The sequence below is a fragment of the Rhizobium leguminosarum genome, assembly GCF_004123835.1.
In the GTDB taxonomy this organism is placed as follows: domain Bacteria; phylum Pseudomonadota; class Alphaproteobacteria; order Rhizobiales; family Rhizobiaceae; genus Rhizobium; species Rhizobium leguminosarum_M.
The window spans coordinates 55,334-143,924 of sequence record NZ_MZMU01000026.1 but is presented as its reverse complement, the minus strand read 5'-3'; the positions used below and the strand labels follow the sequence as shown (position 1 = coordinate 143,924).

At 61.4% G+C, this 88,591-nt stretch carries 92 protein-coding genes, 1 tRNA gene and 1 riboswitch (1 of these 94 only partly in view); of the genes, 46 read left to right on the top strand and 47 right to left on the bottom strand.

Annotation, left to right across the window (positions count from 1 at the left end):
• Positions 1-231: 231 nt before the first annotated feature.
• The 5 genes from B5P46_RS33550 to B5P46_RS33530 all read right to left on the bottom strand — a co-directional run bounded on the left by B5P46_RS33550 (position 232) and on the right by B5P46_RS33530 (position 5,085).
• Positions 232-651: an NUDIX domain-containing protein gene (locus B5P46_RS33550; RefSeq protein ID WP_129422475.1), complete on the bottom strand. Its 420-nt coding sequence runs from the start codon at positions 649-651 to the stop codon at positions 232-234.
• Positions 652-659: 8 nt separating this feature from the next.
• The gene (locus B5P46_RS33545) at positions 660-2,225 is read right to left on the bottom strand and encodes a DEAD/DEAH box helicase (protein WP_017960621.1); all 1,566 of its coding nucleotides are present in this window, start codon (positions 2,223-2,225) and stop codon (positions 660-662) included.
• A gap of 138 nt (positions 2,226-2,363) precedes the next feature.
• The gene (locus B5P46_RS33540) at positions 2,364-3,683 is read right to left on the bottom strand and encodes a peptidoglycan DD-metalloendopeptidase family protein (protein ID WP_129422474.1); all 1,320 of its coding nucleotides are present in this window, start codon (positions 3,681-3,683) and stop codon (positions 2,364-2,366) included.
• A 104-nt stretch (positions 3,684-3,787) separates the two neighbouring features.
• Entirely contained in the window at positions 3,788-4,615 is an 828-nt protein-coding gene (locus B5P46_RS33535) for a ferritin-like domain-containing protein (RefSeq protein ID WP_129422473.1), read from the bottom strand.
• Positions 4,612-5,085, bottom strand: coding sequence for a peroxiredoxin (locus B5P46_RS33530; protein ID WP_012757610.1), 474 nt, complete (start codon positions 5,083-5,085; stop codon positions 4,612-4,614). Before B5P46_RS33530 ends, B5P46_RS33535 begins: the two co-directional genes overlap by 4 nt.
• Positions 5,086-5,210: 125 nt before the next feature.
• On the opposite strand from B5P46_RS33530, the gene B5P46_RS33525 reads away from it, so the two are divergent.
• On the top strand, positions 5,211-8,609 hold the full coding sequence (locus B5P46_RS33525; RefSeq protein WP_129422472.1) for a DUF3971 domain-containing protein: 3,399 nt from the start codon (positions 5,211-5,213) through the stop codon (positions 8,607-8,609).
• Between the two features lie 50 nt (positions 8,610-8,659).
• Here B5P46_RS33525 and B5P46_RS33520 read toward each other — a convergent pair whose 3' ends face one another.
• Positions 8,660-10,321, bottom strand: coding sequence for an alpha-amylase family protein (locus tag B5P46_RS33520; protein ID WP_129422471.1), 1,662 nt, complete (start codon positions 10,319-10,321; stop codon positions 8,660-8,662).
• 224 nt (positions 10,322-10,545) lie between these two features.
• Between B5P46_RS33520 and B5P46_RS33515 the strand changes: the two genes are divergently transcribed.
• Positions 10,546-10,866 carry a hypothetical protein gene (locus B5P46_RS33515; protein WP_129422470.1) on the top strand — a complete coding sequence of 107 codons (321 nt, stop codon included), beginning with the start codon at positions 10,546-10,548 and terminating at the stop codon, positions 10,864-10,866.
• Between the two features lie 61 nt (positions 10,867-10,927).
• On the opposite strand, the gene tyrS is transcribed toward B5P46_RS33515, so the two are convergent.
• Positions 10,928-12,184: a tyrosine--tRNA ligase gene (tyrS, locus tag B5P46_RS33510; protein WP_129422469.1), complete on the bottom strand. Its 1,257-nt coding sequence runs from the start codon at positions 12,182-12,184 to the stop codon at positions 10,928-10,930.
• Positions 12,185-12,317: 133 nt separating this feature from the next.
• On the opposite strand from tyrS, the gene B5P46_RS33505 reads away from it, so the two are divergent.
• A complete protein-coding gene (locus tag B5P46_RS33505) occupies positions 12,318-13,436 on the top strand; it encodes an anhydro-N-acetylmuramic acid kinase (RefSeq protein ID WP_129422468.1) in 1,119 nt (372 codons plus the stop codon).
• Entirely contained in the window at positions 13,433-13,960 is a 528-nt protein-coding gene (locus B5P46_RS33500; protein WP_129422467.1) for a GNAT family N-acetyltransferase, read from the top strand. Before B5P46_RS33505 ends, B5P46_RS33500 begins: the two co-directional genes overlap by 4 nt.
• Here B5P46_RS33500 and B5P46_RS33495 read toward each other — a convergent pair.
• On the bottom strand, positions 13,957-15,129 hold the full coding sequence (locus tag B5P46_RS33495) for an acyltransferase family protein (protein ID WP_129422466.1): 1,173 nt from the start codon (positions 15,127-15,129) through the stop codon (positions 13,957-13,959). The two genes, B5P46_RS33500 and B5P46_RS33495, sit on opposite strands and share 4 nt — an antisense overlap.
• A gap of 143 nt (positions 15,130-15,272) precedes the next feature.
• Positions 15,273-15,950 carry an alpha/beta hydrolase gene (locus B5P46_RS33490; RefSeq protein ID WP_003540001.1) on the bottom strand — a complete coding sequence of 226 codons (678 nt, stop codon included), beginning with the start codon at positions 15,948-15,950 and terminating at the stop codon, positions 15,273-15,275.
• A gap of 217 nt (positions 15,951-16,167) precedes the next feature.
• On the opposite strand from B5P46_RS33490, the gene B5P46_RS33485 reads away from it, so the two are divergent.
• From B5P46_RS33485 to sufA, 8 genes are all read left to right on the top strand, one after another.
• Positions 16,168-17,385 (top strand): cysteine desulfurase family protein, encoded by a 1,218-nt coding sequence (locus B5P46_RS33485; protein ID WP_129422465.1) that lies wholly within the window; start codon positions 16,168-16,170, stop codon positions 17,383-17,385.
• 93 nt (positions 17,386-17,478) lie between these two features.
• Positions 17,479-18,948, top strand: coding sequence for a Fe-S cluster assembly protein SufB (gene sufB, locus B5P46_RS33480; RefSeq protein WP_018242169.1), 1,470 nt, complete (start codon positions 17,479-17,481; stop codon positions 18,946-18,948).
• Position 18,949: 1 nt separating this feature from the next.
• Positions 18,950-19,195 carry a hypothetical protein gene (locus tag B5P46_RS33475; protein WP_129422464.1) on the top strand — a complete coding sequence of 82 codons (246 nt, stop codon included), beginning with the start codon at positions 18,950-18,952 and terminating at the stop codon, positions 19,193-19,195.
• Positions 19,196-19,275: 80 nt separating this feature from the next.
• Positions 19,276-20,031: a Fe-S cluster assembly ATPase SufC gene (gene sufC, locus B5P46_RS33470; protein WP_025394710.1), complete on the top strand. Its 756-nt coding sequence runs from the start codon at positions 19,276-19,278 to the stop codon at positions 20,029-20,031.
• Positions 20,032-20,056: 25 nt separating this feature from the next.
• Positions 20,057-21,331 (top strand): Fe-S cluster assembly protein SufD, encoded by a 1,275-nt coding sequence (sufD, locus tag B5P46_RS33465; RefSeq protein ID WP_129422463.1) that lies wholly within the window; start codon positions 20,057-20,059, stop codon positions 21,329-21,331.
• A gap of 12 nt (positions 21,332-21,343) precedes the next feature.
• Entirely contained in the window at positions 21,344-22,585 is a 1,242-nt protein-coding gene (locus B5P46_RS33460; RefSeq protein WP_129422462.1) for a cysteine desulfurase, read from the top strand.
• A 12-nt stretch (positions 22,586-22,597) separates the two neighbouring features.
• Positions 22,598-22,978 carry an SUF system Fe-S cluster assembly protein gene (locus B5P46_RS33455; RefSeq protein ID WP_003559708.1) on the top strand — a complete coding sequence of 127 codons (381 nt, stop codon included), beginning with the start codon at positions 22,598-22,600 and terminating at the stop codon, positions 22,976-22,978.
• A 93-nt stretch (positions 22,979-23,071) separates the two neighbouring features.
• Positions 23,072-23,464: a Fe-S cluster assembly scaffold SufA gene (gene sufA / locus B5P46_RS33450; RefSeq protein WP_129422461.1), complete on the top strand. Its 393-nt coding sequence runs from the start codon at positions 23,072-23,074 to the stop codon at positions 23,462-23,464.
• Positions 23,465-23,473: 9 nt separating this feature from the next.
• On the opposite strand, the gene B5P46_RS33445 is transcribed toward sufA, so the two are convergent.
• From B5P46_RS33445 to B5P46_RS33430, 4 genes are all read right to left on the bottom strand, one after another.
• On the bottom strand, positions 23,474-24,100 hold the full coding sequence (locus tag B5P46_RS33445; protein WP_129422460.1) for an alpha/beta hydrolase: 627 nt from the start codon (positions 24,098-24,100) through the stop codon (positions 23,474-23,476).
• 126 nt (positions 24,101-24,226) lie between these two features.
• Positions 24,227-24,532 (bottom strand): flagellar basal body rod protein FlgC, encoded by a 306-nt coding sequence (locus tag B5P46_RS33440; protein ID WP_129422459.1) that lies wholly within the window; start codon positions 24,530-24,532, stop codon positions 24,227-24,229.
• A gap of 163 nt (positions 24,533-24,695) precedes the next feature.
• Positions 24,696-25,742 carry a glycoside hydrolase family 25 protein gene (locus B5P46_RS33435; protein WP_129422458.1) on the bottom strand — a complete coding sequence of 349 codons (1,047 nt, stop codon included), beginning with the start codon at positions 25,740-25,742 and terminating at the stop codon, positions 24,696-24,698.
• 275 nt (positions 25,743-26,017) lie between these two features.
• Positions 26,018-26,602, bottom strand: coding sequence for a TetR/AcrR family transcriptional regulator (locus tag B5P46_RS33430; protein WP_129422457.1), 585 nt, complete (start codon positions 26,600-26,602; stop codon positions 26,018-26,020).
• Positions 26,603-26,736: 134 nt separating this feature from the next.
• Here B5P46_RS33430 and B5P46_RS33425 point away from each other — a divergent pair, with 134 nt between their 5' ends.
• Positions 26,737-27,705: an SDR family NAD(P)-dependent oxidoreductase gene (locus tag B5P46_RS33425; RefSeq protein WP_164986598.1), complete on the top strand. Its 969-nt coding sequence runs from the start codon at positions 26,737-26,739 to the stop codon at positions 27,703-27,705.
• 178 nt (positions 27,706-27,883) lie between these two features.
• Here B5P46_RS33425 and B5P46_RS33420 read toward each other — a convergent pair whose 3' ends face one another.
• The 4 genes from B5P46_RS33420 to gcvT form a co-directional block, all read right to left on the bottom strand.
• Positions 27,884-28,129: a DUF982 domain-containing protein gene (locus tag B5P46_RS33420; protein WP_164986600.1), complete on the bottom strand. Its 246-nt coding sequence runs from the start codon at positions 28,127-28,129 to the stop codon at positions 27,884-27,886.
• A 130-nt stretch (positions 28,130-28,259) separates the two neighbouring features.
• Positions 28,260-31,124, bottom strand: a complete 2,865-nt coding sequence (gene gcvP, locus B5P46_RS33415; protein ID WP_129422454.1) for an aminomethyl-transferring glycine dehydrogenase — start codon at positions 31,122-31,124, stop codon at positions 28,260-28,262.
• The gene (gene gcvH, locus B5P46_RS33410) at positions 31,124-31,486 is read right to left on the bottom strand and encodes a glycine cleavage system protein GcvH (RefSeq protein WP_003539971.1); all 363 of its coding nucleotides are present in this window, start codon (positions 31,484-31,486) and stop codon (positions 31,124-31,126) included. The genes gcvP and gcvH overlap by 1 nt, the downstream gene beginning before the upstream one ends.
• Positions 31,487-31,509: 23 nt before the next feature.
• Positions 31,510-32,646 (bottom strand): glycine cleavage system aminomethyltransferase GcvT, encoded by a 1,137-nt coding sequence (gcvT, locus tag B5P46_RS33405; RefSeq protein WP_129422453.1) that lies wholly within the window; start codon positions 32,644-32,646, stop codon positions 31,510-31,512.
• A 156-nt stretch (positions 32,647-32,802) separates the two neighbouring features.
• A riboswitch (glycine riboswitch) is annotated at positions 32,803-32,895 on the bottom strand.
• Positions 32,896-33,050: 155 nt separating this feature from the next.
• On the opposite strand from gcvT, the gene B5P46_RS33400 reads away from it, so the two are divergent.
• The gene (locus B5P46_RS33400; protein ID WP_129422452.1) at positions 33,051-33,431 is read left to right on the top strand and encodes a hypothetical protein; all 381 of its coding nucleotides are present in this window, start codon (positions 33,051-33,053) and stop codon (positions 33,429-33,431) included.
• Between the two features lie 73 nt (positions 33,432-33,504).
• Positions 33,505-34,506, top strand: coding sequence for a DUF1775 domain-containing protein (locus tag B5P46_RS33395; protein WP_129422451.1), 1,002 nt, complete (start codon positions 33,505-33,507; stop codon positions 34,504-34,506).
• Between the two features lie 125 nt (positions 34,507-34,631).
• On the opposite strand, the gene B5P46_RS33390 is transcribed toward B5P46_RS33395, so the two are convergent.
• Positions 34,632-34,898: a hypothetical protein gene (locus tag B5P46_RS33390; protein ID WP_129422450.1), complete on the bottom strand. Its 267-nt coding sequence runs from the start codon at positions 34,896-34,898 to the stop codon at positions 34,632-34,634.
• Positions 34,899-35,019: 121 nt separating this feature from the next.
• On the opposite strand from B5P46_RS33390, the gene crcB reads away from it, so the two are divergent.
• From crcB to B5P46_RS33355, 7 genes are all read left to right on the top strand, one after another.
• Positions 35,020-35,397 carry a fluoride efflux transporter CrcB gene (gene crcB / locus B5P46_RS33385; RefSeq protein ID WP_129422449.1) on the top strand — a complete coding sequence of 126 codons (378 nt, stop codon included), beginning with the start codon at positions 35,020-35,022 and terminating at the stop codon, positions 35,395-35,397.
• Between the two features lie 94 nt (positions 35,398-35,491).
• Positions 35,492-36,484 (top strand): RluA family pseudouridine synthase, encoded by a 993-nt coding sequence (locus tag B5P46_RS33380; protein ID WP_129422448.1) that lies wholly within the window; start codon positions 35,492-35,494, stop codon positions 36,482-36,484.
• A complete protein-coding gene (locus tag B5P46_RS33375) occupies positions 36,481-37,134 on the top strand; it encodes an HAD-IA family hydrolase (RefSeq protein ID WP_129422447.1) in 654 nt (217 codons plus the stop codon). Before B5P46_RS33380 ends, B5P46_RS33375 begins: the two co-directional genes overlap by 4 nt.
• A gap of 9 nt (positions 37,135-37,143) precedes the next feature.
• Entirely contained in the window at positions 37,144-37,929 is a 786-nt protein-coding gene (locus tag B5P46_RS33370) for an ATP12 family chaperone protein (RefSeq protein WP_129422446.1), read from the top strand.
• 67 nt (positions 37,930-37,996) lie between these two features.
• Positions 37,997-38,455, top strand: a complete 459-nt coding sequence (locus B5P46_RS33365; protein ID WP_129422445.1) for a hypothetical protein — start codon at positions 37,997-37,999, stop codon at positions 38,453-38,455.
• A gap of 49 nt (positions 38,456-38,504) precedes the next feature.
• A complete protein-coding gene (locus tag B5P46_RS33360; protein WP_129422444.1) occupies positions 38,505-40,037 on the top strand; it encodes an acyl-CoA carboxylase subunit beta in 1,533 nt (510 codons plus the stop codon).
• Positions 40,038-40,176: 139 nt separating this feature from the next.
• Positions 40,177-40,569: a DoxX family protein gene (locus B5P46_RS33355; RefSeq protein ID WP_129422443.1), complete on the top strand. Its 393-nt coding sequence runs from the start codon at positions 40,177-40,179 to the stop codon at positions 40,567-40,569.
• A gap of 42 nt (positions 40,570-40,611) precedes the next feature.
• Here the strand turns inward: B5P46_RS33355 and sugE are convergent, their stop codons facing one another.
• The 7 genes from sugE to B5P46_RS33320 form a co-directional block, all read right to left on the bottom strand.
• Positions 40,612-40,926 carry a quaternary ammonium compound efflux SMR transporter SugE gene (sugE, locus tag B5P46_RS33350; protein WP_003559670.1) on the bottom strand — a complete coding sequence of 105 codons (315 nt, stop codon included), beginning with the start codon at positions 40,924-40,926 and terminating at the stop codon, positions 40,612-40,614.
• A gap of 213 nt (positions 40,927-41,139) precedes the next feature.
• A complete protein-coding gene (locus tag B5P46_RS33345) occupies positions 41,140-41,607 on the bottom strand; it encodes a YaiI/YqxD family protein (RefSeq protein WP_128402576.1) in 468 nt (155 codons plus the stop codon).
• A 10-nt stretch (positions 41,608-41,617) separates the two neighbouring features.
• Positions 41,618-42,202: a GNAT family N-acetyltransferase gene (locus tag B5P46_RS33340; protein WP_129422442.1), complete on the bottom strand. Its 585-nt coding sequence runs from the start codon at positions 42,200-42,202 to the stop codon at positions 41,618-41,620.
• Positions 42,203-42,307: 105 nt separating this feature from the next.
• Complete coding sequence (locus tag B5P46_RS33335) at positions 42,308-44,329, bottom strand: acetyl-CoA carboxylase biotin carboxylase subunit (protein ID WP_129422441.1); 2,022 nt, start codon at positions 44,327-44,329, stop codon at positions 42,308-42,310.
• 75 nt (positions 44,330-44,404) lie between these two features.
• Positions 44,405-45,109, bottom strand: a complete 705-nt coding sequence (locus B5P46_RS33330) for a hypothetical protein (RefSeq protein ID WP_129422440.1) — start codon at positions 45,107-45,109, stop codon at positions 44,405-44,407.
• A 97-nt stretch (positions 45,110-45,206) separates the two neighbouring features.
• Positions 45,207-46,157: a DMT family transporter gene (locus B5P46_RS33325; RefSeq protein WP_206735444.1), complete on the bottom strand. Its 951-nt coding sequence runs from the start codon at positions 46,155-46,157 to the stop codon at positions 45,207-45,209.
• A 97-nt stretch (positions 46,158-46,254) separates the two neighbouring features.
• Positions 46,255-46,339 (bottom strand) — tRNA-Leu (locus tag B5P46_RS33320).
• 181 nt (positions 46,340-46,520) lie between these two features.
• Here B5P46_RS33320 and lipB point away from each other — a divergent pair.
• Entirely contained in the window at positions 46,521-47,240 is a 720-nt protein-coding gene (gene lipB / locus B5P46_RS33315; RefSeq protein WP_129422438.1) for a lipoyl(octanoyl) transferase LipB, read from the top strand.
• An 81-nt stretch (positions 47,241-47,321) separates the two neighbouring features.
• On the opposite strand, the gene B5P46_RS33310 is transcribed toward lipB, so the two are convergent.
• The 3 genes from B5P46_RS33310 to B5P46_RS33300 form a co-directional block, all read right to left on the bottom strand.
• The gene (locus B5P46_RS33310) at positions 47,322-47,687 is read right to left on the bottom strand and encodes a hypothetical protein (RefSeq protein ID WP_020050075.1); all 366 of its coding nucleotides are present in this window, start codon (positions 47,685-47,687) and stop codon (positions 47,322-47,324) included.
• A 319-nt stretch (positions 47,688-48,006) separates the two neighbouring features.
• Complete coding sequence (locus B5P46_RS33305; RefSeq protein WP_129422437.1) at positions 48,007-48,525, bottom strand: BON domain-containing protein; 519 nt, start codon at positions 48,523-48,525, stop codon at positions 48,007-48,009.
• An 83-nt stretch (positions 48,526-48,608) separates the two neighbouring features.
• Entirely contained in the window at positions 48,609-49,103 is a 495-nt protein-coding gene (locus B5P46_RS33300) for a peptide deformylase (protein ID WP_129422436.1), read from the bottom strand.
• A 243-nt stretch (positions 49,104-49,346) separates the two neighbouring features.
• On the opposite strand from B5P46_RS33300, the gene mgtE reads away from it, so the two are divergent.
• Positions 49,347-50,762, top strand: a complete 1,416-nt coding sequence (mgtE, locus tag B5P46_RS33295) for a magnesium transporter (RefSeq protein ID WP_129422435.1) — start codon at positions 49,347-49,349, stop codon at positions 50,760-50,762.
• A 63-nt stretch (positions 50,763-50,825) separates the two neighbouring features.
• Positions 50,826-51,218 (top strand): MerR family transcriptional regulator, encoded by a 393-nt coding sequence (locus tag B5P46_RS33290; RefSeq protein ID WP_129422434.1) that lies wholly within the window; start codon positions 50,826-50,828, stop codon positions 51,216-51,218.
• On the opposite strand, the gene B5P46_RS33285 is transcribed toward B5P46_RS33290, so the two are convergent.
• The 3 genes from B5P46_RS33285 to rpiB form a co-directional block, all read right to left on the bottom strand.
• Positions 51,219-52,229 carry a heparan-alpha-glucosaminide N-acetyltransferase gene (locus tag B5P46_RS33285; RefSeq protein WP_129422433.1) on the bottom strand — a complete coding sequence of 337 codons (1,011 nt, stop codon included), beginning with the start codon at positions 52,227-52,229 and terminating at the stop codon, positions 51,219-51,221. It abuts the gene before it with no gap.
• Positions 52,229-52,993, bottom strand: coding sequence for a DUF599 domain-containing protein (locus B5P46_RS33280; RefSeq protein ID WP_129422432.1), 765 nt, complete (start codon positions 52,991-52,993; stop codon positions 52,229-52,231). The genes B5P46_RS33285 and B5P46_RS33280 overlap by 1 nt, the downstream gene beginning before the upstream one ends.
• Before the next feature lie 244 nt (positions 52,994-53,237).
• Positions 53,238-53,687 (bottom strand): ribose 5-phosphate isomerase B, encoded by a 450-nt coding sequence (rpiB, locus tag B5P46_RS33275; protein ID WP_129422431.1) that lies wholly within the window; start codon positions 53,685-53,687, stop codon positions 53,238-53,240.
• 261 nt (positions 53,688-53,948) lie between these two features.
• Between rpiB and B5P46_RS33270 the strand changes: the two genes are divergently transcribed.
• The gene (locus B5P46_RS33270; RefSeq protein ID WP_129422430.1) at positions 53,949-55,148 is read left to right on the top strand and encodes an acyltransferase family protein; all 1,200 of its coding nucleotides are present in this window, start codon (positions 53,949-53,951) and stop codon (positions 55,146-55,148) included.
• A gap of 1 nt (position 55,149) precedes the next feature.
• Here B5P46_RS33270 and B5P46_RS33265 read toward each other — a convergent pair whose 3' ends face one another.
• Entirely contained in the window at positions 55,150-55,587 is a 438-nt protein-coding gene (locus B5P46_RS33265) for a VOC family protein (protein WP_129422429.1), read from the bottom strand.
• Between the two features lie 357 nt (positions 55,588-55,944).
• Here B5P46_RS33265 and B5P46_RS33260 point away from each other — a divergent pair, with 357 nt between their 5' ends.
• Positions 55,945-57,348, top strand: coding sequence for an L-serine ammonia-lyase (locus B5P46_RS33260; protein WP_129422428.1), 1,404 nt, complete (start codon positions 55,945-55,947; stop codon positions 57,346-57,348).
• Between the two features lie 61 nt (positions 57,349-57,409).
• Positions 57,410-57,847, top strand: coding sequence for a DUF1489 family protein (locus B5P46_RS33255; protein ID WP_003559632.1), 438 nt, complete (start codon positions 57,410-57,412; stop codon positions 57,845-57,847).
• A gap of 66 nt (positions 57,848-57,913) precedes the next feature.
• On the opposite strand, the gene B5P46_RS33250 is transcribed toward B5P46_RS33255, so the two are convergent.
• From B5P46_RS33250 to B5P46_RS33210, 7 genes are all read right to left on the bottom strand, one after another.
• Positions 57,914-58,189 (bottom strand): hypothetical protein, encoded by a 276-nt coding sequence (locus B5P46_RS33250; protein ID WP_003539905.1) that lies wholly within the window; start codon positions 58,187-58,189, stop codon positions 57,914-57,916.
• 113 nt (positions 58,190-58,302) lie between these two features.
• Positions 58,303-59,871 (bottom strand): D-alanyl-D-alanine carboxypeptidase, encoded by a 1,569-nt coding sequence (locus tag B5P46_RS33245; RefSeq protein ID WP_129422427.1) that lies wholly within the window; start codon positions 59,869-59,871, stop codon positions 58,303-58,305.
• A 134-nt stretch (positions 59,872-60,005) separates the two neighbouring features.
• Positions 60,006-60,791 carry a hypothetical protein gene (locus B5P46_RS33240; RefSeq protein WP_129422426.1) on the bottom strand — a complete coding sequence of 262 codons (786 nt, stop codon included), beginning with the start codon at positions 60,789-60,791 and terminating at the stop codon, positions 60,006-60,008.
• Between the two features lie 308 nt (positions 60,792-61,099).
• Positions 61,100-61,705, bottom strand: a complete 606-nt coding sequence (locus tag B5P46_RS33235) for a transglutaminase-like cysteine peptidase (protein WP_011652094.1) — start codon at positions 61,703-61,705, stop codon at positions 61,100-61,102.
• Between the two features lie 375 nt (positions 61,706-62,080).
• Positions 62,081-63,055: a prolyl aminopeptidase gene (gene pip, locus B5P46_RS33230; protein ID WP_129422425.1), complete on the bottom strand. Its 975-nt coding sequence runs from the start codon at positions 63,053-63,055 to the stop codon at positions 62,081-62,083.
• A 637-nt stretch (positions 63,056-63,692) separates the two neighbouring features.
• Positions 63,693-64,304, bottom strand: coding sequence for a PilZ domain-containing protein (locus tag B5P46_RS33215; protein WP_003539887.1), 612 nt, complete (start codon positions 64,302-64,304; stop codon positions 63,693-63,695).
• Positions 64,305-64,428: 124 nt separating this feature from the next.
• Complete coding sequence (locus B5P46_RS33210) at positions 64,429-65,073, bottom strand: PAS domain-containing protein (RefSeq protein WP_129422424.1); 645 nt, start codon at positions 65,071-65,073, stop codon at positions 64,429-64,431.
• A gap of 264 nt (positions 65,074-65,337) precedes the next feature.
• Between B5P46_RS33210 and B5P46_RS33205 the strand changes: the two genes are divergently transcribed.
• Both B5P46_RS33205 and B5P46_RS33200 read left to right on the top strand, forming a co-directional pair.
• Positions 65,338-66,126, top strand: a complete 789-nt coding sequence (locus tag B5P46_RS33205) for a rhomboid family intramembrane serine protease (RefSeq protein WP_129422423.1) — start codon at positions 65,338-65,340, stop codon at positions 66,124-66,126.
• Between the two features lie 93 nt (positions 66,127-66,219).
• On the top strand, positions 66,220-66,654 hold the full coding sequence (locus B5P46_RS33200; RefSeq protein WP_129422422.1) for a CBS domain-containing protein: 435 nt from the start codon (positions 66,220-66,222) through the stop codon (positions 66,652-66,654).
• A 69-nt stretch (positions 66,655-66,723) separates the two neighbouring features.
• Here B5P46_RS33200 and B5P46_RS33195 read toward each other — a convergent pair whose 3' ends face one another.
• From B5P46_RS33195 to folE, 3 genes are all read right to left on the bottom strand, one after another.
• On the bottom strand, positions 66,724-67,689 hold the full coding sequence (locus tag B5P46_RS33195) for a patatin-like phospholipase family protein (RefSeq protein ID WP_129422421.1): 966 nt from the start codon (positions 67,687-67,689) through the stop codon (positions 66,724-66,726).
• Between the two features lie 117 nt (positions 67,690-67,806).
• Positions 67,807-68,259, bottom strand: coding sequence for a phosphoribosyl-AMP cyclohydrolase (gene hisI, locus B5P46_RS33190; protein ID WP_017964406.1), 453 nt, complete (start codon positions 68,257-68,259; stop codon positions 67,807-67,809).
• Between the two features lie 25 nt (positions 68,260-68,284).
• Positions 68,285-68,899 carry a GTP cyclohydrolase I FolE gene (folE, locus tag B5P46_RS33185; protein ID WP_017960561.1) on the bottom strand — a complete coding sequence of 205 codons (615 nt, stop codon included), beginning with the start codon at positions 68,897-68,899 and terminating at the stop codon, positions 68,285-68,287.
• A gap of 309 nt (positions 68,900-69,208) precedes the next feature.
• Here folE and B5P46_RS33180 point away from each other — a divergent pair, with 309 nt between their 5' ends.
• The 5 genes from B5P46_RS33180 (at position 69,209) to B5P46_RS33160 (ending at position 73,668) form a co-directional block, all read left to right on the top strand.
• Positions 69,209-69,655: an iron-sulfur cluster assembly scaffold protein gene (locus tag B5P46_RS33180; RefSeq protein ID WP_129422420.1), complete on the top strand. Its 447-nt coding sequence runs from the start codon at positions 69,209-69,211 to the stop codon at positions 69,653-69,655.
• Between the two features lie 5 nt (positions 69,656-69,660).
• Positions 69,661-70,065 carry a membrane protein insertion efficiency factor YidD gene (gene yidD / locus B5P46_RS33175; protein ID WP_129422419.1) on the top strand — a complete coding sequence of 135 codons (405 nt, stop codon included), beginning with the start codon at positions 69,661-69,663 and terminating at the stop codon, positions 70,063-70,065.
• A gap of 5 nt (positions 70,066-70,070) precedes the next feature.
• Positions 70,071-70,598 (top strand): DUF1697 domain-containing protein, encoded by a 528-nt coding sequence (locus B5P46_RS33170; RefSeq protein ID WP_062944392.1) that lies wholly within the window; start codon positions 70,071-70,073, stop codon positions 70,596-70,598.
• A 123-nt stretch (positions 70,599-70,721) separates the two neighbouring features.
• Positions 70,722-72,707, top strand: a complete 1,986-nt coding sequence (gene thrS, locus B5P46_RS33165) for a threonine--tRNA ligase (RefSeq protein WP_129422418.1) — start codon at positions 70,722-70,724, stop codon at positions 72,705-72,707.
• A 106-nt stretch (positions 72,708-72,813) separates the two neighbouring features.
• Positions 72,814-73,668 carry a lysophospholipid acyltransferase family protein gene (locus B5P46_RS33160; RefSeq protein ID WP_129422417.1) on the top strand — a complete coding sequence of 285 codons (855 nt, stop codon included), beginning with the start codon at positions 72,814-72,816 and terminating at the stop codon, positions 73,666-73,668.
• A 3-nt stretch (positions 73,669-73,671) separates the two neighbouring features.
• Here the strand turns inward: B5P46_RS33160 and B5P46_RS33155 are convergent, their stop codons facing one another.
• Positions 73,672-74,769: a hypothetical protein gene (locus B5P46_RS33155; protein ID WP_129422416.1), complete on the bottom strand. Its 1,098-nt coding sequence runs from the start codon at positions 74,767-74,769 to the stop codon at positions 73,672-73,674.
• A gap of 113 nt (positions 74,770-74,882) precedes the next feature.
• Between B5P46_RS33155 and B5P46_RS33150 the strand changes: the two genes are divergently transcribed.
• From B5P46_RS33150 to B5P46_RS33130, 5 genes are all read left to right on the top strand, one after another.
• A complete protein-coding gene (locus B5P46_RS33150) occupies positions 74,883-75,467 on the top strand; it encodes a nitroreductase family protein (protein WP_129422415.1) in 585 nt (194 codons plus the stop codon).
• A complete protein-coding gene (locus tag B5P46_RS33145; RefSeq protein ID WP_129422414.1) occupies positions 75,467-76,087 on the top strand; it encodes a flavin reductase family protein in 621 nt (206 codons plus the stop codon). Before B5P46_RS33150 ends, B5P46_RS33145 begins: the two co-directional genes overlap by 1 nt.
• Before the next feature lie 108 nt (positions 76,088-76,195).
• Complete coding sequence (locus B5P46_RS33140; protein WP_129422413.1) at positions 76,196-77,338, top strand: DUF2336 domain-containing protein; 1,143 nt, start codon at positions 76,196-76,198, stop codon at positions 77,336-77,338.
• Positions 77,339-77,473: 135 nt separating this feature from the next.
• On the top strand, positions 77,474-77,782 hold the full coding sequence (locus B5P46_RS33135; RefSeq protein WP_129422412.1) for a type II toxin-antitoxin system RelB/DinJ family antitoxin: 309 nt from the start codon (positions 77,474-77,476) through the stop codon (positions 77,780-77,782).
• Complete coding sequence (locus tag B5P46_RS33130; RefSeq protein ID WP_129422411.1) at positions 77,779-78,072, top strand: type II toxin-antitoxin system RelE/ParE family toxin; 294 nt, start codon at positions 77,779-77,781, stop codon at positions 78,070-78,072. Before B5P46_RS33135 ends, B5P46_RS33130 begins: the two co-directional genes overlap by 4 nt.
• A gap of 48 nt (positions 78,073-78,120) precedes the next feature.
• Here B5P46_RS33130 and B5P46_RS33125 read toward each other — a convergent pair whose 3' ends face one another.
• The gene (locus B5P46_RS33125) at positions 78,121-78,540 is read right to left on the bottom strand and encodes a hypothetical protein (protein ID WP_129422410.1); all 420 of its coding nucleotides are present in this window, start codon (positions 78,538-78,540) and stop codon (positions 78,121-78,123) included.
• 128 nt (positions 78,541-78,668) lie between these two features.
• On the opposite strand from B5P46_RS33125, the gene B5P46_RS33120 reads away from it, so the two are divergent.
• Positions 78,669-79,127, top strand: coding sequence for a GNAT family N-acetyltransferase (locus B5P46_RS33120; RefSeq protein ID WP_129422409.1), 459 nt, complete (start codon positions 78,669-78,671; stop codon positions 79,125-79,127).
• Between the two features lie 19 nt (positions 79,128-79,146).
• Here the strand turns inward: B5P46_RS33120 and B5P46_RS33115 are convergent, their stop codons facing one another.
• Positions 79,147-80,361, bottom strand: coding sequence for an AI-2E family transporter (locus tag B5P46_RS33115; RefSeq protein WP_129422408.1), 1,215 nt, complete (start codon positions 80,359-80,361; stop codon positions 79,147-79,149).
• Positions 80,362-80,477: 116 nt separating this feature from the next.
• On the bottom strand, positions 80,478-81,632 hold the full coding sequence (locus B5P46_RS33110; RefSeq protein WP_129422407.1) for an esterase-like activity of phytase family protein: 1,155 nt from the start codon (positions 81,630-81,632) through the stop codon (positions 80,478-80,480).
• Between the two features lie 75 nt (positions 81,633-81,707).
• Here B5P46_RS33110 and B5P46_RS33105 point away from each other — a divergent pair, with 75 nt between their 5' ends.
• Positions 81,708-82,508: a hypothetical protein gene (locus B5P46_RS33105; RefSeq protein ID WP_129422406.1), complete on the top strand. Its 801-nt coding sequence runs from the start codon at positions 81,708-81,710 to the stop codon at positions 82,506-82,508.
• A 72-nt stretch (positions 82,509-82,580) separates the two neighbouring features.
• Here the strand turns inward: B5P46_RS33105 and parE are convergent, their stop codons facing one another.
• Complete coding sequence (gene parE / locus B5P46_RS33100) at positions 82,581-84,683, bottom strand: DNA topoisomerase IV subunit B (protein ID WP_129422405.1); 2,103 nt, start codon at positions 84,681-84,683, stop codon at positions 82,581-82,583.
• A gap of 219 nt (positions 84,684-84,902) precedes the next feature.
• Between parE and B5P46_RS33095 the strand changes: the two genes are divergently transcribed.
• The 4 genes from B5P46_RS33095 to B5P46_RS33075 all read left to right on the top strand — a co-directional run.
• Positions 84,903-85,802 (top strand): alpha/beta hydrolase, encoded by a 900-nt coding sequence (locus B5P46_RS33095; protein WP_129422404.1) that lies wholly within the window; start codon positions 84,903-84,905, stop codon positions 85,800-85,802.
• 185 nt (positions 85,803-85,987) lie between these two features.
• Positions 85,988-86,758 carry a triose-phosphate isomerase gene (tpiA, locus tag B5P46_RS33090; RefSeq protein WP_129422403.1) on the top strand — a complete coding sequence of 257 codons (771 nt, stop codon included), beginning with the start codon at positions 85,988-85,990 and terminating at the stop codon, positions 86,756-86,758.
• A gap of 131 nt (positions 86,759-86,889) precedes the next feature.
• Entirely contained in the window at positions 86,890-87,435 is a 546-nt protein-coding gene (gene secG, locus B5P46_RS33085; protein ID WP_129422402.1) for a preprotein translocase subunit SecG, read from the top strand.
• 142 nt (positions 87,436-87,577) lie between these two features.
• Positions 87,578-88,591 carry the 5' portion of a CTP synthase gene (locus B5P46_RS33075; protein WP_129422400.1) on the top strand. It continues 615 nt past the right edge of the window, so 1,014 of the gene's 1,629 nt are visible here — the first part of the coding sequence; it begins with the start codon at positions 87,578-87,580; its stop codon lies beyond the right edge, outside the window.

Here is an 88,591-nt window from a genome sequence, read left to right as displayed (position 1 = left end):
TCTCGACGCAACGGTGTCAGTCGGGCATTCTTATGGATGTTCATTCGGAGTGATCCTGGAAAACTGAGGTGTGGTAACTCCAGTCTCCTAAATCCGCTCCGAATGGACAACCTCCTGAAAGCTCACAGCTAGAGCAATTCCAGCAAAAAGTGCGTAGCGGTTTTGCGTCCGGAATTGCGTGAAAACAAGGAGATAGAGCATTTCCGTGATTCGGAGAAAAACGGAAATGCTCTAGCGTTCACCGGGCGGCAAGGCTGCTATCGCCGCCTTGGTGAAGGCCGACAGTGGCGCGGGCAAATCCGTCAGTGGAAACCAGCCGAAATCCGAGAGCTTGTCCGGTTCAGTCAGTTGCGGCTCGCCTTCAACGTCGCGGGCGAGATAGAGAATCGAGATCCAGTGTTGGCGATCGGCATCGATGATCTGCTCGGTCACGCCAAGCCGTTCGATGCGGCCGATCGTCAGGCCGGTTTCCTCTTCGGCCTCACGGCGCGCGGCAGTCTCTGCCGGCTCCATGTGATCGACCTTGCCGCCGACGATATTCCAATAGCCGGCTTCTGGTGATCGCACGCGTTTGTAAAGAAGGATCCTGGCGTCGCGCAGAATCACCAGGCCAACGCCGAGACCCGGAAAATCAATGCCGGGCCTGCCCATGATAATGGTTAGACCTTGGCGCTGCCGGCGATCAGCATGAAGGCGGGGATATCGTCGCCGAAGCCGACCGGGGTGGGGCCGTCGTCATGGTCGCGATGGCGGCGGCGGTCGCGGCTGTCGTCGTTTGCCGGGTAAGGCCTACTGTTGCGCGCGTTGTTCTGCGGCTTCTGCTCTGCTTTGCGCTCGTTCTTCACGATGTCGGCCTTTACTGGTGCTGCTTCAATCACGTCGACGCCATTATCCTGTATGTCGTTATCAGATTTATGACTCGCGGCGGCGCGATTGCCGCGTCCGCGTCCACGATCCTTGTCGCCATTCTCTCTCGGCGCACGATCTCGGCCTGCACCATCTCTGGCACCACGCTCGCGGCTGTTGCGGCGCGGGCGTTCGCTGTCCCTGCTGTCTTCTGCCGGCGGCGGCAGCGACGTCAGGTCACCGCTCAGCCATTCGACTTTTTCGCCGATCAGCTTCTCGATGGCATCGACAAACTTAGTGTCGCGCTTGGTAACGAGAGTGAAGGCGGCACCCGAGCGGCCGGCACGGCCGGTACGGCCGATGCGGTGGACATAATCCTCGGAATGGATCGGCACGTCGAAATTGAAGACGTGGCTGACATCGGGGATATCGAGGCCGCGGGCGGCGACGTCAGAAGCGACCAGAAGCTGGAGATTGCCGTCACGGAAGCTCTGCAGCGTCATCGTGCGCGAACGCTGGTCCATGTCGCCATGCAGGGCGCCGACCGAGAAGCCGTGGCGTTCGAGCGACCGGAAGAGGTCGGCGACATCCTTCTTGCGGTTGCAGAAGACGATGGCGTTCTTGAGTTCGGTCTGGGCGCGGACGAGTTCGCGCAAAACGGCGCGCTTTTCGTAATCCTTGCCGTGCGAAGCGACGAAACGCTGCGTCACGGTCGCCGCGGCGGAAGCCGGCTTTGCGACCTCGATACGCTCGGGATTCTGCAGGAAGCGGTCGGCGAGCTTCTGGATCTCCGACGGCATGGTTGCCGAGAAGAACAGCGTCTGGCGGGTGAACGGGATCATCTTGGCGATGCGTTCGATATCGGGGATGAAACCCATGTCGAGCATGCGGTCGGCCTCGTCGATGACGAGGATCTCGACGCCGCTCATCAGGAGCTTGCCGCGCTCGAAATGGTCGAGCAGGCGGCCGGGCGTGCAGATCAGCACATCGGCGCCGCGCTCGAGCTTGCGGTCCTGGTCCTCGAAGGAAACGCCGCCGATCAGAAGGGCGACGTTCAGGCGGTGGTTCTTGCCGTATTTCTCGAAATTCTCGGCGACCTGAGCGGCGAGTTCGCGCGTCGGTTCGAGAATCAGCGTGCGGGGCATGCGCGCACGCGCACGGCCCTTTTCCAGAAGCGACAGCATCGGCAGCACGAAGGATGCCGTCTTGCCAGTGCCGGTCTGCGCGATACCGCAAATATCGCGGCGCTCGAGCGCAAACGGGATGGCTCCCGCCTGAATAGGCGTGGGGATCGTGTAGCCCGCATCCGTAACAGCGGATAGCACTTTTTGGCTCAAGCCAAGGTCAGCAAATGTCGTCAAAGGGAAAACTGTTTCCATTCCGTTCGGCCGAGCTCTGAACGAGTCGGCGGGATTGCATGCCGCAATGCAGCGCGACATAGCCCCGAATGGCCGGCAAGTCAAGAAATAGAGACGCCGCACCCATTGCAGAGTGAAGCGTTGGTTACCGGGCAGGAGTTACTTGATATAGGTGGCGAGTTTAAGGCCGGCATTCATGAAATATACTGGATCGACGGCATGGCCGTCCTGGCGCACTTCATAATGCAGGTGCGTGCCCGTCGAGCGGCCTGTGCTGCCGGCAAGGCCGATGACGTCGTTGCGGTCGACGGTGTCGCCGACCTTGACCAGAACCTCCGACATATGCCCGTAACGTGTCGAGATGCCGTTGCCGTGATCGACCTCGACCATGTTGCCATAGCCGCCGGTCCAGCCGGCCGAAATCACCTTGCCGGGCGCCGTCGGGCGGATCCTTTCGCCCGGCGAAAAGCGAAAGTCGATGCCGGAATGGAGTGCGAGCCGACCGAGGAAGGGATCACGGCGATTGCCGAAGGGGCTGGTCACTTCCTTGCCGATAGCGGGATTGCGGAAGGGCAGGGATTCGGCGGTACTGCGTACCGCTTCGAGCCGGGTCAGCGCGCCGTCGAGCGCTGCCAGCGAATTGTTGAAGCCGTCGTTGCTTTCAGGCTCGACATAGGGGCCGCCGACGGCATCGTCATCGTCTTTCCTGGCAGCGGTCTCGGGCATCGGAATCTTGAAGCGGGTCAGCACGGTCTCGATGGCATTGGCGGCATTGCCGGCATCACTCGTCAGCTGTTCGACACGGCTGCGCTGATCCTGTTCGACATCTTTCAGCGACAGCGTCACCTTGGAGAAGATGCGGTCGGCACGGTCGCCGACCGTGTCAGTGGCCGGCACATAGGCAAGCGTCGAATTGTCGGGCGTCGCATCGGCGGGCGCGCCGCTCGCCAGCTGTTTCTCGATCGCCTCGATGCCGCCACGGTTCAGCGAAGCGCGCTTATCCTCGACATCGGGTGCATAGGACTGAACGGGCGAAGACGGCGTAGGCGGGCCGCCGTCCTTTTCCGTCAGGCCGGAGCTTTCGGCCCGGTCGAGCAGATTGTCGAGCTTGCCATGGCGCGAGGTCAGCGCCATCTGCTGCTCCATCAGCTTGTCGACCTTGTCTTCCACCACCTGCTGGTCGAGAAGCTGGCGGGAGGTGATGCGGTCGACCTGCGCGCGGAGGGCGGCGATGCGGTCTTCATAATCGTGCTGCATGCGGGCCTGGCGGGCCATGGTGGCGCCGATCAGGTCGTCGCGCAGCACCAGATAGGACGTGGCCAGGAGGTAGCCGATCGAGAAAACGCCGACGAAGCAGAAGGCAAGTGCTGCCATCCATGGCCGGACCGTCATATGGCGGACCTTGTCGCCGCTTGCGAGGATGAGGATATGTTCCTTCGCCCGCCTGCCGAATACCCGGTGCTGATGTCCGCTGTTCACGCAGGCTCTCCCGATTGATGCTCTACGCCTCTTTCGGAAATTAGACACCGTTATGGTTAATGAATGCTTTCGTTGTCGTCGTCACATCATAAATTTCAGTGACTTCAGGCGTAGCTGATCGATGCGAGCGAGCGGTAGAAAGACGGCGTCAGTCCGGCCTCGGCGCGGGCAAGGTCGTTGAAGGGCGGCTTCAGCGGTCCGCGGAAATTGGCGCGCACCAACTCCTGGAAGGCCTTTGCCGGGTCGCGCTTCTCGCGGGCGCAGAGAAAGCGGAACCATTTGGCGCCGACGGCGACATGGCCTTTCTCGTCATTATAGATGACGTCGAGAACCGCAGCACTTTCGAGATCGCCGGTCTGACGCATCTTCGCCTGCAGCGACGGCGTAACGTCGAGGCCGCGGGCTTCCAGAATCAGCGGCACGACGGCAAGGCGCGCCGTCAGGTCGTTGCGCGTCGAATGGGCGGCCTGCCAGAGCCCGTCATGGGCGGGAAGATCGCCATAATCGGCACCGAGATCGTTGAGCCTGGCGCGCACCATGCGGAAGTGCTTCGCCTCCTCGAAGGCGACCAGCATCCAGCCGTCGAAAAAGGAATTCGGCACCTGCTCGGTCGCGAATCGCGCGACGATATCGAGCGCCAGATCGACGGCGTTGAGCTCGATATGGGCGATGGCGTGCAGCAGAGCGATCCGCCCTTTGAGCGTATGCAGCGAGCGCTTCTCCACCTGGGTCGGCGGCGTCAGCACCGGTTTGTCAGGACGGCCGGGCCTGTCGGGCAGGGCTGCATCGAGCGGCGAGCGCAGCGACACCCGGCGGGCGAACCAGCGGGTGGCGCTTTCCTGCGCAAGCGCCGTCTTGCGATCGAGATCGGCGGACCGGATCGCATCGATGGCGCCGCCGCGCAGCGAGCTTATCGTGAGATCCGCGCTCACGCCGCCAGGTTCCTCACGGCCTCGAGCACGGTTTCGGCATGGCCCTGCACCTTCACCTTTTGCCAGATGGTGGCGATCGTGCCGTCCTGGCGGATCAGGAAAGTGGTACGCTCGACGCCCATGAAGTTGCGGCCGTACATGCTCTTTTCCTTCCAGACGCCATAGGCCTGCAACGTCGTCTTTTCCTCGTCCGAAGCGAGCGCCACCGAAAGACGGTGCTTCTTGATGAACTTGTCATGGCAGGCGGCCGAATCGGGCGACATGCCGATGACGGCAGCCCCCGCCGCTTCGAACTCGGCTGCTAACGCGGTGAAAGCCAGTGATTCGGCGGTGCAGCCCGTCGTGTCGTCCTTGGGATAGAAGAACAATACGAGCGGCTTGCCGTGGAATTCGGCCAGCGAAACGCGGCCGCCGCCGTCGCGGGGAAGGTTGAAATCAGGGGCCGAGACGCCGATGCCGGGAACCGCCATTAGGAAAACCTTTCTTTTGCCGGGTTTGTGGATGACACTTTCTCTCCCCGAATTATATAGTGGACGGATACCCGTCCAGCATGGCCGGGTTCAATTCTTCACTTAAAGGGAGAGCCCGAGGGCGCATGTCAGCCATCCGCGGCGAAAAGGTCACGTTTCGCAAGAAGGATATCGTTGCGCTGGACCGCTTGCCGTCCGCCCAGGCCGAGGATCCGATCATCGTTCATTGCCCGCCGCCGCGTTCGCCGATGCGCCGCACGGCGAAGCTGACCTGCGGATTTCTGGGGCTGATCCTCGTTATTCTCGCTGGCATCGTTTTCACCGTCGAGAGCGGCATGTTCGACAAGCCGCTGTCGCAGCAGGCGCAGGCGGCGCTGAACGGGGTGGCCGGACCGCGTTATCGCGCCGAGGTCGGTTCCACCGTCATCCGCTTCACCTCGGATTTCCGGCTGGCGCTGGAAGCGCGTAACGTCAACATGATCGACCAGGAGAGCGGCCAGCACCTGTCGACGACGGGTTCGGTGCGCCTGGGGCTCGATCCGCTGCAGCTTTTCCGCGGCCGCATCGCCGTCGCGGACATCGAAGCGGAGGATATCGCGCTCGATACCGCGCTTCTGCCCTCCGGCAATCCCGTCAAGCTCGACGATCTGCGCATCGATGCCATGCCGGCGGCGATGGAGAAGATCTTCTCGCAGTTCGACATGTTCGATAGCATCGTGACCCGCGGCTCGACGAATTCGGTGCGTATCTCCGGCATCGACATCAAGCTTGCCGATACCGCCAATGGTCCGCTGTCGCTCGTCATCGACAATCTAGTCTTTGCCCATGCCGGCCCGTCCTCGCTGCAATTGACCGGCGAAGTTGCGCTCAATGGCGAGGTGGCGGAGCTCGACGTGCTGGCCGACAAAGAAGACGGCCACGTGTCGAAGGTCGTGGCGACGCTCAAGCATGCCGACCTCACGCCCTTTGCGCTGAAACGCAACGATCAGGGCGTGATACGGCAGGGGCTCAGCGCCTTTGCCGACCTGACAGTATCGGCCACCAGAGCGCGCGATGGGGTGCCGCCGGCGCTTGCGGCGACGATCGACATCGATCCCGGTCAGATCTATGCGGATGGCGATCCGCAGCAGCTGTCGGGCGGGCAAATTAATCTCGTCTACGATTTCGCCAAGCAGACGCTCGAGATCGCCCGATCGAACGCCCGGTTCGGCGCAACCACGCTTCCCATCAATGGCGCGCTGATCGATCTCGACAAGCTCGACCCGCAGGCAGGCAAAGGCTTCGGCATCGACCTGCTCGTCAGCGGCGGCACGGCAGCCCCCGGCGGCTCCGGCGAGCAACCGCTGTCCTTCGACATCCAGGCGACCGGGCGTTACATGGTTGCTGGCCGCGAATTCCAGTTTCCCAACATGACCGTTTCCAGCCCGCTCGGCGCGCTCTACGGATCACTGCACGTCAAGCTCGGCGACAAATCGCCGGAAATCAGCTTTGCCGGCCAGTCGGCGCAGCTGCAGACGATCGCGATCAAGCAGCTCTGGCCGTTCTGGATGGCGCCCAAGGTGCGCACCTGGGTGCACGGCAATCTCTTCGGCGGCACCGTCACCGACGCCGCCATTTCCGTCTTCATTCCCTTCGGCAGGCTGGACGAGGCAGCTGGCGGCAAGGGATTGAAGCTCGACGCCAACCAGATCCGCATCGACTTCGACATTGCGGGCGCGCGGATGAACGTCGCCGGCGATATTCCGCCGATCCGCGACACGTCAGCGCATTTCGACCTGACCGGTCCGGTTGCGACGATCGCGATCAAGAGCGGTACCTCCTATTTCCCCTCCGGCCGGTCGGTCGGCCTCGGGCAGGGGACGTTCATCTTGCCCGCCACCTACGATAAACCGCTGATGGCCGATATCGATCTCGCGGTCTCCGGGGCGGCGGACGCCGTCGGCGAGCTTCTGACCTACCGGCCAATCCGGGTGCTGCAGCGCGCCGGCTTTACGCCCGACGATCTCAAGGGCCGGATCGAGGCGAATGTGAAGGCCCATTTCGGCCTGCTCTCCTCGCAAAACCCGCCGCCTGCCGAATGGACGGCGGCAATGAAACTCACCGATATCGATCTTGCCAAGCCGTTTTCCGGCAGGATGATCAGCAATCTCGACGGCACGCTGAACGGCAATCCGAAGAGAATCATGCTTGACGCCAAAGCCCAGATCGACGGCGTCCCGGCCGATATCGATCTTACCGAACCGGTCGAGGCATCCGACACAGCGGCCAAACAACGGGTAATCACCGCGACGCTTTCCGAGGACCAGCGCAACAAGCTGATACCCGGCCTCTCCGGCATTGTCGGCGGCAGCGTGAAGGTGGTGCTGACACGGATCGATGACGACCGGCAGGACGTCCAGCTCGACCTCACCAAGTCGCTGCTCGAACTGCCCTGGATCGGCTGGGCGAAGGGCAGCGGCATTGCCGCCACGGCTGAATTTGAAACATCAGGCCCAGCCGACAATACGCAGATCAAGAACTTCCGGCTGAAGGGCGACGGTTTCGGCGCCAATGGATCGCTGAACATTGGCAAGGGCGGGCTGATCTCGGCCGATTTCGACAGCGTCAAACTCTCCTCGCTCGACGATTTCGCTCTGTCGGTGAGGCGCAGCAAAGGCAATTTCGACGTCTCGGTCTCCGGTGACAGCGCCGATGCGCGGCCGGTCATCGCGCGGTTGAAATCGGGCTCTGACGGCGATGGTGATGGGGATGCCGGCGACACCGGCGTATCGGTGCGCGCCAGGCTGAAAAACGTCATCGGCTTCAACGACGAGAAGGTCGGCAATTTCCAGGCGCAAATATCACTGCGCGGCGACAGGCTGCAGGCACTCAATTTTTCCGCCGTTACCGACAGCGGCGAGGCCGTGGTCAGCCAGATGAAGGACGGCGGCGTCATCAACATCACCAGCGGCGATGCCGGCGCGGTATCGCGTTTCGCCGATCTCTACCAGCACATGCAGGGCGGCCTGCTCAATCTGGCGATCAGGCTGGGGGCGGAGGGCGGCTGGGACGGCTCGCTCGATGTGCGCCGCTTCGCGATCGTCAACGAACAACGCCTGCGCTCGATCGTTTCGACACCGGTCGGAAATGAGCAGCGCAGCCTCAACGAAGCCGTCAAGCGCGATATCGATACCTCGTCGCAGCGCTTCCAGCGCGGCTTTGCCCGTGTCGTCTCGCGCAATGGCATGGTCGGTATTGAGAATGGCGTGCTGCGCGGTGACCAGATCGGCGCAACCTTCCAGGGCATCGTGCGCGACCGCAAGGGTAACATGGACATGACCGGCACCTTCATGCCGGCCTACGGCCTCAACCGGCTGTTCGCCGAACTGCCGCTGATCGGCGTCATCCTCGGCAATGGCAGCGACCGCGGCCTGATCGGCATCACCTTCAAGCTGACAGGCAAGTTCGACCAGCCGAACCTGCAGATCAACCCGCTGTCGATCATCGCGCCGGGCGTCTTCCGGCAGATTTTTGAGTTCCAGTAGCAGGGAAAGGCCGGACGCGAATATGGACGGCCTTGTGATCTCCTTAGGACTTAAATCTCCGTCCGTCTCAGGAGATAATCGAGGCCGCCGACGCGATACCAGCGATAGCCGTATGCATCGAGCATGACGGTATGAAATCCTTTTTCGTCCGCCTCACTGCTCGCACCGTCGGCGATATCGATCAACTGTCGCCCGTCTTCGCCTCTATCGGTATCGAAGGTCACTTCCGCCGGCTGCGCATGGAGATAGTGCAGGATCAACACGGAATTGCCACGCCAGTCATAACGAAGCGCCAGCACGCCGTCATTCCCGGTGTCGATCACGGAGAAGTCGCCCCAGCCGATCTCAGGGGCTTCCTTGCGCATCCGGATCATCCGCTCGGTCCAGTTCAGCAAGGAATTGGGATCGCGCCGCTGTTCGGCAACATTGACATGCTGGAAACCGTAGGGGCCGTCCTTGATAACGGGCGAGATAGGCTTTTCACTTTTGGTAAACCCGCCTTCCGGTTCCGTCGACCACTGCATCGGCGTGCGTGCGCAATTGCGCTCCGGCAGGCCTAAATCGTCGCCCATGCCGATTTCGTCGCCGTAGCGAATGACGGGCGTTCCAGGCAGCGAAAACAACAGGCTGTAGGCCATTTCGATCCTGCGGTGGTCGCCGCCGAGCATCGGTGCCAGGCGCCGGCGAATGCCCCTGTCGTAAAGCTGCATGTCCTTTTCAGCGCCGAAGGCGGCAAATACCGCGCCGCGTTGCTTTTCCGTCAGCCGGCCGAGATCCAGTTCATCATGGTTGCGGAGGAAGAGGCCCCATTGCGCGGTCGCCGGGCGCGGTTTCGTGGCCTCCATGGCCTTCTTGAGCGGCCGCGTGTCGGCGCTGGCGAAAGCGTAAAACAGCGCCTGATTGACCTGGAAATTGAACATCATCTGCATGCGGTCGCCGTCATCGCCGAAATATTCGAAATTGTCCTGCGGCAGGATATTGGCTTCTGCCAGGATGATGGAATCGCCCAGGCGCCACTGCAGGAATTCGCGAAATTTCCTCAGCAGATCGAACTGTTCGACAGGCTTGGTAACGTCGGCGCCTTTCGTTGCGATGATGAACGGGGCGGCATCCATCCTGAAGCCGGAGACGCCGAGCTGGATCCAGAAGCCCATGATCTTAAGGATTTCCGCCTGCACCTCGGGCTTCGACGTATTGAGATCGGGCTGGTGATTGTAGAAGCGGTGAAAATAATAGGCCTTTGCCTTGTCGTCATAGGTCCAGGTCGTCTTCTGGACACCGGGAAAGACCATGCCCTGATCGGCATTCGCCGGCTTTTTCTCCGACCAAACATACCAGTCGCGATAGCGCGAGCGCGGATCGCTCCTGGCGTCCTGGAACCAGGGATGGTCCTTGGATGTGTGATTGATCACCAGATCGATCAGCACCCGGATACCACGCTGCTTGGCGCCATGGGTGAATTCGACGAAATCGCCGAGCGAGCCATAGCGCGGGTCGACATTGTAATAATCGGAGACGTCGTAGCCGTGGTCGCGACCGGGCGACGCCTGGAACGGCATGAGCCAGATCGCCGTCACGCCGAGGCCGGAGAGGTAATCGAGGCGCCGCATCAGACCCTGAAAATCACCGACGCCGTCACCGTTCGCATCCATGAAAGTCTCGACGGACAGGCAATAGATGACAGCGTTCTTATACCAGAGGTCGTTGATCATGCCGGGCTCCAATCCAATCTGGTCGCAAATCCCGGCGGGCGGAAAAGGTTCCGATAAAGCATTCGCTATGGGGGTCGTGGTGCTTCGCAGTAGAAAAATGCGCGGGCTCTTCCTCGACAAAGCCGATTCCAAGCCAGGCTGACAAATCTGGCAGTGATGTTTTGCCTATTTTAGGGAAGTCTGATGTACTATACTGTCCCGGCCAGCAAGCAACGGCCGGTGCAATGTCGGAGGATGCGATGCAGTGCGCCCGGACAGTTTCTTTCGCATCGGCCACCATGATGGCCGTCACGATTGCCGACGCTTCGCTTTCTGCGGAAAAGAGCGTGCGGCTGAAATCGCAAGAGGCGGTCATCCGCTCCGACCACGTCCTGATGGTTCCTCTGGACGCGGTGATGACGCCGCCGATCTTCTCGATCAGCTGGTGGTCGCGGGTGAAGCCCGCTTCTGGCGTCGATCCGCCGGGTTATCTTCTTAAGAGACCAGACGAGATGACGAAGAATGCCGGCGGGGAGCTGAATGATCTTGCTCGCCGACCCCAATAGCGAGGCAAAGAAAAAGCCGGCGCGGGCGCCGGCTTTGATATCGGTTCGGAATTGAAACCGCTTACGCCGCGCGGCGGATCAGGATGTGCTTCTTCTTGCCGAGCGAGAGCTTGATGACGCCGTCGGCGGTGATTTCGCCGCTGCCGATCATCTTGCGTTCGTCGCTGACCGCCTCGTCGTTGATGCGGACTGCGCCGCCCTGGACGTGACGGCGGGCTTCGCCGTTCGACGAGGCAAGGCCGGCACGAACGATCAGCGACAGCAGGCCGATGCCGCCGTCGAGTTCGGTGGCAGGGATATCGACCGAGGGCAGGTTCTCCGAGAGGCTGCCCTCCTCGAAGGTTTTGCGCGCGGTTTCGGCAGCCTGCTCGGCGGCCGGGCGGCCATGCAGGATCGCGGTGACTTCGGTCGCCAGGATCTTCTTGACCTCGTTCAGTTCCGACCCGCCAATCGCCGAAAGCCTTCTAATTTCATCCATCGGCAACGTGGTGAAGAGCTTGAGAAAGCGCGGCACATCAGCGTCCTCGGTATTGCGCCAATATTGCCAGAAGTCATAGACAGGCAGCAGATCGGCATTCAGCCAGACCGCACCGGAAGCCGATTTGCCCATCTTGGCGCCCGACGACGTCGTCAGCAACGGCGAGGTAAGGGCGTAAAGCTGCGACGTCCCCATGCGGTGACCGAGATCGATACCGTTGACGATATTGCCCCACTGGTCTGAACCGCCCATCTGCAGGCGGCAATCGTAGCGCTTGGCAAGCTCGACGAAATCGTAGGCCTGGAGGATCATGTAGTTGAATTCCAGGAAGGACAACGACTGTTCGCGGTCAAGGCGCGTCTTCACACTGTCAAAGGACAGCATGCGGTTGACCGAGAAATGACGGCCGACATCGCGCAGGAACTCCAGATAATTCAATGAGCGCAGCCACTCGGCGTTGTTGATCATCAGCGCGGCGGTGCCGGGCATGCTGTAATCGAGGTAGTTCGAAAAGCAGCTTTTGATCGAGGCGATATTCTGCTCGATCGTCTCGATCGTCATCAGCTTGCGCGCCTCTTCCTTGAAAGAGGGATCGCCGACCATACCGGTGCCGCCGCCCATCAGCGAAATCGGGCGGTGGCCCGTCGCCTGCAGCCAATGCAGCATCATGATTTGTGTCAGATGGCCGACGTGAAGACTGGATGCTGTCGGATCGTAGCCGATGTAGGCTGTCACGGTTTCCTTGGCGAACAGGTCGTCGAGGCCGCTTTCATCGGAAATCTGATGAATGAAGCCGCGCTCTTTCAGCGTGCGGAGGAAATCGGACTTGAACTCGGACATAGGTTTCGTCTCTTGGTGTCTGCCCCGCACCCCATGGGGGCTTGGCGCAAGTTCGTTGTTGTTGATCTGTCGCGGCGCGTTTAGCACTGTTTTTATAAAAGTGCATCCGGGAATCGCATGGGAGGCAAGCCTCATGGATGTCATCAGGACCGCGATCGGGCTGATGAGCGGCACGTCGATGGACGGAATCGACGTCGCGTTGATCAGGACCGATGGCCGCGGCTTCATCGAGCGCGGGCCGTTCATGGGCGTGCCCTATGATGCGGATTTTCGCGGGCAGCTCAAACGGGCGCTGGAACTGTCGCGTCCGCTAAGTGAGAGAAGCCAGCGACCGGCTGAGCTGCGCGATATCGAGCTTGAACTGACGTCACGGCATGCAATTGCCGTTACGGCATTCATACAGCGTTTCGAGCTTTCTGCCGATGCCGTCGATATCCTCGGCTTCCATGGCCAGACGGTGCTTCATCGCCCTGATGAGGGATTGACGATCCAGATCGGCGACGGCGGGGAACTGGCGCGCCGGACCGGCATATCTGTGGTCTACGACATGCGCGCCAACGACATGGTTCATGGCGGGCAGGGCGCGCCGCTGGTGCCGGCCTATCACGCAGCACTCGCGGGAAAACTCCAGCAGCAGGGACAGGCGGCGTGCTTCGTCAATATCGGCGGCATCTCCAATCTGACCTTTATCGGCACGGACGGCCGGATATCGGCTTTCGACAGCGGTCCGGGCAATACGCTGATCGACCAGTGGGTGGAGATGCAGACCGGCAGAACCTATGATCCCGGCGGCGAGATCGGTGGGCGCGGCAAAGTCGTGGCCAGCCTGGCGGAACGCTATCTGCAAAGCCCGTTCTTCCGCGGCAATGTTCGCCGTTCGCTGGACCGCGGCGATTTTGCGCCACTTCGGCCGGAGGAGGCGGGTCTTGAAGATGGCGCCCGGACGCTGGCGCATGTCGCCGCCGCCTCGATCATCAAATCCGCCAGCTTCCTGCCCGAGACCCCAGCGATCTATATCGTCTGCGGCGGCGGGCGGCTGAACGCCACTCTGATGGCAGAGTTCTCAGTCATGGCCGAAAGGCTGGGCTCGAGGGTGTTGGCGGCCGAGGAGGCGGGTTTTGACGGCGATGCGATGGAAGCCGAGGCCTGGGCCTACCTCGCCGTCCGATCGCTGGACGGGCTGCCGCTCACATTCCCCGGCACGACAGGGGTCGCGGCTCCCGTCAGCGGTGGGGTGCTGGCAACGCCATGACAGAGCAAAGGGTCATACTGAAGACGCCACGGCTTACCTTCGTCATGTGGGACGAAGGCGATGGGACCCTGGTGCAACAGCTGCATTCGACGATGGCGACGACCCGATATCTGTCCGGCAACGTGCCGTGGAGCCTCCAAAAGGCTGAGGAACGGCTGCGCGGGTGGTTCGAGGAACAGGCGCGCGACGGCACGACCAAATACAAGCTCCTCGCCGAGGACGGTCGATTTGTCGGCCGTGCGGGGATTTCAAAGTTCAGGAACGAGCAATTCGAACTTGGCTATTCTCTGCGTGAGGAAGCGTGGGGCAAGGGCCTGGCAACGGAAGCGGCGAGCGCGCTTGCCGACTGGTTCTTCGAAAGGAAGTTTGCATCGGGCTTCATCGCCTTCACGCATCCCGAAAACGCCGCCTCGCAGCGCGTCCTCAGAAAGATCGGCATGCGCGAACGCGCGCCGATCCTGATCGACGGAGTGCTGGACACGGCTTTCGAACTCACCACCGATATGCGGCAGGAAAGGCTCTAGCTCTTTACGGCGACCGGCCGGACATGGGATTCGCGCCCAGTCTGATTATCCTCGACGCCCCTGACCTGGGCGATGAACGAGAATTTCTTGCGAAGGCCGAGGATCGGCTTCTCGATGAAATGCCAGGACAGCACCGCGACGGCGAGAGCCGATGGCAGGCCGACAAGATAGAGCGCCAGCGCACCATATTTCGGATAGAGGAAAACCGACGGGAACGAGCTGATCCAGATCTGCAAAAACGGGTCGTGATAGAGATAGACGCCGTAGGAATAGTCGCCCTTCCTGAAAAAGGCCGGAATTGGCACCTCGGACAGGCCGACGAAGACGGTGATGTAAACGAGAGAGGTGATGACCAAGGGCCGGTTGAGCACCGACTCTGTTGCCCGGCTGTCCAGGGTCAGAATGGCGACGAGGCAAACCAGACAGGCGGCGGCGAACAGCCAGCGGGAATGCGGAATGACCGCTTTGAACTGAAAGACGACGATGCCCATCATGAAGGCCGTTATCAGCTGGGAGCCGCGGCTCATGAACAGGAAGCGAGCGATCGGCTTGATTGAGCCCGGCAACAGATAGGGCATCTTCTGCACGATAAGACCGATGACGATGTAGGCGATCGTCACCGCGAGCAGCTTGTAGCGCGTCTTCACGATGGCGGTGATCATCAGGAACGACATGATGATGTAGCAGAAGATTTCCCAGGGAACCGTCCAGAGAGCGCCGTTGACGCGCTGGCTCGGATTATCCTGGAAGACGCCCGGCAGCTCGTAATGGATCCAGCCGACGATATTCAGGAAGTATTTGAAAAACCGCTGATCGGTAAAATATTCGGAGTGGTAAACGACCGTAATGATCGGCCCGATGATCAGCGAACAAACGACGATATCGACAGCCAGGGCCGGGACGATGCGCAAGCCTCGGTTGATCAGAAAATTCCGAAGGCTCAGGCGCTGGGCGCTGCCGGCGATCAGAAATCCGCTCAAAGCGAAGAACATCGGAACAAGAGCGTATTCAGTAAACCAGAATACTGACCCCCTGATGAAGTCATTGTTGTCGGTTAATAAAAAGGAATGGGTCAGCACGATGGAAAAGGCGAGCCCTATTCGAAGAAAATCGAACCCCGGACCAATTCCCCTATACTTATCCAGGACTTCCCCGAACGACTTGGTCATTGCGGACCTCGCTTTTGTTAGGATCGCGAGGAACCTACCGCACTGCAACATGGAATGCAACACGATAGGTGATCTGTTCCGGCACAGCCGGCCCGGTTGTGTTCCGGGCCGTCAAAGCATCCACAAGGCCGAGATTTGCGGTGTCAGCGGATGCGCTTGGCGGCCGGTTCCGGCACCAGTTCGCCGTTGAGGCGACGGTCGAGATAATCCTCGCATTCGCCCATCAGCGTTTCCACCTGGCCGTTGAAGAAGTGGTTGGCATTGGCAACGGTGCGGTGGGTGATGAGGATGCCCTTCTGGGTCTTCAGCTTCTCCACAAGGCCGTTGACATCCTTCTCAGGCGCCACCTTGTCGGCCTCGCCGTTGATGATCAGGCCGGAGGAGGGGCAGGGCGCCAGGAACGAGAAGTCGTAGGTGTTCGGCTGCGGCGAGATCGACATGAAGCCTTCGATCTCCGGCCGGCGCATCAGGAGCTGCATGCCTATCCAGGAGCCGAAGGAATAACCGGCGACCCAACAGGTCTTGGAATCAGGATGCAGGCTCTGCACCCAGTCGAGCGCCGAGGCGGCATCCGAGAGTTCGCCGGCGCCGTGGTCGAATTCACCCTGGCTGCGGCCGATTCCCCGGAAATTGAAGCGCAGCGTCGTGAACCCGCGCTTCTGGAACATGTAGAAGAGCTGGTAGACGATCTGATTGTTCATCGTGCCGCCGAACTGCGGATGCGGATGCAGAATCAGGGCAATGGGCGCGCTTTTTTCCTTGGAGGGCTGGTAGCGGCCTTCAAGTCGGCCGGCTGGGCCGTTGAAAATAACTTCGGGCATTGGTACTCCGGGTTTTATTTCGCGTTCGCGCTGCGTTGGATGACAACATGACTTGACTAGTGTTGTCAGCTTTTCTAAAACGCAGTTTAGAACAATTCGAAACTTGCATGGCGATCCACGCATCGTGGAATGTGTCATAAGGCAAGCCCGGCGGAAATTTCAAGAAAAATGAACCGCGGATGCTGAAGCAAGCTCGTCAAGCGCAGGACTGAAGATCATGGCGCCGCCACGCCTTTATCTCGACTGGAACGCCACAGCGCCGCTGCACCCCGCAGCACGCGCGGCGATCATGCGCGCCATCGACATTTTCGGCAATCCAAATTCCGTTCACGGCGAAGGGCGTGCCGCCCGCGCTGCGATCGAAGGCGCACGACGCAAGGTGGCGGCACTGGTCGGCACCGATGCCGGCAATGTGGTCTTTACCAGCGGCGCAACCGAGGCGGCCAACCTGGTGCTGACGCCGGATTTCCGCATGGGCCGCACGCCGCTCCGGCTCGGCCAGCTTTATTTTTCGGCGATCGAACATCCGGCCGTGCGCGAAGGCGGCCGTTTCGCCAAGGAGAAGATGACGGAGATCCCGGTGACGGAAGCCGGCATCGTCGATCTCGATGCGCTCGGCCTCCTGCTCGATGTGCATGACAAGGCCGCCGGCCTGCCGATGGTCGCCGTCATGCTCGTCAATAACGAGACGGGCATTGTCCAGCCGGTCGAGGCGGCGGCAAAGATCGTCCACGCCCATGGCGGGCTCTTCGTCGTCGACGCCGTGCAGGCGGCCGGCCGCATCGCGCTCGATATCAATCGGATCGGTGCCGACTTCATGATCGTTTCCTCGCACAAGATCGGCGGGCCGAAGGGTGCCGGCGCGCTCATTGCGCAGGGCGAAGCGCTGATGCCCAGGCCGCTGATCCAGGGCGGCGGACAGGAGCGGGGTCACCGCTCAGGGACACAGAATTCGCTGGCGCTGATCGGCTTCGGCGCGGCAGCTGAAGCCGCGGCCGACGAACTCGAGGCGCGCAATGCGGCAATCAGCGCGCTGCGCGAGCGGCTGGAAGCCGGCATGCGTGAGGCGGCTGCCGATGTGATGATCCACGGCGAGGGTGGCGGGCGCGTCGCCAATACGATCTTCTTCACCCTGCCGGGGCTGAAGGCTGAGACCGGGCAGATCGCCTTCGATCTCGAAGGCGTTGCCCTTTCTGCAGGCTCTGCCTGCTCATCCGGCCGGCTCGGCGAAAGCCATGTGCTGACGGCGATGGGCCGTGACGCCAAGCTCGGAGCACTGCGCATCTCGCTCGGCTTTTCGACGACGGAAGAGGATATCGACAGGGCGATTGCGGCTTTCGCAAAGATCGCCTCCCGGCGAAGGTTGTCTGGCGAGGCGGGTTGCCCCGTGTCAAAACTTGCGGAAACGCAAATTTCCGCTTGCCAATCGGGCTGAAAAGTCCCTTTTGGCCTCTTACATAAGGGGCAAGATAATTGCCCAAACGCTACAAGCTGCCGGACCTTGTATCCGGCGAGATTGGAGAATGAAATGGCTGCCGTGCAGGAAACAATCGACCAGGTGCGCCTGATCGATGTGGATCAGTACAAATACGGTTTCGAGACCGTCATCGAGATGGACAAGGCGCCGAAGGGCCTGTCCGAGGATATTATCCGCTTCATATCGGCCAAGAAGCAGGAGCCGGAATGGATGCTGGAATGGCGTCTCGAGGCCTATCGGCGCTGGCTGACGCTGGAAGAGCCGACCTGGGCGCGAGTCAATTATCCGAAGATCGATTTCAACGACATCTATTATTACGCTGCGCCGAAAAGCACGCCGGGTCCGAAGTCGCTCGATGAGGTCGATCCGGAGCTGTTGAAGGTCTATGAGAAGCTCGGCATTCCGCTACGTGAGCAGGAGATTCTTGCCGGCGTCGAGAAGCCGAAGATCGCCGTCGACGCCGTTTTCGACAGCGTCTCGGTCGTCACCACCTTCAAGGCAGAGCTGAAGAAGGCCGGCGTGATCTTCATGTCGATCTCGGAAGCCATCCGCGAATATCCCGATCTCGTCCGGAAATATCTCGGCTCGGTCGTGCCGACCTCGGACAATTATTATGCGACGCTGAATTCGGCGGTCTTCACCGATGGCTCCTTCGTCTTCGTGCCGAAGGGCGTTCGTTGCCCGATGGAGCTGTCCACCTATTTCCGCATTAATGAGAAGGGCACCGGCCAGTTCGAGCGCACGCTGATCATCGCGGAAGAGGGCGCCTACGTCTCCTATCTCGAAGGCTGCACGGCGCCGCAGCGCGATGAAAACCAGTTGCATGCCGCCGTGGTCGAGCTGGTTGCGCTCGACGATGCCGAGATCAAGTATTCGACGGTGCAGAACTGGTATCCCGGCGACAAGAACGGCAAGGGCGGCATCTACAACTTCGTCACCAAGCGCGGCGATTGCCGCGGCGACCGTTCGAAGATCTCCTGGACGCAGGTCGAAACCGGCTCGGCGATCACCTGGAAGTATCCGTCCTGCATCCTGCGCGGCGACGACAGCCGCGGCGAGTTCTACTCGATCGCCGTGTCGAACGGCCATCAGCAGATCGACAGCGGCACCAAGATGATCCATCTCGGCAAGAACACGTCGAGCCGCATCGTTTCCAAGGGCATCGCCGCCGGTGTTTCCAACAACACCTATCGTGGCCAGGTTTCGGCTCACCGCAAGGCGTCGAACGCGCGCAACTTCACCCAGTGCGATTCGCTGTTGATCGGCGACAAGTGCGGCGCCCATACCGTGCCTTACATCGAGGCGAAGAATTCGACGGCGCAGTTCGAGCATGAGGCGACAACCTCGAAGATCTCCGAGGATCAGCTGTTCTACTGCCTGCAGCGCGGTATCCCGACCGAAGCGGCGATCGCGTTGATCGTCAACGGCTTCGTCAAGGAAGTCCTGCAGGAGCTGCCGATGGAATTCGCCGTCGAGGCGCAGAAGCTGATCAGCATTTCGCTGGAAGGCTCGGTGGGGTGACATGAGCGAGGCGGACAAGAAACGCATTCTTGATCGTCTGGAGAATATGCGCGGGGAGATATTGGCGAAAATTCGCCCCCGCGAGCAGAGATATGAAACCGAGAAGCCGCCGGAGCAGCCTTATGTGTTTCTCCAGCAGCGCATGGAAAAACCGGGAAAGATCATTCAGGGGATCCCGGAATTTCTCGAATGGCTTTGGCTCGTAACGGTCGCGGTTTTCCGTGTCATCCGTTTTTTTGGGCGATAGCAGCGAGCCCAACATGTTGATGCCCTTAGAAATTGCGCGAGGCTCTGATGAGCTACGCAGAGAAAACGCAGGAACCAAAGATGCTTGAAATCAGAAACCTTCATGCTCGCATCGCCGAAGACGGCACCGAGATCATCCGTGGCCTGAACCTGACGGTGAAGGCCGGCGAAGTTGCCGCGATCATGGGGCCTAACGGCTCCGGCAAGTCGACGCTTTCCTATGTGCTGTCCGGCCGCAGCGACTACGAAGTCACCGAGGGTGACATTCTCTACAATGGCGAGAGCATTCTCGAGCTTGATCCCTCCGAGCGCGCCGCCAAGGGCATCTTCCTCGCCTTCCAGTATCCGGTCGAAATCCCGGGCGTTGCCACCATGCAGTTCCTGAAGGTGGCGATGAACGAGCAGCGCAAGGCGCGCGGCGAAGACGAGCTGACGACGCCGGACTTCATGCGCCGCGTCAAGGATGCCGCCGGCAAGCTGCAGATCAATACCGAGATGCTGAAGCGGCCGCTGAACGTCGGCTTCTCCGGCGGCGAAAAGAAGCGGGCCGAGATCCTGCAGATGGCGCTGCTCGAACCGAAGCTCTGCGTGCTCGACGAAACCGATTCCGGCCTCGACATCGATGCGCTGAAGATCGTCGCCGACGGCGTCAACGCGCTGCGTTCGCCGGACCGCGCGGTCGTGGTCATCACCCACTACCAGCGCCTGCTCGACTATATCGTGCCGGATACCGTCCACGTGCTCTACAAGGGGCAGGTGATCAAGTCGGGCGACAAGACGCTGGCGCATGAGCTGGAAGCCAACGGCTATGCCGACATCATCGGCACGGCGGCCTGAGTTTCGGGTGGAAAGGACGACGTCCATGAACATGCAGACGACGAGCCGCCTGACGGCGGCCGAGACGGCGCTGATCGAGGCCTTCAACCAGCAGATCGGCGAGCTGCCGGGCAATGGCGCGGTGACGGCACTGCGCGACCGGCTTCTCGACGACTTGAAGAAAGCCGGCCTGCCGACGCGCCGCATCGAGGCCTGGCACTATAGCGACCTCAAGAACCTGTTGCGCACTGTCCCGCAGCAGGCGGGCGATGCCGGCTCGCAGGCTTTGGAGCCGCTTGTTGCCGACTCCACGGTCCTGGCGGTGATCCAGGGCCATTCCAACCAGAAGGCGACGGTCGACGGTCTTGGCGTTTCGGCTTATTCCGAACGTCTTCTTGACGGCTCTGCCGCGGCTGGCCTCGATGCGCTCGGCAGCGACGACGCGGTCGGCCGCATCAATGGCAGTTTCGTGCGCGATGGCTATGTCCTCGACGTGCCTGCCGATACCGAGCTTGAAAATCCGCTCGAAATCCAGTTCATCCATTCCGGTGGGCAGACACATACGCGCTTGCCTGTGTCCTTCGGCGCCGGCGTCAAGGCGACCGTCATCGAACGTCACCGCACGGTGACCGGCGATGCAGCGCTGGTGTCCCATGTCAGCGACATCACGGTTGGCGAAGGGGCCGAACTGACCTGGATCATTCTGCAGCAGCAGGGGGCTGACGATACGCATCTCGGGCAGATCCGCATCGATCTTCGCGCTGACGCCAAGCTGCGGCTTTTCGTCATCAATGCCGGCGGCAAGCTGGTCCGGCAGGAGCTGCATATCAAGGTGACGGGCGAAGGCGCCGATCTGACGTTGCGCGGCATAAACCTGCTCGGAGCAGAAAGCCATACCGACGTGACGATGGTGCTCGGCCACGACGTACCGAATACCGGCTCGACCGAAGTGATCCGCAACGTCGTCTTCGACCGTGCCAAGGGCGTCTTCCAGGGCATGATCCGAGTGGCGCCCGATGCGCAGAAGACCGATGCCAAGATGGCCTGCAACACGCTGCTGATGTCCGACGACGCCGAATTCTCGGTCAAGCCCGAACTTGAGATCTTCGCCGATGATGTCCAGTGCGGCCACGGCGCGACGGTGACCGATATCGACGCCAACCATCTCTATTACATGATGGCGCGCGGCATTCCGGAGAACAAGGCGCGGGCGATGCTCGTCAACGCCTTCGTCGCCGAGATTGTCGAGGAACTGGAAGACGAGGCCCTGGTCGAGGCGCTGGAAGGCGTGATTTCGGCCTGGCTCGAAAAGCACGCCTGATCGGATATACCAATGGACAAGATAGCGCCGGCCACGCAATACGACGTCGAAGCCATCCGCCGGGATTTTCCGATCCTGGCGGAGAAGGTGCATGGCAAGCCGCTGGTCTATCTCGACAACGGCGCATCGGCGCAGAAGCCGCAGGTGGTGATCGATGCCATCTCGCATGCCTATTCCCATGAATATGCCAATGTGCACCGCGGCCTGCACTACCTTTCCAACGCCGCGACGGATGCCTATGAGGGAGCGCGCGAGAAGGTCCGCCGCTTCCTCAACGCGCCTTCGGTGAACGACATCGTCTTCACCAAGAATTCGACGGAAGCGATCAACACCGTCGCCTATGGCTGGGGCATGCCGAAGATTGGTGAAGGCGACGAGATCGTGCTGACGATCATGGAGCACCATTCCAATATCGTGCCCTGGCACTTCATCCGCGAACGGCAGGGCGCCAAACTCGTCTGGGTGCCCGTCGACGACGAGGGCGCCTTCCATATCGAGGATTTCGAAAAGAGCCTGACGGAGCGCACCAAGCTCGTCGCCATCACCCATATGTCGAATGCGCTCGGCACGATCGTTCCCGTCAAGGAAGTCTGCCGGATCGCACACGAGCGCGGCATTCCGGTGCTGATCGACGGCAGCCAGGGCGCGGTCCATCTACCTGTCGATGTGCAGGATATCGATTGCGACTGGTACGTCATGACCGGCCATAAGCTCTACGGCCCGTCCGGCATCGGCGTGCTCTACGGCAAGAAGGAGCGGCTTTTCGAGATGCGCCCCTTCCAGGGCGGCGGCGAGATGATCTTCGAGGTCGCCGAGGACGTGGTTACCTATAATGATCCGCCGCATCGCTTCGAAGCCGGCACGCCGCCGATCGTGCAGGCGATCGGGCTCGGTTATGCGCTCGACTATATGGAGAAGATCGGCCGCGAGGCGATCGCCCGCCACGAGGCCGATCTTGCCGCCTATGCGGTCGAGCGGCTGAAATCCGTCAATTCGCTGCGCGTCTTTGGCACGGCGCCCGACAAAGGCAGCATCTTTTCCTTCGAGCTTGCCGGTATCCATGCCCACGACGTCTCGATGGTGATCGACCGGCAGGGTGTTGCGGTCAGGGCCGGCACGCATTGCGCCATGCCGCTCTTGAAACGCTTCGGCGTCACATCCACATGCCGTGCATCCTTCGGCATGTACAATACCCGCACCGAGGTCGATGCCCTGGCCGATGCGCTTGAATATGCGCGCAAGTTCTTTGCTTGAGGAGTGTCCGTGATGAGCCTGGACGAAAGCGAACAGAAGATCGACGTGCGCGAAGGCATCGTGCATTCCAGCATTCCGGCCGATGAGCTGGCACGGCTCAGCGACGACGTCATCAGCGCACTGAAGACGGTCTACGATCCGGAAATTCCCGCCGACATCTTCGAGCTCGGTCTGATCTACAAGATCGACATCGAGGACGACCGGATGGTGAAAATCATGATGACGCTGACCGCACCCGGCTGCCCGGTAGCCGGCGAGATGCCAGGCTGGGTCGAAAACGCGGTCGGCGCCGTCGAAGGCGTCTCGGGTGTCGAGGTCGCAATGACTTTCGATCCGCCGTGGACGCCGGACCGCATGTCGGAAGAGGCGCAGGTCGCCGTAGGCTGGTACTGACATCCCGCGGTATTGATCCGTTTACGAACGGGTACTACATTTGAATCACGATGCACCGGATCTTGACCCCGGTTGCGGAAGGAGAATGAGCCGATGGGCTTTGCAATCATGAGCATGACGGACGGGGCTGCGGCCCGCGTCAAGGCGATCGTCGAGAACTCGGGGCCGGAGGCCAAGGGTGTCCGCGTCGGCATCAAGAAGGGCGGCTGCGCCGGGATGGAATATACCATCGAACTGGTGACCGAGCCCAACGCCAAGGACGACCTGATTGAGCACGATGGCGCAAAAGTCTGGGTCGAGCCATCTGCGGCTCTTTACCTGCTCGGCACCGAAATGGGGTTCGAGACGACGACGTTGCGCTCCGGCTTCACCTTCACCAATCCGAACCAGACATCGGCCTGCGGCTGCGGCGAATCTGTCGAGCTGAAACCTGCCGATCTCGCGGCCCTTGCCGCCCAGCGCCAGGGCGAGCCGGCGCATTCCTGACAGCCGCCGTCAGGCTGGTGGGAAATTTTCCGCCAGCCAACTCTCGATAAAATCCGGTTCGTTCTCATCCAGGCCATGGCCCGCCGGGAACAGTTTTGTCGTGACGTCGGCGCCGCTTCTTTCGATCTGATTCCTCACCAGCACAACATCCTCAGGCGCGCGCCGCTCGTCGCGTTCGCCGGCGAGGATCAGGACGCGATGGCCTCTCAGCTCGGGAAAATCGACGGTCGGCGCGGGTGAGAGCGGCCGCAGCAGGATAGCGCCGGCTGCGGTTTCCGGCCGATGCAGCAGGATCGAAGCGGCGATGATCGCGCCATTGGAAAAGCCGAGCAGCAAAGGCGGCCGTTTCAGCAGGCCGTTCTCCACGGCCCGCAGCAGAAAATCGGCGAGATGATGGGTCTGGTTGAAGAGGTCGATGTAATCAAGCGTGCGGTCGGGGTTTCGGCGGAAGAAGGCAAAGCCCTCCTCCCATTCCACCGCGCCCCTCAGCGCAATATAGGGACGATCCGGCCCGACCCTGTCGGCCAGCCCGATGAGATTGCGTTCATGCATGCCGCTGCCATGCAGCAGCACCAGTGGTGCCGCATCGAGCTCGACCCGTCCTTTAATGAAAACGAAATCCTGACATTCCGGCATGGCATCGATCCGCGACAATGGCGCGGATCGGCATAGGCCTGATTCGAGACGATCTTATAACAAAGCCAACGAAAGCTTCGGCAGCTCGCGTCCAGCCGCGGCGACGTGGGTCTGCGGGCAGGGTGCTCAGTCGCGCTTGATGTTCATGAGCATTTCCCACATGTCGGCGCCGGTCTCAAAGACCACGGCGTTCGCCTTGTAGCTTTGCTCGGCTTCGATCAGGTCGGTCAGTTCGGTGGCTGGATCGACATCTGATGCCGTCGGACTGACAACGGCTTGGACGGCGCCTGACGCAGCGGAGGTGAGGCTGGTGTTCAGCCTGGCATAGCCCGGCGTGCTGCTATTTGCGATGTTGTTGGCAATCGCGCTAACCCGCGTCGTCTGTGCCCGCATTCCCGAAAGAGCCGTGCTCGTAATACCCGATATGCTCATCAACCATTTCCCCAGAACTGGATGAAATTCTTGTACATGCAAGGGCTTAGAGAATGCTGAATGCGTTGCGTTAGCAAAGATCTATAGGTTCGCGCATCTTAGCATCCATCTGTTCCGGATTGGCACGGAACGGGGTCGGGGCGCGGAGCCATGGCCAGCTTCGCTATCGCGACGCCACCCAGTCGTGCCAGTCGCTCTCGTTGCCGTTGAACACGTTGAGGTCGATCTTGCCGTCGACGCCTTCGGAAAGGCCGGAGCCGGAATACTGCCAGAAGACCCACTTGCGGCCGGGATAGACCTTGGAGGGGTGAGCGGCCACCGAGCGCAGCCAGAAGGGATAGTCGAGCAGTTGACCCTTCAAATTATCGCGGTAGAAATCCGGCGCGGTGTAGATGATCGGGCGCTGACCGTAATGGCGCTCCAGCTTGTCCATGAAAACCTGCATCTTTTCCCGGACACGTGCGGGAGAGATGCGTCTCTTGCAGCTCGATTCGCCGTTCCATTCGACGTCGATGACGGGCGGAAGAGCGTTGGCCTCCCTCGGCACGTTGCGGATGAACCAGTCGGCCTGCTCACCGCCTGTCCGGCACCAGTAGAAGAAGTGATAGGCGCCGTGTCTCAGGCCGGCTTCCTTGGCCCGGCGCCAGTTCTTCTTGAACATCGGATCAAGGTGATCCCCGCCGTCGGTCGCCTTGATGTAGACGAAGTTCGCGCCTTGCCGCCGCAACGTCTGCCAGTCGATCTCGCCCTGCCAGCGCGACACGTCGACGCCGTGCACGGCAAGCTTTCTCGGCGAGGTGGAACCGAAGTTGATCGGCTTGGCATCGCGGAACCGGTGGCCGTAAATTTGCCCGCGTGTCGGCGATCTCGTGCCGACATCGGGTATTGCATTGCCCGCGGGATTGGCCGGCATCAGCAGCGCGACCGGCTTATCTGTCGGCAGCGGCATGCCGACCGGCCTGTCGGCGGGCACGAGCGCCCGCGGTTCTGGAACCTCTCCCGCCCAGCGCAACGCCTGCTGCGGCGGGCTTGCCTGCGGCGCGGGATCGCCCACGGCGGCGGCAGGAATCGGGCCGCTCGGCTGGGCGATGGCATTGGTCGTTTCCGGTGACGGCACGTTGCCCAGCACATCGTCGGCGCCAGAACTGGCAGCGCATCCCGAGAGGATCAGGGCGGCGAGGAGAATTGCTGGAACTGCCGATGGACGCATAAGAACCTGCACGCAAAACAAGAGATCGACGGTGATCCATGTTGATGGAAGCCGCCTTTCTGAATTGCTAACAGAGACTTGCTAAGAAAGGTTAAATTTGATCCTTGTGGATCAGAGCATGCAGCCCGCTCCCAACCTATGGGAGGGGCTTTGCCCAACTACTGCTACTTGGATCCCTCGTAGCTTTCTACCGGCGGGCAGGTGCAGATCAGGTTGCGGTCGCCATTCTCGCGCACCTCCATCTGAGACAGCCGTGCCGGAATGGTACGACAGCCTCAGCGACTGGCTCTCATACCCGCAATCAGAATATCGATGAGTTGCCTTGCCGCCTCCCGCCAGGCGGGGCCACAGCTGATGCGCGCGCCGCCGGCCAGCGCGCGCAGGATATCGAGCGGGTCCATCGCCAGACGGATTTCACCGGTGGCGACTGCGCGATCCACCAGCAGATTGACGGCGCCTATGATCAAATCGGCAGAATCGGCATAGAGCGCGGAGGTGCCGCCGACCAAGGAATCCAGTACCTCGGACATGCCGTGTTTCGTCACGACATAATCGACGAACTGCACCAGCCACAGGCGAAGCGCTTCGACAGGCGGATGTGTCTCGGCAAGGCTTTTGGCGGCAGCGGCAAGCTGCGTCGTCTCGTTGCGGTAGATGGCGGAAACCAGTGCATCGCGCGTCGGGAAATGGCGATAGAGTGTGCCGATGCCGACGCCGGCAATGCGGGCGATTTCCTCCAGGCTGGCGCTGGAGCCCTTGTCGGCAAAGACGGTCTTTGCCGTTTCCATCAGCAGAAGACGATTGCGTTCGGCATCCGCACGCGGCTTTCGGACGGTGGACCCGTCACTTTTTCCGGCCATTTCCGAGAAGTCCCCTTGATAAACGGAGGATCCCTCCGTATTTATCTGGAGGCATCCTCCTTTTATTCCATTTGAGGCCGGTGGGCAATGATCCACCAGTCCGGAGCGGTGCGTCCATGATCAAGGAGATAATCATGAGTGGAGTTTTTGGCGCGATATCGACTACCGACGAGGTGCTCGCCGGCGTCGATCTCAAGGGCAAGCGTGTTCTGGTGACGGGTGTTTCGGCCGGCCTCGGCGTAGAAACCGTGCGTGTGCTGGCAGCCCGTGGAGCGCAGGTGGTGGGTACGGCACGTGACCTTGCAAAGGCGAGGGCGGCAACGGAAGTCGTGCGCGTGGGTGCTGCCAATGGTGGCAGCCTTGATATCGTCGAGCTCGATCTTGCTTCTCTGGCAAGCGTGCGCGCCTGCGCCGATGCGCTCATTGCGGATGGCCGCCCCTTCGATGTCGTCATTGCCAATGCCGGCGTGATGGCCGCTCCCTTCGGGCGCACCGCCGATGGTTTCGAAACGCAGTTCGGCACCAACCATCTCGGTCATTTCGTGCTGGTCAACCGCATCGCACCGCTCGTCAAATCGGGTGGACGTGTGGTGATCGTCGCATCCTCGGGCCATCGCATGGCTCCGTTCAGCCTCGAAGACCTCAATTTCGAGAGCAAGACGTATGAGCCTTGGGCGGCCTATGCCCAGTCGAAAACCGCAAATATCCTGTTCGCGGTGGAACTCGACCGGCGCCTCCAGGAGCGCGGCATCCGTGCGACGGCACTGCATCCCGGCGGCATTAACACCGAGCTCGGCCGTCATCTCGAGCCTGATATAATCGAAGGCATGATAGCGCAGATCAACGCAGCACTCGCCGCCGAGGGCAAGCCGCCCTTCCAGTGGAAGACGATCCCGCAGGGTGCCGCTACCTCCGTCTGGGCAGGTTTCGTCGCCCCGGCAGACGTGGTCGGCGGCAGATATTGCGAAAACTGCCATGTCTCCGAAGTGACGGATGCAGAGATCAGCCCGATTTCCGAAGGCGTGCGTCCCTACGCGCTCGATCCCGAGACGGCCAGGGGATTGTGGGCCAAAAGCGAGGATATGGTCGGCGAGCGCTTCTAGGCCGTAAACCGCACACACTTTGGTGCTGACAGGAGAGCAGGGGTACTGGGAAACTGGTGCCCCTGCCGAGGAATTGAACCTGGCTCGGCTGCAAACCAGTCCACTGCTCTTACGTTGAGCTACGCGGGGCGTGTGTCTTCATCGTCCATTCCAGCGGCTCTTTATCGATCGCCGCCCTTCAGGCCTTGATGTCGAGGCCCGCTTCGACTGCGGCGGCGATGAATGCTTTGCGTGCATCCTCGCCGGTGCGCTTGCCCTTGATGACGTCGGCGCAGATCAGCAGCGCCTGGTCGAGTGCGGCACCGTCTTCCGTCGGCCAGTCCTCGATCATCGCCCAGGAGGCGGCCTGGGTGTTATCGATGGTCACGTATTGGCCGGGCTCTTCGAGGGCGATGAGCACAGGCTTCGACCAGGGCGCCTGCATTCTTGCTTCGCTTTGATCCTGGGGCATGAGATGACCTTCTTTCGTGCATTCTATCAGAATTAGGAAAGCCCCTCCCATGATGGAAGGGGCTTGGATTGTCCAGCGTTCGCTACTGCATCAGGCTTGACCGCTACTCGGCCGCCTCCGCGTAGCTTTCCACCGGCGGGCAGGTGCAGATCAGGTTGCGGTCGCCGTAGACATTATCGACGCGGTTGACCGGGGACCAGTATTTGTCGACACGGAAGGCCCCGGGCGGAAAGCAGGCTTGTTCGCGCGAGTAGGGGCGATCCCATTCGCCGACGAGGTCTTCCACCGTGTGCGGGGCGTTCTTCAGCGGGTTGTTCACCTTGTCCATCCGGCCATCCTCGATGGCGCGGGCTTCCTCGCGGATCGCCAGCATCGCCTCGCAGAAACGGTCGAGTTCGGCCTTGGTCTCGCTTTCCGTCGGCTCGATCATCAGCGTGCCTGCGACCGGCCAGCTCATGGTCGGCGCATGGAAGCCGCAGTCGATCAGCCGCTTGGCGACGTCGTCGACGGTGACACCGGAGCTGTCGACCAGCGGGCGGGTGTCGATGATGCATTCATGCGCGACACGGCCGGCCTCCGATTTGTAGAGCACGTCATAAGCACCCTTTAGCCGGGTGGCGATATAGTTGGCGTTGAGGATCGCCACCTTGGTCGCCTGCGTCAGGCCTTCGCCGCCCATCATCAGGCAATAGCTCCAGGAGATCGGCAGGATCGAGGCCGAGCCGAAGGCAGCGGCCGAGACCGCACCCGAGCGGCCGTCGGTTTCGGGATGGCCGGGCAGATAGGGAGCCAGATGCGCCTTGACGCCGATCGGGCCCATGCCGGGTCCGCCGCCGCCATGCGGAATGCAGAAGGTCTTGTGCAGGTTGAGATGCGAAACGTCGGAGCCGATGTCACCGGGACGGGACAGGCCGACCATGGCATTCATGTTGGCGCCGTCGAGATAGACCTGGCCGCCATGCTCATGCACCAGATCGCAGATTTCCTTGACGGTCTCCTCGAAGACGCCGTGCGTCGAAGGGTAGGTGATCATGCAGCAGGAGAGGTTTGCCGCATGCTGCTCAGCCTTGGCGCGGAAATCGTCGAGATCGATATCGCCGTTTTCGCGCACCTTGACGACGACGACCTTCATGCCGACCATCTGGGCCGAGGCCGGATTGGTACCGTGCGCCGAGGTCGGGATCAGGCAGACGTCGCGATGGCCGTCGCCATTGGCGATATGATAGTTGCGGATCGTCAGCAGGCCGGCATATTCGCCCTGCGCGCCGGAATTCGGCTGCATGGAGAAGGCGTCGTAGCCGGTGACGGCGCAGAGCTTTTCGATCAGGTCGTCGATCATCTCGCGGTAGCCGAGCGCCTGGTCGGCCGGCACGAAGGGATGGATGTCGGAAAACTCCGGCCAGGTGATCGGCAGCATTTCCGCCGTCGCATTGAGTTTCATCGTGCAGGAGCCGAGCGGGATCATCGAGCGGTCGAGCGCCAGATCCCGGTCGGAAAGCCGGCGGATGTAACGCGTCATCTCGCTTTCGGCGCGGTTCATGTGAAAGATCGGATGGGTGAGGTAATCGCTGGTGCGGAGCAGGCCCTTCGGCAGGCGGTAGGAAGGCTCGAAATCGGCGATGGTGAAATTGCCGCCGAAGGCGCGCCAGACGGCTTCGAGCGTCGCCGGCCGGGTGCGTTCGTCGAGGCTCATGCCGATTTTGGTTTCGCCGACCTTGCGCAGATTGACGCCTTCGGCGACGGCGGCGCGCAGGATGAGACCCTGCATGTGGCCGACATCGACGGTGATCGTGTCGAAGAAGGTCTCGGGTTCGACCTTATAACCGAGCTTTTCCAGGCCCTTGGCCATCAGCACGGCCTTCTGGTGCACCTGTTGGGCGATCGCCTTGATGCCCTTCGGGCCGTGGAAGACGGCATACATCGAGGCCATGACGGCCAGCAGCACCTGGGCGGTGCAGATGTTCGACGTCGCCTTTTCGCGGCGGATATGCTGTTCGCGGGTCTGCAGCGACAGGCGGTAGGCGCGGTTGCCGCGCGCATCGACGGAAACGCCGACGAGGCGGCCAGGCATGGAGCGTTTGATGGCATCCTTGACCGACATATAGGCCGCATGCGGGCCGCCGTAGCCGACCGGGACGCCGAAGCGTTGCGAGGAGCCGACGGCGATATCGGCACCCATTTCGCCGGGCGATTTCAGCAGCGTCAGTGCCAGGATATCGGCGGCGACGATTGATATGGCGCCGGTCTGATGCAGGCGGGAGATCAGGCCGGTAAAATCATGCACATGACCGTGCGTGCCGGGATACTGGAAGATCGCGCCAAAGACGTCGACAGGATCGAGATCGGTGAAAGGATTGCCGACGATGACGCTCCAGCCGAGCGGCTCGGCGCGGGTGCGGATGAGGGCGATGGTCTGCGGATGGCAGTCGGCATCGACGAAGAAGGCCTTCGCCTTCGACTTGGCGACGCGCTCGGCGATCGCCATGCCTTCGGCGGCGGCGGTCGCCTCATCGAGTAGCGAGGCGTTGGCGACGTCGAGGCCGGTGAGGTCGCAGATCATCGTCTGGTAGTTCAGGAGCGCTTCCAGGCGGCCCTGGCTGATCTCCGGCTGGTAGGGCGTATAGGCGGTGTACCAGGCCGGGTTTTCCAGGATGTTGCGCTGGATGACAGGCGGCGTGATCGTGCCGTAGTAACCCTGGCCGATCAGCGAGACCAGCACCTTGTTCTTGTTGGCGGTCTCGCGCAGCTTGTCGAGCGCCTCGCGCTCGGTCATCGGCGCACCCCAGACGAGCGGCGCCTTCTGGCGGATCGAGGGCGGCAGCGTCGCGTCGATCAGGCCATCGAGGCTGTTATAGCCGATCACCTTCAGCATATCGGTCATCTCGGCCGGCGAGGGGCCGATATGGCGGCGATTGGCGAAATCGTAGGGCTGATAGTCGGTGAACTGGAATTCTGTCGGCGTCGTCATTACGCAGTGAGCTCCTTGTAGGCCGCCTCGTCGAGCAGGCCATCGGCGTCCGCAGCGTTTGCCAGCTTCAGCTTGAAGAACCAGCCGGCGCCCTGAGGATCGGAATTGACCAGTGAGGGATCTGCAACGATGGCCGGATTGACCTCGGTGATCTCTCCATCCAGCGGACAATAGACATCGGAAGCAGCCTTGACGGATTCAACGGTCGCGGCATTGCCGTTCTTGGAGAAGGTCGCGCCGACTTCCGGCAGTTCGACGAAAACCAGGTCGCCGAGCTGTTCGACGGCATAAGTCGTGATGCCGACCGTCGCAACGCCGCCTTCGATCTTCAGCCATTCATGTTCTTCGGTAAATTTCAGCATTGTTCGTCCTCTCTGGAAAAGGTTTAGCGTTTGTAGGTCGGGGTGACGAAGGGAAGGGCGCTGACGGTGATCGGCAGATATTTGCCGCGCACCTCGGCATAGACCAGCGTGCCTGCCGCAGCATGGGAGAGCGGCACATAACCCATGGCGACGGGGCCTTCGACGCTGGGACCGAAGCCGCCAGAGGTGACTTCGCCGATTTCGACTTTGCCCTCTGCATCGGCATAGAGTTTGGCATGGCCGCGCACCGGCGCCTTGCCTTCCGGCTTCAGGCCGACGCGGCGGCGTGCGGCGCCGTTTTCGAGTTCGGACAGGATGCGGCCGGAGCCCGGGAAGCCGCCGGCGCGCGCACCACCGCCACGCCTTACCTTCTGCATGGCCCATTCCAGCGCTGCCTCGACCGGCGAGGTGGTCGTGTCGATATCGTTGCCGTAGAGGCAGAGGCCGGCTTCGAGGCGCAGCGAATCGCGGGCGCCAAGGCCGATCGCCTGGACATCGGGATGTTCGAGCAACCGCATGGTGACATCCACGGCCTTGTCGATGGGGATCGAGATCTCGAAGCCGTCCTCGCCGCTATAGCCGGAGCGGGAAACAAGACAGGAAACGTCGTGCAGGCGGCAGTGGCGCACGTCCATGAATTTCATCGCCGCGACGTCGGCCCAGAGTTCGGCAAGAACCGCAACCGCACGCGGCCCCTGCAGCGCGATCAGGGCGCGATCGAGAAGCGTGATGTCGCACTGGTCGCCGATATGGGCCTGCAGATGGGCGAGATCGGCTTCCTTGCAGGCGGCGTTGACGACGACGAAGAGGTGGTCGTCGAGATGGGCGATCATCAGGTCGTCGAGAATGCAGCCGGTGTCGTCGGTGAAAAAGCCGTAGCGCTGGCGGCCTTCGGCAAGGCCTAGGATGTCGACGGGCACGAGGCTTTCAAGCGCCAGCGCCGCATCCTCGTAGCTGCCCGACTTCGCCTTCACGATGACCTGGCCCATGTGGGAGACATCGAAGAGGCCGGCCTCAGTGCGGGTATGAAGATGCTCCTTCATGACGCCTGCGGGGTATTGCACCGGCATGTCGTAACCCGCAAACGGCACCATGCGGGCGCCAAGCGAAAGATGCAGGGCATGCAGCGGGGTTTTCTTCAGGGCAGCAGTATCGTCCAAAAGACGCCTCCGGGGTTTGCGCCTTCTCGCGAAGGCGCGGGCTCAAATCTGAAGGCGCGGCTGCGCACTTCTCTCCTGAGCCCCCTCTGTCCCTTTGCCTGAGATTGTTATCCCTTCGGCGAGCGTTTCGAGAACGCTTCTCTCCAGAGTTCCGTCTGCCCCTTGCTGGTCCTTTTGCCTGAGAGTTTCCGGGGCGGTTGCTCCTTCGGCACCGGTGGCGAAAGCACCGGCTTCTCCCAACAAGGTTGGCGCAATTATCCGGCGGGTGCAGCGCTTGGCAAGGCCAAATGTCGTCACCGGACAATTTTTTGTCGCCATATGCCGGCTGAGCCTGATCTACGGCAATCTGCTTTTGCATTTCGCGGGGAAACCCGCTATCGCGACATGCTGTTGAAGGGGATCTCATGCGACAGACCGGACTGAAAGCGACGCTCTTTCTGCGCATGCTTTGCGCATTGAGCTTGGCTTTGCTTGGCCTTGCCCATCAGGCGCCGCAGGCTGTCGCCTCCGAAGGCTACGATGCCGCGGACTATGTGCTGCCCGACGGTACCTTCGCCTCAATCTGCGTCACCGTGAAGGATGCCGACGGCAAGACCGTCGCCTTCAAACCGAATTGCGAAGCCTGCCGGCTGTCGGCCTCCACTATCCTGCCGACGCCAGATGCGGGCTCGTGGCTCGAGCGCGAACTCGCTTCGCTGATCAATTCGCCGATCGAAACATCAGCCGTTTCAGGCGCAAGCGCCGTCTGGCGGCCGAATTCGCGCGCGCCTCCCATCCTCGTCTGATCTTCCTCCACCACCTATGATTCAGCATGCCGGTCCGCCCGAGAAAATACCGCGGCCGGCGAGGAGATATCCGATGAAGACCATCAAGACATTTGGCAAAACGCTAGGGCTTGCCGCCCTTCTTTCGGCAACCGCCATTGCCGGCTCAGAGGCGCATGTGACATTCCTCGACAGAGAGGCGACGCAGGACAGCACGATTCTCGCCACGCTGCAGGTGCCGCATGGCTGCGACGGCAAGGCGACCACGGAAGTGCGGGTCAAGCTGCCGGAAGGCTTCGTCTTCGCCAAGCCGCAGCCGAAGGCCGGCTGGGAGCTCGAGGTGATCAAGGGCGACTACCAGAAGACCTACGACAATCACGGCGACAAGGTGAAGACGGGCGCGATCGAGATCCGCTGGAAGAACGGCAATCTCTCCGACGATTTCTACGACACCTTCGTCATCCAGGGTAAGGTATCAGGCGTCGAAGCCGGCACCTCGCTCGCCTTTCCGGTGACGCAGATGTGCGGCGATACCGTCACGGCCTGGGATCAGGTGGCAAAGGAAGGCGGCGACGCGCATGGGATGAAAAGCCCGGCGCCGCTGTTGAAGGTCGCTGCCGGCGAAGATCATGGTCACGATCATGACGATATGGCCGACATGGACATGTCTGGTATGGCGGGCATGGGCGCTGCCGCAGCGGCCGGCGAAACGGTCAAGGCCGGCGATCTCGAAATCTCCGGCGGGTTCGCCAAGGCAATGCTGCCCGGCCAGCCGGTCGGCGGCGGCTTTTTCACGGTGAAGAATAACGGCCAGGCGGATGATCGCCTGATCTCCGTCAGTTCGCCCGCAGCTGGCGAGGTTCAGATCCACGAGATGGTGACGAAGGACAATGTCATGCGGATGCGCCAGCTGAAGGACGGTATCGCCATCGCCGCCGGCGCGACGGTCAAGCTCGAGCCCGGCAGCCTGCACCTGATGTTCCAGAAGGTGAAGACGCCGTTCAAGCAGGGCGATACGGTGCCGGTGACGCTGACCTTCGAAAAGGCCGGCAAGGTCGATCTGGTCCTGCAGGTACTCTCCGCCCAGGGCAAATGAGAGCTGCGATTCAAAGTGCTACAGCGTCCTTTGCGCGTCTGAAAAGACGCGCGGCGCTGTCGTTAAAACAGAATGGCCCGCGACTGCAGCCGCAGTCGCGGGCTTTCGTTTGGACGAGGATGACCTCAGAAGTCTTCGTAGGATCGCAGCGCCTGTTTCAGGCCGGCCTGCGGCTGGCGGTTGCCTTTGGCCATCAGGTCGAGTGCCACTTCGGTCGACTGGATGATGCTGGAGGGCTCATCTATTTCCTCAGTGCCTTCAGCCTTCAGCTGCCGGTCGGCAATCCGGCGCGCATCGCGGGCGGCGGTGCTCGTCGCAACACGCTGCGGTATTCGGAGCGAGTCGAAGGCAATGGCGGCGGTGCTCGCCGATATGGACAGGAGCTGGGTCATGTCGTCAGCGTATCGGTACGACCTTGGCGCCATTATAAAAAAATCATCGGCATTTTACCGGATGGTAAGAATTCATTTCCTCCCGATTGGAATCGCTGCGGAGTTGCGATAAATCCGGCTGATGATCCAGGCTCTTCTCGTCGCCTTCGGCGGCGCTATCGGTTCTCTTCTCAGATATTATGTCGGCCAGTGGGCGCTGAGACTCATGGGTCCGGCATTTCCCTGGGGCACGCTCGCCGTCAATGTCGTCGGCTGTTTCGTCATCGGCGTCTTCGCCGAGCTGATCGCGCGGAAATTCAACGCCTCGGTGGAGCTGCGCCTCCTCTTGATCACCGGCTTCCTCGGCGGCTTCACCACCTTCTCTGCCTTCTCGCTGGATGCCATCTCGCTATTCGAACGCGGCGAGGCTGTCGCCGGCGGCATTTACATCGCGGCGAGCGTCGGATTTTCGATGGCGGCCGTCATCGCCGGGCTTGCCGTCATGCGCGCTTTGGCCTGATTTCTTTTCCGGTTTCCGTTTTGCGTGAAAATGCTCTAAAGGCTGCGGCAAGAACGCCGGCTTGGCCCGCGCTGCAATTTCCGAAAGATTTCTTATGGCTGGCATAGAACATATCAAGGTTGAACCCGACGAAGCCGGCATGCGGCTCGATCGCTGGTTCAAGGTGCACTTTCCGGGGCTCGGCTTCGGCCCGCTGCAGAAGCTCCTGCGCTCCGGTCAGGTGCGCGTCGACGGTGGACGTGTCAAGTCGGATGCGCGCGTGCAGCCCGGTCAAACGGTGCGCGTGCCGCCGATGGATGTCGATGCGAAGCTGAAATCCGGACCGATCGCCGGCAAGGATCTCAAGCATTCGACGGATTTCGAACTCTTGTCGCGCATGGTGCTGCACGAAGACGAAAAGGTGATCGTGCTCAACAAGCCACCCGGCCTTGCGGTGCAGGGCGGTTCCGGTGTGGCCAGGCATATCGACCAGATGCTGGAAGCCTGGACCAGCCCGAAGGGCGAGAAGCCGCGGCTTGTACACCGTCTCGACCGCGACACATCTGGTGTTCTCGTCATCGCCCGCACCCGCGGCGCGGCGCAGAAGCTGACGGCGGCCTTTCGCGAGCGCGATACCAAGAAGACCTACTGGGCGCTGGTCAAGGGCGTGCCACGCAGGCACGAGGACAAGATCTCGACCTGGCTCGTCAAAGAGCCGACCGCCGACGGTGACCGCATGCGCATCGCCAAGCACGGCGAGGACGGCGCCGACCATGCGATTTCCTTCTACCGCGTGCTGGAGACGGCGGCACAGAACCTCGCATGGCTGGAGATGGAGCCCTATACCGGCCGTACCCATCAGCTGCGCGTCCATGCCCTGCATATCGGCCACCCGATCATCGGCGATCCAAAATATTTCGACGACGATCCGAATTGGGATTTTCCAGGCGGCGTTCAGAAGAAGCTGCATCTGCACGCGCGTCACATCGACATCCCGCACCCCTCCGGCGGGCGCCTGCGCGTCAGCGCGCCGCTGCCGGCGCATATGGTGCAGACCTGGAACCTTCTCGGTCTCGACCTTGCCGGCGCTGAAAGGGACGCCGAATGAAACTTGCCCTTTTCGATTGCGACGGCACGCTGGTGGACAGTGCCGCGCTGATCCACGAAACCATGCGCAGGACCTTCGACAAGTTCGGCAAGCCGGAACCGCGATTTGAAGACACCAAGGCCATTATCGGCCTGTCTCTGGATATTGCGATCGCCCGCATGCAGGGCAAGCCGCATGTGGAGCAGGAAGACATCGACATGACGGCGCATTACAAATCGCTGTTCTCGATCGTGCGTCAGGATCTCGACTACAAGGAGCCGCTGTTTCCCGGCATTCGCGAGATGATCGACGCGATCAGCGGACGCGATGACCTGCTGATCGGCGCGGTGACGGGCAAATCCAGGCGCGGGCTCAAGCTGGTGATGGAGACACATGGTTTCGACGCGCATTTCATCGTCGCACGCACCGCCGACGATTGCCCCTCCAAACCGCATCCGGCCATGGTGACGGAATGCTGCGACGAAACCGGCATGAATGCTGCCAACACCATTGTCATCGGCGATGCGGTTTACGATATGCAGATGGCAAAGGCTGCCGGGGCCAAGGCGATCGGCGTTGCCTGGGGCTATGCCAGCGTGGATGAGCTGATCGCCAACGGCGCTGATGCGATCGCCTACCATCCGAACGAGATATTGCGTCATTTTTCCTGAGGTGAGCCCATGCGCGATCTGCTGAACGACCTTTCCGAAGGCCTGAGCCATCCCGATCCCATCCGCCGTGCGCAGATCCAGATGAAGAAGCCGCTGCCGAAGCGCTTCTATACCGAAGTCTCGGTTGCCGAGCACGAGGGTGGTTTTGCGATCACGCTCGACGGCAAGATGGTGCGCACGCCGGCGCGCCAAGTTCTCGCAGTACCAACCGAAGCGCTGGCGCGGCTTGTCGCCGCCGAATGGCAGGCGCAGGGCGAGGAGATCAATCCCGTGAGCATGCCGGTGACCCGGCTGGTCAACACCGCACTCGACGGCGTTGCCGCCAACGCGCAGGCGATCTTCGAGGATATATTGCGTTTTTCATCCAGCGACCTGATCTGCTACCGCGCCGAAGAGCCGGAACTGCTGGTCGAGCGCCAGGCCGAGCACTGGGATCCCGTGATCGACTGGGCGGCGACCGATCTCGGCGCCCGCTTCATCCTCGTCGAAGGAGTGATGCCTCATGAACAGCCGCGCGAGGCGATTGCCGCCTTCGCCGTTACGCTCGCGAGATATGATAGCCCGATGGCGCTTGCCGCCCTCCACACAGTCACCACGCTGACCGGCTCGGCAATCCTGGCGCTTGCCTTCGCCGAGGGCCGGGTGACGCTGGAGGAGGCTTGGTCGCTTGCCCACCTCGACGAGGATTGGACGATCGAGCATTGGGGCAATGACGAGGAGGCCGAGCAGCGGCGGGCCAAGCGCTTTGCCGAGTTCAAAGCCGCAGCGGATGTTTTTTTCGCCCTAAGCGCCTGAAACATATTGCCTTCCAATGCATTATGACGAAGTCTGCGACTCCAACGGGGTGGTGCGGGATTTTGCAATGAATTGGCTGAGGTCGTGTTTTTGCCGGGCGACACTCGTCTGTGTCGCGCTCACGGCCTGCGGCAGCCTCTCGGCCACCAAGCCGGCGGCCCCGGTCTATGATGTGCGCAGTGCCGTCGTTCTCTCGGGTCCGAACATGCCGGCCGAGCTGCTTTCCGGCATCAACGACCGCGTCAACGCGGCGATCAACGCCACCGTGCGCGACACAGTGCTGCCGCGGGTGGTGCTGACGATCCGCGTGGTTTCCGTCCAGAAGGGCCTCGGCTTCCAGAAGGACCGGAATGTCGCCAAGATCAGCATCGACGCGGCCTCGGTCGAGGACGGCTCGGTCATCGCCGTCAGCGCCTTCGACGTCACCAGTATCGCTGCCGATCCCAAGCTTGCAGACGAGATCCTAGCTGAGGACGCTGCCGCAAGGATACGCTCGGTTTTCTCACTCAGCGGGCGCGCTCAATAGCGCGACGCTCTAACCGCCGGATTGCCGCCGCAGCGGCGAGGGAGATCGCATGAAGGAAATTCTCGAAGAACTGGAACGGCGCCGCGATGTCGCCCGCCTCGGCGGCGGCGAGGCGCGCATCGACGCTCAGCACAAGCGCGGCAAGCTGACGGCGCGCGAGCGCATCGATCTCTTCCTCGACGAAGGCTCGTTCGAGGAATTCGACATGTTCGTCGAACATCGCTCCACCGATTTCGGCATGGACAAGAGCCGTATCGCCGGCGACGGCGTCGTCACCGGCTGGGGCACGGTCAATGGCCGCACGGTGTTCGTCTTCGCCAAGGACTTCACCGTCTTCGGCGGCTCGCTGTCTGAGGCGCATGCCGAGAAGATCATGAAAGTGCAGGACATGGCGCTGAAGAACCGCGCGCCGATCGTCGGCATCTATGATGCGGGCGGCGCCCGTATCCAGGAGGGCGTGGCGGCTCTCGGCGGTTATGCCGAAGTATTCCAGCGCAATGTGCTCGCTTCCGGCGTCATTCCGCAGATCTCGGTGATCATGGGTCCCTGCGCCGGCGGCGACGTCTATTCGCCTGCCATGACCGATTTCATCTTCATGGTGCGTGATACTTCCTACATGTTCGTCACCGGGCCGGACGTGGTGAAAACCGTCACCAACGAGACGGTGACGGCTGAAGAACTCGGCGGCGCCGTGGTGCATACGGTGCGCTCGTCGATTGCCGACGGCGCCTATGAGAATGATGTCGAAACGCTGCTGCAGGTGCGCCGGCTGATCGATTTCCTGCCGCTTTCGAACACGGCGCCGCTACCGGAGATCGAATGTTACCAGTCGGTGACAGAAGTCGATGCCTCGCTCGATACGCTGGTGCCGGCGAGCTCCAACAAGCCTTACGACATCAAGGAACTGATCCGGAAGGTGGCGGACGAGGGGGATTTCTTCGAGATCCAGGCGAGCTTTGCCAAAAACATCGTCTGCGGCTTCGGCCGCGTCGAAGGCTCGACCGTCGGTTTTGTTGCCAACCAGCCGATGGTGCTGGCCGGCGTTCTCGACAGCGACGCCTCGCGCAAGGCGGCCCGCTTCGTGCGCTTCTGCGACTGCTTCAACATTCCGATCGTCACCTTCGTCGATGTACCGGGCTTCCTGCCGGGTACGGCGCAGGAATATGGCGGCCTCATCAAGCACGGGGCCAAGCTGCTCTTCGCCTATGCCGAGGCGACGGTGCCGAAGCTCACCGTCATCACCCGCAAGGCCTTCGGCGGCGCCTATGACGTGATGGCATCGAAGCATCTGCGTGGCGACCTCAACTATGCCTGGCCGACGGCGCAGATCGCCGTGATGGGCGCCAAGGGCGCGGTCGAGATCATCTTCCGCAAGGATATCGCCGACCCTGACAAGATTGCCGCGCATACGAAAATGTACGAGGACCGGTTCCTCTCGCCCTTCGTCGCCGCCGAGCGCGGTTATGTCGACGAGGTGATCATGCCGCATTCGACCCGGCGGCGGCTGGCGCGCGGTTTGAAGATGCTGCGCAACAAGGATCTCGCCAATCCGTGGAAGAAACACGACAACATTCCGCTTTGATAGCCGGCCCATGAATAAAACTGTGCGCTCAAGTGTTTAGCTGCTGTCGAAAAAGTGAACGGCCGTCAGCGATCCGTGTGTTCAATCCTTGCGGAGGACAGGCTAACGCTCGGCTGTATCTTTTTAAAGAGGGGTTTAAATGTCGACTTTCGACCGTCTTTCCGCCTATCAGCCCTATGGGCTGGCTGCTCTCAGGATCATCACCGCGCTGCTGTTCATCGAACACGGCACGATGAAGCTTTTCGCTTTCCCTGCTGCGCAGATGGCCGGCCCACTGCCGCCGCTGATGCTGTTCGCGGCCCTGCTCGAGCTGATCGGCGGCATCCTCATTCTCGTCGGCCTGCTGACGCGTCCGGTCGCCTTTCTGCTGGCAGGCCAAATGGCCGTCGCCTATTTTATGGCGCACGCCCCGAACAGCTTCTTCCCGGCCGTCAACCAGGGCGACGCCGCGATCCTGTTCTGCTTCGTCTTCCTCTATCTGTTCTTCTCCGGTCCTGGCGCTTTTGCCGTCGATAACCGCAAGACAGCCTGAACGATACACTGAGGGGCGTCGGCGACGCCCCTCGATCTCATATCAGGCGGTAAGCTTGAGGCCGGCGATGCCGGCGACGATCAGCGTGATGCAGGCAAGGCGGGAGACACTTGCCTCATCGCCAAGCAGCCAGATGCCGAGAAAGACCGTGCCGACCGTGCCGATGCCGGTCCAGACCGCATAGGCGGTGCCGATCGGCAGATGCTTCACCGCCAGGCCGAGCAGCACGATGCTGACCACCATGGATATGACGGTCAGCGCCGTCGGCAGCGGCCGTGTGAAACCCTCGGTATATTTAAGGCCGATCGCCCAGCCACATTCGAAAAGACCGGCGAGAAAAAGCAGAAACCAGGCCATGCGACTCTCCTTGTTCAAGAGCGAGGCCGTCCCCGCGACAGTTGCATCCCAGAGGATGCCGCAGTCGTCTGCGATAACGCCTATATGCGTGAGGAAACGGCCGACTTCAAGGTAGGAATCGGCATGGCTGCCATGCCACCCGCTTCTTGCGGCCTACAGCGCCGCGCGTCTTTTAGACGTGCAAAGGACGCTGTAGCACCCGTAGTTGCTGCATCACGGCTGCCCGCCAGCCTCCGCGGCAAGGCTTTTGGCGCGGCGGCAGAGGCGATCGAAGGTTTCGAGGAAGCGTGAGCGGTCCTTCGGGCTGAAGGCGGCGTTGTAGCCCTTGCTCTCGCCGGTTTCGCGCAAATGCGCGCCGAGATCGCGCATGGCGCTCGCCATGCCGATATTGGTCTCGTCGAAGACGCGCCCTGTGGGGCCGCTGACGAAGGCGCCGGTCGCGACACAGCGCACGGCGAGCGGCACATCGGCGGTGACGACGACATCGCCCGCGCCGGCGCGTTCGGCGATCCAGTTGTCGGCGGCGTCGAAGGCGTTGGAGACGATGACGTTGTGGATCATCGGATCGCGCGAGGGGCGTAGGCCGGAATTGGCAACGAAGGTGACCTCGAGGCCGTGCCGTTCCGCGACCTTCAGGATTTCCGGCTTCACCGGGCAGGCATCGGCGTCGACGTAGATCATGGCAATATCCTCATGCCGGTTGCGTGGCCCGCTGGCGGACCATATCGATATGGGGAATGCCGTCTTGCAGATATTCCTTTGACACCGCGATGAAACCGAAAGATTCATAGAACCGGCGCAAATGGGCCTGTGCCGACAAGGCAATGGGATTTTCCGGATAAAGCCGCTCGCAAGCGGCAATCGCCTCGCTCATCAGTACATCGCCCAGCCGCTTGCCGCGATGATCAGGCGAGACGACAACGCGGCCGATCTTCGACGGATCCTGTGGCTCATACGGTTTTAGGATTCGCGCCGCGCCCAGGAGTTCGGCACCTTCCAGCAGCCGCAGATGTAAGGCATCGATATCCTTGCCGTCAAGTTCCGGGTAGGGGCAGTTCTGCTCGACGACGAAGACATCGACGCGCATTCTCAAGAGGTCGTAGAGCTCCCGCGCGGGAAGTTCATCGAGACTCCTGAGGTCTACCCTATAGGTGGCAGCAGCCCCCGTCGCCTTGACCTCCACCAGCACTTCGCCGGCCCGCTGCTCCTCCAACTGCACGGTCATCACTTCCAGTGGTTTTCCTGCCTGAACGGCAACGGCGGCGCGGACGTCCATTTGATATCTCCCTGCTGATTTTGTCGGTACCCAGCTGCTTGTCGGGCTGAGCTCGGCATGGTCGGCAAGCCCCGCTGACGTGAAGCCGGCCGCCTGGCTTATCTCTCAGGCAAATTCCATGATCACGGCGTCGACGGCCAGGCTTTCGCCGGCCGCGGCATTGATCTTCGAGACGACCAGATCGCGGTCGGCGCGCAGCACGTTTTCCATCTTCATCGCTTCAACGATCGCAAGCGTCTCACCGGCCTTGACCTCCTGGCCCTCGGCCACTGCGATGGCGACGACGAGGCCGGGCATCGGGCAGAGCAGGAGCTTGGAAGTATCGGGCGGCAGTTTCACCGGCATCAGCCTGTCGAGCTCGGCATGACGCGGCGAAAAGACCTTGGTCGTCACTGAAAGTCCCTGCCAGTCGATACGCAAGCCGTTCAGAACGGGGCGAATCTGCGCGGTGATGTCGCGACCGCCGACCTTGCCGCTCCAGACTGGGTCGCCCGGTCTCCAATCGGTGACAACATTCTGGCTCACGCCCTCTATCGCCCCCTCGATCGTCATGTCCATATCGAAGGGAATGGTGACGAGGTCGTCGAGCAATCTTGCCGCGACGTGGTTGTCGCCGATCTTGACCACCCAATCTTCGCGTAACGCGCCCGCTGCGGCGCGCAGACGATCGGCGAAACGTTCGCGGCGGTTGGTCTCGATCAGCGAGGCGGAGAGGGCGATGCCGGCAAGCACGGCCTCTTCCGCCGGGTCCGGTTTCATCGGCGCGAAACCATCGGGATATTCCTCGGCGATGAAGCCGGTCGACAGCCGTCCCTCGCGCCAGCGCGGATGTTTCATCAGCGCCGACAGGAAAGGAACATTGTGCTCGATGCCGTCGACGACGAAGCCGTCGAGCGCCTGGGCCATGGCCTCGATCGCTTCCAGCCGCGTCGGCGCCCAGGTGCAGAGCTTGGCGATCATCGGATCGTAATACATCGAGATCTCGGCGCCTTCGAAGACGCCGGTGTCGTTGCGGACGACGACGTTGCCGGTCCTGCCTTCCGCCGGCGGCCGGTAGCGCGTCAGGCGGCCGATCGAGGGCAGGAAGTTGCGATAGGGATCCTCGGCATAGAGCCGGCTCTCGACCGCCCAGCCGTCAAGCCTGATATCCTCTTGGGCAAAGGGAAGGAGCTCTCCCGCTGCGACACGGATCATCTGCTCGACGAGGTCGATGCCGGTGATGAGTTCGGTCACGGGATGCTCGACCTGCAGGCGGGTGTTCATTTCGAGGAAATAGAAATTGCGGTCGCGGTCGACGATGAATTCGACGGTGCCGGCGCTCTGGTAATCGACGGCTCTCGCCAGAGCCACCGATTGTTCGCCCATCGCCTTGCGGGTCGCTTCGTCGAGGAAGGGCGACGGCGCCTCTTCCGCCACCTTCTGGTTCCGCCGCTGGATCGAGCATTCGCGCTCGCCGAGATAGACGACGTTGCCATGCGCATCGGCCAGGACCTGGATCTCGATATGGCGCGGCTCGACCACGAACTTCTCGATGAAGACGCGGTCGTCGCCGAACGAGCTTTTCGCCTCCGAGCGGGCGCGCTCGACGCCGTCGCGCACTTCCGCCTCGTTCCAGGCAATGCGCATGCCCTTGCCGCCGCCGCCGGCCGACGCCTTGATCATGACGGGATAACCGATCCCGCCTGATATCACTTCCGCATGGGCGGCATCCTCGATGATGCCGAGATGGCCGGGCACGGTGGAGACACCGGCGGCATTGGCGAATTTCTTCGATTCGATCTTATCGCCCATCGCCATGATGGCTTTCGGCTTCGGGCCGATGAAGATGATGCCCTGCTTTTCCAGTTCAGCGCAGAAGGAGGCGCGTTCGGACAGGAAGCCGTAGCCGGGATGCACAGCCTCGGCTCCGGTTGCCTTGCAGGCGGCAATGATCTTTTCGGCAACCAGATAACTCTCCGACGCCGCGGCCGGGCCGATATGAACGGCCTCGTCGGCCATCTCGACATGCAGCGCGTCCCGATCCGCATCCGAATAGACCGCGACGGTCAAAATGCCCATGCGGCGCGCAGTCTTGATCACACGGCAGGCGATTTCGCCGCGATTCGCGATCAGGATTTTCTTGAACATCGAGACTCCACCCAGAAATGCATCCCGGAGTTTTACGCACAAAACACCGGAACGCACAATCAGGCTTGCGGAGCGTCAGGCGACGGCAGCTTCTGCGACGGGTTCCTCGTCGACGATGCGCAGCCAGCGGCTGCGCCGCGGCTCGGCATAGTCGCGCAGCTCGACGGCAGCCATGATCCCCGCCCATTGCGGATGATTGGCGCCGCGCAGCGCTGCCTGCTCGATCTGCTGGAGAACGCCGTATTCGACCGACGAGACCGGGATGGTGCCGCCTTCGGCGACGCTTCTGAAGATGCGCATCGCATAGTCGATGTCCTGGCGGGTGATGCCCCGGCGATCGATGGCGCGCGACAGCTTGTAGCCACCGATATTGTCGGTGATCGCCAGGCGAAGCTGATCGAGGGCGAGCGCTCTCAACTCGACTGGGACATCGGCCGAAATCTCCATGACGTGGAGAATGAGCTCGAGTTCCAGCGCCGAGTTGACGACACCATCGGTCGTGAACATGCGCATGATCCAGGCGACGTTAATTTCATCCAGCGAGCCCTGCGGATAGGTGTAATGGACGATGAAACCGGCGAGCTGCTCCACGAAGAAAGCGTTCCAGTCGGCACATTTTTCAGGGCAGGAATTGTTGAGCGCCAACATCGCCACGACATCGTCGGATGTCCGGATACCCTCCGGAAAACTATGTTTGCGCAGCAGTATTATATCTTCGGCCGTCAGCCGATGCTTGCCGGCCACGACACAGGCCGGAAAAGCGAGACGAAATTCGCTCATGTTTTAACTCCAGGCTTCATCATGAAACCGGAGACAGTTTTACCGCCTGCAAATTGACGATCCCTCAAGAAGAGGAGTTAACCCGATATTCCCGGGGTCAGGAAGATTTTAACGACTGCGCCTGCAGCCGCTCCCGCCAGATGATGAAGAGGCCTGAAGCAACGATGATGAAGATGCCGATCCATTTGGAAAAGCTCGGGAAATCGTTGAACAACGCATAGCCGAGAACGGTCGCCGAGATGATCTCGAAGTACTGGAACGGCGCAAGCAGCGACAGCGGCGCGAGGCGGAAAGCCCGGACCACGAGCATATGCGCATATCCCGAGATCGAACCGAGGGCGAGAAGCAGGACAAGGCCGAGGCCGGAGGAGGGCAGGGAGACGGCAAAATCGGCATTGCCGGAGCTGCTGCCGAGGAGAAGGGCGGCTGCCATGAAGACCGTTCCGCCGATGCCGGCCATCGTCTGCATGGTCAACGGCGAATCGGCCTCGCCGATGGCGCGGTTGAGGAAGAGATAGAGCGAGAACAGAAAGGCGCAGGCGACCGGCAGCAGCGCCTTCAGGCCAAAGATTTCGTAGCTCGGCTGAATGACGATCATCGCGCCGCCGAAGCCGACGACGATCGCCGTCCAACGCCGCCAGCCGACCTTCTCTCCGAGAAACAGCGCCGACAGAGCGGCCAGCATGAAAGGCTCGACGAAATAGATGGCGAAGACATCGGCAAGCGGCATGTATTTGACGGCGACGAAGAACAGCAGGCTCGCGCCACCATGCAGCGCACCGCGCAGCAGGTTCATCCACGGCCGTTGGGCCGAAAGCGCCTTCAGCCCGAAAAGGGCGAAAAGAATCGGCAGGGTGCAGGCGATCTGGAAGAAGAATCGGTAGAAGGTCACCTGACCCGGCGACATCGCCTCGAAGGTCGCCATGTATTTGGCGATGGCGTCCATGATCGGCAGGATGAGCATGGCGCCGGACATGATGGCCATGCCCTGCAGGGAATTTTGATGGGGCTCTGACATGGCTGCTGATTCTTGCGAGGATGACGCCATCAACCATGAGAAGGCCGGGCAATCAAGCCGAGCAATCGCAAATGGCTTCGCGGTGAAAACGAAATCTTCGCTTAGAGAGCGTTTCCCTGAAGGGAAATGGTGCGGTCGAGAAGACTCGAACTTCCACGGGTTGCCCCACAGCGACCTCAACGCTGCGCGTCTACCAATTCCGCCACGACCGCATCGTGGTAGGTGCCGATTTGCGTCGGCGGGGCAGCATGTAGCAAAAGCATCTGGGGTGCACAAGGGCGATATGACAGTTTTTTTCAAAACCGCTCACAGCATTTGAATTGGCCCCGAAACGGGTCCATATAGCTGTGCTGTCGCCCCTTTTTTCAGGCATTTCGGGGAGAGCGGCAAGGAATGGCCATGCTTCGCACCGATCTCGAATTCTCCATGCTTCCCCAACTCGGAACCCGGCCGGTACGCTGGCGCATCACCGATGGCCTCGTCCCCTATGAGGAGGCGGTGGAGACGATGGAGCGCGAGGTGGCTGTGATCGCCGATGGCGGTGATGAGCTCGTCTGGCTCGTCGAACATCCGCCGCTCTATACCGCCGGCACCAGCGCCAATGCGAAGGACCTCGTCCAGCCGAACCGGTTTCCGGTCTTTGCGACAGGGCGTGGCGGTGAATACACCTATCATGGACCCGGCCAGCGCGTCGCCTATGTCATGCTCGATCTGAAAAGGCGGCGCCAGGACGTGCGCGCCTTCGTCGCCGCCCTTGAAGATGTCGTCATCCGCACACTCGACATGATGAATGTCCGCGGTGAACGACGTGAAGATCGGGTCGGCGTCTGGGTGCGCCGGCCGGAAAAGCCATTGCTGACCGATGGGACGATGGCCGAGGACAAGATCGCCGCCCTCGGCATAAGGCTGCGGAAATGGGTGACCTTCCACGGACTGTCGCTCAACGTCGATCCCGATCTCGATCATTTCGGCGGCATCGTGCCCTGCGGGATCTCAGCCCATGGCGTGACCAGCCTCGTCGACCTTGGCTTGCCCGTGATGATGGCTGATGTCGATATCCGCCTGCGCACCGCCTTCGAGGCGGTTTTTGGCGAAACGACGGGCGAAACCTGACCCCTTTGGGGAACCGCTCGCCGGGCGTACAGAGATGGATTGAAAAGAGAAGGGCCGTTTTCGGCCCTTCTCTTTATCAGATCAATGCGTCGCGCGGCATGCTTCGGTGCGGGAGGCGCCGCTGTCTGCACCCTTGGTGTGGGAGCCCTTCGGGCCAATCATGCTGTGGCATGGGGGCAGGGGGTTGATACCGGCCGTTGCGGTCTTGTCGACGACAGGAGTCGCCATGGCGCTTGGGGCGAAGCCGTCGCTGTCATTGGTGTAGTCGCTGGAATAGGCCGGCGCCTTGTGGCTGCTGTAGTGGACCGGAGCGGGCTTCGACATCGGGCTCGGGGCAAAGCCGTCGCTGTCGTTGGTGTAATCGCTGGAATAGGTGGGCTGGGCGAAGGCAGCGCCGGCAAGGCTGACGGCGAACAGGGACGCGGCAAGGGCAAATTTGATGCGCATGGGTCTATCTCCTCAATCTGCTGTTGAATTCCACAACATAAACTAACCCTCGGCACACACGAGTTCGCGCCCCAATTCAGGCAATTTTGTGATAATGTGGCGACGCAGCCGCGACCATTTGTCCAAATGAAATCGCAGTGTTGTCAACGGAATTGACGTTATCGTGACAGAAGCCGCCTAACAGAAATCGGCGATTGGTCTCGTGAATAAGGCAGTTGTTGCTACAATCGTAAATTGTTAACTTTTAGTAATGTTGAGAACGATCATCAACGGAAGGCGGCAGCCCCTCCCGTTGATGATCTGCGCTGTGCGTAATGCGTTAGTCCTCGTTCGGGATATGCGCGTCGACACCGGTCAGCTGCAACTTGTTGCGGACATGATGGACGCCGTCCACCGAAAGCGCGCCGAGTTCGACCTTGCGGGCGATGCCGATCGTCTCCACCGATCCTTCCAGGGTGACGACGTGACCGTCTGCGTGAACCTCGATGCTGTCGATATCGACCTCAGGAATGTTTTCGAGATTGTCGTTCACTCGCGCTTCGAGGTCGTCGCTTTCGCCGCGGTCGATCGTATCTGCGCGCAGCGAATCTCTCAGGCGGTTCTCGTTGCCGTCTTCATCCGTGCCATCTATCCGGAAGCCCTTGTTGGGATCGCTGTCGAAATTGGCAGCTGTCTCGCCGTAAGGACGATTATCCGGGCCGCCGGTGCCGGCGCCGCTGCCATCGGCATAGGGCCAGCCGTCGTCGAGATTGCGCTCTTCGAGATCGCGATAATCTTCTTCCCGGGAAAGCTCAGGCTTTTCGTGGGAAAACTGGGTCTTGTTACCGATCTTTGCCATTGCATTTGCTCCTTGTTTCTCTGCTGGAAACGCCGGCAGCAGTGAATGGTTCGGCATGGACGGTGATTTGTCAGCCGTGATTGTCAGCCCTGGGCCTTCTCCCATTTTTTCACGACACGATCGCGCTTCAGCCGCGAGAGGCGCTGCAGCCAGAATATGCCGTCGAGTTGGTCGACTTCATGCTGAATGCAGATGGCGAGGAAATCTTCGGCACCGTCCTCGTGCACGGCGCCCTCGGCATCCTGATAGCGGAAGCGGATCGCCCGCGGGCGGGTGACCTCGTCTGTCGCGCCGGGCATCGAGACGCTGCCTTCGGGATGGTTCATCGTCTCCTTCGAAAACCAGGTGATATGAGGATTGACGTAAAGGCGCACGCCGTCGGCCTTATCGAGTTCCAGCACCGTGACACGGCTGAAGACGCCGATATGGGCGGCGGTGATGCCGACACCGGGAGCTGCGCGCATCGTCGCCAGCAGGTCACCGGCAAGGGCTGTGAGCGAGGAATCGAAGGCCGTCACCGGCGCGCAGACAGTCTTCAGGCCCGGATGCGGATAACGCAGAATCGGACGGATGGGCATGGGGCGGGCTTCCTCTGCTTGGACGGGTGAGGAAACTATCGCCGGCCGCGTGCATTGTCATCACGAAGCACGGTTTGCCGCTTTACGACACGGATGCTTTGGGCTAGCAGGGGGCCAAGAATTCCGGCTGCGGGAGCCTCGCGTGGGATTGGCTTATCCGCTTGTTGACAATGTGTTTTCGGCCGACATTTGCGAATGCGGCGCGGCAGTCGTTGAAATTCGAACCAGATGCGAGGGCGGCAGATGACGACGACCGATGGGGAAGACCGCATTCGCAGGCGTCCCGATGACGAGGAAGCCGATATCTACGACGAGGACGGCAATGTCCGCGGCGATTTCCTGGCGCTTGTCGGTGCCGCGATCGCCGACCGCGACACGCTGTTCCTGCGCCAAAACGTTGCCCGCCTGCATGAATCCGAAATAGGCGACCTGCTGGAATCGATCCAGCCGGATCAGCGCCTGGCGCTGGTGCGCCTGCTCGGCGACGATTTCGACATGACGGCGCTGACCGAGGTCGACGAGGCGATCCGCCGCGAAATCGTCGACCAGATGCCGAACGCGCAGATCGCCGCCGCGATCGGCGAGCTCGATTCGGACGATGCTGTCTACATTCTCGAAGACCTCGACAAGGAGGACCGGGAAGAGATCCTCGCCCAGCTGCCGTTCACCGAGCGGGTGCGGCTGCGCCGGGCGCTCGACTATCCCGAAAGCTCGGCCGGGCGCCGCATGCAGACGGAATTCGTCGCCGTGCCGCCGTTCTGGACGGTCGGCCAGACGATCGACTACATGCGCGACGAAGAGGATCTGCCCTATTCCTTCTCGCAGATCTTCGTCATCGATCCGACCTTCAAGCTGCTCGGCGCCGTCGATCTGGACCAGATCCTGCGCACCAAGCGGCAGACGAAGATCGAGCAGATCATGCGTGAGACCAACCATCCGGTTCCGGCCGAGATGGACCAGGAGGAGGCGGCCCAGCTCTTCGAGCAGTACGACCTTCTCTCAGCCGCCGTCGTCGACGAAAACGGCCGGCTGGTCGGCGTGCTGACCATCGACGACGTCGTCGACGTCATCCACGAGGAGGCGGACGAGGACATCAAGCGCCTCGGCGGCGTCGGCGACGAAGAGCTGTCGGACAATGTGCTTTCGACGGTGCGTTCGCGCTTCCTGTGGCTTTTGATCAATCTCGGCACGGCGATGCTGTCGGCAAGCGTCATCGGCCTGTTCGACGCCTCGATCGAGAAGATGATCGCGCTTGCGGTGCTGATGCCGATCGTCGCCTCGATGGGCGGCAATGCCGGCACGCAGACGATGACGGTGACGGTGCGCGCGCTCGCCACCCGCGATCTCGACATCTACAATGCCGGCCGCATCATCCGCAGGGAGGCGGGCGTCGGCATCCTCAACGGCATCGTCTTCGCGACGATCATGGGCGCGATCGCCGGGACCTGGTTCCACGACTACCAGCTCGGTGGGGTGATTGCGGCGGCGATGGTCATCAACCTGATGGCGGCAGCCCTTGCCGGCATCCTGCTGCCGCTGCTGCTCGACAAGATGGGCGCCGATCCGGCGATCGCCTCGTCGGTCTTCGTCACGACGGTGACAGACTGTACCGGCTTCTTCGCCTTTCTTGGTATCGCCACATGGTGGTTCGGCATCTGACCGCCCAAAAATTGACTATTACGTAAAAGTCAATATTATCGTCTGTCCGACGACGGGGAACACATGCCGGTGAACAAATATTATAGCATAACGGAACTGACGCGCGAATTCGGGGTCTCGACGCGCACGCTCCGCTTCTACGAGGACGAGGGACTGATCCATCCGGAGCGGCGTGGGCGCACGCGTTTGTTTCGGCAAGCCGACCGGCGGTTGATCGGCGAAATTCTCCGCGGCCGGCGCATCGGCTTCACCATCGCGGAGATCCGTGAGATCATCCAGGTCTACAAGGAGCCGCCGGGCGAACTCGGCCAGTTGAAGCTCCTGATGAAGCGCGTCGACGAGAAGCGCGACGACCTGCGCCAGAAGCGCAAGGATATCGACGATACGCTGGCGGAACTCGACTCTATCGAAGAGACTTGCCTCGGCCGCCTCGCCGAAATCGGCGTCAACACCTGATCATTGCTGGGGCTGTGGCGCGGGCGCAGGCTCGATCTCGGCGCTGCACTGGCTGGCAAGCGCAGTAATCCGCTCATCATCCCCTTTGACCGTCCCCCACTGGAACGGCGCGAAGAGCTGCTGCGCTTGCATTTGATCGAGCGTGCACTGACAGAAGCTGTGGCAGATCGCTTCGCCCTGTTCGACTGTGCAGGCGGTATTGCACTGCCGCAGATAGACAGCCGGATCGGGTTGCGGCCGCGCGATGATGAAAGTCAGGCCAAAGGCGATGGCGATCAGGACCGGCTGGTGAATGAGATAGAAAGCGAGGCTGTGGCGGCCGATGCGCGCGAGCCAAGTGCCGCCAGTGCCGAATGCTGCCAACCGCTGCGGCAGCGTCGTCAAAAAAGCCAGGCGCGCGAGGCTTATGCCGACGAAGAAAGGGACGGCCCATGGAAAGAGCGGCACGTAGTCGTTCGACCGGTCGGGCGTCGCTGCAAAGCCTAGCCAGGCGAGATATTTCGGATCAAAAAGATGCCAATCGAGAATACCCGGCATGATGAAGGAATCGGCGATCCACGCGGCGAGCAGCGCGAGAGCGGCAAGCAGCGTTAGCGCAAGTGGCAGGCGCAGGAAGACCACACCGATCAGGCTCAGAACCGCTATACAATGCAGGATGCCGAAATAAATCCATTCGTCGGGCATGAAGTAGCGTGTGGCAGCCGATATGACTGCAGCTGCACCAGCAATCATGCCTAAGCGCTTCCAGAAAGATGTCCAGCGTATCTCAGGCCGGCTGGCGAGCACCAGGCTGACGCCGACAATGAAGAGAAAGGTCGTCGCGATTACGCGCGCATAGATCTTCAGCCATCCGCCCTCCGCCGCTCCGGGCGGGAGATAATGCATGTATTCCAGATCCCAGCTGAAGTGATAGGTCGCCATGGCGATCAGCGCGACGCCGCGCGCCGTATCCAATAGACCGATGCGCGGCGGCTTTGCCGCCGCATCGGCTTCCCTTGCCGGCAATGTCATCAAAGTCCCTCGGGCAAATCAGGTCCGTCGCTCGACGGCATATCGCGGCGAATATCAGAAAGGTGGAGATTTGATGGCGGGCCAGCATCCATGATCGCCAGCCGCGCCTCCGAGAAGAACTGCCGCCGTGCAAGCACGAAGATGACGATCGCCGTCGTCAGCATGAAGACATAGGGGTTGATAAACCAGCCGAGATAGCCGATCGACAGGAAGATCGCCCTGAGGCCCTCGTTGAAATTGCTGCCGGCAATGACATTCATGCGGATGACGCGTTCGGCGGCCCGCTCAGCGGCGATGATGTCGCGCTCGGTGTCACGCATCATCGGGATCGAGCCGAAGAGGATGGTGCAGTAGTTGAACAGCCGGTAGGACCAGCCGAATTTGAAGAAGGCATAGCCGAAAAGCGCTGCCAGGCCGCCGACCTTCATCTCGAAGACGGCATGGCCGCCATGGAAGACGAAGGGCAGGTCGGCGAAGACGGCGTCGACCTTCTCCGTCGCGCCGAGCAAAGCAAAGCAACTGCCAATCGCGAAGATCGAAGTCGAAGCGAAGAAGGCGGTGCCGTTCTGCAGCCCGGCCATGATCTGCGTGTCGATCATCTTCAGGTCGCGGCGCAGCGAATTGTAGATCCACTCCCGGCGCCGTTCGGTCATCGCATGGGTCAGGCTAGTGCGTCCGAAGAAGGTGCGGCCGTGCAGGAGCCAGGAATAGCCCATCCAGACAAAGGCAAAGAAAGCCAGAGCGATATAATCCGCCGTCGTCATCAGTGATTCAGTCTCCGCATGAACGCGGCCACTATGCCGCAAATCGGATTATGCCGCATGGCCGAGTTCGGCGGCTTTACGCGGGCTTTCGGCCATGCGGCAGTTCGGCATAATCGAGCCGTCGGGAAACGACAAGGCTTGGTGGACAGCCGATCGGCATCTTCTGGAACGAACGACAGCAATGCGGTCATTCGTCAGCTTGCGGATTCGGGGCGGCAACCCGAAGAAGAAAAAAAGGACGGCGCTACCCCTCCAGCGCCTCAATCATCCCCACCCGCGTCGCATGCCGGCCGCCCTCGAAACGAGCGGTCAGGAACGCATCCACGATATCGAGCGCCAGCCCTTCGCCGACCACGCGCACGCCAATCGAAAGCATGTTGGCATCGTTGTGCTGGCGGATCATGCGGGCCGAGAATGTGTCTGCGCAGACGCCGCAACGGATGCCCCTTATCTTGTTCGCCGCCATCATGATGCCCTGGCCGGTGCCGCATAGAATGATGCCAAACCGGCAATCGCCGGAGGCGACGAGACGCGCCGCCGCTTCACCGTGCTGAGGATAGTGTGTGCTCTCCGGCGTTGTCGGTCCGATATCGACCGCTATCCAGCCTTGCGCCGCGATATGACCGGCAATGGCCTGCCGGAGCTGAATGGCGGCATGGTCGCTGGAGAGGGCGATGCGGTTGGTGGCTGTCATGGAGAAGTGGTCCCGTTTTCCAAAGCAATTTGCCGTCCTGACGATGCACGCTAGCGCATCGGCCCGAAAATCGGAATCGATTTTCGGAAAGCACGATGCGTAGATTCAAAGCGTAGAGTGTCCATTGTGCGTCCGAAAAGGACGCACGGCGCTCTAGCGCCACAGCAATCCAGAGGCGCACGAGCAGGGCGCCGCGTTAACCGCTTATAAAGTCGTGATGGCCAATTGTTCAGGACTGAAAACCTGATTCAAAAGTGACCCATGAGCCGGCCGGATTACATTCCCAGTCTCGATGGCCTGCGCGGTGTCGCTGCGCTTCTGGTCGTTGGAGCCCATATTGGCCTTATCTTTCCGATCACAGCGCCGCATCTCGTGACGATGGGCGACGAAGCTGTCGGTTTGTTTTTTGCTCTCAGCGGCTTCCTGATGGCTCATCTCTACGGCTCACGGCCGGTCACGAAAGAAAACGTGCTGGATTTTCTTGTGAGCCGCTTTGCCCGCATCTATCCGGTTTATCTGACGGCCGTCGTTCTCGTGGCGATGCTGTCGAGCATGCAAAATCTGGATTTTGTTCAGCCGATCGTTACCGGCACGGATTTTGTGCGCCATGTCTTTCTGCTCGGCTCGAGTGGTGTTTTCTGGTCGATACCGCCCGAGATCCAGTTTTATCTGCTCTTTCCCGTCCTGTGGCTTTGCTTGACCCAGCCGCACCGCCATAGCGGCATGATTGTGGGCCTCACGGTGGCCGTCGTCGTGGATGGCCTGGTTGAATTGCCAGGCCCGGGAATAGTGCTCGTCTCCAAGCTTCCTTACTTTCTTTTCGGGGCACTTGCCGGGATCATGCATTCCTACTGGAACAGATGGGTTCCATCTGTCCTCACAGGTATTTCAACGCTTTTCCTTCTGGCGGTGTTCTTCACTTACCGGCATATCTTGCCCGGCTTTTCCCCTGAATTTTGGGGCCTGCAAAGTGCGGTGGCCGCAGCCGTCATTGTCGGGCTTGTCGCTCGACAGCCTCCCATCGCTGCCCGTGTCCTGGCAGCTGCACCAGTACGGTTTTTCGGAAAGATCAGTTTTTCACTTTACCTTTTCCATGTCCCCGTCATGTTCCTGGCGCGTCTGACTTTTGATGCCTTGATGCCCGAACCGGCGCTCATCCTGGTGACGCTTTGCGTTGCGGTGGTCGGGGCATGGTTCATCCACGAGACGATAGAGGTTCCAGGCCGGCGGATGCTGGTCCTGATATGGCAGGATAATCGCTGGCGTCTCGTTTCGCGCGAAACTCCGGCCGACCACATGGATCGCGCAATTCTGGACCTGCAGGAGATCGAAAAGCGCCTGCTGAGCGGCGCAACGTCAGCCATGGCCGATCAACGACAAATCTCAACGGCGGCCGAACCCCGGGATGGAACCGACGGCACGGTCATTCAAGATGATCGCAACGAGAAGCTTCGCGCATAGCTCAGCTAAGTTCTTGGGCGAGTCCTATGAGAAGCCCTCCAGGCCCGCGGATGTAGCAGAGCCGATAGGTGTCTTGATAGTCCACGACTTCGCCGACGAGCTGCACGCCGCGCTTGCGGAGCCTCTCAAGCGTCTCGTCGATGTCATCAAGGGCGAACATGACGCGGAGGTAGCCTAGAGCGTTCACCGGGGCATTGCGGTGATCCGCGACGGCAGGCGGCCTGAGGAAGCGGGAGAGCTCGAGCCGGCTGTGGCCGTCCGGCGTGCGCATCATGGCAATCTCGACGTGCTGATCGCCCAGTCCAGTGACACGTCCAGCCCATTCTCCTTCGATCGCAGCCCGCCCTTCGAGCTCGAGGCCGAGGTCGCGAAAGAAATCAATCGTCTCTTCGAGGTCATCGACGACGATTCCCACGTTGTCCATCCGTTTGAGCGCCATGTGTCCAATCTCCCAATCTGCAAGGTGTCGTCTAGCATCGACGTCAGCAGGACATTGGGAGTTGGTGCAGACTGTCAAGATAAGGCTACCAGTTCTTCCTCCGCATAGGCTTCATTGAATGCAGCAATGCTTGGTAAGGCGGGCCGCTTAATTTAGCGCATAATCCTTCCCGAAAATCGGATTCGATTTTCGGGAAGGATTATGCGCACACTCAAAGTGCCTGCGCGTCCTATTGGACAGGCGGCGCTCCAGTGTGCAGCCGGAATGTCGCACCGGCTCCATGCGATGTCGGTGTGCTGCACGGATTCGAAACCGACCTCGCTTAAGCTTGCATCCTCGTATTCAGAAGGCGCACCCATGTTTCTCTCGGTATTCGATGTCTTCAAGATCGGTGTCGGGCCGTCGAGCTCACACACGATGGGTCCGATGTCGGCCGCCAACCGGTTTCTTGAGCTGATCCTCTCGAACGAATGGCCACGCCCGTCATCGGGCGCGCAGGTCACAGCCATCAAGGTCAGCCTGCACGGCTCGCTCGCCCATACCGGTATCGGCCACGGCACGGGCAGGGCTGTTATTCTCGGGCTGATGGGCGAGGCGCCCGACAGCGTCGATCCCGACAGAATGGACGGCATCGTCGATGCGGTGGAGCGCACCGGCCGCATCACGCCGCAGGGCCATCCCGCCTATCAATTCCAGCCGAAGACCGACCTGATCTTCGACAAAAAACAGCCGCTGCCCGGCCATGCCAACGGCATGGTCTTTTCCGCCTATGACAGGGACGGCCGGCTTCTCGTCAAGCGCATCTATTACTCGGTCGGCGGCGGCTTCGTCGTCACCGACACCGAGCTCGAGCAGATGCGCGCGAAGAAGAACGCGCCCGGCGGCACGCGTGTGCCCTATCCCTTCTCAACCGCCAAGCAGATGCTCGAGATGGCGGAACGCTCAGGGCTGTCGATCGCCCAGATGAAGCGGGCGAACGAGGAGAGCCAGCGCAGCCAAGAGGAACTCGACCAGGGGCTCGACCGCATCTGGGAGGCAATGCGCTCCTGCATCGAACGCGGCCTCAAAGTCGAGGGCGTCATGCCCGGCGGTCTCAACGTCAAGCGGCGCGCGCGCCGAATTCACGACAAGCTGGAAGAGGAGTGGCGCAGCAACCGCATCAACCCGTTGCTCGCCAACGACTGGCTGAGCGTCTATGCGATGGCCGTCAACGAGGAGAATGCAGCCGGCGGGCGCGTCGTCACGGCGCCGACCAACGGGGCAGCCGGCGTCATTCCGGCGACGATCCGCTATTATGAGCATTTCCACGAGGACTGGGACCAGAACGGTATCCGCGACTACCTGCTGACGGCCGCTGCTATCGGCGGCATCATCAAGCACAATGCCTCGATCTCGGGCGCCGAGGTCGGCTGTCAGGGCGAAGTGGGATCGGCGGCGGCGATGGCGGCCGCGGGCCTTGCCGCCGTCATGGGCGGCACGCCGGAGCAGATCGAAAACGCCGCCGAGATCGCGCTCGAACATCATCTCGGCATGACCTGCGATCCGATCGCCGGCCTCGTGCAGGTTCCCTGCATCGAGCGCAACGCGCTCGGCGCCGTCAAGGCCGTCACGGCTGCCTCGCTCGCCATCAAGGGCGACGGCCAGCATTTCGTGCCGCTGGATGCCTGTATCGAGACGATGCGCCAGACCGGCCATGACATGAGCGAGAAATACAAGGAAACCTCTACCGGGGGACTGGCGGTCAACGTCGTCGAATGCTGAGTTTGTGGACGCTGCATGCTTGGCGCTTGACGCTCGCTGCCAAAAGGATTTCAACGGCAGCATGGCATTGCATCTCATCAAACTCTGTGTCGGCGCCGACTCGATAGACGATCTGCGCGAATGGGTGGCGGAACGCTCGCTACGTGCCATCGCCGCCGGCCTCGAGCCGCATTCGGTGCATACAACGCGCATGGCGCCGAAGCGTATGGAGGAGCTGCTTGACGGCGGCTCGCTCTACTGGGTGATCAAGGGGCAGGTGCAGGCACGGCAGAAGCTGCTCGACATCGAGACCTTCACCGACGGCGAGGGGATTTCACGCTGCCGCCTGATGCTCGGCCCGGAGGTCATTGAGACGGCAGTGCAGCCGAAGCGTCCCTTCCAGGGCTGGCGTTATTACACTGAGGACGACGTGCCGCGCGACCTGACAAGCCTTGGCGCCGGCATTGCCGAAATGCCCGCGGATCTCCGCCGCGAGCTTACCGACCTTGGTCTGCTCTAATCCCCGAAAATCGAAGCGAGATTGAACGTTCCCGCGCGTCTGAAAGGACGCGCGGCACTCTGCAGTTCAGCGCAGGCGCAGCTGCACCGGCGCGCTGCCATCCGGCGAGGTCACATGCAGATGGATGCGGGCTTCAGGCTGGGAATAGCGCCAGGCGCGGGCACCGTGGCACAGCAGCAGATTGATGAGATCCCGGGTCTTCGGAGACTTCGCCTTCGGTCGCTGCAGGCCGATCTCGGCGAGGCGCAAAGCCGCCTCGTGCAACGGATGCAGAGATGAGCGCCCCTTGGCCGCCATGCGGCGGTCTGAAGGCATTCCCGGAACATTCTCATTGATCGCCATTGTTTTCCCCGTACGCAATACAGATCGAGTTCAAGAACGGTGGCCGGAAACGCAAACACCGATTCCGGCCGTCACCGATGCCGCCGGCCATCTTGCAGGCAGCATCGAATAGCTCATTGGGCAGCCGCCCAGCACTTGATGCCGGCCTTCTTCAAGGCCTTGCAGGCGTTGACGGCGTCGCGCTGATCGTCGAAGCCGCCGAAGCGGGCGCGGTAAAGCTGGTCACCACCAGCGGCGTAGGCGACCGCGAAAGGCTTTGCCGAGGCCAATGCCTTGCCGCCCTTGCTCTTTGCGCCCTCCAGGAGATCCATGGCCATCTGCCGGCTCGGCGAGACGCCCACCTGCACCACCCAGCCGGTCGGACCGTTGCTGGTTGAAGCAGCACGAGTCGGGGAGGGAGTGGTCGAGGCCGTCGTGACGTTATCGACCGACGTATCGCCCTGTTCCGACGGCATAGATGCGGGCATCGGCTTTGGTGCGGCGACCGCTGCCTGCGGCTTGAAGGCCATGGTCTTGACCTTGGTCGGCGCCGGCATCGGCTGTGCTACCAGTGGATTGTCGGATTTCGGCGCAGCCGTCTCGGCATAGGCGACCTCGGTCTCGGCGACCTGATAGCGCGCATCCGGCAGCGGGCCTTTGTGCGGCAGGCTGAGATCGGCAGCGGCGGAAATCGGCGGCTGCGCTGCGGTGATGGTCTTCGCCATTTGCTGAGCCTTCTTGGGCTGGACCGGAGCCGGCGTCACGATCATCACCGGGGCAGGGGCTGCCTGAGCGATCAGCGCCGACGAACCGCCACGGCTCGATGCTTTCGGCAGGTAGCTGGCGATCAGATTGCGCATCTGGGCATCGCGGGCGGGCGTCGAGGCGCCACCCATCACGACGCCGACGATCGACTTGCCGTCCACCTGTACCGAGCTGACCAGATTGAAACCGGCAGCCCGCGTGTAACCGGTCTTGATTCCGTCGACGCCGCGCACTGAACCGACGAGGCGGTTGTGGCTGCGGATCGTGCGGCTGCCGAACTTGAAGGCGCGGGTGGAGAAATAGCCGTAATATTGCGGAAAATGCTGGCGAAGGGCGATCCCGAGGCGGGCCTGGTCGCGCGCCGTCGTCATCTGCGCCGTATTCGGCAGGCCGTTGGCATTGCGATAAGTGGTGCGCGTCATGCCGAGCGCATGCGCCTTGGCGGTCATCAGTTGGGCGAAGCGATCCTCGCTGCCGCCGCCCAGCATTTCGCCGAGCGCCGTTGCGGCATCATTGGCCGACAGGGTGACGAGACCGAGAATGCCTTGTTCGACGGTGATCGTACCGCCGGCGCGTACGCCGAGCTTGGTCGGCGCCTGGGCTGACGCATGGGCGGAGAAGGGAACCGGCGTATCGAGGCGGATGCGACCCTGCTCCAATGCCTCGAAGGTCATATAGAGGGTCATCATCTTGGTCAGGGAAGCGGGGTATTGCAGCCGGTCGGCGTTCTCACTGTAGAGAACGTTGCCGGTCTTGGCGTCGACGACTATGCCTGCATATTTCGGATTTGCCGCTTCCGCGTCGGCATTCACCGAATCGACCATGACGATCGTGACGGCCACCGAAAGGATCGCCAGCAGCCTTGCGAAAAAGCTGCCGGATCGGGACGATGATACGGAGGAGACTGACCTTGACACTATTCCACTCTTCGCTTGCATTTCAGATATTTGGCACTTCAGAATTTGGCAGGAACCGCACACCTCCCGCCGCACAGCTCATCTTCTAAAATTACCGGTTGGGCGTTACCAATCCGTTTATGATGAATCGTTTATTTCGCTGTCCGGGGAGCATTTTAGGGTGTTGTCGCAGAACGGTTCACAAGACGCGCGTCTACAAAGGTGCGGATAGCGGCATCAATATGTTCCCAGTCGTCGAGATGGCTGCTTGAGAAGCGGTAGAGAACGCTGAGATCCCGACCGACTTTGATATCGCGCTGACAATCTCCGCCCGCCGCCTTATCCGGGGCTGTAGGCAATATGCAGCGCACGACGTAATCCGGCCCGTCCTTGACGGGCGCCGTCAGCAGGACCTCGTCGCCGTAACCCGCATCGGCGCGAAGACGGTGCAGCGTCAGCCCGTCGCGGAAGGGCTCCGCAGGTCCTTCGAGCAGATGCGAATAGATCGGCTCCAGCCGCCCGGACATGTCGCGCGACATGGTGCTCTGGGTGATCTGCAGGAAGATCAGCCCGGAGGATTGGGCGACATCGTCGAATCGAAGGTGGTTTTCCTTGCCGTAACCCTGCATTTCCGGCCAGGCGAGGTAGAGATCGACGCGCTCGGCAGCGCCTTCATGCCTTTGACTCGGGAAGCGGATGGTATTCTCGGGGAATTTGACGGTGTCGCGGCCGATGGCGAGCTTGATTTCAACCGTGCTGTCGGTATTGCCGGCAAGCGAGATATGCCGGCCGAACCAACGGCCGCCGATGCTGATGGCAACAGTCAGCACCGCCAGGACGGCGATCACCGCCATCGTGCGGAGGAGAAACCCCATGGAAAGAAGCGGCTGCTCGTCGGGTGCGCTGTGCGCGGCATGGCTCATGGCGGTTCTTCGCGTTTCGGTCCGCCGCAGGAAGAACATGAGCCGCCGGTGCCGATGATGATTCTCATCGGCATGATCGGACCGGCAAGGTTAACAATTCGCTAAGATGCTATAGCCTGTCGCGCTAAAGTGCGCAGCGGTTTCGCGATAGCGATACGCGTAAAATCAAACGCTTAGAGCGCAAAGAGCGAATCGGAAAGATCGCGATGTGCTTTAGTGAGGCAAGGCTTGAAAAGGGGCGAGCCGTTCCCGGGACAGCGGGAACGGCTCTTGGGCACCGGTCGGGGACGAGATGCGGGGACTGACCGGGCCGCAGGCTGCAGCCGGCGTTGGCCGGCAGGCTGTTCTTACTTGACGCTACCGACCGCGACAGCGCGGCCGTCCTGAAGCTTCGACCAGCGGGCCGGATCGTCGGCGGACTGACGCTTCAAATAGGTGTATTCGGTATCCGACCACAGCAGCACCTTGTTGCGCATGTTGTCGAGGATGAAGTCGCCATGATCGGTGCGGACCGTCAGCACGGCATGGCCTTCGCCATTCGGCTGCAGCACGACGGTGATCAGCGTGTCGGACGGCGAGAAACCGTCATCGATCAGCATCTTGCGCTTCAACAGGGCGTAATCCTCGCAGTCGCCGACGGTGCGCGGATAGGCCCAGCGCTCTTCGACACCGTAGATCTGCTCATCCGTCATCGGCTGAATCGTCGAATTGACCGTGTAGTTGACCTTGAGAATTTCCTTCCAGCGATCTTCGGTGAGGATCGCCGGTCCGGCATCGCCGCCGACTTCGACACATTCCGTCGGGTTCGCCTTGCAGAATTCGTAGTGTCCGATCGGCGGGCTGGCATTGCCTGCCAGGGCCATGCTGGCGGGCATCGCCTGTCCCGAACCCGCCATTGCCATCATGATGGCACCGGCCAGAAGGCCGCCTTTCAGGATATTCGCAGTTGTCATTGCCGTCTCCCCGTAAGTTGAGGTGACAATGGCACAGACGTTTTTATCTCACGCAAAATTACGCAATATAATTAAAGGCTTAGTTGATTCAAATACCGATAAAGCTTGGCTAAAGACAGATTCGAATGCGCATAAAATTCGATGCGGATTTGTCGCGAATTCGCTTAAAATTTTAATCCATACAACAAGGCTTTCGCCCGCAAAAAGGTTGCGCTGCCGTCGTCATGTTAAGGATTTTCGTTGAGCCGGTTAAATTCCGGCGGCCGGCCGGCAGTCTGCGGCGACGCGCGGCCGGCCATCGATGCCGCCGGAATTGACCGATTCGGCCGGTTCAAAAACAGTCTATCGCTCAGATCGCCGATGCGGGCGGGAAAATTATTTTTGAGGAAAATCGCGAAATCGATCGGTGGCAGCGACAATCGCCGCGCTCATATCGGGATTTGCGGTGGAATGGGCAGCATGCGGAAGGATGGTGAGCTCGCTTTGCGGCCAGGCGCGGGCGAGTTCCCAGGCGGTGACGAGCGGCGCCTCGATGTCGAGCCTTCCCTGCAGCAGGATACCGGGGATGCCGCTGAGCCGTACGGCATTCTTCAAAAGTTGGCCGTCCTCCAACCAGGCGCCGTTGGTGAAGTAGTGCGTGATGATGCGGGCGCGCGTCAGCAAATAGGCGGGATCGGCCCAACGGCGCGGCCGGCCTTGGGGATCGGCGAGCAGGATCGAGGCCGCCTCCCAATCATGCCAGTCACGCGCCGCCTTGAAGCGCGTCTCCGGATCCGGATCATTGAGGAGACGATGATAAGTGACAACCATGTCCTCGTCCTGTTCCTGCCTGCCAGGAGGAACCGTCTGGCGGAAACGGTGCCATTCCTCCGGAAAGAGCGGTGCCATGCCGCGATAGAGCCAGTCGATTTCCGAGCGTCGGGTGGTGGTCACGCCTGACAGGACGATCGCCGCGACCCGCTCCGGATGGGTTTCGGCATAGGCCAGCGCCAGCGTCGCACCCCATGAACTGCCGAAAAGCAGCCAGCTGTCGATGCCGAGACAGGACCGCAGCCGCTCGATATCGGCAACGAGATGCCAGGTGGTGTTGAGCGAGAGATCGGTTTCGGGATCGGCAGCACTCGGCAGGCTGCGGCCGCAATTGCGCTGATCGAACAAAATGATTCGGTAGGCATCGGGATCGAAATGGCGCCGCGCCGTGGTCGAACAGCCGGAACCAGGGCCGCCATGCAGCACCAGCGCCGGGCTGCCCGCCGGATTGCCACAGGCCTCCCAGTAGATCAGGTTGCCATCGCCCGTATCGAGCAGGCCATGATCATAGGGTTCGATTTCGGGATAGAGAGCTGACATGGACGCACTTGAGATCGAGGCGGGCCTTATCCATTATATCCGTGACGAAGGGATGACGGGCGAGGCATTCGCGAGGCCAAAAAACTGCACATTTTCCCCAACCTTATTGGGTGCCGATCGGTGTCGCAGCTTGTTCCACTCATAATAATATCTACAGACTGGGTGGAACGACTTGCGACAGGTTTCGCGCGTGCTTTCCAAAGCCAGATTCGTTGCCGCTTGCAAAGCTCTTGCCGTGAAGTGCCGGCTTTTCAACACGACCTGACCGGGCGCAGCCGGACCTGGCAACCGCGTTCGATGGAAGTTCGTCGAGAATTGCGCCCCGCCACGGAATCCCCGGCAAGGCAGCGCCATTTTCCGCAGCTGTTAGAGCCTTTCCTGGTCAGCTTGAAGCATTCTGCCAGAGCAGGTTTTCGTCAGGGCAAAGGCGATTGGCGAAGGGCATACCTCTTGGTACGTCCGAGCCGATCGCCTCTGATCCCGGCGGAAAGATGCCCGGCCCTTCGGGTTGGCTGAAACGGGCCGGCTGATCGACCGGCCGGCTTGGCCGTAGAGCTTGGCTACGACGCGCGCCGGCCGGTCGACCATCCGACTCCGTTTGAGCCAACAGAATGTTTCAATCTGGCCAGGAAAGGCTCTAAAGGAATTCGCGCAGCGTCTCGCGGGACTGGATCGACAGGAATTCGATCGCCACGCCTTCGACGAAATGGCGCACGACGCGACCACGCATGTTGCCGAGGCGCACGGCCGTTCCGATCGACGGGCGCATCTCGACGTCGACGGCGGCGCCCGACAGCGAAAGGTCCATGATGCGGCAGGAATAACGCGTTCCGTCCTCGAGCGTCAGCTCGGTCTTCGTGTCGCGGGGCGTCAGACGGTCGTGGCGGCGATCCTCGGGCAGGCCGAGTTCATGCTTGTTGGCAAGCCAGGTGAGCTGGGCAGCGAGTTTCTCGCGTTTCCGGTCGGTGGCGTTGATCGACATGGTGAAGCCACGGCCATCGATCGTCTGGACATAACCTTCGACGCGGCCGAGATGGTCGATATAGGCGACGACGCGTTCGTTGGCGCGCGGCCGGCCGAGGCAGGTGACGTACATGTCGCCAGGCGACATGTCGATCACCATGCATTCGAATTCCTCGTAGTTCGCAAGCATCAGCCGGCCCTGCATATTGATGGGCACGCGCTGGAAAACGCCCTGTTCAGGGCGCGGCGCAGGTCGTTGCGTCTGAGCTGGCTGGAACGAGTGCATCAAAGGGCTTCTTCATGAAAATCGCAGAGACCGATCTTTACCCACAATCCATTAACAGAAGGTTGTTTTGCCCGATCCCGACATAGCGGAAAACGAGTATTCGCGATGTCCTAAAATGGGACCGTCAGCGCGCCTCCACGCTCAGCAGCTGCGACACCATGCGGCGCATGACCTGCCCGAAATGGATGCTTTTGCCAGCGACGATCCTGTTGATGGGGCGCAGATTGGCCGGTGCTGGCTTGTCGAATTTTCCGGGCAGCAGGCGGCTGCGGTCGAGCGCCAGGAATTCGAGCGGTACGATCTCCAGCCAGCTCGCGGCCGCTGCCGGCGCGATCGCGCCGAGCAGCCGGTCGCAGGCGCCGTCCGGCGAACGCAGCGGCATCATGATAATCTCGAAGGAGGCCTGATGACCGACGGTGCTGTAGCCGGTGGCGTTGAACAGGGCCGGCATGGCATGGTCCATCACGCCCATCGCCGTGCGTTCGATGTCCGCGAGCTGACCATTTGCCCAGAGAGACGAAAAACGTTCGCCGCGCAGGTCACGCCCAAAGAGATCACAGATGCGGGTGCCGGCGAGCCGGAAACCGATGTCTCCGCCCGCGCGCTTCTCAAGAATGAACAGACTCTGGAGCAGGTGGGGGACGGCGGAGGGTTCGATCTGTGATTTCAGCGGCGCATCGGCAGCGCCGCGGATACGGTTCCAGTAGTCAAAAATCTCGATGGTCGTTTGTAGCCGCATTTCACACCAACCTGTCCCATTCCGGAGCATTTTCGGGCAGTCATTGCCCGTACAGGCTCTACCTTGCGGGTTTCATGCCAAATCGCGGCGGTTAAGGTTAAGAGATGGTTTCGGTTGAGATGCGATGCCCGTCGTGAGACTGTCCTGCCATCGCTTCGACTTTCGAAGTTCAGCACAACCTGCCCGGGTCGAGGTCTTTTCCTGGAGCTCCCGGTACGCCGTCCGGCACTTCGGACGGCTTTTTTTTTGACAGTCGCTCCTGTATGGCTGTGGCCTCAACGAGGCAAAAGACAGATGAATGAGCAGTCGGCCGAGCCGCATAAGGCGCCCGAACCTCCCGAGGTCCAGCCGCCGGCACGGCCGCGCGAACCGGTCTTCAACCTTCCGCCGGCGCTGTTCTTGAGCCTTTTCCTGCTGGCCGTCATCTATGCGGTGCAGGAGCTCCTGCTGTCCGACGACGCGCTGAACTGGCTGTTCTTCACCTTCGGCTTCGTTCCCGCCCGCTATGTGATTCCGCTGTCGCAGCAGGGGCCGGAGCTGTTCTGGACGCCGGTCACCTATTCGCTGCTGCACGGCAGCGTCCAGCATATCCTCTTTAACGCCTTCTGGCTGATGGCCTTCGGCGCGCCGGTCGTGCGCCGCATCGAGACGCTGCGTTTCGTGCTCTTCTGGGTTTTTTCCGCCGTCGCGTCCGCCGCCCTGCACGCGGTCCTGAACTGGGGGGACGTGTCGCTGCTGATCGGCGCGTCGGGCGTCATCTCCGGGCTGATGGGCGCCGCCTGCCGATTCGCCTTTCCGGCCGAACGTCGGCCGATGCTGCCTGCGCATCTCAATCCCCGGCTTTCCATCGTCGAGGCGCTGAAGAGCCGCACCGTCATCATCTTTATGCTGCTCTGGCTGGTCGGCAACGCGCTGATTGCGGTCGGCATCCCGCTCGTCGGCGGCAGCGACCAGGCGATTGCCTGGGACGCGCATATCGGCGGTTTCGTGTTCGGCTTCTTGCTGTTTTCGCTGTTCGACCGGGCGCCGCGCCCGCCGGTGATGGAACCTGACGGAACCGAGAAGGATGTGTTGCAATCCTGAGCCGGGCAGTGCACGATCGACCTATATCCGTGCCGGGGGGAGAAACCGCCGCGGATGCCTGTGACAAGTGTTTCACGGACATAGGAGGTTCGAATGACCAGTTCAGTCAAAGCAATCCTCGACCTGAAGGGCAGGGACGTCATCACTGCCGGGCCGAGCACCACCGTCGCCGAGGCGGCCGCCATCCTCAGCAAGAAGAAGATCGGCGCCATCGTCGTCGTCGGCATGGAGAACCGGATTTCGGGGATGTTCACCGAGCGCGATCTCGTGCATGCGATCGCCAAACACGGCAAGGAAGGCCTCGACCAGCCGCTGGCCCAGATCATGACCGCGAAGGTCTACCGCTGCCATGAGGAGACGACCGTCAACGAGTTGATGGAGCTGATGACTAGCCGTCGTTTCCGTCACGTGCCGGTGGAAAGCAACGGCAAGCTTGCCGGCATCATCTCGATCGGCGACGTGGTGAAATCGCGTATCGCCGAAGTCGAGCGTGAGGCCGAGGAAATCAAGGCCTATATCGCTGGCTGAGGTTTTCGCCGGCCGTGCTTGACCGATGTCGTTGCCGCAAAACCGCTGCAGGCTTTTGGACGACATGCATCAGGGGTGGGTGGCGTAGACTTCCTGCATGCGCTTGATCTCGGGGAGCCGGGCTCTGGCTTCCTCGTAGCCGCGTTCGATCGCCTCGCCGGCCCGGTGGAATTCGGAAAGGCCGATATAGCTGAGACGCGGCTGCAGCGAAATGTCCGGCGGGTCGCCGGCAAGACGGGCGCGGGCGATCCTGTCCTGGATGATGTTGAAGGCCTGCACCATGACGCCGGTCATGCCGAGGCGCGCATAGGGCGCCTCTTCCTGTTTCTGCACTTCCTGGGCCGACAGACTGGCATTGTGCCGGACGACGGCCGAGCGGCCGTAGAGATCGTAATTGAGGTTGACGGCGACGACGAGCGGCTGCTCGTAGGCGCGGCAGACGGAGACGGGGACGGGATTGACCAGCGCCCCATCGACCAGCGTGCGGTGATTGCTGCGCACCGGCTCGAAAATGCCGGGCAGGGCATAGGAGGCGCGCAGCGCCGTAATCAGCGAACCATTGGCGATCCAGACCTCATGGCCGGTATTGACCTCGGCCGCGACCGCGACGAATGGCCGGTCGAGATCCTCGACGTTCAGGCCTTCGAGATGTTCCTGCATGCGCTTGGTCAGCCGCATACCGCCGAATAGGCCGCTGCCGCCAATGGTGAGGTCGAGGAGACTTGCGATGCGGCGCATCGTCAGCGAGCGCGCGAAACTTTCGAGTTCATCGAGCTTGCCGGCGAGATAGCAGCCACCGACCAGCGCGCCGATCGAGGTGCCGGCAATCATGCCGATCTCGACCTTTGCCTCGTCGAGGGCGCGCAGCACGCCGATATGGGCCCAGCCGCGGGCAGCGCCGCCGCCGAGTGCCAGCGCGATCTTGATTTTCTTTTGGGGCGCAGGAGGCGGGAGCATATCGAGCGTGGTCGACATGCCGGAATCGGAACCACCCTCGCCTTCAGAGCTTTGACGATGCAGACTCCAGCTCAGCATGGCGCTCTCCCCTCCCAGCAGAACACTTGGTTCCCGATAGTGTGCCCGATCAGTTTCCAAATGGTATATAGAAGCGGTTTCTGGCGCAATAAGGAGCAAATGTCGGAGAATTCGGGGCTATTTTCCGTAGACGTCCTGCGGATCGAAATGAAGCTCGTCGTCAACGATATCCAGCATCGGCTTTCCGTCCCGCAGCGTGATCGTCCGGTAGAAGCAGGAGCGGCGGCCGGTGTGACAGGTGGCGTCGTGGCCGGCGACCTCGACCTTCAGCCAGATGGCGTCCTGATCGCAATCGGTGCGGATTTCCTTCACCGTCTGGAGATTACCCGAGGTCTCGCCCTTCTTCCAGAGCTTGCCGCGCGAACGGCTGAAATAGTGCGCCGTGCCGGTCTGGATGGTCAGCGCCAGCGCCTGAGCATTCATATGCGCCACCATCAGCAGCTCACCGTCGCCGGCATCGGTGACGATCGCGGTAATCAGGCCACGGTCGTCGAAGCGCGGCGTGAAATCGCCGGCGTCTTCCAACGCCGACTTGTCCTCGGATGGTTGATTGAAGATCAGTTGACTCATCGCGGCCCTCCTGAGGGAGCCGGTATCAGCGGCTCCGCACCATGGTCATGAAACGGGCCTGATCGGCCGGCTCAGTCTTGAACGTTCCCGTAAACGTCGTCGTCAACGTGGTCGAGCCCTGCTTCTGAACGCCGCGCATCGCCATGCACATATGTTCGGCCTCGATCAATACCGCGACACCGCGCGGATTCAGCGTATCGTCGATGGCCCGGGCGATCTGCGCGGTCATCGTTTCCTGCGTCTGCAGGCGGCGGCCATAGATCTCGACGACACGGGCAATCTTCGACAGGCCGAGCACACGTCCGTCCGGCATGTAGGCGACGTGGGCCTTGCCGATGATCGGCACCATGTGGTGTTCGCAATGCGAGTAGAACGGAATATCCTTGACGAGGACCATGTCGTCGTAACCGGCGACCTCCTCGAAGGTGCGGCCGAGCACGTCTTCCGCCGCCATGTCGTAACCGGAAAAAAGCTCGCGGTACGATTTGACGACGCGGGCCGGCGTTTCGAGCAGGCCTTCACGCGTCGGGTCGTCACCGGCCCAGCGCAGCAGAACGCGAACGGCTTCCTCCGCCTCCTGCTGGGAGGGGCGATCCGAATCTCGGTTCGTCTGCGGAAAATTCTTTACGATGGCGTCCATGAACAATGGTCTCCTGGCCCGCACCGCGGACCCATCTGTCGGAATCGCCACTGGTCAATCCCATGCGGGAATTCATGCACCTTTGGCAGGCTCCGGGGCTTTCAGGGCAATTTCAACGCCCGTCCGGCACGGTTTCCCAATCAAACTTACACCAGGCCATTGCATTTTCATGGCCTTCGAACGACATACATATAGGAAGACGGCCATCGTATGTAAGTATCCTCACACGACACGGTGTGTTTTTTGTTTTGACGACAATAACGCCCTCACAGAGGCCGATCCGCAGCGATTTTGGAGCGGAAATCCAGCATGGACGATATCTACAACAGCAAAATCCTCGAATTCGCCGGCAATATTCCGCTGACCGGTACGCTTGATGATGCCGATGCGAGCGCCCAGGCCCATTCCAAGCTCTGTGGCTCGAAGGTGCGGATCTGGCTGAAGATGGACGGCGACACCGTGACCGGTTTTGCTCATGACGTGAAGGCCTGCGCACTCGGCCAGGCCTCGTCCTCGATCATGGCCCGCCACGTCGTCGGCGCCACGTCGGACGAATTGCGCCAGGCCCGCCAGGACATGCTGGCCATGTTGAAAGCGGACGGGGCGGGGCCTCATGGACGATTCGAAGACATGCGCTATCTGCTGCCGGTGCGGGACTACAAGGCCCGCCATGCCTCGACGATGCTGACCTTCGATGCCGTCGTCGATGCGGTCGGGCAGATCGAGGCGAAACGCGCGGAAGTTGTCGAGGCGTAACTGACATGTGCGAGTTCTGCGTTCGGCAGGCCGATGATGAGGACGACGGCGGTGCCGCCGGATCAGCAAAGCCGCGCGAAAAGGCCGCACGCACCTCCCGCAACTATATCGGTCCGTTCCGCAAGACGCCCGACCGCCTGCTCGGCATGGGGCTGATCCGCCTCTACCAGCTGACGCTTTCCGGCTTTGTCGGCAATTCCTGCCGCCATATCCCGACCTGCTCCGAATATGGCTACGAGTCGATCGCCCGCCACGGCCTTTGGGCCGGCGGCTGGATGACATTGTTTCGCGTCGGCCGCTGCGGCCCGGGCGGCACCAGCGGTCTCGACCAGGTGCCGGAGATGCTCGGCGACAGCTTCCGCTGGTGGACGCCGTGGCGTTATCTCGTCCTCGGGCGGAAGAAAGGGTGAGCGCCATGAGCACCTTCATCGCCCTTCTGCACAGCATTGTCCTGACGCCCGACCGCCGCGTCATCATGCAGGATTTGCGCGCACTTGCCGAAGAACTCGGTTATCGCGAGCCGCGCACGCTGGTTTCTACAGGCAATCTTGTCTTCGAGGCCGACGAGATGCGGCCGCACGAAGTCGAGACCCATCTGGAAGAGGGTTTTGAAGAAAAGTTCGGCAAACATGTCGATATCATCGTCCGCAGCGACTGCACCTGGATGGCGCTTTGCAGCACCAATCCTTTCAAGGACGGCAATGGCGACCAGGTCATCGTCCGGGTGATGCGTCTGCCGGTCGATCCCAAGAAGGTGGAGGCGCTGAAACCGCTGATGACGGAGGGACAGCGCATCGCCGTCGTCGGCGGCGATCTCTGGATCGATTTCGCCGGCAAGCCGAGCCAATCCAAGCTGCTTTCGGCGCTGACGACCAAGCGGCTCGGCGTCGGTACGATGCGCAACTGGAACACCGTGCGCGGCCTTACCGAAATGATTATATAACCTCGCTTTTTCTTTACTCAGACAGGAAATCTGGCTATCAGGCGGCTGCGCATTCAGCTCCGCAGAGGCGCTTTCATGTCAACCACCCGCATTCGTTGGCGGGACTGGACAAGGAGAATTTCGATGTCCCAAGCTATTTCCCTGACATTTCCCGATGGTTCTGTGCGCGGCTATGATGCCGGCGCAACCGGCCGGGATGTCGCCGAATCCATTTCCAAGTCGCTCGCCAAGAAGGCGGTCGCCGTTGCGATCGACGGCACCGTGCGCGATCTTTCCGATCCCGTGACGACCGGCAGGATCGAGATCATCACCCGCAATGACGATCGCGCGCTGGAACTCATCCGCCATGACGCGGCGCATGTCATGGCCGAAGCGGTGCAGGAGCTCTGGCCCGGCACCCAGGTGACGATCGGCCCGGTCATCGAAAACGGTTTCTATTACGACTTCGCCAAGAACGAGCCCTTCACACTCGACGATCTGCCGAAGATCGAAAAGAAGATGAAGGAGATCATCGCCCGCAACGCCGCCTTCACCAAGCAGGTCTGGTCGCGCGAGAAGGCGAAACAGGTCTTCGCCGACAAGGGCGAGCAGTACAAGGTCGAACTCGTCGATGCGATCCCGGAAGGGCAGGATCTCAAGATCTATTACCAGGGCGACTGGTTCGACCTCTGCCGCGGCCCGCATATGGCCTCGACCGGCCAGATCGGCAGCGCCTTCAAGCTATTGAAGGTGGCCGGCGCCTATTGGCGTGGCGACAGCAACAATCCGATGCTGAGCCGCATCTACGGTACGGCTTTCGCCGAGCAGTCGGAACTCGATAACTACCTGCATATGCTTGCCGAAGCCGAAAAGCGCGATCACCGCCGCCTCGGCCGCGAGATGGACCTCTTCCATTTCCAGGAAGAGGGGCCGGGCGTCGTCTTCTGGCACGGCAAGGGTTGGCGCGTGTTTCAGACGCTGGTCGCCTACATGCGCCGCCGGCTTGCCGGCGACTATCAGGAAGTCAACGCGCCGCAGGTGCTCGACAAGTCGCTGTGGGAAACCTCGGGGCACTGGGGCTGGTACCGCGACAACATGTTCAAGGTGACAGTTGCCGGCGACGACACCGACGACGACCGCGTATTCGCGCTGAAGCCGATGAACTGCCCCGGTCATATCCAGATCTTCAAGCACGGCCTGAAATCCTATCGCGAACTGCCGATCCGGCTTGCCGAATTCGGCAATGTCCACCGCTACGAGCCGTCGGGCGCGCTGCACGGGCTTATGCGCGTGCGCGGCTTCACGCAGGACGACGCGCACATCTTCTGCACCGACGAGCAGATGGCCGCCGAATGCCTGAAGATCAACGACCTGATCCTTTCGGTCTACCAGGACTTCGGCTTCGACGAGGTCACCATCAAGCTCTCGACCCGGCCGGACAAACGTGTCGGTTCGGACGAACTCTGGGACCGCGCCGAAAGCGTGATGATGGGCGTGCTGGAGACGATCCAGCAGCAGTCGAACAATATCAAGACCGGCATCATGCCGGGCGAGGGCGCCTTCTACGGGCCGAAGTTCGAGTATACGCTGAAGGATGCCATCGGCCGCGAATGGCAGTGCGGCACGACGCAGGTCGACTTCAACCTGCCGGAACGCTTCGGCGCCTTCTACATCGACAGCAACTCCGAAAAGACGCAGCCGGTGATGATCCATCGCGCCATCTGCGGCTCGATGGAGCGTTTCCTCGGCATCCTGATCGAGAACTTCGCCGGCCACCTGCCGCTCTGGGTATCGCCACTGCAGGTTGTAGTCGCAACGATCACTTCGGAAGCCGATGCCTACGGGCTTGAGGTGGCCGAGGCGCTGCGCGAAGCCGGGCTCAATGTCGAGACCGATTTCCGCAACGAGAAGATCAACTACAAGATCCGCGAGCATTCGGTCACCAAGGTTCCTGTCATCATCGTCTGCGGCAGGAAGGAAGCCGAGGAGCGCACGGTCAACATCCGCCGCCTCGGCAGCCAGGACCAGATTTCGATCGGGCTCGACGCCGCCGTCGAGAGCCTTGCTCTCGAAGCGACACCGCCCGACATCCGTCGCAAGGCCGAAGCAAAAAAAGCCAAGGCGGCCTGAACAAATGGCCGGTATCCGACAGCGCCGAACCCGGCGCTGTCGGAAATCTGATATGTAACTGCAATATTGTCGCCACGAACGGGGAGCGGGTCATCCCGAGGCCGGAGTGCGCTTCAAAGAATTATCCTATGCCAATGATCGCGATCCGCGCCTGAAGCGCTGGTTGATCCGCTCGATCGAGGGGCTTTCGGGCCGCGACCGCTATGTCAGGCTCTACGACATCTGGCGCAGCGACATCATCGGCAAGAGCGACCGCGTATTTGCCAGGACGCTCGATCTCATCGACGTTTCGGTCGACGTCAAGGGCAGTTGGCCGCTCGAACCCGTTCCCGCCGAGCCGATCGTCATCGTCGCCAACCACCCCTTCGGTATCGGCGACGGCATCGCCGTGCTGGCGCTTGCCGAACAGCTCGGCCGTCCCTTCAAGGTGCTGATCCACAACGACCTCCTGAAGATGCCGGAGATGGCGCCCTATTCGCTGCCGATCTCCTTTGCGGAGACCAAGGCGGCGATGGCGATGAACATGAAGAGCCGGCACGAAGCGGTGCGGCTGCTCAGGGAAGGCACCATTATCATCGTCTTTCCCGCAGGCGGCGTTGCGACCGCCAAGAGGGGCTTCGGCCGCGCCGAGGATCTGCCGTGGAAGATGTTTCCGGCAAAACTCATTCAGGCGACGCATGCCAGCGTGCTGCCAATCTATTTCGAGGGTCAGAACGGCCGGCTGTTTCATCTGGCAAGCCAGGTGTCGATGACGCTGCGGCTGTCGCTGCTGGTCGGTGAGTTCCGCCGGCTGTCCGGCAGCACGATCACGGCGCATGTCGGCGAGGTGCTGACCTGGGAAGCGCTGAGCAGCGGCGACCGCAAGGGTCTGCTTGCCCGTCTCTATGAGGCCGTGTTCTCGATGGCGCCGCCGAAGCGCGCCTTTCAAACGTCTCGGTTGAGCCGAAACCGCGCGCGGTAAAAGTCAGTCGAGGCTGGTGTCGTCGCCGCCCTGCGGCACGAGTTGTTCATAGGAAGGCAGCGGCTCCACCGGAGCCGGCTGGACGCCTGGCGGCGGCGGCGTGCCGACCGGCACCTGCTGTACCGTGCGGGCCGCGCTCGCCGGCTGTTGAGGCTGCTGGTCCTTCATCAGAACCTCGACATCTGTGTTCCTGCCGGCGACGACGGTGAAATCGCGTTGGTAAATCTTGTCCTTGTTGCGGGCGACGGCGGAATATCCGCCTTCGGCGAGAACCATGGTCGGGAAGGCGCTGACGCTTTCGCCGACGCTGTCGCCGGCCGCCGTCAGGATCGACCATGCCGTGTCGGCGATCGCCTCGCCACCGGCATCGGAGACCAGCTTGAAGGTGACCTGCGCGGCGCGATGCTGAATCGTCGCCTCTGTCAGCTTGCCGGCCTCGACCTGGATGTCGGCGCGGATCACGGCGTTGACGCTGCCATATTCGGAAACGATGTGATAGGTGCCGGCATTGAGACGGACGACGGTATTCGGCGAGACATCGGCCACGACGAGGCCGCGCTCGCCATCGTCGCGTACTTCCGAGGAATAGATCGAGAAGCTCAACTGGTCGGGGCGAATGCGGGCGTCGGCGCCGGAGACGGCATTGAGCAGCAGGCCGCCGGCATCGAGCACCATCACCTGCTTGTCGACCTCGCCTTCAGCGGGCACGGTCAATTTCTTGGTGACCCCGGCGCGGCCGAAGGAGACGTTGACAAAATAATCGCCGGGGGCGAGTTGGAAGGCGGCGGGGCCGCCCTTGGCGCTGGCGATCAGCGGCAGCTTGCCATCGGTTCCGGCGATCGGGCTGAATACGTACCAGGAAAGGCCCTCCTCAACCGGCGTGCCGTCGACCGTCAGCTTGGCCTCCATCGGGACGTCGCGCAGCTTGACCCCTTCGGGCACCGTGCCGGGCGCGATAAAGGCATCGAGCTTCGGCATCTTCGGTGTCGATTCAAGCTGTTTGAATTCCTTGAAGGCATCCTGAGCGCCGGCGCCGAGGGGCATCAATACCATCAGGGCAATGGCAAGGCCGATGCGTGCAAAAGGCAAAATGCCAAACATCTGTTTCGTGAACCGATTGACTTCTGAAATCGCAAAGGTCACTTCAAGACCAACGCGATGGCAAATTCAAGACCCACCCTTTGCAGCAGCATAAAAATGAGAGCTTCTCCCGCATGAAATCCGATATCAAGCTGATCGACTACCTCGCCGTGCGCCGCTCCATCCCCGCTTTCCAGATGTGTGAACCAGGCCCCGAGAAGGCCGAGATCGAAGAGATCCTGCGTCTTGCCTCGCGTGTTCCCGATCACGGCAAGATCGCGCCCTGGCGCTTCATCGTCTATCGCGGAGAGCAGCGCGTGCGTCTCGGCGAGGAGCTTCTGACGCTGGCACTTCAGACAAAGCCCGACCTTTCCGAAGAGATGATCCAGGTCGAGCGCAGCCGTTTCACCCGTGCGCCGGTGGTCGTCGCCGTCGTCAGCAAGGCGGGGCCGCATATCAAGATCCCGGAATGGGAGCAACTGATGTCGGCAGGCGCGCTTTGCTTCAACGTCATCCTCGCCGCCAATGCCAATGGTTATGTCGCCAATTGGCTGACGGAGTGGTTCGCCTATGACGAGCGCGCCTATCCGCTGCTCGGCGTCGGGCCTGATGAAAAGGTGGCGGGCTTCATCCATATCGGCTCGACGACATTTCCGGCGATCGAGCGGCCGCGGCCGGAGCTTGCCGATACCGTGACCTGGGTCGGCGGAGACGACTGATGTTCTACACCACCGACAGCAACCGGCATGGGCTTGCGCATGATCCGTTCAAGGCGATCGTGTCGCCGCGCCCGATCGGCTGGATCGGCAGCAAGGGCAGGGATGGTTCGATCAATCTGGCGCCCTATTCCTTCTTCAATGCCGTTGCCGACCGGCCAAAGCTGGTGATGTTTTCCTCGGCCGGGCGCAAGCACAGCCAGCGCAATGCGGCGGAGACCGGCGTCTTCACCTGCAATTTCGTCAGCCGCGATCTCGCCGCGAAGGTGAACCTCTCCTCGGCGGCGCTGCCCTATGGCGAGAGCGAATTCGACTTCGCCGGCCTGACGCCGAAACAGGCCGAACTGATCGACGCGCCCTATGTCGGCGAGGCTTTCGCGGTGCTCGAATGCAAGGTGACCGAGATCATCGAGCCGAAGACGCTGTCGGGCGAACCGTCCGAGAACGTCCTCGTCTTCGGCGAAGTGGTCGGCATCCGCATCGACGAAGCGATCGTCAGGGACGGCCGCCTTGACATGTCGATCGCCCGGCCTTTGGCCCGCATGGGCTACATGGGCTACATGGATTACAGCGAAGGCAGCGATGTTTTCGAGATGATCCGGCCGAAGCCGCAGCAAGGCTGAGCCGAACCGGCAAGGCGTCCAAAGGCTTAAGAAACATGGTGAACCAATCGTAAACCTTTTGCCGCTACGGTCGCAGCATTGAATGGAACGTGAGGGAATCGCGTTCAAGTGCTGGGGCGTCGCGTGATCGTAGAAGCTTTCCTTCGTTGGATCGAAACGGCCAAGACCGGTGACCGGGCCCGGGCCGCAAATGCCCTCGGGCGCGCCTATCTGCAGTCCGAAATGTCCGCGGACGAGCGTGCGGCGGCCGAAATGGCGATGACCTTTCTTCTCGACGATCCGTCGCCGCGCGTGCGGCTTGCGCTGGCCGAGGCGATCGCCTGGTCGGCCGATGCGCCGCGCAACCTGATTCTTTCGCTTGCCGAAGACCAGCCCGAGGTCGCCTGCCATGCGGTGACCTGTTCGCCGCTTTTAGGCGACGCCGATCTCGTCGACCTTGCCGCGCGCGGCAACGGCGCGACCCGCATGTTGATCGCCGCCAGAGCGCATGTGACGCGGCCGGTTTCCGCCGCGCTTGCGGAGGTCGGCGACGAGGAAGAACTGCTCTGCCTGCTCGAGAATGACGGCGCGGTGATCTCTAGCCTATCGTTGAAACGCATCGCCGAACGGCTCGGTGATTGCTGCGATATTCGCAACCTGCTTCTCGACCGCAGCGATCTTCCCGCCGATGCCCGGCAGTTGCTGACCCAGCATGTCAGCAATGCGTTGGTCGGCTTGCCGCTGGCACAGGCGGCGATCGGCCTGCAGCGGCTTCAGCGCATCAGCCGCGAGGCAACCGAGGCCGCCATCGTTTCGATCGCCGGCGACATCGCGCCGCGCGAAATACCTGATCTCGTCCAGCATCTGCGCCTCAACGGCCGGCTGACGCCGTCTTTCCTGATGCATGCGCTTTGCGCCGGCAAGGTGGATTTCTTCGCCGGCGCGATCGTCGATCTGACGGGCTGCGGTGAGCGCCGGGTGCGCTCGATCCTGGCAACCGGGCGCATGCATGCCGTGCGCGCGCTCTATGAGTCCGCCGGCCTGCCGAGGGATATCAGCGTGATCTTCGTGGAGGCGACGATGCTGTGGCGCGACGCCGCCAGGAAAGCGCCGGGCAGCGTGCTCGGCAATGTCTGCGGCCGTCTGCTCCTAAAATTCCGCCATCACGACGCGCATGGCGCGATCGGCGAGTTGCTCGACATGGTGGAGAAGCTGCACGTTAACGAGCAGCGACAATCGGCCCGCGTCTACGCGGCGCTTGCGGCGGCTTAGCCCGAAATTTGTTATCGACCGATTCGTGAATCTCATCCCGCAGATCGGTGGCGAGAATTTACGCGTGTTGTAGCCGATCACGCTGGAACTCGTCATTCAATTGCATTACATTGCATCTTGTTCAAGGAGGCCGACATGGCGTCAAACGCACTCGTTCAAACTCGCATAGATGCCGCGGTCAAGGATCGCGCCACGGCTGTTCTGGAAAACATGGGCCTGACCGTCTCGGATGTCGTCCGTATTCTGTTGACCCGCACAGCGAATGAGGGAGCTCTTCCGCTGGAGCTTATCAGCAACAGTGACGCTTACGATGCGTGGTTTCGCGGGAAAGTCCTGGAAGCTCTGCATGACACGCGACCGGATGTTGACGATACCGAGGTCGAGACCGGTTTTGAGAAGAGGCGCGCGGCGGCACTTCGGAAGAGCCAGGTGGATCGATCGTGAGGCTTGTCTGGGCGAGGTACGCGTTATCCGACCGAGAGAATATTTTCACATATATTGAGATCGAGAATCCAAGGGCGGCAGTTCATGTTGATCAGAAAATCGTTCTTGCTGTTCGCCGCCTCGTCGAATTTCCGGAAAGCGGAAGACCGGGAAGAATCGTGGGCACACGGGAGCTCGTAATCCCAAGCACGCCTTACATCGCCGCGTATGTGGTGCATGAAGACCGAATCCGTATTCTTCGCGTCCTCCACGGCGCCCAGATTTGGCCTGACGCCATATCACCCGACTGAATTTTCCAGCACATTAAAACAAGCAGGGCGCGTCGGATGCGCGGCGGCCTAATCGGCCAGCCGCGTCACCACCCAGGAATAACTGGCGGAGACAAAGTGCACGGGTTTGGTCAGTGTGTCCTTGACGCTTCTGCCCGAGGGCAGGTGGGCGCGGACCTGCCCGGCGATGCCTTCAGCAAAACCGGCAATCCTCCCTGCGGGTTGGGGCGCTGCGACAGCGACCTCGGGCGCGGCGGCTGGCAAGGGCGCCGGTTTCGGCGGCTCGGCGGCGGCTATGGCTTTCGGCGCCTCGCACACCGCGATCACCGAGGGATAATTGACATTCACATAGGTCTTCAGCCGTCGTTCGGCTTCGGCATCGCAAGCGGCAACGGTTTCCCAGTGTTTATCGACCGTCGCGACATAATTGCACTGGCTGATGGAATCGTCGCAGCCCAGAATGGTCATCGCGATCAGCACCGCTTGCATATTCTGCTTCCTTGATTATTGAGCACATCATCGTCTTAGAGGGCGCAATTCCAACCGAATGAAGGCAAGGACATTAACTCTTCGTCATATCGGGGAAATTTCGTCACGCGCCGGCAGAGGGGGCCAGCATGTCCGTCACCATCGCTCTTGAACCGCCACGCCAGGAGGGCGTCATCCGGCTTCTCGATCTCTCCGATGCCTATGCGCAATCGCTCTATCCTGCGGAGAGCAACCATCTGGTCGACCTTTCCGTGCTGGAGAAGCCTTCAGTGAGCTTCCTCGTCGCGCGCAATGGCGATGCGATCGTCGGCTGCTGCGCGCTGGTCGAGGCCGGCGACGGCACGGCGGAGATCAAGCGCATGTTCGTCGATGCCGAGGCGAGGGGGCTGAGGATCGCCAGCGGCCTGATGAATAAGCTCGAAGCAATCGCAGGAGAAAAGGGGCTGACGGCGATCCGGCTCGAAACCGGCATCTATCAGCCGGAGGCGATCGCACTCTACCGCAAATATGGATATCGGGATATCGAGCCCTTCGGCAGCTATCTGCCGGATCCGCTCAGCCTGTTCATGGAAAAGCGGCTGGGGTAGCCGGTCTGCGAAGCTATGTTCAGCCTTCGGCGACGCGCGGCATGGTTTTCGGCGAACCGGGGACTGGCGGCGGGGCCTGTTCGTCGATGATGATCTGCGGTCCGGTTTCGCTCTTGTCGGCGTTGCGGGCCTCGTGGATCCATTCGCGCCAGATGGCGACGATCAGCGCCATCAGCACCGGGCCGATGAACAGGCCGAGGAAACCCATCGTCTTGACGCCGCCGACGAGGCCGAAGAAGGTCGGCAGGAAGGGCAGCTTGATCGGGCCGCCGACGAGTTTCGGCCGCAGCGTCTTGTCGACGATAAAGAGTTCGACCGTCCCCCAGACGAAGAGACTGATGCCGGCGACATGCGAGCCGCTCGCCAGCAGATAGATGGAGACCAGCGTGAAGGAGAGCGGCGCACCGCCCGGTATCAGCGCCATCACGCCGGTCAGCACGCCGAGCGTCACCGGCGAGGGCACACCGGCAATCCAGTAGGCAAGGCCGAGCACGATGCCTTCGCCGATCGCGATCAGCGTCATGCCCATGACGGTGGAGCTGATCGTCGCCGGCACGACGCGGGAAATCCTCTCCCAGCGGTTGGGCAGGATGCGCTCGCCCAGCATGTCGATCTGCTTGGAGAAGGAGAAACCGTCGCGATAGACGAAGAACAGCGCGATCAGCATGAAGAGCAGCGTCAGCAGCAGGTGGAAAGCGCCGCCGCCGGCTGCAAGCACGGCACGGTATATGTTGCCGATATTGGCGCCGCTGACCGCCTGGATGACCTCGCCGAGCGCGCCGGGACTGCCGATATATTTTGTCCAGACTTCATCGAGATAGGCGCCGGCCCAAGGCAGCGCGACGATCCAGTTGGGCGTCGGGGCGCCGGCGCGGTTGGCGTGGATTGCCCAGGCGACCCAGGTGCGCACTTCGCCCGTCGTATAGGTGACCGCAAGTCCGATCGGGATGACCAGGAAGGTGATGATCAGGATGATGGCAATGGTCGCGGCGATCGTCGTATTGCCGCCGACGCGGGCAAGAAGCTTGCGATAGAGCGGCCAGCTGGCAAAGCCGATGACGAGGGCCGCGAGCACCGGCACGAGGAAGCCGTAGAAGAAATAGACGCCGGCAGCGACGACCAGGACCAGCAGCCAGCGCGCCGCCGAAATGGAGGGAATCAGCGGCGTGCGCGTCTGCGCCGACGATCCGAGCCATCGCGGTTCATTGCTTTTCTGACGGTCGAACACACCCACGCGCGCCTCTTCTTATTCTTGTACTCTGGTTATGAGCCATGATCCCGGCGGTTTCAAGGTCCGCAACGGGAAAGCGTATACAAAGCGTCGGTATTCGATCCTCAGCTCCGGACGTCTCACTGCTGCGGGCGGCTGAGAACCTTGAAGGCAAAGAATTGCGTCTTCTGGCCGGCCGAGAAATTATTGTCGGAGCCGAGAATGAGGACGTCGGCGCCGTCCTTGGCCTTGCCGAGCGACATCGCCTCGATATTGTCGGGAACGAGGCCGATCGCCCTCAAATCGAGGATCTGGCTCTTGCGGGCGGGGACGACGCGCTGGTCGTTTTTGGCCAGCGAAGCGATAGCGGATACATCGGTGGCATCAGTCAGATCCATCATCATGATCTTGATATTGTTGCCGAATCCCTGGGCATAGCTGCGTTCGACGGCGAGCAGGCGGTGATCGTCGAGGGCAAGAAACTCGGGCATGCCGTTGTCATTGCCGCCGTCGGGTTTGGTGGCGGCCTGCGGGATCGGCGAGACGGGGTAGACGTACTCAGCCTTCGGCTCGCCGGTGGCGCCGTCGTAGCGGATGATGCGCGACAGGCTGCCCGACGTCAGCGAAGGGTTCGGACCATCCTGGTAAAGGGCGGCTTCGACACCGACGAAAACATCGCCGGAGGGCGCGATGGCAAGATCCTCGAAGGCGAGATTGTCACGGATGCCGGTCGACTTGTCCGCAGTCGGCGCAAAGACCTCCGGAAGCTTGAATTCGCGGACGAAGGAACCGTCCGGCGACGCGACACGGATGAAGGGTGCCAGCAGCGCCTTGCCGTCGCCTTCGCTGCCCCAATAGATGCCGTCCTTACCGAGGCGGATCGATTCCGGATCGACGGTCCGGGCAGCGAAGGGCTCGCCGTTCTTGTCCTTCAGGGTCACCTGCTTGACGACCGAAACGCCCTTGAGGCCCGACGCGTCGACATCGACGTCGAGTTCATAGAAGCGAGCCGGGCCTCTTTCAGAGCGGTCGTCGCTGATGGCGATATAGTGGCCGGTGGCGGCATCGAAATCGAGACCGGAAATGCCGCCGAATTCGACGCCGTTTTCCATGTGGCCAGTGGGGATAACGAATTCACCGAGATAGGAGAGCGAAATGCCGGCGGCGCAATCGCCGAAGGGGCAGGCGGTCTCGAAAGTGGCGCCGATATCGGTGGCCCCAATATCTGTGGTGCTGGCGGTGACGGTGCTAGACAGGAGAACGAAAGCGGCAGCCGCGAGAAAACGCTTGGTCATGACAAATATCCGGCAAGGGTTGAAAACGGTTCGACCGGCGCAAATGCTTCCGGGGGGAGGCACGCCGACCGCTTCATGCACCGGTTATTTGACGGAGTTGTTACGGTTCTTCGTCAGTTCCGTGAAATCGTGAATGCTAAAATGGGTCGCGGTAATCTGGTGCTGCGAACGGATCGTTCAGCTGCAGGATTGTGCTTGGAAGGCAAGCGCACCGCCAGGTGTTGCCCAGTCGTTGCGCGGCCTTTAGAAATGCGTATTGCACGTGCGAGAGGTTGCAAAACAATGCCTGTCTTAAAGCGCCCGAAGGTCGGCAGTGTACCGGCGATCGCATTTTTTCTCACGAGCTTTGCTTGCATGGGTAGCGAAACTTCGCAACGAATCGAACCCCGCCGGCCTTCGGCGGAAAGTGAGTTTCCGTTCGCCATTTATGGCCGACCAGCTTCGACTCTGGTTGAAGGCGGTGGTCGATATAATCCCTCGATCAGGAAATATCCTGATGCAAGCGCCTGCTTAGTCGAAACAGAGCGAACAAACGCTCATCCGGATCTCACGAGGGTCAACTGGGATTCGATGGATTTGACGACAGATGTGGATGTTTGCGTTTTTCGGATTCTTACAAGCATCGGCCACATCGGCGAGGGCCGGCGTTGGTTTGAGACTCAAGGATTCCAGCTTTCGCGTATCATACGAGATATGCCATTCCGGCGAGACGAAATCTCCTATGAAGCGAGTATTGATAAATATCAATTCAATAAAATGATTGGGAATCAGCTTAATTTCCTGCAATTAAAATTTTTGGTTGGAATCTCTATTGGAGTACAATTGGATAAAAACGCAAATGTGAGAAATGTAATACTAACTTCAACGTGGGAATAGTTCCGTCGGCGCGATTTGGAAAAGCCAGACGCGCAAAGGACGCTGTAACACTTTGAATTGCAGCATCACGCCTTAGATATCGAGATTCTCGGCGAAGGCAGCGCGATCCTGAATGAAGCGGAAGCGGGCTTCCGGTTTGGTGCCCATCAGATCGTCGACGGCGCTGCGGGTGCCTTCGAAATCCACCTCGTCGATCAGCACCTTGAGCAGGGTGCGCTTGGACGGATCCATGGTGGTTTCCTTGAGCTGGGCGGGCATCATCTCGCCGAGACCTTTGAAGCGGCTGATCTCGACCTTGGCCTTGCCCTTGAACTCCGTCTGCATCAGCTCGGCGCGATGATTGTCATCGCGGGCATAGGCGGATTTCGAGCCTTGGGTGATCTTGTAAAGCGGCGGCACGGCGAGGAAGAGATGGCCGCCGCGCACCAGCTCCGGCATCTCCTGATAGAAGAAGGTGATGAGCAGCGAGGCGATGTGGGCACCGTCGACGTCGGCATCGGTCATGACGATGATGCGCTCGTAACGCAGGTCCTCGTCGCGGTATTTCGAGCGCGTGCCACAGCCCAGCGCCTGGATGAGATCGGCGAGCTGCTGGTTGGCGCCGAGTTTTTCGCGGCCGGCGCTGGCAACGTTGAGGATCTTGCCGCGCAGCGGCAGAATGGCCTGGTTGGCGCGGTTGCGCGCCTGCTTTGCCGAACCGCCGGCCGAATCACCCTCGACGATGAAGAGTTCGGCGCCCTCGGCCGTGTTCTGCGAGCAGTCGGCAAGCTTGCCGGGCAGGCGCAATTTGCGCACCGCGCTCTTGCGGTTGACTTCTTTTTCCTTGCGGCGGCGCAGACGCTCCTCGGCGCGCTCGATCACCCAGTCGAGCAGCTTGGCCGACTCGTTCGGATTGTCGGCAAGGTAATGGTCGAAGGGGTCGCGCAGCGCGTTCTCGACGATGCGCTGGGCCTCGACTGTCGCAAGCTTGTCCTTGGTCTGGCCGACGAATTCCGGCTCGCGAATGAAGACCGACAGCATGCCGACGGCCGAAATCATCACGTCGTCGGTGGTGATCTGCGCGGCGCGCTTGTTCTGCGTCAGCTCGGCATAGGCCTTCAGGCCCTTGGTCAGCGCGATGCGAAGGCCGGCCTCATGCGTGCCACCTTCGGGCGTCGGGATGGTGTTGCAATAGGAATGCACCTGCGGATCGCCGCCATACCAGGTGATCGCCCATTCCATCGAGCCGTGGCCGCTGGTCTTCTCGGTTTTGCCGGCAAAGATCTCGCGGGTGACAGTGAACTCCTTGCCCATCGTCGCCTGGAGATAGTCCTTCAGGCCGCCGGGGAAGTGGAAGACGGCCTTGTCAGGGACCTCGGAACCTTCGGGCAGCACGCCCGCCTCGCAGCTCCAGCGGATCTCGACGCCGCCGAAGAGATAGGCCTTCGAGCGCGCCATGCGGAAGACGCGGGCAGCGTCGAACTTCATGTGATCCCCAAAGATCTGGGGGTCGGGATGGAAGCGCACACGGGTGCCGCGGCGGTTGTGGACGTCGCCCAGCTCTTCGAGGCCGCCCTGCGGCAGGCCGCGGGAGAAGCGCTGGCGGTAGAGCTTGCGGTTTCGCGCCACCTCGACCTCGAGGTCGTCGGAGAGTGCGTTGACGACCGAAACGCCGACGCCGTGCAAGCCGCCGGAGGTCTCGTAAGCCTTGCCGTCGAATTTGCCGCCGGCATGCAGCTTGGTCATGATGACTTCGAGCGTCGACTTGCCCGGCACCTGCGGATGGTTCTCGACCGGGATGCCGCGGCCGTTGTCGGAGACGGTGAGATAACCCTCAAGGTCGAGATAGACCTCGATGAAATTGGCATGCCCGGCGACCGCCTCATCCATCGCATTGTCGATGACTTCGGCAAAGAGGTGGTGCAGCGCCTTTTCATCGGTGCCGCCGATATACATGCCCGGGCGCATGCGCACCGGCTCGAGGCCTTCGAGGACGCGGATCGACGAGGCGCCGTAATCATCTGAGTTCGAGGCGGCGGGCGCGGGGCGTGCGGAGGCTCCGGCAGCAGGGGGTGCTGCTGCGGCGGCGGGCGCAGCCGTCACCGGCGGCCGTTCGGCGGGCGCCGCAGGCTTCTGCGCCTCCTCGCGTTTTTCAGAGAGGGGCATTCCGGAAAAGAGGTCGTTGCTATCGTCCATGGAGCCGTTCAGATCTTCATCCTGTCTTGGGTCTGGCTTGGGCGGGCATCCGCCGCCGACCCAAAATCACCGCATTTCATGCCACGTTTGCGAATCAGGCAGATTTTGCCAGAAAGCACCTCTATACGCGACACCGCCGGTTTTGGCGGGCTTTTCCCAAATGATTTGCGTTGCCGGGCGCAGAATGGCAAGCGGCGGCAGGCTTCAGGAACCATCCGAATGCGAATGTCCACAAGTCATTGCACCATCATCACCGCAATTGCGGCGTTTTTCTTGTCCGCGGCCATCCTGTCCGCTGTTGGCCCGGCAGAGGCGGCCGACGCTTTGCCGCCTTTCAAGGACGAGCTGTTTTCCAAGCAGTCCGTCTTGCAGACAGGCGACGGCGGCGCCTTCGAGGTCATCGACTATGACGAGATGCGCGATATCAACGGCCGCGACCAGATCCCGCAAAAGCGGGTGCAGCAGAAATATGTGGCGCTCGGCATCCGCAAGGCGCAAGCGGACGAAACGTTGTCTGTCGACGGCATCAAGCTCGATGTCACCAGGGTGGGACCGGCCGGGAATGCCGCCTTCACGGTGATTTTCATCCATGGGCGCGACGGTGACCGGCGGCTTGGGGCCAACGACTACAGCTTCGGCGGCAATTTCAACCGCCTCAAGAACCTCGTCGCCGGTAATGGCGGCGTTTATTATTCGCCGACAGTCAGGAACTTCGACAGCAGCGGCGTTGCGGCGATCGCCGGCCTCATCCGCTATGCCAGCGCGCAATCGCCCGGCCGGCCGATCATCCTTTCCTGCGCTTCGATGGGCAGCCAGGTTTGCTGGGGCATTGCGCGTAACAGTGACAGCGTCAAGCGGCTGAGGGGCATGCTGATCATGAGCGGGGTCACCGATCCCGATTTCACCAGGAGCGCCTTTTACAAGGCCAAGCTGCCGCTGTGGTTCGCCCATGGCAGCCGCGACCCGGTCTATGCCGCCGCTAGCCAGCAGGCGCTGTTCGAAAGCCTGCACAATGCAAGGTATCCGGCGCGTTTCACGCTGTTTCAGACCGGCAATCACGGGACGCCGATCCGGATGATCGACTGGCGTAAGGTGTTGAACTGGATTCTGGCCGGCTAAGGAATATTGCGCAAAACTGTGCAGCGATTTTTTCGATAACGGCACGCAGAAAAAACCAAAAGGCGGTTTTCGGCAGAAATATGCTCGGGATTGCAGAGATTCCCCTTACGTCAAGGGCATGATGCTTTTCTTTGCTGCAAGCTTTTGATATTGCCCAAGGCATATGCAGATTGTGGAAGGCCGGCATGACACCTGACGTGCGCCCGCTTGTGGCGGGAAATTGGAAAATGAATGGCATGCGTGCCTCCCTGGATCAGATCAAGACGATCGCCGAGGGTGTTCGCCCGCCGTTGGCCGACAAGGTCGAAGCGCTGATCTGCCCGCCGGCGACGCTGCTCTATGTGGCGACGGCGCTGTGCACCGACAGCCCGCTGGCGATCGGCGCTCAGGACTGCCATCAGAACCCATCAGGCGCGCATACCGGCGACATCTCTGCCGAGATGATTGCAGATTGTTTCGGCACCTATGTCATCGTCGGCCATTCCGAGCGGCGCACCGACCATGCCGAAACCGACCATCTGGTCCGCGCCAAGGCGGCGGCCGCCTTCGCCGCAGGGCTGACGGCGATCATCTGCATCGGCGAGACCGCGGATGAGCGCCGGACAGGCCAGGCGCTCGACGTCATCAAGCGCCAGCTTTCCGCCTCGGTTCCGGACGGCGCCACCGCCGAGAGCACAGTCATCGCCTACGAGCCGATCTGGGCGATCGGCACCGGCGTGACGCCGACATCAGGTGATGTCGAAAAGGCGCATGCCTTCATGCGGGCAGAGCTCGTGGCCCGCTTCGGCGACGAAGGCCGCAAGATGCGTCTTCTCTATGGCGGCTCGGTCAAGCCGGCCAATGCCCATGAGCTGATGGGCATTGCCAATGTCGATGGCGCGCTGATCGGCGGAGCGAGCTTGAAAGCGGCCGACTTCCTCGCCATCTACCGGGCCTATGAGGCGCTGCTCGCCTGAGGCATTTTTTATTCCTGGGTTTATTCCCGAGTTTATTCCGGGCTGAAGGGCTTGGAATAGATGAAAGCCTCATGTAAAGAGCCGCCAGAATTCTTACTTATGTCCGTCTCCAGGCGGGCAGGACTGGACCCATGCAGACCGTATTGATTGTCATCCATCTCATGATCGTGCTCGCCCTTGTCGGCGTCGTGCTCATCCAGCGCTCGGAAGGCGGCGGCCTCGGCATCGGCGGCGGTTCCGGCTTCATGTCGGCCCGCGGCACGGCCAATGCGCTGACGCGCACGACCGCGATCCTTGCGACCCTGTTTTTCCTGACTTCGCTCGGCCTCGGCATCCTGACACGTTACGAGGGCCGTCCGAGCGACATTCTCGACCGCATTCCGGCAACAGGCGGCCAGGGCAACGGTATTCTCGATTCGCTCGGCGGCGCGCAGGCTCCGGCATCCCCGCCGGCCGGCAACGGCGTTCCAAGCAGCGGCGCGGCAGCACCCGCACCGCAGGCTCCCGCCGCTCAAGCTCCAGCAACTGGGGCGCCGGCAACTGGCACTCCGGCGACTCAGGCCCCAGCGGCCACCGCGCCTTCAACGACCGCTCCGGCAACGACTGCCCCGGCAACGCCCGCAGCTCCGGCCGCGCCGGCACCGGCTCAGCCCTCCGGCGTCCCGACGGGACAGTAAACCGGTCTTCGACATAACCGCCGGCAGGCCCCAGGGTCTGCCGGTTTTCTTTTGTTCAGATTCCTGCGCGACGCATCGAAAGTTCTGGAAAAGAATTTTTGGGCTGGTGGAATCGTTTTTGAAAAGGTATCCGGTGAATCCCATGGCGCGATACGTATTTATCACTGGCGGCGTGGTTTCCTCTCTCGGAAAAGGAATTGCGGCCGCGGCTCTCGGAGCGTTGCTGCAGGCCCGTGGATATAGGGTTCGGCTTCGCAAGCTCGACCCCTATCTGAACGTGGATCCGGGCACGATGAGCCCGACCCAGCACGGCGAGGTCTTCGTCACCGACGACGGCGCGGAAACCGATCTCGATCTCGGTCACTACGAACGCTTCACGGGGCGTTCGGCGACCAAGACCGACAACATCACCACCGGCCGCATCTACAAGAACATCATCGACAAGGAACGGCGCGGCGACTATCTCGGCGCGACGGTGCAGGTCATCCCGCACGTCACCAACGAGATCAAGGATTTCGTCATCGAGGGCAATGACGACTACGACTTCGTCATCTGCGAGATCGGCGGCACGGTCGGCGACATCGAGGCGATGCCGTTCATGGAGGCGATCCGCCAGCTCGGCAACGACCTGCCGCGCGGCACCGCCGTCTACGTTCACCTGACGCTGATGCCCTATATTCCGGCGGCCGGCGAGCTCAAGACCAAGCCGACGCAGCATTCGGTGAAGGAACTGCAGGCGCTCGGCATTCATCCCGATATCCTGCTGGTGCGGGCCGACCGCGAAATTCCGGAAGCCGAGCGCCGCAAGCTATCGTTGTTCTGCAACGTTCGCCCGTCTGCCGTCATCCAGGCGCTCGACGTTGCCAACATCTACGATGTACCGATAGCCTACCACAAGGAAGGCCTCGACGACGAAGTGCTCGCGGCCTTCGGTATCGAGCCGGCGCCTAAGCCGCGGCTCGACCCGTGGGAAGAGGTCTGCAACCGCATCCGCACGCCGGAAGGCGAGGTGACGATCGCGATCGTCGGCAAATATACCGGCCTCAAGGATGCCTATAAGTCGCTGATCGAGGCGCTGCATCACGGCGGCATCGCCAATCGCGTCAAAGTCAATCTCGAATGGATCGAGTCCGAGGTCTTCGAAAAGGAAGATCCG

Bases quoted from the DNA above. Each gene is read 5' to 3' on its own strand.
- B5P46_RS33380 (WP_129422448.1), top strand. From the start codon at position 35,492: ATGGCTGGCATAGAACATATCAAGGTTGAACCCGACGAAGCCGGCATG.
- B5P46_RS33390 (WP_129422450.1), bottom strand. From the start codon at position 34,898: ATGACCCAGCTCCTGTCCATATCGGCGAGCACCGCCGCCATTGCCTTC.
- B5P46_RS33280 (WP_129422432.1), bottom strand. From the start codon at position 52,993: ATGACGACGGCGGATTATATCGCTCTGGCTTTCTTTGCCTTTGTCTGG.
- B5P46_RS33110 (WP_129422407.1), bottom strand. From the start codon at position 81,632: ATGACCAAGCGTTTTCTCGCGGCTGCCGCTTTCGTTCTCCTGTCTAGC.
- B5P46_RS33215 (WP_003539887.1), bottom strand. From the start codon at position 64,304: ATGCACTCGTTCCAGCCAGCTCAGACGCAACGACCTGCGCCGCGCCCT.
- B5P46_RS33440 (WP_129422459.1), bottom strand. From the start codon at position 24,532: ATGAGCATATCGGGTATTACGAGCACGGCTCTTTCGGGAATGCGGGCA.
- B5P46_RS33395 (WP_129422451.1), top strand. From the start codon at position 33,505: ATGAAGACCATCAAGACATTTGGCAAAACGCTAGGGCTTGCCGCCCTT.
- B5P46_RS33105 (WP_129422406.1), top strand. From the start codon at position 81,708: ATGCACCGGTTATTTGACGGAGTTGTTACGGTTCTTCGTCAGTTCCGT.
- B5P46_RS33445 (WP_129422460.1), bottom strand. From the start codon at position 24,100: ATGCCGGAATGTCAGGATTTCGTTTTCATTAAAGGACGGGTCGAGCTC.
- mgtE (WP_129422435.1), top strand. From the start codon at position 49,347: ATGACGACGACCGATGGGGAAGACCGCATTCGCAGGCGTCCCGATGAC.
- B5P46_RS33250 (WP_003539905.1), bottom strand. From the start codon at position 58,189: ATGGCGATCAATGAGAATGTTCCGGGAATGCCTTCAGACCGCCGCATG.
- B5P46_RS33330 (WP_129422440.1), bottom strand. From the start codon at position 45,109: ATGAGCGAATTTCGTCTCGCTTTTCCGGCCTGTGTCGTGGCCGGCAAG.
- lipB (WP_129422438.1), top strand. From the start codon at position 46,521: ATGGCCATGCTTCGCACCGATCTCGAATTCTCCATGCTTCCCCAACTC.
- yidD (WP_129422419.1), top strand. From the start codon at position 69,661: ATGTGCGAGTTCTGCGTTCGGCAGGCCGATGATGAGGACGACGGCGGT.
- B5P46_RS33170 (WP_062944392.1), top strand. From the start codon at position 70,071: ATGAGCACCTTCATCGCCCTTCTGCACAGCATTGTCCTGACGCCCGAC.
- hisI (WP_017964406.1), bottom strand. From the start codon at position 68,259: ATGAGTCAACTGATCTTCAATCAACCATCCGAGGACAAGTCGGCGTTG.
- B5P46_RS33375 (WP_129422447.1), top strand. From the start codon at position 36,481: ATGAAACTTGCCCTTTTCGATTGCGACGGCACGCTGGTGGACAGTGCC.
- B5P46_RS33205 (WP_129422423.1), top strand. From the start codon at position 65,338: ATGAATGAGCAGTCGGCCGAGCCGCATAAGGCGCCCGAACCTCCCGAG.
- B5P46_RS33525 (WP_129422472.1), top strand. From the start codon at position 5,211: ATGTCAGCCATCCGCGGCGAAAAGGTCACGTTTCGCAAGAAGGATATC.
- B5P46_RS33325 (WP_206735444.1), bottom strand. From the start codon at position 46,157: ATGGCGTCATCCTCGCAAGAATCAGCAGCCATGTCAGAGCCCCATCAA.
- B5P46_RS33135 (WP_129422412.1), top strand. From the start codon at position 77,474: ATGGCGTCAAACGCACTCGTTCAAACTCGCATAGATGCCGCGGTCAAG.
- B5P46_RS33305 (WP_129422437.1), bottom strand. From the start codon at position 48,525: ATGGCAAAGATCGGTAACAAGACCCAGTTTTCCCACGAAAAGCCTGAG.
- B5P46_RS33520 (WP_129422471.1), bottom strand. From the start codon at position 10,321: ATGATCAACGACCTCTGGTATAAGAACGCTGTCATCTATTGCCTGTCC.
- B5P46_RS33485 (WP_129422465.1), top strand. From the start codon at position 16,168: ATGGCGCCGCCACGCCTTTATCTCGACTGGAACGCCACAGCGCCGCTG.
- B5P46_RS33210 (WP_129422424.1), bottom strand. From the start codon at position 65,073: ATGCTCCGGAATGGGACAGGTTGGTGTGAAATGCGGCTACAAACGACC.
- B5P46_RS33255 (WP_003559632.1), top strand. From the start codon at position 57,410: ATGGCATTGCATCTCATCAAACTCTGTGTCGGCGCCGACTCGATAGAC.
- sufC (WP_025394710.1), top strand. From the start codon at position 19,276: ATGCTTGAAATCAGAAACCTTCATGCTCGCATCGCCGAAGACGGCACC.
- B5P46_RS33150 (WP_129422415.1), top strand. From the start codon at position 74,883: ATGAAATCCGATATCAAGCTGATCGACTACCTCGCCGTGCGCCGCTCC.
- B5P46_RS33145 (WP_129422414.1), top strand. From the start codon at position 75,467: ATGTTCTACACCACCGACAGCAACCGGCATGGGCTTGCGCATGATCCG.
- tpiA (WP_129422403.1), top strand. From the start codon at position 85,988: ATGACACCTGACGTGCGCCCGCTTGTGGCGGGAAATTGGAAAATGAAT.
- B5P46_RS33550 (WP_129422475.1), bottom strand. From the start codon at position 651: ATGGGCAGGCCCGGCATTGATTTTCCGGGTCTCGGCGTTGGCCTGGTG.
- B5P46_RS33265 (WP_129422429.1), bottom strand. From the start codon at position 55,587: ATGGCGCTCAAACGGATGGACAACGTGGGAATCGTCGTCGATGACCTC.
- B5P46_RS33310 (WP_020050075.1), bottom strand. From the start codon at position 47,687: ATGCGCATCAAATTTGCCCTTGCCGCGTCCCTGTTCGCCGTCAGCCTT.
- B5P46_RS33195 (WP_129422421.1), bottom strand. From the start codon at position 67,689: ATGCTGAGCTGGAGTCTGCATCGTCAAAGCTCTGAAGGCGAGGGTGGT.
- B5P46_RS33430 (WP_129422457.1), bottom strand. From the start codon at position 26,602: ATGGCCGGAAAAAGTGACGGGTCCACCGTCCGAAAGCCGCGTGCGGAT.
- tyrS (WP_129422469.1), bottom strand. From the start codon at position 12,184: ATGTCCGAGTTCAAGTCCGATTTCCTCCGCACGCTGAAAGAGCGCGGC.
- B5P46_RS33425 (WP_164986598.1), top strand. From the start codon at position 26,737: ATGAGTGGAGTTTTTGGCGCGATATCGACTACCGACGAGGTGCTCGCC.
- B5P46_RS33235 (WP_011652094.1), bottom strand. From the start codon at position 61,705: ATGACAACTGCGAATATCCTGAAAGGCGGCCTTCTGGCCGGTGCCATC.
- B5P46_RS33545 (WP_017960621.1), bottom strand. From the start codon at position 2,225: ATGGAAACAGTTTTCCCTTTGACGACATTTGCTGACCTTGGCTTGAGC.
- B5P46_RS33455 (WP_003559708.1), top strand. From the start codon at position 22,598: ATGAGCCTGGACGAAAGCGAACAGAAGATCGACGTGCGCGAAGGCATC.
- sufB (WP_018242169.1), top strand. From the start codon at position 17,479: ATGGCTGCCGTGCAGGAAACAATCGACCAGGTGCGCCTGATCGATGTG.
- B5P46_RS33475 (WP_129422464.1), top strand. From the start codon at position 18,950: ATGAGCGAGGCGGACAAGAAACGCATTCTTGATCGTCTGGAGAATATG.
- B5P46_RS33290 (WP_129422434.1), top strand. From the start codon at position 50,826: ATGCCGGTGAACAAATATTATAGCATAACGGAACTGACGCGCGAATTC.
- B5P46_RS33300 (WP_129422436.1), bottom strand. From the start codon at position 49,103: ATGCCCATCCGTCCGATTCTGCGTTATCCGCATCCGGGCCTGAAGACT.
- B5P46_RS33180 (WP_129422420.1), top strand. From the start codon at position 69,209: ATGGACGATATCTACAACAGCAAAATCCTCGAATTCGCCGGCAATATT.
- sufD (WP_129422463.1), top strand. From the start codon at position 20,057: ATGAACATGCAGACGACGAGCCGCCTGACGGCGGCCGAGACGGCGCTG.
- B5P46_RS33355 (WP_129422443.1), top strand. From the start codon at position 40,177: ATGTCGACTTTCGACCGTCTTTCCGCCTATCAGCCCTATGGGCTGGCT.
- crcB (WP_129422449.1), top strand. From the start codon at position 35,020: ATGATCCAGGCTCTTCTCGTCGCCTTCGGCGGCGCTATCGGTTCTCTT.
- sufA (WP_129422461.1), top strand. From the start codon at position 23,072: ATGGGCTTTGCAATCATGAGCATGACGGACGGGGCTGCGGCCCGCGTC.
- B5P46_RS33370 (WP_129422446.1), top strand. From the start codon at position 37,144: ATGCGCGATCTGCTGAACGACCTTTCCGAAGGCCTGAGCCATCCCGAT.
- B5P46_RS33530 (WP_012757610.1), bottom strand. From the start codon at position 5,085: ATGGCGGTTCCCGGCATCGGCGTCTCGGCCCCTGATTTCAACCTTCCC.
- B5P46_RS33285 (WP_129422433.1), bottom strand. From the start codon at position 52,229: ATGACATTGCCGGCAAGGGAAGCCGATGCGGCGGCAAAGCCGCCGCGC.
- B5P46_RS33095 (WP_129422404.1), top strand. From the start codon at position 84,903: ATGCGAATGTCCACAAGTCATTGCACCATCATCACCGCAATTGCGGCG.
- B5P46_RS33345 (WP_128402576.1), bottom strand. From the start codon at position 41,607: ATGATCTACGTCGACGCCGATGCCTGCCCGGTGAAGCCGGAAATCCTG.
- parE (WP_129422405.1), bottom strand. From the start codon at position 84,683: ATGGACGATAGCAACGACCTCTTTTCCGGAATGCCCCTCTCTGAAAAA.
- pip (WP_129422425.1), bottom strand. From the start codon at position 63,055: ATGTCAGCTCTCTATCCCGAAATCGAACCCTATGATCATGGCCTGCTC.
- sugE (WP_003559670.1), bottom strand. From the start codon at position 40,926: ATGGCCTGGTTTCTGCTTTTTCTCGCCGGTCTTTTCGAATGTGGCTGG.
- B5P46_RS33515 (WP_129422470.1), top strand. From the start codon at position 10,546: ATGTCGGAGGATGCGATGCAGTGCGCCCGGACAGTTTCTTTCGCATCG.
- thrS (WP_129422418.1), top strand. From the start codon at position 70,722: ATGTCCCAAGCTATTTCCCTGACATTTCCCGATGGTTCTGTGCGCGGC.
- B5P46_RS33270 (WP_129422430.1), top strand. From the start codon at position 53,949: ATGAGCCGGCCGGATTACATTCCCAGTCTCGATGGCCTGCGCGGTGTC.
- B5P46_RS33240 (WP_129422426.1), bottom strand. From the start codon at position 60,791: ATGTTCTTCCTGCGGCGGACCGAAACGCGAAGAACCGCCATGAGCCAT.
- B5P46_RS33125 (WP_129422410.1), bottom strand. From the start codon at position 78,540: ATGCAAGCGGTGCTGATCGCGATGACCATTCTGGGCTGCGACGATTCC.
- B5P46_RS33245 (WP_129422427.1), bottom strand. From the start codon at position 59,871: ATGCAAGCGAAGAGTGGAATAGTGTCAAGGTCAGTCTCCTCCGTATCA.
- B5P46_RS33335 (WP_129422441.1), bottom strand. From the start codon at position 44,329: ATGTTCAAGAAAATCCTGATCGCGAATCGCGGCGAAATCGCCTGCCGT.
- folE (WP_017960561.1), bottom strand. From the start codon at position 68,899: ATGGACGCCATCGTAAAGAATTTTCCGCAGACGAACCGAGATTCGGAT.
- B5P46_RS33360 (WP_129422444.1), top strand. From the start codon at position 38,505: ATGAAGGAAATTCTCGAAGAACTGGAACGGCGCCGCGATGTCGCCCGC.
- B5P46_RS33420 (WP_164986600.1), bottom strand. From the start codon at position 28,129: ATGCAGGCGCCCTGGTCGAAGCCTGTGCTCATCGCCCTCGAAGAGCCC.
- B5P46_RS33120 (WP_129422409.1), top strand. From the start codon at position 78,669: ATGTCCGTCACCATCGCTCTTGAACCGCCACGCCAGGAGGGCGTCATC.
- B5P46_RS33365 (WP_129422445.1), top strand. From the start codon at position 37,997: ATGAATTGGCTGAGGTCGTGTTTTTGCCGGGCGACACTCGTCTGTGTC.
- B5P46_RS33490 (WP_003540001.1), bottom strand. From the start codon at position 15,950: ATGCCCGAAGTTATTTTCAACGGCCCAGCCGGCCGACTTGAAGGCCGC.
- B5P46_RS33155 (WP_129422416.1), bottom strand. From the start codon at position 74,769: ATGTTTGGCATTTTGCCTTTTGCACGCATCGGCCTTGCCATTGCCCTG.
- B5P46_RS33500 (WP_129422467.1), top strand. From the start codon at position 13,433: ATGACAGAGCAAAGGGTCATACTGAAGACGCCACGGCTTACCTTCGTC.
- rpiB (WP_129422431.1), bottom strand. From the start codon at position 53,687: ATGACAGCCACCAACCGCATCGCCCTCTCCAGCGACCATGCCGCCATT.
- gcvP (WP_129422454.1), bottom strand. From the start codon at position 31,124: ATGACGACGCCGACAGAATTCCAGTTCACCGACTATCAGCCCTACGAT.
- B5P46_RS33495 (WP_129422466.1), bottom strand. From the start codon at position 15,129: ATGACCAAGTCGTTCGGGGAAGTCCTGGATAAGTATAGGGGAATTGGT.
- B5P46_RS33435 (WP_129422458.1), bottom strand. From the start codon at position 25,742: ATGCGTCCATCGGCAGTTCCAGCAATTCTCCTCGCCGCCCTGATCCTC.
- B5P46_RS33200 (WP_129422422.1), top strand. From the start codon at position 66,220: ATGACCAGTTCAGTCAAAGCAATCCTCGACCTGAAGGGCAGGGACGTC.
- B5P46_RS33505 (WP_129422468.1), top strand. From the start codon at position 12,318: ATGGATGTCATCAGGACCGCGATCGGGCTGATGAGCGGCACGTCGATG.
- B5P46_RS33340 (WP_129422442.1), bottom strand. From the start codon at position 42,202: ATGGACGTCCGCGCCGCCGTTGCCGTTCAGGCAGGAAAACCACTGGAA.
- B5P46_RS33260 (WP_129422428.1), top strand. From the start codon at position 55,945: ATGTTTCTCTCGGTATTCGATGTCTTCAAGATCGGTGTCGGGCCGTCG.
- B5P46_RS33400 (WP_129422452.1), top strand. From the start codon at position 33,051: ATGCGACAGACCGGACTGAAAGCGACGCTCTTTCTGCGCATGCTTTGC.
- B5P46_RS33460 (WP_129422462.1), top strand. From the start codon at position 21,344: ATGGACAAGATAGCGCCGGCCACGCAATACGACGTCGAAGCCATCCGC.
- secG (WP_129422402.1), top strand. From the start codon at position 86,890: ATGCAGACCGTATTGATTGTCATCCATCTCATGATCGTGCTCGCCCTT.
- gcvH (WP_003539971.1), bottom strand. From the start codon at position 31,486: ATGCTGAAATTTACCGAAGAACATGAATGGCTGAAGATCGAAGGCGGC.